General features: G+C 67.6%; 103 protein-coding genes and 1 tRNA gene (2 of these 104 running past the window's edge). 50 read left to right on the top strand and 54 right to left on the bottom strand.

Annotated elements, in window-relative coordinates; all coding sequences use genetic code 11:
- Positions 1-2,240 carry the 3' portion of a glycoside hydrolase family 3 N-terminal domain-containing protein gene (locus tag O3305_RS12160; protein WP_269572806.1) on the top strand. 46 nt of this gene lie to the left of the window's left edge, so 2,240 of the gene's 2,286 nt are visible here — the last part of the coding sequence; its start codon lies beyond the left edge, outside the window; the stop codon is at positions 2,238-2,240.
- Positions 2,241-2,278: 38 nt separating this feature from the next.
- Here O3305_RS12160 and O3305_RS12155 read toward each other — a convergent pair whose 3' ends face one another.
- A complete protein-coding gene (locus tag O3305_RS12155; RefSeq protein WP_269572805.1) occupies positions 2,279-3,628 on the bottom strand; it encodes an MFS transporter in 1,350 nt (449 codons plus the stop codon).
- Positions 3,629-3,799: 171 nt separating this feature from the next.
- Between O3305_RS12155 and O3305_RS12150 the strand changes: the two genes are divergently transcribed.
- Complete coding sequence (locus O3305_RS12150) at positions 3,800-5,188, top strand: exopolysaccharide biosynthesis polyprenyl glycosylphosphotransferase (protein WP_269572804.1); 1,389 nt, start codon at positions 3,800-3,802, stop codon at positions 5,186-5,188.
- 283 nt (positions 5,189-5,471) lie between these two features.
- On the opposite strand, the gene O3305_RS12145 is transcribed toward O3305_RS12150, so the two are convergent.
- The 5 genes from O3305_RS12145 to O3305_RS12125 all read right to left on the bottom strand — a co-directional run bounded on the left by O3305_RS12145 (position 5,472) and on the right by O3305_RS12125 (position 12,272).
- The gene (locus O3305_RS12145) at positions 5,472-6,866 is read right to left on the bottom strand and encodes an HlyD family type I secretion periplasmic adaptor subunit (RefSeq protein ID WP_269572803.1); all 1,395 of its coding nucleotides are present in this window, start codon (positions 6,864-6,866) and stop codon (positions 5,472-5,474) included.
- Entirely contained in the window at positions 6,863-8,938 is a 2,076-nt protein-coding gene (locus O3305_RS12140) for a type I secretion system permease/ATPase (RefSeq protein ID WP_269576505.1), read from the bottom strand. Before O3305_RS12140 ends, O3305_RS12145 begins: the two co-directional genes overlap by 4 nt.
- Positions 8,939-9,041: 103 nt before the next feature.
- Entirely contained in the window at positions 9,042-10,043 is a 1,002-nt protein-coding gene (locus O3305_RS12135; RefSeq protein WP_269572802.1) for a polysaccharide pyruvyl transferase family protein, read from the bottom strand.
- Positions 10,040-11,521, bottom strand: a complete 1,482-nt coding sequence (locus tag O3305_RS12130) for a lipopolysaccharide biosynthesis protein (protein ID WP_269572801.1) — start codon at positions 11,519-11,521, stop codon at positions 10,040-10,042. The genes O3305_RS12135 and O3305_RS12130 overlap by 4 nt, the downstream gene beginning before the upstream one ends.
- Positions 11,511-12,272 carry a glycosyltransferase family 25 protein gene (locus O3305_RS12125; RefSeq protein WP_269572800.1) on the bottom strand — a complete coding sequence of 254 codons (762 nt, stop codon included), beginning with the start codon at positions 12,270-12,272 and terminating at the stop codon, positions 11,511-11,513. The genes O3305_RS12130 and O3305_RS12125 overlap by 11 nt, the downstream gene beginning before the upstream one ends.
- Positions 12,273-12,496: 224 nt before the next feature.
- Between O3305_RS12125 and O3305_RS12120 the strand changes: the two genes are divergently transcribed.
- The 5 genes from O3305_RS12120 to O3305_RS12100 are packed head-to-tail and all read left to right on the top strand — an operon-like array spanning position 12,497 to position 21,338.
- Positions 12,497-13,366 (top strand): glycosyltransferase family 2 protein, encoded by an 870-nt coding sequence (locus O3305_RS12120; protein WP_269572799.1) that lies wholly within the window; start codon positions 12,497-12,499, stop codon positions 13,364-13,366.
- Positions 13,366-14,319 (top strand): glycosyltransferase family 2 protein, encoded by a 954-nt coding sequence (locus tag O3305_RS12115; RefSeq protein ID WP_269572798.1) that lies wholly within the window; start codon positions 13,366-13,368, stop codon positions 14,317-14,319. The genes O3305_RS12120 and O3305_RS12115 overlap by 1 nt, the downstream gene beginning before the upstream one ends.
- Positions 14,316-15,233, top strand: a complete 918-nt coding sequence (locus tag O3305_RS12110) for an endonuclease/exonuclease/phosphatase family protein (RefSeq protein ID WP_269572797.1) — start codon at positions 14,316-14,318, stop codon at positions 15,231-15,233. Before O3305_RS12115 ends, O3305_RS12110 begins: the two co-directional genes overlap by 4 nt.
- Positions 15,230-16,528: an outer membrane beta-barrel protein gene (locus tag O3305_RS12105; protein WP_269572796.1), complete on the top strand. Its 1,299-nt coding sequence runs from the start codon at positions 15,230-15,232 to the stop codon at positions 16,526-16,528. Before O3305_RS12110 ends, O3305_RS12105 begins: the two co-directional genes overlap by 4 nt.
- A 13-nt stretch (positions 16,529-16,541) precedes the next feature.
- Positions 16,542-21,338 (top strand): calcium-binding protein, encoded by a 4,797-nt coding sequence (locus O3305_RS12100; protein ID WP_269572795.1) that lies wholly within the window; start codon positions 16,542-16,544, stop codon positions 21,336-21,338.
- Here the strand turns inward: O3305_RS12100 and O3305_RS12095 are convergent.
- The 3 genes from O3305_RS12095 to O3305_RS12085 are packed head-to-tail and all read right to left on the bottom strand — an operon-like array spanning position 21,314 to position 23,816.
- Positions 21,314-22,057, bottom strand: a complete 744-nt coding sequence (locus O3305_RS12095; protein WP_269572794.1) for a serine acetyltransferase — start codon at positions 22,055-22,057, stop codon at positions 21,314-21,316. The two genes, O3305_RS12100 and O3305_RS12095, sit on opposite strands and share 25 nt — an antisense overlap.
- 5 nt (positions 22,058-22,062) lie before the next feature.
- Positions 22,063-22,626, bottom strand: a complete 564-nt coding sequence (locus O3305_RS12090) for a polysaccharide biosynthesis/export family protein (RefSeq protein WP_269572793.1) — start codon at positions 22,624-22,626, stop codon at positions 22,063-22,065.
- Entirely contained in the window at positions 22,623-23,816 is a 1,194-nt protein-coding gene (locus O3305_RS12085) for a glycosyltransferase (protein ID WP_269572792.1), read from the bottom strand. Before O3305_RS12085 ends, O3305_RS12090 begins: the two co-directional genes overlap by 4 nt.
- 198 nt (positions 23,817-24,014) lie before the next feature.
- Here O3305_RS12085 and O3305_RS12080 point away from each other — a divergent pair, with 198 nt between their 5' ends.
- The gene (locus O3305_RS12080) at positions 24,015-25,184 is read left to right on the top strand and encodes an acyltransferase family protein (RefSeq protein ID WP_269572791.1); all 1,170 of its coding nucleotides are present in this window, start codon (positions 24,015-24,017) and stop codon (positions 25,182-25,184) included.
- Between the two features lie 110 nt (positions 25,185-25,294).
- Here O3305_RS12080 and O3305_RS12075 read toward each other — a convergent pair whose 3' ends face one another.
- From O3305_RS12075 to O3305_RS12060, 4 genes are all read right to left on the bottom strand, one after another.
- Positions 25,295-27,481: a calcium-binding protein gene (locus tag O3305_RS12075; protein WP_269572790.1), complete on the bottom strand. Its 2,187-nt coding sequence runs from the start codon at positions 27,479-27,481 to the stop codon at positions 25,295-25,297.
- Positions 27,482-28,001: 520 nt separating this feature from the next.
- Positions 28,002-29,183 (bottom strand): glycosyltransferase family 4 protein, encoded by a 1,182-nt coding sequence (locus tag O3305_RS12070; protein WP_269572789.1) that lies wholly within the window; start codon positions 29,181-29,183, stop codon positions 28,002-28,004.
- Positions 29,184-29,220: 37 nt separating this feature from the next.
- A complete protein-coding gene (locus O3305_RS12065) occupies positions 29,221-30,234 on the bottom strand; it encodes an NAD-dependent epimerase/dehydratase family protein (protein WP_269572788.1) in 1,014 nt (337 codons plus the stop codon).
- Positions 30,231-31,583, bottom strand: coding sequence for a UDP-glucose dehydrogenase family protein (locus O3305_RS12060; protein WP_269572787.1), 1,353 nt, complete (start codon positions 31,581-31,583; stop codon positions 30,231-30,233). The genes O3305_RS12065 and O3305_RS12060 overlap by 4 nt, the downstream gene beginning before the upstream one ends.
- 312 nt (positions 31,584-31,895) lie before the next feature.
- Between O3305_RS12060 and O3305_RS12055 the strand changes: the two genes are divergently transcribed.
- From O3305_RS12055 to O3305_RS12035, 5 genes are all read left to right on the top strand, one after another.
- A complete protein-coding gene (locus tag O3305_RS12055; protein ID WP_269572786.1) occupies positions 31,896-33,176 on the top strand; it encodes an aldehyde dehydrogenase family protein in 1,281 nt (426 codons plus the stop codon).
- Between the two features lie 68 nt (positions 33,177-33,244).
- Complete coding sequence (locus tag O3305_RS12050) at positions 33,245-34,180, top strand: hypothetical protein (RefSeq protein WP_269572785.1); 936 nt, start codon at positions 33,245-33,247, stop codon at positions 34,178-34,180.
- 344 nt (positions 34,181-34,524) lie between these two features.
- Positions 34,525-35,382, top strand: coding sequence for a UTP--glucose-1-phosphate uridylyltransferase GalU (galU, locus tag O3305_RS12045; protein WP_269572784.1), 858 nt, complete (start codon positions 34,525-34,527; stop codon positions 35,380-35,382).
- A gap of 1 nt (position 35,383) precedes the next feature.
- Positions 35,384-37,567 carry a polysaccharide biosynthesis tyrosine autokinase gene (locus O3305_RS12040; protein WP_269572783.1) on the top strand — a complete coding sequence of 728 codons (2,184 nt, stop codon included), beginning with the start codon at positions 35,384-35,386 and terminating at the stop codon, positions 37,565-37,567.
- A gap of 12 nt (positions 37,568-37,579) precedes the next feature.
- Positions 37,580-38,920 carry an O-antigen ligase family protein gene (locus O3305_RS12035; protein WP_269572782.1) on the top strand — a complete coding sequence of 447 codons (1,341 nt, stop codon included), beginning with the start codon at positions 37,580-37,582 and terminating at the stop codon, positions 38,918-38,920.
- A gap of 26 nt (positions 38,921-38,946) precedes the next feature.
- Here O3305_RS12035 and O3305_RS12030 read toward each other — a convergent pair.
- A tRNA-Pro gene (locus O3305_RS12030) sits at positions 38,947-39,023 on the bottom strand.
- Between the two features lie 144 nt (positions 39,024-39,167).
- On the opposite strand from O3305_RS12030, the gene yajC reads away from it, so the two are divergent.
- The 5 genes from yajC (at position 39,168) to O3305_RS12005 (ending at position 43,623) form a co-directional block, all read left to right on the top strand.
- Positions 39,168-39,509, top strand: coding sequence for a preprotein translocase subunit YajC (yajC, locus tag O3305_RS12025; protein WP_184169087.1), 342 nt, complete (start codon positions 39,168-39,170; stop codon positions 39,507-39,509).
- Entirely contained in the window at positions 39,509-41,101 is a 1,593-nt protein-coding gene (secD, locus tag O3305_RS12020) for a protein translocase subunit SecD (RefSeq protein ID WP_184169086.1), read from the top strand. Before yajC ends, secD begins: the two co-directional genes overlap by 1 nt.
- Positions 41,102-41,115: 14 nt before the next feature.
- A complete protein-coding gene (gene secF, locus O3305_RS12015) occupies positions 41,116-42,066 on the top strand; it encodes a protein translocase subunit SecF (RefSeq protein ID WP_269572781.1) in 951 nt (316 codons plus the stop codon).
- A 4-nt stretch (positions 42,067-42,070) separates the two neighbouring features.
- Positions 42,071-42,442, top strand: coding sequence for an Mth938-like domain-containing protein (locus tag O3305_RS12010; protein ID WP_269572780.1), 372 nt, complete (start codon positions 42,071-42,073; stop codon positions 42,440-42,442).
- 62 nt (positions 42,443-42,504) lie between these two features.
- Positions 42,505-43,623 carry a DUF3089 domain-containing protein gene (locus O3305_RS12005; protein WP_269572779.1) on the top strand — a complete coding sequence of 373 codons (1,119 nt, stop codon included), beginning with the start codon at positions 42,505-42,507 and terminating at the stop codon, positions 43,621-43,623.
- Between the two features lie 3 nt (positions 43,624-43,626).
- Here O3305_RS12005 and O3305_RS12000 read toward each other — a convergent pair whose 3' ends face one another.
- The 5 genes from O3305_RS12000 to O3305_RS11980 form a co-directional block, all read right to left on the bottom strand.
- The gene (locus O3305_RS12000) at positions 43,627-44,253 is read right to left on the bottom strand and encodes a TMEM175 family protein (protein ID WP_269572778.1); all 627 of its coding nucleotides are present in this window, start codon (positions 44,251-44,253) and stop codon (positions 43,627-43,629) included.
- A 41-nt stretch (positions 44,254-44,294) separates the two neighbouring features.
- Positions 44,295-44,978 carry a hypothetical protein gene (locus O3305_RS11995; RefSeq protein WP_269572777.1) on the bottom strand — a complete coding sequence of 228 codons (684 nt, stop codon included), beginning with the start codon at positions 44,976-44,978 and terminating at the stop codon, positions 44,295-44,297.
- Positions 44,979-45,055: 77 nt separating this feature from the next.
- Entirely contained in the window at positions 45,056-45,214 is a 159-nt protein-coding gene (locus O3305_RS11990) for a hypothetical protein (protein WP_184169081.1), read from the bottom strand.
- Positions 45,215-45,276: 62 nt separating this feature from the next.
- Positions 45,277-46,452, bottom strand: a complete 1,176-nt coding sequence (locus tag O3305_RS11985; protein WP_269572776.1) for a glycosyltransferase — start codon at positions 46,450-46,452, stop codon at positions 45,277-45,279.
- A 102-nt stretch (positions 46,453-46,554) separates the two neighbouring features.
- Positions 46,555-46,914: a glycine zipper 2TM domain-containing protein gene (locus O3305_RS11980; protein WP_269572775.1), complete on the bottom strand. Its 360-nt coding sequence runs from the start codon at positions 46,912-46,914 to the stop codon at positions 46,555-46,557.
- Positions 46,915-47,020: 106 nt separating this feature from the next.
- On the opposite strand from O3305_RS11980, the gene O3305_RS11975 reads away from it, so the two are divergent.
- Positions 47,021-47,458 (top strand): cupin domain-containing protein, encoded by a 438-nt coding sequence (locus tag O3305_RS11975; protein ID WP_269572774.1) that lies wholly within the window; start codon positions 47,021-47,023, stop codon positions 47,456-47,458.
- A gap of 1,126 nt (positions 47,459-48,584) precedes the next feature.
- On the opposite strand, the gene O3305_RS11970 is transcribed toward O3305_RS11975, so the two are convergent.
- The 11 genes from O3305_RS11970 to relB form a co-directional block, all read right to left on the bottom strand.
- A complete protein-coding gene (locus tag O3305_RS11970; RefSeq protein ID WP_184169077.1) occupies positions 48,585-49,010 on the bottom strand; it encodes an OsmC family protein in 426 nt (141 codons plus the stop codon).
- Between the two features lie 77 nt (positions 49,011-49,087).
- Complete coding sequence (locus O3305_RS11965) at positions 49,088-49,492, bottom strand: glycine zipper 2TM domain-containing protein (RefSeq protein WP_184169076.1); 405 nt, start codon at positions 49,490-49,492, stop codon at positions 49,088-49,090.
- A gap of 67 nt (positions 49,493-49,559) precedes the next feature.
- On the bottom strand, positions 49,560-49,964 hold the full coding sequence (locus tag O3305_RS11960; protein WP_269572773.1) for a hypothetical protein: 405 nt from the start codon (positions 49,962-49,964) through the stop codon (positions 49,560-49,562).
- Between the two features lie 92 nt (positions 49,965-50,056).
- Positions 50,057-50,590, bottom strand: coding sequence for a DUF3617 domain-containing protein (locus O3305_RS11955; protein ID WP_269572772.1), 534 nt, complete (start codon positions 50,588-50,590; stop codon positions 50,057-50,059).
- A 182-nt stretch (positions 50,591-50,772) separates the two neighbouring features.
- Positions 50,773-50,928, bottom strand: coding sequence for a hypothetical protein (locus O3305_RS11950; RefSeq protein ID WP_269572771.1), 156 nt, complete (start codon positions 50,926-50,928; stop codon positions 50,773-50,775).
- Positions 50,925-51,134 (bottom strand): hypothetical protein, encoded by a 210-nt coding sequence (locus tag O3305_RS11945; RefSeq protein ID WP_184169072.1) that lies wholly within the window; start codon positions 51,132-51,134, stop codon positions 50,925-50,927. Before O3305_RS11945 ends, O3305_RS11950 begins: the two co-directional genes overlap by 4 nt.
- 98 nt (positions 51,135-51,232) lie before the next feature.
- Positions 51,233-51,445 carry a cold-shock protein gene (locus O3305_RS11940; protein ID WP_184169071.1) on the bottom strand — a complete coding sequence of 71 codons (213 nt, stop codon included), beginning with the start codon at positions 51,443-51,445 and terminating at the stop codon, positions 51,233-51,235.
- Between the two features lie 180 nt (positions 51,446-51,625).
- On the bottom strand, positions 51,626-52,072 hold the full coding sequence (locus O3305_RS11935; protein ID WP_269572770.1) for a hypothetical protein: 447 nt from the start codon (positions 52,070-52,072) through the stop codon (positions 51,626-51,628).
- Complete coding sequence (locus O3305_RS11930) at positions 52,057-53,163, bottom strand: hypothetical protein (RefSeq protein WP_269572769.1); 1,107 nt, start codon at positions 53,161-53,163, stop codon at positions 52,057-52,059. The genes O3305_RS11935 and O3305_RS11930 overlap by 16 nt, the downstream gene beginning before the upstream one ends.
- A 208-nt stretch (positions 53,164-53,371) precedes the next feature.
- Positions 53,372-53,644, bottom strand: a complete 273-nt coding sequence (locus tag O3305_RS11925) for a type II toxin-antitoxin system RelE/ParE family toxin (RefSeq protein WP_269572768.1) — start codon at positions 53,642-53,644, stop codon at positions 53,372-53,374.
- Complete coding sequence (gene relB / locus O3305_RS11920) at positions 53,644-53,820, bottom strand: type II toxin-antitoxin system RelB family antitoxin (protein WP_269572767.1); 177 nt, start codon at positions 53,818-53,820, stop codon at positions 53,644-53,646. Before relB ends, O3305_RS11925 begins: the two co-directional genes overlap by 1 nt.
- A gap of 241 nt (positions 53,821-54,061) precedes the next feature.
- Between relB and O3305_RS11915 the strand changes: the two genes are divergently transcribed.
- On the top strand, positions 54,062-54,454 hold the full coding sequence (locus O3305_RS11915) for a hypothetical protein (protein WP_269572766.1): 393 nt from the start codon (positions 54,062-54,064) through the stop codon (positions 54,452-54,454).
- Here O3305_RS11915 and O3305_RS11910 read toward each other — a convergent pair.
- Positions 54,417-55,064, bottom strand: coding sequence for a hypothetical protein (locus tag O3305_RS11910; RefSeq protein ID WP_269572765.1), 648 nt, complete (start codon positions 55,062-55,064; stop codon positions 54,417-54,419). The two genes, O3305_RS11915 and O3305_RS11910, sit on opposite strands and share 38 nt — an antisense overlap.
- 78 nt (positions 55,065-55,142) lie before the next feature.
- Here O3305_RS11910 and O3305_RS11905 point away from each other — a divergent pair, with 78 nt between their 5' ends.
- Complete coding sequence (locus O3305_RS11905) at positions 55,143-55,823, top strand: uracil-DNA glycosylase family protein (protein WP_269572764.1); 681 nt, start codon at positions 55,143-55,145, stop codon at positions 55,821-55,823.
- Between the two features lie 106 nt (positions 55,824-55,929).
- Here the strand turns inward: O3305_RS11905 and uvrA are convergent, their stop codons facing one another.
- Complete coding sequence (gene uvrA / locus O3305_RS11900; RefSeq protein ID WP_269572763.1) at positions 55,930-58,881, bottom strand: excinuclease ABC subunit UvrA; 2,952 nt, start codon at positions 58,879-58,881, stop codon at positions 55,930-55,932.
- Positions 58,882-59,084: 203 nt separating this feature from the next.
- Between uvrA and O3305_RS11895 the strand changes: the two genes are divergently transcribed.
- Positions 59,085-60,767 carry a hypothetical protein gene (locus O3305_RS11895; protein ID WP_269572762.1) on the top strand — a complete coding sequence of 561 codons (1,683 nt, stop codon included), beginning with the start codon at positions 59,085-59,087 and terminating at the stop codon, positions 60,765-60,767.
- Here the strand turns inward: O3305_RS11895 and O3305_RS11890 are convergent.
- Positions 60,764-61,216, bottom strand: coding sequence for a vgr related protein (locus O3305_RS11890; RefSeq protein WP_269572761.1), 453 nt, complete (start codon positions 61,214-61,216; stop codon positions 60,764-60,766). The two genes, O3305_RS11895 and O3305_RS11890, sit on opposite strands and share 4 nt — an antisense overlap.
- A 31-nt stretch (positions 61,217-61,247) precedes the next feature.
- Complete coding sequence (locus O3305_RS11885) at positions 61,248-61,886, bottom strand: hypothetical protein (RefSeq protein ID WP_269572760.1); 639 nt, start codon at positions 61,884-61,886, stop codon at positions 61,248-61,250.
- Positions 61,887-62,043: 157 nt separating this feature from the next.
- Here O3305_RS11885 and O3305_RS11880 point away from each other — a divergent pair, with 157 nt between their 5' ends.
- On the top strand, positions 62,044-63,618 hold the full coding sequence (locus tag O3305_RS11880; RefSeq protein WP_269572759.1) for an ABC-F family ATP-binding cassette domain-containing protein: 1,575 nt from the start codon (positions 62,044-62,046) through the stop codon (positions 63,616-63,618).
- An 81-nt stretch (positions 63,619-63,699) separates the two neighbouring features.
- Positions 63,700-64,377 (top strand): CDP-alcohol phosphatidyltransferase family protein, encoded by a 678-nt coding sequence (locus O3305_RS11875; protein ID WP_269572758.1) that lies wholly within the window; start codon positions 63,700-63,702, stop codon positions 64,375-64,377.
- A 144-nt stretch (positions 64,378-64,521) separates the two neighbouring features.
- On the opposite strand, the gene O3305_RS11870 is transcribed toward O3305_RS11875, so the two are convergent.
- The 5 genes from O3305_RS11870 to O3305_RS11850 form a co-directional block, all read right to left on the bottom strand.
- The gene (locus tag O3305_RS11870) at positions 64,522-65,058 is read right to left on the bottom strand and encodes a PH domain-containing protein (protein ID WP_269572757.1); all 537 of its coding nucleotides are present in this window, start codon (positions 65,056-65,058) and stop codon (positions 64,522-64,524) included.
- Positions 65,059-65,118: 60 nt separating this feature from the next.
- Positions 65,119-65,838, bottom strand: a complete 720-nt coding sequence (locus tag O3305_RS11865; protein ID WP_269572756.1) for a TadE/TadG family type IV pilus assembly protein — start codon at positions 65,836-65,838, stop codon at positions 65,119-65,121.
- The gene (locus tag O3305_RS11860) at positions 65,835-66,434 is read right to left on the bottom strand and encodes a TadE/TadG family type IV pilus assembly protein (protein ID WP_269572755.1); all 600 of its coding nucleotides are present in this window, start codon (positions 66,432-66,434) and stop codon (positions 65,835-65,837) included. Before O3305_RS11860 ends, O3305_RS11865 begins: the two co-directional genes overlap by 4 nt.
- Positions 66,431-68,158 carry a TadE/TadG family type IV pilus assembly protein gene (locus O3305_RS11855; protein WP_269572754.1) on the bottom strand — a complete coding sequence of 576 codons (1,728 nt, stop codon included), beginning with the start codon at positions 68,156-68,158 and terminating at the stop codon, positions 66,431-66,433. The genes O3305_RS11860 and O3305_RS11855 overlap by 4 nt, the downstream gene beginning before the upstream one ends.
- 273 nt (positions 68,159-68,431) lie before the next feature.
- A complete protein-coding gene (locus O3305_RS11850; RefSeq protein ID WP_269572753.1) occupies positions 68,432-68,872 on the bottom strand; it encodes a copper chaperone PCu(A)C in 441 nt (146 codons plus the stop codon).
- Positions 68,873-69,033: 161 nt separating this feature from the next.
- On the opposite strand from O3305_RS11850, the gene dnaK reads away from it, so the two are divergent.
- Entirely contained in the window at positions 69,034-70,944 is a 1,911-nt protein-coding gene (gene dnaK, locus O3305_RS11845) for a molecular chaperone DnaK (protein ID WP_269572752.1), read from the top strand.
- A gap of 72 nt (positions 70,945-71,016) precedes the next feature.
- Complete coding sequence (gene dnaJ / locus O3305_RS11840) at positions 71,017-72,138, top strand: molecular chaperone DnaJ (protein ID WP_269572751.1); 1,122 nt, start codon at positions 71,017-71,019, stop codon at positions 72,136-72,138.
- 68 nt (positions 72,139-72,206) lie between these two features.
- On the opposite strand, the gene O3305_RS11835 is transcribed toward dnaJ, so the two are convergent.
- Entirely contained in the window at positions 72,207-73,070 is an 864-nt protein-coding gene (locus O3305_RS11835) for a hypothetical protein (protein WP_269572750.1), read from the bottom strand.
- Positions 73,071-73,337: 267 nt separating this feature from the next.
- On the opposite strand from O3305_RS11835, the gene O3305_RS11830 reads away from it, so the two are divergent.
- Positions 73,338-73,730, top strand: coding sequence for a glycine zipper 2TM domain-containing protein (locus O3305_RS11830; RefSeq protein ID WP_269572749.1), 393 nt, complete (start codon positions 73,338-73,340; stop codon positions 73,728-73,730).
- A 73-nt stretch (positions 73,731-73,803) separates the two neighbouring features.
- On the opposite strand, the gene O3305_RS11825 is transcribed toward O3305_RS11830, so the two are convergent.
- Positions 73,804-74,379: an NADPH-dependent FMN reductase gene (locus tag O3305_RS11825; protein ID WP_269572748.1), complete on the bottom strand. Its 576-nt coding sequence runs from the start codon at positions 74,377-74,379 to the stop codon at positions 73,804-73,806.
- Positions 74,380-74,537: 158 nt separating this feature from the next.
- Between O3305_RS11825 and O3305_RS11820 the strand changes: the two genes are divergently transcribed.
- The gene (locus O3305_RS11820; RefSeq protein ID WP_269572747.1) at positions 74,538-74,861 is read left to right on the top strand and encodes a winged helix-turn-helix transcriptional regulator; all 324 of its coding nucleotides are present in this window, start codon (positions 74,538-74,540) and stop codon (positions 74,859-74,861) included.
- Positions 74,862-74,902: 41 nt separating this feature from the next.
- Here O3305_RS11820 and O3305_RS11815 read toward each other — a convergent pair whose 3' ends face one another.
- The 3 genes from O3305_RS11815 to purB form a co-directional block, all read right to left on the bottom strand.
- Positions 74,903-75,709, bottom strand: a complete 807-nt coding sequence (locus O3305_RS11815; protein ID WP_269572746.1) for a hypothetical protein — start codon at positions 75,707-75,709, stop codon at positions 74,903-74,905.
- Positions 75,710-75,943: 234 nt separating this feature from the next.
- The gene (locus O3305_RS11810; RefSeq protein WP_269572745.1) at positions 75,944-78,496 is read right to left on the bottom strand and encodes an HWE histidine kinase domain-containing protein; all 2,553 of its coding nucleotides are present in this window, start codon (positions 78,494-78,496) and stop codon (positions 75,944-75,946) included.
- Positions 78,497-78,736: 240 nt separating this feature from the next.
- Positions 78,737-80,047, bottom strand: coding sequence for an adenylosuccinate lyase (gene purB / locus O3305_RS11805; protein WP_184169049.1), 1,311 nt, complete (start codon positions 80,045-80,047; stop codon positions 78,737-78,739).
- A gap of 244 nt (positions 80,048-80,291) precedes the next feature.
- On the opposite strand from purB, the gene O3305_RS11800 reads away from it, so the two are divergent.
- Positions 80,292-80,840 (top strand): EF-hand domain-containing protein, encoded by a 549-nt coding sequence (locus O3305_RS11800; RefSeq protein ID WP_269572744.1) that lies wholly within the window; start codon positions 80,292-80,294, stop codon positions 80,838-80,840.
- A gap of 681 nt (positions 80,841-81,521) precedes the next feature.
- Here O3305_RS11800 and radC read toward each other — a convergent pair.
- The gene (gene radC, locus O3305_RS11795; RefSeq protein ID WP_269572743.1) at positions 81,522-82,202 is read right to left on the bottom strand and encodes a RadC family protein; all 681 of its coding nucleotides are present in this window, start codon (positions 82,200-82,202) and stop codon (positions 81,522-81,524) included.
- Positions 82,203-82,376: 174 nt separating this feature from the next.
- Between radC and O3305_RS11790 the strand changes: the two genes are divergently transcribed.
- The 6 genes from O3305_RS11790 (at position 82,377) to O3305_RS11765 (ending at position 86,700) form a co-directional block, all read left to right on the top strand.
- Positions 82,377-82,679, top strand: coding sequence for an AtpZ/AtpI family protein (locus tag O3305_RS11790; protein ID WP_446745967.1), 303 nt, complete (start codon positions 82,377-82,379; stop codon positions 82,677-82,679).
- A complete protein-coding gene (locus O3305_RS11785) occupies positions 82,676-83,449 on the top strand; it encodes a F0F1 ATP synthase subunit A (protein WP_184169045.1) in 774 nt (257 codons plus the stop codon). Before O3305_RS11790 ends, O3305_RS11785 begins: the two co-directional genes overlap by 4 nt.
- Before the next feature lie 63 nt (positions 83,450-83,512).
- Positions 83,513-83,728, top strand: coding sequence for a F0F1 ATP synthase subunit C (locus O3305_RS11780; protein ID WP_086130767.1), 216 nt, complete (start codon positions 83,513-83,515; stop codon positions 83,726-83,728).
- A gap of 18 nt (positions 83,729-83,746) precedes the next feature.
- The gene (locus tag O3305_RS11775) at positions 83,747-84,241 is read left to right on the top strand and encodes a F0F1 ATP synthase subunit B family protein (protein ID WP_269572742.1); all 495 of its coding nucleotides are present in this window, start codon (positions 83,747-83,749) and stop codon (positions 84,239-84,241) included.
- Complete coding sequence (locus O3305_RS11770) at positions 84,234-84,785, top strand: F0F1 ATP synthase subunit B family protein (RefSeq protein WP_269572741.1); 552 nt, start codon at positions 84,234-84,236, stop codon at positions 84,783-84,785. The genes O3305_RS11775 and O3305_RS11770 overlap by 8 nt, the downstream gene beginning before the upstream one ends.
- Before the next feature lie 55 nt (positions 84,786-84,840).
- Positions 84,841-86,700 carry a CHASE3 domain-containing protein gene (locus O3305_RS11765; protein ID WP_269572740.1) on the top strand — a complete coding sequence of 620 codons (1,860 nt, stop codon included), beginning with the start codon at positions 84,841-84,843 and terminating at the stop codon, positions 86,698-86,700.
- 27 nt (positions 86,701-86,727) lie between these two features.
- Here O3305_RS11765 and O3305_RS11760 read toward each other — a convergent pair whose 3' ends face one another.
- Entirely contained in the window at positions 86,728-87,153 is a 426-nt protein-coding gene (locus O3305_RS11760; RefSeq protein WP_269572739.1) for a surface-adhesin E family protein, read from the bottom strand.
- Positions 87,154-87,254: 101 nt separating this feature from the next.
- On the opposite strand from O3305_RS11760, the gene O3305_RS11755 reads away from it, so the two are divergent.
- Complete coding sequence (locus tag O3305_RS11755; protein ID WP_269572738.1) at positions 87,255-87,446, top strand: hypothetical protein; 192 nt, start codon at positions 87,255-87,257, stop codon at positions 87,444-87,446.
- A gap of 112 nt (positions 87,447-87,558) precedes the next feature.
- On the opposite strand, the gene O3305_RS11750 is transcribed toward O3305_RS11755, so the two are convergent.
- Entirely contained in the window at positions 87,559-88,308 is a 750-nt protein-coding gene (locus O3305_RS11750; RefSeq protein WP_269572737.1) for a class I SAM-dependent methyltransferase, read from the bottom strand.
- 98 nt (positions 88,309-88,406) lie between these two features.
- Between O3305_RS11750 and uvrC the strand changes: the two genes are divergently transcribed.
- From uvrC to O3305_RS11715, 7 genes are all read left to right on the top strand, one after another.
- Positions 88,407-90,329 carry an excinuclease ABC subunit UvrC gene (gene uvrC, locus O3305_RS11745; RefSeq protein WP_269572736.1) on the top strand — a complete coding sequence of 641 codons (1,923 nt, stop codon included), beginning with the start codon at positions 88,407-88,409 and terminating at the stop codon, positions 90,327-90,329.
- 104 nt (positions 90,330-90,433) lie between these two features.
- On the top strand, positions 90,434-93,223 hold the full coding sequence (locus tag O3305_RS11740; RefSeq protein WP_269572735.1) for a DUF3857 domain-containing protein: 2,790 nt from the start codon (positions 90,434-90,436) through the stop codon (positions 93,221-93,223).
- A gap of 62 nt (positions 93,224-93,285) precedes the next feature.
- On the top strand, positions 93,286-94,242 hold the full coding sequence (locus tag O3305_RS11735) for a polysaccharide deacetylase family protein (protein WP_269572734.1): 957 nt from the start codon (positions 93,286-93,288) through the stop codon (positions 94,240-94,242).
- A 5-nt stretch (positions 94,243-94,247) separates the two neighbouring features.
- A complete protein-coding gene (locus O3305_RS11730) occupies positions 94,248-95,189 on the top strand; it encodes a GNAT family N-acetyltransferase (RefSeq protein ID WP_269576503.1) in 942 nt (313 codons plus the stop codon).
- Positions 95,190-95,308: 119 nt separating this feature from the next.
- Positions 95,309-96,040 (top strand): DNA repair protein RecO, encoded by a 732-nt coding sequence (gene recO / locus O3305_RS11725; protein WP_269572733.1) that lies wholly within the window; start codon positions 95,309-95,311, stop codon positions 96,038-96,040.
- A 47-nt stretch (positions 96,041-96,087) separates the two neighbouring features.
- Entirely contained in the window at positions 96,088-97,140 is a 1,053-nt protein-coding gene (leuB, locus tag O3305_RS11720) for a 3-isopropylmalate dehydrogenase (protein WP_269572732.1), read from the top strand.
- Positions 97,140-98,240 (top strand): glycosyltransferase, encoded by a 1,101-nt coding sequence (locus tag O3305_RS11715; protein WP_269576502.1) that lies wholly within the window; start codon positions 97,140-97,142, stop codon positions 98,238-98,240. Before leuB ends, O3305_RS11715 begins: the two co-directional genes overlap by 1 nt.
- 35 nt (positions 98,241-98,275) lie before the next feature.
- On the opposite strand, the gene O3305_RS11710 is transcribed toward O3305_RS11715, so the two are convergent.
- Complete coding sequence (locus tag O3305_RS11710; RefSeq protein ID WP_269572731.1) at positions 98,276-99,577, bottom strand: phospholipid carrier-dependent glycosyltransferase; 1,302 nt, start codon at positions 99,575-99,577, stop codon at positions 98,276-98,278.
- A 237-nt stretch (positions 99,578-99,814) separates the two neighbouring features.
- Between O3305_RS11710 and O3305_RS11705 the strand changes: the two genes are divergently transcribed.
- From O3305_RS11705 to O3305_RS11690, 4 genes are read left to right on the top strand one after another with little or no spacing between them, the layout of a single operon-like run.
- The gene (locus O3305_RS11705; RefSeq protein ID WP_269572730.1) at positions 99,815-101,023 is read left to right on the top strand and encodes a trans-sulfuration enzyme family protein; all 1,209 of its coding nucleotides are present in this window, start codon (positions 99,815-99,817) and stop codon (positions 101,021-101,023) included.
- Positions 101,023-101,421 carry a Co2+/Mg2+ efflux facilitator ApaG/CorD gene (apaG, locus tag O3305_RS11700; protein WP_184169032.1) on the top strand — a complete coding sequence of 133 codons (399 nt, stop codon included), beginning with the start codon at positions 101,023-101,025 and terminating at the stop codon, positions 101,419-101,421. The genes O3305_RS11705 and apaG overlap by 1 nt, the downstream gene beginning before the upstream one ends.
- A complete protein-coding gene (locus O3305_RS11695; protein ID WP_269572729.1) occupies positions 101,418-102,209 on the top strand; it encodes a LysR family transcriptional regulator in 792 nt (263 codons plus the stop codon). Before apaG ends, O3305_RS11695 begins: the two co-directional genes overlap by 4 nt.
- Positions 102,206-102,757, top strand: coding sequence for a GNAT family N-acetyltransferase (locus O3305_RS11690; RefSeq protein ID WP_269572728.1), 552 nt, complete (start codon positions 102,206-102,208; stop codon positions 102,755-102,757). Before O3305_RS11695 ends, O3305_RS11690 begins: the two co-directional genes overlap by 4 nt.
- A gap of 4 nt (positions 102,758-102,761) precedes the next feature.
- Here O3305_RS11690 and O3305_RS11685 read toward each other — a convergent pair whose 3' ends face one another.
- Positions 102,762-103,952, bottom strand: a complete 1,191-nt coding sequence (locus O3305_RS11685; protein WP_269572727.1) for a hypothetical protein — start codon at positions 103,950-103,952, stop codon at positions 102,762-102,764.
- Positions 103,953-104,056: 104 nt separating this feature from the next.
- Here O3305_RS11685 and O3305_RS11680 point away from each other — a divergent pair, with 104 nt between their 5' ends.
- Together O3305_RS11680 and O3305_RS11675 are read left to right on the top strand one after the other, a co-directional pair.
- The gene (locus tag O3305_RS11680) at positions 104,057-104,890 is read left to right on the top strand and encodes a TIGR00266 family protein (RefSeq protein WP_269572726.1); all 834 of its coding nucleotides are present in this window, start codon (positions 104,057-104,059) and stop codon (positions 104,888-104,890) included.
- A complete protein-coding gene (locus tag O3305_RS11675) occupies positions 104,887-105,150 on the top strand; it encodes a hypothetical protein (RefSeq protein WP_184169028.1) in 264 nt (87 codons plus the stop codon). Before O3305_RS11680 ends, O3305_RS11675 begins: the two co-directional genes overlap by 4 nt.
- Positions 105,151-105,263: 113 nt before the next feature.
- Here the strand turns inward: O3305_RS11675 and O3305_RS11670 are convergent, their stop codons facing one another.
- The 4 genes from O3305_RS11670 to O3305_RS11655 all read right to left on the bottom strand — a co-directional run bounded on the left by O3305_RS11670 (position 105,264) and on the right by O3305_RS11655 (position 110,834).
- Entirely contained in the window at positions 105,264-106,592 is a 1,329-nt protein-coding gene (locus O3305_RS11670) for a serine hydrolase (RefSeq protein ID WP_269572725.1), read from the bottom strand.
- 222 nt (positions 106,593-106,814) lie between these two features.
- Positions 106,815-108,797: a DNA topoisomerase IV subunit B gene (parE, locus tag O3305_RS11665; RefSeq protein WP_269572724.1), complete on the bottom strand. Its 1,983-nt coding sequence runs from the start codon at positions 108,795-108,797 to the stop codon at positions 106,815-106,817.
- A 199-nt stretch (positions 108,798-108,996) separates the two neighbouring features.
- On the bottom strand, positions 108,997-110,523 hold the full coding sequence (locus O3305_RS11660) for a methyl-accepting chemotaxis protein (RefSeq protein ID WP_269572723.1): 1,527 nt from the start codon (positions 110,521-110,523) through the stop codon (positions 108,997-108,999).
- On the bottom strand, positions 110,520-110,834 hold the full coding sequence (locus O3305_RS11655) for a hypothetical protein (protein WP_269572722.1): 315 nt from the start codon (positions 110,832-110,834) through the stop codon (positions 110,520-110,522). Before O3305_RS11655 ends, O3305_RS11660 begins: the two co-directional genes overlap by 4 nt.
- 262 nt (positions 110,835-111,096) lie before the next feature.
- Here O3305_RS11655 and O3305_RS11650 point away from each other — a divergent pair, with 262 nt between their 5' ends.
- On the top strand, positions 111,097-112,827 hold the full coding sequence (locus O3305_RS11650; protein WP_269572721.1) for a phospholipase D-like domain-containing protein: 1,731 nt from the start codon (positions 111,097-111,099) through the stop codon (positions 112,825-112,827).
- Between the two features lie 163 nt (positions 112,828-112,990).
- On the opposite strand, the gene O3305_RS11645 is transcribed toward O3305_RS11650, so the two are convergent.
- A protein-coding gene (locus O3305_RS11645) for a GcrA family cell cycle regulator (RefSeq protein ID WP_184169023.1) crosses the window boundary here: on the bottom strand, positions 112,991-113,414 show its 3' portion. 248 nt of this gene lie beyond the right edge of the window; only the last 424 of its 672 coding nucleotides appear in the window; its start codon lies off the right edge, out of view; its stop codon occupies positions 112,991-112,993.

Raw genomic sequence — 113,414 nt, 5'->3', positions numbered from 1 at the left:
GCGCTGTCGCGGCCTGGGCCGCGAGCCCGGCGCGCGCGATGCTGCAGGCGGCCGGCCAGATGCCGGCGCCCGCCTTCATCGATTCGCTGATCGCCAAGATGACGGTGGAGGAAAAGGCCGGGCAGCTGACGCTGCTGCCGGCCGCCTGGTCCGGTACCGTCGCGACTGCGCTCAATCCGCCGACCAATGGCCCGAGCTTCGACGGGCAGCTCGCCGAGGTCGAGAAGGGGCGCCTGACCGGCGTGTTCAACGGCAATGGCGCCGAGATGGCGCGGCGGATGCAGACGGTGGCGATGACCAAGTCGCGCCTCAAGATCCCGCTGCTCTTCGCCGCCGACGTGATCCATGGCCACCGCACGATCTTCCCGGTGCCGGTGGGCGAGGCCGCGGCCTTCGATCCCGACCTGGCCGAGCGCACCGCGCGCATGGCGTCGTACGAAGGCGCCGCGGCCGGCATCGACTGGACCTTCGCGCCGATGGTCGACATCGCGCGCGACCAGCGCTGGGGCCGCACGATGGAAGGCGCGGGCGAGGATACCTTGCTCGGCGAACTGATCGCGGCGGCGCGCGTGCGCGGCTTCCAGGGCAAGGACCTGAAGGCGATCGATTCGATGCTGGCCTGCTTCAAGCACTTCGCCGCCTATGGCGCGGCCGAGGCGGGGCTCGACTATAACAGCGTCGACATGTCCGAGCGGACGCTGCGCGAAGTCTATCTGCCGCCGTTCAAGACCGCGATCGACGCCGGCGCGCTCACCGGCATGGCCTCGTTCAACGAGATCTCGGGCATTCCCTCGACCGGCAATGAATGGCTGATGCGCACGCTGCTGCTCGACGAGTGGAAGTTCGATGGCTTCGTCGTCTCGGATTACACCGGCGACATGGAGATGATCGACCATGGCTTCGCGGCGGACGCGCGCGAGGCGGCCAAGCTCGCCTTCCTGGCCGGCGTCGATATGAGCATGACCAGCGGCTATTACCGCGATCACCTGCCCGATCTGGTCGCCAAGGGCGAAGTGCCGATCGCGCGGGTCGATGAATCGGTGCGCAAGGTGCTGGTGATGAAGGCCCGGCTCGGCCTGTTCGAGGATCCGTTCCGGCGCATCGACGCCAAGCGCGAAAAGGCGCGCTCGCGCACCAAGCAGGCGATCGCGCTTTCCCGTGAGGCCGGCCGCAAGTCGATCGTGATGCTCAAGAATGACGGCGACCTGCTGCCGCTGCCCAAGAGCGGCAAGAAGATCGCGATCATCGGCCCGTTCGCGGAAGGCCAGCACGACATCAACGGGCCCTGGGTGGTTTACGGCGACAACAAGCTGGCGATCGACCTGGCGACGGGCGTGCGCGGCGCGGTGGCCGACAGGAATGCGGTGAGCGTGACGCTCGGCTCGAAGGTCGAGGAGCCGCTGGCCGGCGGGATCGAGGCGGCGGTGGCCGCGGCGAACGCGGCGGACGTGGTGATCTTGGCGATCGGCGAGAGCGAGAACATGTCGGGCGAAGCGCAGTCGCGCGCCGAGATCGTCATTCCCGCGCCGCAGATGGAACTCGCGGAAGCAGTGGCCAAGACCGGCAAGCCGATCGTGGTGGTGCTCAAGAACGGCCGCGCGCTGGCGCTCGAGGGCGCGGTGCTGAACGCGCCGTCGATCCTGGTCACCTGGTTCCTGGGCTCGGAAGGCGGCAACGCCACCGCCGACGTGCTGTTCGGCGATTACAGCCCGGCCGGGCGCCTGCCGTGCAGCTTCCCGCGCTCGCCGGGCCAGCAACCCTTCTACTACAACCACAAGCCGACCGGCCGCCCGAACCCGGAAGGCGCGCTGCAGCCTTACAAGGCGCATTATCGCGGCATCCCGAACTCGGCTTTGTTCCCGTTCGGCCACGGCCTGACCTATGGCAAGGTCGGCTATTCGGACCTCTCGGTGCCGGCGAACCTGGCCTGGGACGGCGAGATCAGCGTCTCGGCGAAGATCACCAACTCGGGCGCGCATGCGATCGAGGAAGTGGTCCAGCTCTATATCCGCGACCGGGTGGCGAGCGTGACCCGTCCGGTGCGCGAGCTCAAGGCGTTCCGCAAGCTGGCACTGGCGCCGGGGGCGAGCGAGACGGTCACCTTCAAGCTCAAGCGCGAGCAGCTGCTGTTCATCGGCCGCGACAACAAGCCGACCGTCGAGCCGGGGCTGTTCGACCTGTGGATCGCACCCTCGGCCCAGGCCGACGGGGTGCATGCCCAGTTCACGCTGGTGGCATAACGCATCAGAAAGGCCGGGGCTGACGTTCCGGCCTTTTACTAGGAGGCGCGGTCCTCCAGGTCCCTGACGATCTTCGCATGCTCGCCGCGGCCGAGCGGGTTGAGCCACATCAGCACCACCGACAGCGCCAGGAAGGCGAGCGGCACCAGCGCGATGGTGAAGCGCATCGTCGCCAGCGTCGCCTCGCTCTGGCGGACATTGGCGACGAAACCGGCGGAGTCGAAGCCGGCGGCGAGCAGCAGCGTGGCGACGCCGATCGCGATGCGCTGGAGCAGGGCGGCCATGCCGAACACCGCGCCCTCGACGCGCAGGCCGGTGGTCTTTTCGCCATATTCCACCGTGTTGGGCAGCATCGCCCAATAGGCGAAGTGGAGCCCGACGATCACCGCCTGCATCGCGACCAGGAACAGCTGCATCGGCCCGGCCTTGTCGATGTGGATGCCGCTGAACAGCAGCAGCCCGGCCATGCAGAAGGCGGCGGCGAGGAACCAGAGGCTGCGCGTGCCGAGCAGGCGCTGGAGCAGCATCCACAAGGGTACCGCCGCGGCGCCGACCACGCCCATCCAGGCCAGCGCGCTCTGCCCGGCCACGGCATCGCCGACGAAATACTTGAAATAATAGAGCACCGACTTGTTGAGGATCGTCACCGCGACGATCATCGCCATCATCGCAAGGTTGAGCGTGACGAAGGCGCGGTTGGCGGCAAGGCTGCGGAGGCTGGCGGCGATCGAGGGCGGCTGGGTGCGGGCGGGCACCACCTGCTCGCGGTAGCTGGCGCCGACCAGCATCAGGATGCAGGTGCCGAGGACGGCGAACAGGATCGCCGCGCCGAGATAGGCCTGGGCGGGCACCGTGCTGCCGGCGATCCACGCGCCGAAGGGCAGCGTGCCGCGGGCGACCAGCACCGCCGCCATCGTGCCGAACACCATGCGCATGCCGGCGAGGAAGGCACGGTCGCGGCTGTCGCTGCTCACCCGCGCGCTCATCGCCAGATAGGGCACGTTGACCGCGGCATAGGCGGTGCGGAACAGCAAATGCCCGAGGAAGACCGTCGCTATCCCCCACCATCCCCCGGCGAGCGGGGGCAGATAGGTGAGGACGAAGGCGAGGCCGAGGGGCACGCTGCCCAGCATCAGGAACCGGCCATAGCCGCGCCCGGGCTCGCGCCGGTCCGCCACCGCGCCGGCAAGGAAATTGGCGAGGCCGTCCCAGACCGAGGCGACGGTGTAGATCGCCGCGGCGGTCGCCACCGGCAGCCCCAGCGCCTCGGTATAGTAGAAGAGCAGGAAGAGCATGATGCTCTGCCAGTAGAGATTGAAGGCGAAGTCCCCGAAGGCGAAGAACAGCAGCCGGATGCGCGCCGGCGCGGCGCCGAGACGGGCGATCATGGGGACTTTCTAGCGCGGCTCGCCCCCCTGCGTCACCGCTTTATCTCACACCGGAACGGATCGTCTCGTATCCGGCACGTACCCGCGCTGGCCGCTTGTGTTCTCTAACCTCCAAGTCATGTTGCGTCGCAACAAGCTCGCGTATTTGAGCTCAGGGAGTATCGGTGGCCCATGTCCAAGATCGACTTGGCGATCCAGGGGGTTCCAACCAGAACGCCGCTTGCGAAAGTGGCGCGGCGCAACGCCAAGATCTGGCTCAGTTTATCGCTGATCGCGTCCGACGCGCTGGCCCTGGCGCTGGGCTTCGCCGTAGCGCTGGTGATCGAGGAACCGCGCCATATCTCCGACGAATTGTGGACCGCGATGGCGGGGCTGCTGTTCGTCCATGCTGCGATTGCGTTCCAGAACCAGGCCTATAACCCGCGCTGCCTGACCAAGCCGAGCAAGAGCGTGCGCCAGGCTTTGCTCTCCTTCGCCACGACCCTGCTCGTCTTCCTGTTCGCCGCCTTTGCGCTTCGGGTGACCGGCAAGGTGCCGCGCTTCGCGCTGGGCATGGCGATGGTCACCGCACTGACGCTGCTGCTCGCCCAGCGGCTGCTGATCTGCCACATGGTTCGCAAGGCTTTCGGCCAGCTCAGCGTCGAGCTGGTGATCACCGACGGAGCGATGGCGCCGCGGCCCTATCGCAACCGGGAAGTGCTCGATGCGCGGCTCGCCGGGCTGCGCACCGATCTCGACGATCCGTACATGCTCGATCGCCTCGGCACCGTGCTGCAGGACTATGACCGGGTGGTCATCGCCTGCGCGCCCGAGCGCAAGGCTGAATGGGCGCGGGCGCTGAAGGGCGTCAACATCGTCGGCGAGATCGTGGTGCCCGAGATCGCCGAGCTGGGCCCGCTGACCACGCGGCAGCGCGACGGCGTGACGACGGTGGTGGTCTCCTGGGGCCCGCTCAACCGCGCCAACCGGGTGAAGAAGCGCGCGCTCGACCTGGCGATCACGGTGCCGGCGCTGCTGATGCTGCTGCCGGTGCTGGTGATGGTCGCGATCGCGATCAAGCTCGATTCGCCGGGGCCGGTGTTCTTCCGCCAGGAGCGGATGGGGCGCGGCAACCGCATCTTCCAGATCCTCAAGTTCCGCAGCATGCGCGTGGAGACCAGCGACGCGACCGGCGCGCGCTCGGCAAGCCGCGACGACGACCGGATCACCAAGGTCGGCCGGCTGATCCGGATGACCAGCATCGACGAGCTGCCCCAGCTGATCAACGTGCTGTTCGGCGAGATGAGCCTGGTCGGCCCGCGCCCGCATGCGCTGGGATCGACCGCCGGGGATGAGCTGTTCTGGCGCGTCGACCGGCAATATTGGCACCGCCATGCGCTCAAGCCGGGCATCACCGGGTTGGCGCAGATCCGCGGCTTCCGCGGCGCGACCAATACCAGGCGCGACATCATCGACCGGCTCGAGGCGGACCTGGAATATCAGCATGGCTGGTCGCTGCTGCGCGACATCTCGATCCTGGTGCGGACCGCGCAGGTGCTGATGCATCACAACGCGTATTGAGGCGGCCTGCGGCGAGGGGTGGTGCGACTCGCCAACATTCTCAAACTTCGCGGCATCTAGCCGTCATCCCGGCGAAAGCCGGGATCTCGTGCGGCTCTTTCCCCGCGCCTTCGCCTGAGATCCCGGCTTTCGCCGGGATGACGATTGGGGGGAAGAGCCTTGTTCTAACCCTTCGTCATCCCCGCGAAGGCGGGGATCCAGGGTGGCAGAGCGGCGTCCCTTGTGACTCTGGATCCCCGCCTTCGCGGGGATGACGAGTGAAGGTTGGGAACTAGGGTAAGCCCTACCGCTCCCGCCCTGCCGTGGTGCGGATCTCGTCGATCGGGCTCAGCAGATAGGACGCCAGCGAGCGGCGGCCGGTGCGGATGTCGGCGGTTACCGCCATGCCGGGGGTGAGCTTCACGCTGGCGCCGTCGCGCTGGATCGTCGCGCGGTCGAGCGCGATGCGGGCGGTGTAGATCAGGCCCTGTTTCTCGTCCTGCACCGCGTCCGAGCTGATCTGCTCGAGCCTGGCGGGTACCGCGCCATAGCGGGTGAAGGGGAAGGCCTCGACCTTGAGCGCGACCGGCTGGCCGGCGGTGACGAAGCCGACATCCTTGTTGGCGATCGCCACTTCGGCGACCAGCTTCCCGCGGGCCGGCACGATCACCATGATCGGCTTGGCCGCCTCGACCACGCCGCCGACCGTGTGGACGGCAAGCTGGGTGACGGTGCCATCGACCGGGCTGACCAGGCGCTGGAGGCTGGAGCGTTTCGTGGCCTTGGTCAGCTCCTCCTTGCGCAGCCGGGCGTCGCTCTCCGCCTTGGCGAGATCGGCGAGGATCCGGGCGCGCGCCTCGGCGGCGGACTGGCTGGAATTGCCGCCGGCCACTGCGATCTGCGCCTGTGCCTTGCGCGCGGTGGCTAGCGCGGCGTCGCGGTCGCGCGCGGCGGCGAGGCGCTGGCGGCGCATCTCGATGACCTTGAGCTTCGAGACATAGCCCTTCTCGAGCAGCTTCTCGTTCGCTTCGATCTGCTCGTCGAGCAGGGGCAGGGTCTCGCCGAGCTTGGCGGCCTGGATCTGCGCCTCGGCCCGGGCGGCGCGGGCGGCTTCGGTATCGGCGGCGCGGGTCTGGGTGCCGGCCTGGATCTCGGCGAGCTGGGCGCGGGCGAGCGCGACCTGGGTGGCGGCGACTTCGGCGGTGGTGCCGGCGGGCGGGGTGAAGCGCAGGCCTTGTCCGTCGAGCCCGGAGAGGATCGCGCGCAGCCGGGCGGCGTCGAGCTCGGCGGCTTCCAGCGCCTTGCCGGCCTGGGCGGCATCGGCATCGGAGACAGTGGGATCGAGCTCGACCAAGGGCTGGCCGGCACGGACCTGCTGGCCGTCGCGGACCAGAATGGCGCGGACCACGCCACCGGCTCCGGGCTGGATCAGCTTGACGTCGTCGGCGGGGACGAGGCGGCCGGGGGCGGAAGCGACGACATCGACGCGACCGAGGAACAGCCACAGCAGCGCGACCACGAGCAGGCCGAGCAGCACCCAGGCGGTGATCCGCGCGGTAGGCGAGACCGGGCGCTCGACCACTTCGAGCGCGGCGGGGAGGAAATCGGTCTCCTCGGTGCGCATCGCGGTGCGGGCGCGGGCACGCTCATTGTCGAGTGCGTCGCGGATCGCGGTCCAGTGATGGGTGATCGCGTTCATGCGGCGGCTCCCGCCTGCACGCCGATCTGACGGTGGTGGAGCGCGGCGTAGCGGCCGTCGAGGCGGAGCAGTTCGTCATGCGTGCCGCTCTCGACGATGCGGCCCTTGTCGAGCGTCAGGATGCGATCGCACTGGCGGATCGCGGAGAGGCGGTGGGCGATGATGAGGACGGTACGGCCGGCGGCGATCGCCTTGAGGTTGCGCTGGACGATCTCCTCGCTCTCGGCATCGAGCGCAGAAGTGGCTTCGTCGAGGATCAGGATGCGCGGGTTGGCGATCAGCGCGCGAGCGATGGCGAGGCGCTGGCGCTGGCCGCCAGAGAAGTTGACGCCGCGCTCCTCTACGATCGTGTCGTATCCCTGCGGGAGGGAGAGGATGAAGTCGTGCGCGCCGGCCAGCCGCGCGGCGGTCATCACCCGCTCGATCGGCAGGGCGGGGTCGACGAGCGCGATATTGTCGCGGATCGACCGGTTGAACAGGACATTCTCCTGCAGCACCACGCCGATCTGGCGGCGGAGCCAGGCGGGATCGATCTGGGCTAGGTCGACACCGTCGATCAGCACGCGGCCGCTTGCGGGGAGATAGAGGCGCTGGAGCAATTTGGTCAGCGTCGACTTGCCCGAGCCCGAGGCGCCGGCGATGCCGAGCGTGGCGCCGGCGGGCAGGTCGAGATTGATGTCGTCGAGCGTCCAGGGGCCGTCGGCGGCATAGCGGAAGCGGACATTCTCGAAATGGATGTGGCCGTGGAGCGCCGGGAGCGCGGTGCGCGAGCCGGCGCCGGGCTCCGGGCCGGCGTTGAGGATGTCGCCCATCCGCTGGACCGAGAGGCGGACCTGCTGGAAGTCCTGCCAGAGCTGCGCCATGCGGATGACCGGGCCGGAGACGCGCTGGGCGAACATGTTGAACGCGACCAGCCCGCCGACGGTGAGCGCACCGGCGATCACCTGCTGCGCACCGAAGAACAGGATCGCGGCGAGGCTGAGCTTCGAGATCAGCTGGACCGCCTGGCTGCCCGAATTGCCGAGGTTGATGACGCGCTGGTTGGCGGCGCTGTAGGCGGCGAGCTGGCGCTCCCAGCGATCCTGCCAGAGCGGCTCGACCGCGGCGGACTTGAGCGTCTGCATGCCCGAGACGCTCTCGACGAGCAGCGCGTTGTTGGCGGCGCCGCGGGCGAACTTCTCGTCGAGGCGGCGGCGCAGCGGGCCCGTGACGACCAGCGAGACGATCACATAGGCGGGCAGCGTCAGTGCGACGATGACGAACAGGATCGGCGAGTAGAGCCACATCGCGATCAGGAAGACGATCGTGAACAGCGGATCGACCAGCACGGTGAGCGAGGCGCTGGTCATGAACTCGCGCACCGTCTCGAGCTCGCGGACGCGCGTGACGGTGTCGCCGACGCGGCGGTTCTCGAACCAGGCGAGGGGGAGGCGGAGCAGGTGGCGGAACAACCGGCTGCCCAGCTCGACATCCAGTTTTTGGCTGGTCTCCGAATAGAGGCGGGTGCGCAGCCAGCCGAACGCGACTTCCCAGAGCGAGACCAGCACCAGCCCGATCGCCAGCACCTGGAGGGTGGCGAGGCTGTTGTGGGCGAGGACCTTGTCGACGACGTTCTGGAAGAAGAGCGGGGCGGCGAGGCCGAGCAGGTTGAGCGCGAGGGTGATCAGCAGCACTTCGCCGATCAGCCGCCGGTATCTGACGATCTGGGGGATGAACCAGGTCATGTCGAAGGCGGGCGCGGCGACCTGAGCGGACTCGCGGGTGGTGACAAGGAGCAGCTCGCCCGACCAGTTGGCGTCGAGCGCGGCGCGGTCCCAGCGGGCGATCGGCTCGCCGGGGCGCTGGACGGCGGCGGCATCCTCGCCGACCCGGCCGATCACGAACCAGCCCTGCGGACCGCTGGCCAGCACCGGCATCGGCAGGCGGCGGAGGCGCTCGAAATCGGCTCTGGTCGCGCGGGCGCGGACGCCGTCGATCCGCTTGGCCAGGCGGAGCAGGTCGGGCGTGGTGACGGGGTCACCGTGGCCGAGATCGTGGCGCAGCTCGGCCGGGTCCACGGCGACGCGGTGCATGGTGAGGATCAGGGCGAAGGCGGCCAGCGCGTTGTCCGGCGCGGGGCTGGACGGCTCGAAGCTCAGGTCCTGCTGCACGGTGCGCCTCCTCTCGTTGGGGCTCCTAGCCGTTGACGATCTGCGGGGTTCGGCAGGCGAGCGCGGTGGCGAAGCCCTGGGGCCGGCTGGTGGCACGGAGCAGGCCGGAATAGTCGCCGGTCCACTGGTCGGCGAAGCCCGCGACCTTGCCGTAGCTGTTGTCGAGCAGCACGTGCGGGATATCGAGCAGCAGCGACAGGATATGGGCGTGCAGCCGATCGGTGACGACGATCTCGCCGGTGGACAGCATCGCGAGGCCGCGCTGCAGGCGCCATTCGGCGAGGCGGCGCTGGCGGGTGGCGCGCTGCGACATCGGATCGCGGTTGAGCAGCCGGTTGAGCTTGAGCGACAGGCGCAGGTGGCGCTTCTGGGCGGGATCCTCGATCAGCCAGTCATCGGCGACCACGCCGGCGGGAAGCGGCTCGTCGGTGCCGGCGGCGCGCTCGTGATCGGTGCGGAGCAGCGCGAAGACCGGCGAGGTGGCGGGCTGGCGCTGCTGGCGGCCGAGCATCAGCGCGGCATCGGGGCAGAGATGGATCGGGCAATCGAAATGCTCGCGGGCAAAGGCAAGCGAGCGGGCGTCGCGGACCAGCAGGGTGAACTTGCCGTGCGCGCGGATCGCCTCGGCCATCTCGCGCGCCGCCTCGGGATCGGCATAGTGGATCGATTCGGGCATCTGGATGATCGGGTGGCCACGGTGCGTGCGCAGCAAATGCAGGCGGAAGGCTTCGTGCTTCGGCCAGAGCGTGCCCATATTGCCGCCGCCGTGGATCAGGATCGGGCCGCCGCCGATCGCCGCGCGGCAGGCGGCATCGTCGAAATCGGTGATCGCCGAATAATAGACGGGCAGGCGGCCGCGCTTCCTGAGATAGGCCATCTCGCCGAGCCAGATGGCGGAATCGCCGACATTGGAGTGATCGGGGAAATCGACCAGCGCGATGCGGCCCGCGGGCAGCACGCTGTCGAGCACCTGGGCAAAACGCTGGGCGAGTTCGCCGACGAGCTGGTCGGCAGTCTTGGTGGTCATATCCGGCCCTTTCTGAGGCGTCTGGACAGGGACAGGAGGCGGCCGCGCCACGGCCGCGAGATGGCGAGAAGCAGGGCGCCGTAGAAAAGCGCGCCGAGCCCGGTGAGCAGGAGCAGCACGCTCCAGCCCGAGAGATGCGTGTCGAGCAGCCGCATCGCGACCGCGAGCGCGACACCCATCGCGGTCGAGGCGATCAGCGGGGCACCGACCGCGCGCCATGTGTCGACCGGGCGGATGCCCGAGGCGCGGCGCAGCAGCAGGATCTGCATCGGCAAGGTGAGATAGGCGCGCCCGACATAGGAGACGGCGACCGCCAGCAGGCCATAGGGCAGGGCAGCCAGCGTCAGGATCACGCCGAGCACCAGCTGGGTGGTCGACAGCGACATCAGGCTGCGCGAGGCGCCGAGTACGCTCAAGGACGGCGAGGCGAAGAAGTTGAGCGTGAAGGGCACCGCCATGAAGGCGAAGATCTGGGCGAGCTGCCCGGCCTCGTCCCACTTCGCGCCGAACACGGTGGGGATGGCGACTGGGGCGAGTGCGCCGAAGCCGACCAGCGCCGGAAAGGAGATCGCCGAGGCCTGGGCGATCATCCAGCGATAGGCCTGGCGCAGCTCGGCCGGCTCGTCCTTGACGCGGGCGAGGGTCTGCACCGCGACCTGGGTGAAGGGCTGGATCGCGCCGCGGCCGATCAGCTCGACCGTGCGCCAGGCGGTGCGATAGACGCCGACCGCGGCGAGGCCGATGCCCGCGCCGATCGCCATTTCCTGGACGCGCACGGTCGCGAGGAAGATGAGCTGGACGTAGATCAGGCTGGCATTGAGCATGAGGTTGTCGCGCAGGATCGCGGTGTCGAACTTCCAGCCTGGCTTCCAGTCATAGGACATGCGCGAGAGGATCGCGCCGGCGATCTCGGTGACGAGGCGCTGGATGACCAGGCTCCACAGGCCGAGCCCGGCGAACGCGGCGACCACCGCGCAGGTGCCGCCGATCAGCCCGCCGACCACCGAGCGCAGGGCCGTGGTCTTGTGGCCGAACTCGCGCAGGCGCAGCGCAAGATGGGTGCCGCCGAAGGAGGAGATCGGCAGGACCAGGCTCATCACCGCGAGCGGCAGCGCGATGTTCGGTGCGCCCATCAGGTCGGCGATCGGCTGGGCGAGCGCGACGATCAGCGCGGCCGAGAGGAAGGAGAAGCCCTGCTGCGAGCGGTAGATCGTGTCGAGGAAACGCGGCGTGATCTCGGCGCGTCGCGCGATCGTCTGGACGAGCCCGGCGGTGGCGATGATCCGGAACGCCTCGGCCGTCACCGCCATCACCGCGAACGCGCCGATGTCCGCGCGCGTGAGCAGGCGGGCGAGGATGACGAAGACGATGAAGGAGAAGAGCTGGTCCGACAGGAAGCGCGTGATCGTCCAGCCGATCGAGCTGCGGCTGCGGGCGCGCAGCCCGTCGTCGAAGCGGTTGGGAAGCTCAGCGTTCAAGCAGGCGCCTCGCTTTCAGCATGCGCATGCGGGTGCGCTCGGCATGGCGCCAGATCTTCTGCCGCAGCGAATGATAGAGCGGATCGGTCTTGGGGCCGAAGCGCGCGGCGCCGATGTCCGACACCACCGCCGCCTCGAGGATCGGCGCGGGAAAGAGCGCGAGGTTGGGCAGACCGTGCGCCCAGCTGCGATCCATCTCGTCATCGACCGGGCGGCGGACGATGCGGCAATGCTCGACCAGGCGGCGCGCGCCCTCGAGCGTGATCGCATAGCCCTGGGTGCCATAGGCGGGGCCGACAAGCTCGACGATGGTGCGCGAATGCTGGAGGAAATCGCGCCGCACCACGCGCTGCCAGGTGGGGCGCTTTGCATAGAGGCGCAGATAGTCGATGCCCTGCGCGCGCAGATCGGTGCGGGCGAGCGGCTCCAGATAGTCCCAGTCGACGACGGTATCGTCTTCCAGCACGATCGCCTGGGGCACGCCGCGCACCACCATGTCGAGCCAGATCGAGAAATGGCTGGCATAGCAGCCGATCTCGCCCTTGCTCATCGCGCGCCCCTTGTTGGCGCGGATTGCGGGTTCGTCGAGGGTCATGCCCGGCGCGGGGCCGGTGCATGCATCGAAAAAGCGCCAGACGAGCGACGTGTTCGTCGCCCGCGCGGCAAATGCCGCACGACGCGTTTCAGCGGTTTCGAGCGACACCACCAGAACTTCGGCGGCATCCCCCAGTTCGGGCAGGGACTCACCCATTAAGCACACGCCTCCTGCTCATGTTCCCACCTGCATGATGCAGTGCAACAACATTGAATCGTCCGGCGCGATCCTTGGTAGCGGGCAAATCTTGAGGCGCGAAGGCGGGTTTGGCTCCGGTCATCCGGACAAAGGGGCAGCTCGTCTTCGCAGGTGCGACATGCGGTTGACCCGGGCGCTGCGCCGGGCTGTCTGAAGCCTGACTGCACTGAACAGGCGTATCTATGTTTCAAGTAGCTGTCGTCATACCCGTGTGGAACGGAGAAGCGGTGATCGGCCGCTGCCTGGAGGCGTTATCCAGGCAGACCATCCCGCGTGACGCGTATCAGATCATCGTCGTCGACAATGGATCGAGCGATTCGACCGCCGATATAGCGCGCGGCTTCGCGGGCGTGGAGGTAATCGCGGAGACGCGGCCCGGCTCCTATGTCGCGCGCAATTTGGGGATCGGGCGCGTGGATGCGCCGATCACCGCCTTTACCGATGCCGATTGCACGCCGGCGCCCGACTGGCTCGAACAGGTGCTGCGCGCGGCGGCGGCCCATCCGGGCTTCGGCGTGCTCGCTGGCAAGATCGAGCTGTTCGACGAGATCGCGCAGGAGCGCGAGGTGTTCGGCGACTATGAGCGGCTGTTCAGCTTCCCCCAGGCACATGCGGCACGCGGCAATTGCGCTACCGCCAACTGGGCGAGCGAGACGGCGGTATTGAAGCAGCTGGGCGGGTTCGATGCCGCGCTCAAGTCCGGCGGCGACCGGCAGATGGCGCTGCGCATCCGCGCGGCGGGCTACCCGCTGGTCTATGTACCCGAGATGGTGGTGCGCCATCCGGTGCGCGCGAACCGGGCCGAGCTGGTGCGCAAGCGGCAGCGGCTGAGCGGCGGGCGCTGGGATCGCACGGCGAAGCGCCCCAGGCTGGCGCATGTGCTGGGCGTGACCGCGGTGGATACGGTCCGCCGGCTGCGGCGCGCGGCGGTCTCGCGCGAACTGTCGCTCAGCCGCCGGCTGGCGGTGATGCTTCTGACGATCGAGCTCGCCGGGGTGGCGGTGGGCGAATTCTTCCATCTCGCCGGGGGGCGAAAGGCAGCACGCGACTGATGACGTCCCCGAATTTCTCCGTGGTGATGCCGCTCTTCAACAAGGCCGGCCATGTCCGCGCCGCGATCGACAGCGTGCTGGCGCAGCGCCTGCCGCCCCAGGAGATCGTGGTGATCGACAACCGCTCGACCGATGGCGGGCGGGGGCTGGTCGCCGCGATCGACGATCCGCGCATCCGGCTGCTCGACCTGCCGATCCCGGGGCCGGGCGGCTATGCCGGGCGCAACCTTGGCATCCGCGCGGCAGAGGGCGACTGGATCGCCTTCCTAGACGCCGATGATCTCTGGGCGCCCGAACATCTCGCCCAGCTTGCCGAGGGGATTGCGGCCGATCCGACGGTGTCGGCGGTGGCGACGCGGTTCGACCATGTCTTTGCCGATCGCAGCCAGCAGCAGCGGATCGCGCCGTCGCTCGCGCAGGCGGTGACGCTCGACCTGGCGGGGTTCCTCGATGCGTGGCTGACCGTGCGCGAATGCCCGATGTGGACCGGGGCGATCGCGATCCGGCGTGACGCATTGTTCGCCGCAGGGTTGTTTCCCGAGGGCAAGGCGGTGCGCGGCGGCGACAAGGATTTGTGGCTGCGCGTGCTGGCGCGGGGTAGCCTGCGCTACGATCCGCGGGTGAGCGCGGTATTCCACCGCGACTCCGAGAACAAGGTGAGCAAGTCGACCACGACGCTGGGGCTGCCCTGTCTCGTCGATACCGCGCGCGGACTGATCGATGGAGCGGGGCCGCGCGAGGCGGCATTGCTGCGCCGGCTGGTGAACCAGGAGATCGCGCATTACGCCCGCTATGCGATGAAGCATCCGGGGCGCACCGCGATCCGGGTGGGCGATGTCTATCTGCCCGAAGGCGCCGGCACCGCCGCGCTGCTGCTCGCCGCCAAGCTGATCCCGGCACCGCTCCGGCAATCCGGCCATGCCCTGCGTAACCGGCTGCTTGCCCGCGCGTGAGGCTGGTCCGCATCCTGGGCGCCCTGCTGATCGCGGGGGGCAGCCTCGCGGCGTGGGTGTCCTACGCAGGCGCCTTCGTGCCGACGCTCGACGCTGTCGCTTCCTTCATGCCCCTGTTCGGGCTGATGATCCTGACCGGACTCGCGCTGGGCCGGCGGCTGGGACTGTGGGCGGTCGCGGCGGCACTGCTCGGGCTGGCGCCGGTAGCATTGCGCGTGGTGCCCGAGTTGACCCGCGACGTGCCGCGCGCGCGATCTGGCATGCAGCAGGTGCGGGTGCTCAGCCACAATGTCTGGGTGAAGAACAGCGATCCCGCCGAGACCGCGCAGACGATCCTCGACGCCCGGCCCGATGTGGTGATGCTGCAGGAACTGGACGGCAATTTCCGGCCGATGCTGGCAGCACTGCGCCAGAAACTGCCTTATGGCACCGATTGTCCAAAGGGCTGCGGCATGGCGATCCTCTCGCGCTGGCCGATCGACGACAGCGGCTATCTGCTGCGCGACGAAGCCGGGCGGAAATTCGGGCCGCCCCTGACCTGGGCGCGGATCATCGGGCCCGACCAGCGCCCCTTCACCGTGATGACGCTCCACTATCCGCATCCGACCATGCGCGACCAGGCGGTGCGGATACGCGACATGGCGCAGGCGCTGGCACGGATCGATCGCGAGGGGCTCATCGTTGCAGGCGACATGAACCTCACCCCCTGGGCCGCTGCGATGCATGCGCAAGACCAAGGCTTCGCGCCGCTCACCCGCATGACCCGCGCGCTGCCGAGCTGGCCGCGCGCCCTTCCCATGCTGCCGATCGACCAGCTCTATGCCGGGCCCGACTGGGGGCTGGTTTCGGCCGAGAAGCTGCCGGCGACCGGATCGGACCACCGGCCGGTGCTCGTCACGCTGGGGCGCCGGTGAAGCGCGCGGCCTGGACCCTGCTGCTCGGCGGCTGTGCGCTGGCGACGCCGGCGCTCGCCCAGCAATCGGACGCGACCGACGGGCTCGGCTCGGTGGCGAGCGAGAATCCTTTCGGGCGCGACCGCAATGTCGGCGTGCTCGAGCGGCGGCGGCCGGATTACACACCCGAGCCGATCCATGTCGGCACGCTCGAGCTGATGCCGCGCGTGGCGATCGGTGCCGGCTATGACGACAATCTCTATGCCCAGCCCGATGATCGGACCGGCGATGCCTATCTGCGTATCCGGCCGAAAGTCTCGCTGGTGCGGCCCTCGCAGACGCTCAAGCTGAGCCTGGACGGCGAGCTCGACCTTTTGCGCTATGCGAAGCGGGCGAGTGAGAATGCTACGCAATATGCGGTGAACGCGAGCGCGCTCTACACGATCAGCAAGTCGGACACGTTCAACCTGGCGCTGCGCAACGGGCGCTACAGCCAGGAGCGCGTCTCGCCCGATTCCCCGACCCAGGCGACGCGGCCGATCCGCTTCACGCTGAGCGAGGGCACGGCGACCTACACCCATGTGTTCAACCGGTTGCGGGTGCGCGGCGTGTTCGATGTCGAGAACCGCAATTACGGCGACAGCGTCACGCCTTCGGGCGCGGCGATCGACCAGGATTTCCGCGACCACACGACCTATACCGGCACGGCGATCGGCGAATATGCGCTGAGTCCGAGCATCGCGCTGTTCGTGGCCGGATCGGTCAACCAGCGCGACTATCGCGAGCGGACCGGGCCGGTGCCGGCGCGGGATTCGAGCGGCTTCGAGCTGGCCGGCGGTGCGAGCTTCGAGCTGGGGCGCAAGGCGCGCGGCGCGCTGCGGCTCGGCTATATCCGCCAGGACTACAAGCCGGCGCAGTTCCAGGACATCTCCGGTTTCCTGGTGCGCGGTGAGCTTGCCTATTTCCTGACGCCGCTGGTGACGATCACCGGCACGATCGACCGCGGCATCCGCGAGACCGGCGTCAACGGCGCGACCGGCTATCTCGCGACCAACATGACGCTGCGCGCGGATTACGAGCTGCTGCGCAATCTCATCCTTGGCGTGGGCGGCGAACTGGAAAAGCGCGACTTCAACAATATCGACCGGAGCGACGATCGCTGGACCTGGCGGGCCAGCGGTTCGTACCTGGTCAGCAAGCGGATGGCGCTGCGGCTCGACCTGCAGCGGCGGACCCAGGCAAGCTGGGGTGTAACGGCGGGGCGCCGGTTTACCGACAACCGGATTTCAATGGGGGTGACCTTCTCGGGCCTATGAGGAGACCCTTGCCATGCCGACGCTGTATATCTCGCCGACCGGAAGCGGTTCGGGCGACGGCTCGAGTGCTGCCAACGCCGCGACGCTGAAGGACCTGCCGAAGCTGATCGCCGCGGCCGGACCGGGCGGGCAGGTGCTGATGCTGGCCGACCAGGGCGCATATACGGCGCCGAGCGAGGCATTGGCGATCGTGGCGGGCGGCTCGGCGAGCGCGCCGGTGACGATCCGGGGCGTCGACAGTGCCGGCAATGCGATGGCGGCGACGATCGTCGGGACGCGGGCCGATCCCTTCGACCCGGCGGGTGCGGACGGCGAGGAAGTGTTCCGGCTGCTGGGCGGGGCGAACAACCTGCGGTTCAGCGACATCGCCTTCGAGAATGTCGGCACCGGCTTCCGGGTGGGCGGCGACCTCAGCAACCTGGTGATCGAGCATGTCGAGGCGCGCAACGTGATGCGCTTCTTCGACAATATCGCCTCGGGCGCGAATGCCGGCGCCAGCATCACCGGGCTGACGATCCGCGACGTGGCGGTGGACGGGTTTTCCAAGGGCGCGATCCGCGTCCAGTACAACAGCAGCAACGTGCTGATCGAGGATGTGCGCGGCGACAGCCAGTTCCAGGACGGCGACAATTTCGCGATCGGCGTGCATATCGACGGCACCGCGCATGACGTGGTGATCGACCATGTCGCGATGCGCAACGCGCTCGACACGGTGAACGACTATCGCAACGGCGACGGCTTCGCGACCGAGCGCGGCACCTACAACATCACGCTGCGCGACGTGATCGCCACCGGCAACAGCGATGGCGGGCTCGACCTGAAGAGCGACAATGTCGTGGTCGATGGCGCGATCGTCTCGGGCAATGGCCGGAACATCCGGCTGTGGGGCGACGGGGCGGTGCTGAGCAACATCGTCAGCCTCGATGCGGGCGCTTCCACCCCTGGCGGCAATCGCGAGCATATCTGGCTGGCCGAAGGCGCCAGCGCGACGATTGACGGGGCGTTCTTCTCCGATCCCGGCTCGCCGACCCTGTTCAACCTGGCCGAGAAGAACGGCGCGCTGACGGTGAACGACTATGCGCTCGCGACCGGGGCGGGCACGGTGGTCTCGAAGAAGGGCACCGGATCGGTGCTGACCTTGAACGGGCAGCAGGCGGTGGTGGCCGCGGGCACCACGGGTGACGACAGGATCGGCGGCACGGCGAGCGCGGACGCGCTGCTTGGCGGCGCGGGCGACGACATGCTTCTCGGCAATGCCGGCGACGATGTGCTGAGCGGCGGGGCGGGCGCGGACATATTGGTCGGCGGCGCTGGGCGCGACCTGCTCAGCTATGCGGGCAGCGCCGCCGGGGTGCAGGTCGATCTGGCGCGGCTGACGGCCGCCGGCGGCGATGCGACGGGAGACCTGTTCGACGGGTTCGAGGATGTCGAGGGATCGGCCCTTGCCGATGTGCTTGCCGGCGATGCGGGGGCGAACCGGCTGTTCGGAGGCAATGGCGACGACAGGCTTTCGGGCGGCGCGGGCGACGATCTGCTCGATGGCGGCGCGGGCGCGGACCTGCTCGATGGCGGCGCCGGGATCGACCGGGTGGATTATGGCAGCAGCGCCGCGGGCGTGACGGTCGACCTCGCCAATGGCGCGGCGAGCGGCGGCGAGGCGGCGGGCGACCGGCTGATCGGGATCGAGGCGGTGGAAGGCTCCGCCTTTGCCGACACGCTATCGGGTACCGACGGCGCCGACTGGTTCGGCGGCGGCGCGGGCAATGACCGGATCGACGGGCGCGGCGGTGACGATCTGCTGGTTGGCGGGGCAGGCGCGGACACGCTGATCGGCGGCGCTGGGTTCGACAGCGCGGACTATTCGGGCAGCGGCGCGGCGGTGACGGTCGATCTGGTCGCGGGCACCGGCAGCGGCGGGGACGCGCAGGGGGATGTGCTGTCGGGGATCGAGCGGCTGGTCGGCTCGGGGTTCGACGATGTGCTGAGCGGCGATGCGTTCGACAATGTGCTGGTCGGCGGTGCGGGTGCGGATCGGCTGACCGGCGGCGGGGGCATCGATACCGCCGATTATTCGACCAGCGGCGCGGCGGTGGCCGTGACGCTGGGCGGCACCGGCAGCGGGGGTGACGCGCAGGGCGATGTGCTTTCGGGGATCGAGAATCTGGCCGGCTCGGGCTTTGGCGACGTGCTGACCGGGGATGGCACGGCCAATGCGCTGTCTGGTGGTGCGGGCAATGACCGGCTGGTCGGCAATGGCGGCGCGGATCGGCTCGATGGCGGGGCCGGCACCGACGCGGCGGACTTTGCGAGCGGCGCGAGCGGCGTGACGGCGGACCTTGCCGCGGGAACGGCTTCGGGCGGCGTGACCCTGGTGGCGATCGAGGATCTGGTCGGTACCGCCTTTGCCGATGCGCTCTATGGCGATGCCGGTGCCAATCGTCTGGCCGGTGGCGCGGGCGCGGACCTGCTCGACGGGCGCGACGGGTTCGATACGGCGGATTATGCGGGATCGGGTACGGCGGTGCAGGTCGATCTCGCGCTGGCGGTGCAGGCGGATGGCGATCGGCTGGTGAGCATCGAGTCGGTGATCGGCTCGGGCTTCGACGATGTGCTGGCGGGGACGAGTGGCGCCGAGGCGCTCTATGGCGGTGCGGGTGCGGATCGTCTCGAAGGGCGGGGCGGTGACGACCTGCTCCAGGGCGGCGCCGGCGCGGACACGCTGATCGGCGGCGATGGCGTGGACACGGTCGACTTCAGCGCCAATGCGAGCGCGATCTCGATCAACCTGCAGACCGGCATCAGCACCGGCGGCGATGCCGAGGGCGATCGCTTCGACGGGGTCGAGCGCTTCATCGGCACCAGTTTTGCGGACACGCTGATCGGCGATGGCGGCGACCAGATCCTGATCGGCGGCGCGGGGGGCGACCGGATCGATGGCGCCGGCGGGTTCGATACCCTGGTCTATTCAGGCAGCGCCTCGGCGGTGAAGGTCAACCTGGCGACGGGTGCCGTGTCGGGCGGCGATGCGCAGGGCGACAGCATCTCGGGGATCGAGGCGGTGGTCGGCAGCAGCCTTGCCGATACGCTGACCGGCGACGCCAATGCCAACCGGCTCGAGGGTGGCGCCGGCAACGACACGATCGACGGCGGCGCAGGCGCGGACGTGATGATCGGCGGCGCGGGCGACGACAGCTATGTGGTCGACAATGCCGGTGACCAGATCATCGAGGCGGAGGAGGGCGGCACCGACATCGTGCGGACCAGCCTGTCCGCGCTGGCGCTGGCCGATGGCGTCGAGGACCTGAGCTATACCGGAAGCGGCGGTTTCACCGGCACCGGCAACGCGCTGGGCAACAGCATCTACGGCAAGGCGCTCGACGATGCGCTCTACGGGCTCGACGGTGACGACAAGCTGGTCGGCGGCGCGGGTGCGGACCTGCTCGATGGCGGCGCCGGGCGCGACCAGGTTGACTATACCAAGTCGACCGCGATCATCGTGAACCTGGCCACCAATATCAATCATGGCGGCGAGGCCGAGGGTGACCGGCTGGTCAGCATCGAGACCCTGATCGGCTCCAACTATGCCGACAGCATCACCGGCAGCGACGATGCGCTGGTCGGCGACATGCTTTATGGCCGAGGTGGCGACGATGTGCTGATCGGTGGCGCGGGCGACGACCAGCTCGACGGCGGCGCCGGCAACGACGTGCTGCGCGGCGGCACCGGCAATGATCTCTATATCGTCTATGAGGCCGGCGATCAGGTGATCGAGGCGGCGGGCGAAGGGCGCGACCGGGTCCGCACCGCTGCAAGCAACTACACTCTCGGCGCCAATCTCGAGGAACTGGTCTATACCGGCACGGTCGGCGCGACGCTGACCGGCAATGTGCTCGACAATTTCCTGGTCGGCGGCGGAGGCGAGGACCGGCTCTCGGGTGGAGATGGCGCGGACGTGCTGCGAGGCGGCTCAGGCGGCGATCTGCTCGACGGCGGCGCGGGATCGGACACGGTGGAATATGCCGGGTCGCTTGGCGGGGTGCTGGTCAATCTGCGCACCCAGACCGCGAGTGGGGGCGATGCCACCGGCGACAAGCTGACCAGCATCGAGAACGCGCAAGGCTCGGCTTTTGACGATACGCTGCTCGGCAGCACCGGGGCCAATGTGCTGACCGGCGGCGATGGTGCCGACACGCTGTCGGGCGATGACGGCAATGATACGCTCTGGGGCGGGCTCGGCGCCGACCGGCTGGACGGCGGCAAGAATGAGGACCTGCTCTACGGCGAGGACGGGGCCGACACGCTGTATGGCGGCCAGCAGACCGACCGTCTCTACGGTGGGTCGGGCAACGATATGCTGGTCGGCGACAGCGAATGGGTGTCCTCGCTGGCGGCCAAGGACACGCTCGACGGTGGCGACGGCGATGACGTGCTGGTCGGCGACGGGACGAGCATGACCGCTACCGGGGTCGGCGGCGCGGATACGCTGATCGGCGGGCTTGGCAACGACGTGCTCTACGGCGACGCCATGAACATGGCGGCCGGCGCCAAGGGCGGGAACGACAAGCTGACCGGCGGTGGCGGAAGCGACCGCTTCGTCTTCGCGCGCGGTTCGGGCCAGGACGAGATCACCGACTTCACCCGCGGCGGCGCCGAGGCGGACCGGATCGACCTCAGCGCCTTCGACATCGCCTATGAGGCGCTGCGCTTCACCACGAGCAGCGCCGGGGTGACGATCCAGCTCGGCGGCACCGACACCATCCTGGTGCGCGGCGTCACGTCACTGGATCAGAACGACTTCGTCTTCGGCTGATCCTGGATCCAGCCATGCAGCGCGCCTTCGCAGGCCGCGAGCAGTTCGGGCGGGGCCAGGCGGTTGATGTAACCGTCAGAGCCCTGGTCCGAGAGCAGCTTGGCGGGGATGCCGCCAACCACGCCGCGATCGGGTACGTCCTTGGTCACCACCGCATTGGCGCCGATCGCAGCCTCCGCGCCGACCTGGATGCCGCCGATCACCTTGGCGCCCGAGCCCAGGAAGGTGCGGTCGCCGATCACCGGCGCGCCGCGCTTGGCGCCGCGGTTCATATAACCAAGCACCACGCCGTGGGTGATGTTGACGTTGCTGCCCAGCACCGTGTCGCCATGGAAGTAGAAGCCGCCGAACCGGTTGAGGAACAGGCCCGGGCCGATCTCCATATATTCGGGGATGGCAAAGCCGTATTTGTAGCGGGCGCGCAGCAGCAGCCATTTGGCGAGCGGATAGAAGCCGAACGCCTTGGCCGGCTTGAGCTTGAGCCAGCCGGCGGTGCGCATCAGCACCGTGTATTTATAGCCCGGGGTGAAGGCATAATGCTTGAGGAAGGCGCCCGTGCTGACCCGGCCCGCATAGCGGTACAGGTCGGCGGCGAGCAGCGCCTTCAGCTTGGCGAAGCTGACCGGGCAGCCGCGCAGATGCGGCTTGCCGGTTTCGGGCAAGGGGTCAGCGTGAGTCAGCTCTGGCGCCGGATCGGGCGCGAAGCTTGCGGTGGCCATGTCCATCAGAAATAGCGCTCCCCGAATCGGATCGTGTCACCGGGCAGCACCGCGAAATCTGCGGTGAGCGGATAGGCGCGCTCGCCGGGCTCGCCCGATCGCTTGAGGAAGACGCGCTTCTCGTTCGCCCGGTAGGTGAAGCCGTCGGCCTTGGCGACGGCGCCGCGGATGGTGAGGCCCTGCGTATAGGGGTATTCACCCGGCTTGTTGACTTCGCCCAGGATATAGACCGGGCGGAAGCTGGCGACCTGCACCGAGACCTTGGGCTGGAGCAGATAGCCTTCGCGAAGCTGGGTCTCGATCGCCTTGGAGAGCTGGTCCGGCTCGAGGCCGGCCGCCTTGACCTCGCCGATCAGCGGGAAGGCGATGGTGCCTGCCGGCGTCACTTCGAAATCGCCGCTGAGCGCGACTTCGCCATAGGTGGCGACTTTCACCTTGTCGCCGGGCGACAGGGTGAAGGCGGCGGAGGCCGGCGGCGGCGCACCGGTGCCGGCAAGCGGGGTCTGGCCGGCGCAGCCGGCAAGCATCGCAAGCGCCCCCGCCAGCGCGATCTGCATGTGCCACTTCATGAGGTTACTCCCTGACGCAGACGTACATTTTCGTTGAGGCTGGGCGCCGGGGCGGGCGGCGCGGCGAGCGCGGCCTCGATCCGGTCCCAGTAGTTTGTCGCGGCCCGTTCGACGCCGTAATCGAGCGAGCGTGCGCGGGCGGCAGCGCCACAGGCAGTGCGGCGCGGCTCGGACAGCACCCGGCGCAGGGCCGCGGCAAAGGCATTGACGTCATCGGTGGGAACCAATGCCCCGGCCTCGACATCGATCCCGGCATTGATCGCATGCCGGGGGCTGTTCGCCAGAATCTCGGACGGGCCCGAGGCGCAGTTGGTGGCGACCACCGGCACGCCGCAGGCCATCGCCTCGACCAGGCCATTGGGGAAACCCTCGGCATTGGAGGGCATCGCATAGGCGCGGGCGCGGGCGAGCAGCGCATAGGGATTGGCGATGAAGCCCGGCATGTCGACCCGGTCGGCGATGCCGAGCGAGGCGGCGAGGGTGGCGAGCGCGGTGCGCTCCGGCCCCTCGCCGAGGATCAGCAGCCGCTCCGGCAGGTCGGCCCGGGCATAGGCGCGCAGCAACAGGGCGAAATTCTTGTTGGGCACCAGCCGGCCGGCGGCGACGATATAGGGACCGCCGGGGACGAAGGCCGGTTCCTCGGCGGCGAGCCGGGCGATCGCGTCATGATCGACCGGGTTGGCGATCGCCGACATGCGGGCGCGGCGGACGCCGAAATTGTCGGCGAGATCGTCGACCACCCCTTCCGATACCGCGATGACATGGGCGGCGCGGGGATAGGCGAAGCGGACCATCGCCCGGGCGGCATGGGCCGAGGCGTTGCTGCCGAGATGGGCACTGGTGTTGACCCGCTCGCTGATCAGCCAGGGCCTGCCGCGCCCGGCCATCGCCCAGGCATTGGCGACATTGGCGCGCGTGAGGAAGCTGAGCGTCGCATCGGGCTGGAGCCGGCCAAGCAGCCCGCGCAGCTGGGTGAGGCTGGGCAGCAATTTATGCCGGGCATCGAGCTGATGGACGTGCACCCAATCGGGCACGCTATAGGCACGCTCCTCATCGTCAAGCAGTGCCAGGTGAATATCGTAACGGTTGCGCCACGGTGCGGAGCCACCGAGCAAAGTCGTGAGCACGCGCTCGGCACCACCGCCGGCGAGTGAATTGATCGCGAATACTATTCGCTTGTTGTTCGGCATCGTCCCTCGCTCGCTTTCGCGCGAAATACGGCCCCCTTGCAACAAGGCGTACCACGGCGATTTGCTGCATTGCACCACGCTGCGCACCGCCCTGCCGCCCGGGCGGGGCAACTGGCCGATTAGGGGCCGCCGCGAGGTGGTCTTGGCCCGTCATGCGGGTCATCAGCGGACATCGACGAACGACACGAAAGGTGCGCGATGGGCCTGGAACAAGGCGGTATCCGCCGGGTCGAATGCCTCGACGGGTTGCGCGGGCTGGCAGCGCTCTGGGTGCTGATCGGGCACATGATGATCCTCACCGGCTTCCGGCTGCCGCTGCTGAGCGAGCCCGATCTGGGCGTGGACCTGTTCATCCTGCTCTCGGGCTTCCTGATGGTGTTCCAGTATCAGCTACGTGCCGGCAGCGAGGACTGGAACACGCCCGGCACCTGGGCGAGCTTCTGGGCGCGGCGCTTCTTCCGGCTGGCGCCGCTCTTCTATGTGACGCTGGCGGCGGCGCTGATCGCGGGCCCGGCCATCTATGAGAGCCGGGTGGCGATCGACAGCTTCCTCGGCCAGGGTCTCCAGCCGGCCGAGCGCTATACCGACGCAAGCCTGGCCAATGTCACGGCGCATCTGAGCTTCGTGTTCGGCCTGCTGCCCGACTATGCCTTCCGTACCCCGCTGCCCGACTGGAGCCTGGGGCTCGAGATGCAATTCTACGCGGCCTTCCCCTTCCTGGTGCTGCTGGCCCGGCGGGCGGGCTGGGTGCCGGCGGCGCTGATCGCGGCAGGCATCGGCGTGGCGCTGGCACTGGCGGCGGGGGCGATCGGGCTCGACTGGCCGATGCCGAGCTTCCTGCCACTCAAGCTGCACCTATTCCTGTGCGGCATGCTGATCGCCGCCGACGCCGGACCGGGCAAGCGGATCTGGCTGCACCTGGCCGCGGCGGTGCTGCTGGCGGCGATCCCGATCGGCGGCGATCAGGACGTGCTGCACTTCGTGGTGCGCGAGGGCGTGGTGCTCGGCTTCTTCGCGCTGGTGCATCTGCGGCGGCTGGGCCCGATCGACGGGGTGGCGAAGCTGCTCGGCAGCAAGCCGTTCCACTGGCTGGGCGAGCTCAGCTACGGCACCTATCTGATCCACCTGCTGATCCTGCAGCCGGTGGCGGCGGCGGTGATCGGGCGCTTCGGCACCGGGCTGGGCGCGCTCGGGCGCTTCGTGCTGACCGGGGCGGTGGTGGTGCCGCTGACCTATGCGCTGGCGTTCGTCACCTACAAGCTGGTCGAGCTGCCCGGGCAGAAGCTGGGCAAGGCCGTGATCCGGCGCGTGACGGGCAGCGCCGGCCGGGCCCGGCAGACCGTGCCGGAGGAACTGGCGGCGCCCTGATGACCTTGCGTTCCTTGTCACCCCAGGGCTCGACCCGGGGAGCGCTTCCGCCCAGCAAGTCCTGATGTAACGGGACCCCGGCCAAGGCCGGGGTGACGGATGCCGGAGCACTACCCGAACACGAAGTCGCTGGGGCTCAGGCTCTGGGCACCGCGGACGAAGATGGTGTCGGTGCCGATGCCGACGCGGATGCCGTCCGCGCTGCCGGCGAAGCTCAGCTGCTCATAGGCAATGTCGAAGGCGCTGAGATCGATATGGTCGCCCTCGCTCGACGCGAAGTCGCTGATCTCGTCGCTGCCCGAGCCGGGGGCGAAGACGAACCAGTCGGCGCCGGCACCGCCGACGAGCAGGTCGTTGCCGCCGCCGCCGATCAGGTGATCGGGGCCGGGGCCGCCATAGAGCTTGTCGGCGCCGCCGGTAACGTTGCCGCTCATGTCGCGGCCATCGCCATAGAGCCAGTCATTGCCGTCGCCGCCCTCGAGCGTGTCGGCGCCGCCCCGGGCGTCGTCCTTCATCACGTCGCCGTCGCCGATCAGGATATCGTCGCCGGCGCCGCCGACCAGCCGGTCGCTGCCGCCCTTGCCGCTGGCATAGAGGTTGGTCGCGTCGCCGATCAGCAGATCGGCATCGTCGCCGCCGTCGAGCTGGTCGTTGGCGCCCTGGCTGCTCAGCCATTCCTGGTCGCCGACCAGCCGGTCCGCGCCGGTGCCGCCGATCAGCGTATCCGATTGCCAGCCGCCGAGCAGGCTGTCGGCGCCGGCCTGGCCCTGGAGCAGGTCTTCGCCATTGCCGCCGGTGAGCGTATCGGCACCGGTGTTGCCGGCGATCATGTCATTGCCGTCGAGGCCGGAAAGCGTGTCGCTGCCCGCGCCGCCGATCATCGAATTGGCGAGGGCATTGCCGCTGCCGGTGAAGTCGGCAGCGCCTCGGCGGATCAGGTCCTCGATATTGGCGCCGAGCGTGTAGCCGGCGAGTGTGGTCTCGACGCGATCGAGGCCGGCGCCCGCCGCCTCCGTGATCCGGTCGCCCGTGTTGTCGACCAGGAAGATGTCGTCGCCCGTGCCGCCCGTCATCGCATCGGCGGTGGCGGTCGCAGGGAGCGGGAGCAGCGCGATATAGGAAGTCGCACCCGGGGAGGCGCTGCCCTGGTCCACGGTCAGCGTCTCGCGGATCGTGTTGGCGCCGCCGAGGCCCGGGAGGCTGGCCTGGGTCGCGAGGGTCGCCAGCTCCGAATGGGTGATCTCGGTACCGCGGAGCATCAGCTTGCCGCTCGACGAGATCACCTTAGTGCGCGAGCCGGCATCGTCGAAGCGGCCGCCGATCACGGTGACATTGGCGGCGGTATCGAGCCAGAGCTGGTTCTGCTCGGAGATGCCGCCGCGCAGCACCGGGTTGAGCCCGACCGGGTCGATCAGCGTTGCCTCGCCCCATAGCCGATAGTTGCGGCCATTCTCCTCGCTGAGCGCGCGGACCAGCACGGTGCCGTTCGACTTGAGGTCATAGCCGCCATCGCTGTTGCCGCGCGCTTCGGTATCGATGAAGCGGATGTCATAGGCGCCGCGCTCGGTGGCGAAGCCGTCGCCATTGTAATAGGCGCCGGCGGTGCTCTGGACATTCTCCATCACGACCTGGTTGAGCGTGACGTTGTGGACGGTGCCGTCGAGATGGACACCGGCGGGCAGGTCATCCCCGAGTTGCCCGGCCATGTCGGCGCGGACATTGTCGATCAGGACGTTGCTGGTGTCGTACTGGAGGCGGATCGCGGTCTTGGAGAAGCCCTGCACGTCGATGTCGCGCAGCGTCAGGCCGGTGATCGTCGCGGTGCCCGAGGCGGCACTGGAATAATCCTCGAAGAAGCGGCGGACATTGTTGGCATCGACGCCCTCGATCCGCAGGTTGCTGAGGTCCGCAGTGACGCGGAAGGCGGTGCCGACATTGTCGATCTGGAGGTCGCGGAACACCAGGTTGTTCGCGCCGGTGCCGAGCTTGAACAACTCGTTGCCGGCGACATCGCCCGCCTGCCAGTTTTCGGGGCGCGATCCGGCGAACTGGGCCTGCATCGGGTTACCGGCGGAATCGATCCCGCGCACGGTCACCGGATTGCCGTCGGTGCCGCCGCGCGTGATGCCGAGGATGCCGGTGACGTTGTAGTCGCCCTGGTCGGCGACGAGCAGCACTTCGCCGCCGGGGCCGGCTTTTCCGATCAGCGTGTTGAGCGAACCGATCGACGCTGCGTTGTTGATGTCCCGGCCGCTTTTGTCTCCGGATCCGGCTGGCGAGATGTACAGGCTAGGCATGGCAGCGATCCCTTGCTGTTCTTGGCCCGGCTAACATCGATCAAGATCGCTTCCGTGTTGCGTCGCAGCATGGTTAAGCGCGGATTATGCTGATTACCGGAGAGGTTGTTGCGATGGACCGTCGCAGACTTATCGTTTCGATTGCGGGACTTGCAGCGGGAAGTGCATGCACTGCACGGGAGCCGGCGAGTGAGGTCGCCGGAAGGCCGCCACTGGCGATCGATGCCGACGGAGATGGGCGCTGGCGGGTACGGAGCTGGGCGTGGCGCGGGGATGCCTGGCGGCCGGCGATCGCGCATGCCGTGGCGGGCGCTGCTGGGATTGAGATTTCGGGGAAGATCGATGCGGCGGATCGGGCGGAGGTGATGGCTCGGCTCGGATGATCCCGTTCCCCTCCCTGAAAGGGAGGGGTTAGGGGTGGGTTCTTGCGCGCGATACGGTGAAGTGTGCGCAAGGCTCCCCGTATCGCCAAGCCTCCACCCACCCCCGGCCCCTCCCTTCCAGGGAGAGGAGTATAGGTTCAGCCTTCCACCGTCCCCGGCAGGCCGGATGCCCGCGACTTTGCCCGCCCCGGGGCAAGCGCGCTGCGATAGACTGCCAGCGTGTCCTCGGCCGCGCGATCCCAGCTGAAGCGGGCGCGGACGGTGTCGCTGTCGATCCGGAAGGCGGCGCGGTCGGTATCGAGCAACTCGGTGAGCGCGGCGACATCGCCGACCGGGAAATAGTTTCGCGGTTCCAGGCCGATGTCGAGATTGGCGGGGATGTCGCTGAGCAGCATGGGCGCGCCGCAGCTTGCGGCTTCGAGCGCGGCGATCGGCAGCCCTTCATGATGGCTGGGCATCACGAACAAGGCGCAATTCTCATAGAGGCATTTGAGCGTCGCGCGCGACTGGACTCCGGCGAAGATCACCCGGTCGCCGGCGCGGGCCATGAGTTCGCGGGCATAGTCGCTTTCATGATCCGCGGCACCGGCGATGACCAGCCTGGTGGTGGACCTGGAGGCGTGCAAGGCGTCGATCAGGTCGTGCAGGCCCTTTTCGGGGACCAGCCGGGCGACGGCGAGCAGGTAGCCGCCGCGCTCCACCCCGATCCGCTCCAGCACCAGATCGGGATCGGCATCGCTGGGCAGGTCCGAAGTGCCGTTGGGAATATAGCTGATCCGCTGCGCGCGCGCCGGGAACTGGCGCTTGAGCTGGGTCGCCAGCGACGGCGAGACGGCGATCACCCGGTCGGCGAAGTTGAGCGCGAGCCATTCGCCCGCGCGCAGCGCGGTGCGCGCGACCTTGCCCCATTTGGCGCGGTGATAATCGGTGCCGTGATGCGTCACGATTACCTTGAGGCCGAGCAGGCGGGCAAAGGGCGCGAGCAGGCCGGGGCCGATCGCGTGGATATGGACCAGGTCCGCGCCGCGCTTGCGGGCGGAGAGCACCGCGAGGAAGGTCGAGACGATCGCTTCGAGATGCTGGGAGCGCGGGCAGGGGATGCCGATGATCTCGACTCCGCGATGCTCGTTATGTGCTGCGGGCAGATAGGGCGCTCGGCCGAGCACCACCGAGCGGTGATCGGGCCACAGCGCCTTGATTCGCGGCAGCAGCTCCTCGCAATGGCTCTCGATCCCGCCCATCACGTGCGGGAAGCCGCGCAACCCGGTCACGCAGATCATGGGGGCGTCGCCCGCAGGCGCGCTTGTCCGTTGCAGCATGTTCTTACTCCATACATGCCCGGCCGGTTTTCCCGGCTCAGGCCACCGCTGCCATCGGTCCTCTTCCACCCTGTTCTATTTCGCTCAGATACCAGTCGACGAACCGCTCGATGCCCTGTTCGAGCGCGACCTTGGGGCTGTATCCGGTGAGATCGCGGATCGCCGAGATGTCGGCATAGGTCGCGGTCACGTCGCCCGGCTGCATCGGGCGCATCAGCTTGACCGCCTGGCGGCCGAGCGCGCGCTCGAGCGTCGCGATCATGTCCATCAGGCCGACCGGATTGCAGTCACCGATGTTGAGGAGGCGATGCTCGCCATCCGCCGGGGGCTTGTCGAGCACGCCGACCACTCCGTCGACGATGTCGTCGATATAGGTGAAGTCGCGCGCCATTCTGCCCTCGCCATAGACCTCGATCGGCTGGCCGAGCAGGATCTTCTGGGCGAAGCCGAAATAGGCCATGTCGGGCCGGCCCCAGGGGCCATAGACCGTGAAGAAGCGCAGGCCGCTCATCCTGAGGCCGTAGAGCGTGGCATAGCTCTTGCTCATCAGCTCGCAGCTTCGCTTCGTTGCCGCATAGAGCGAGACCGGCGCGGTGCAGGGCTCGTCCTCGCGGAAGCCGCTACCGCCAAGCGGGCGCTCGCCATAGACCGAGCTCGACGAGGCATAGACGAGATGCTCGACATTGCCCGCCTGCCGCGCCGCCTCGAGCACCGCGAGGTGGCCCTTCAGGTTGCTGTGCTCATAGGCGAAGGGGTTCTCGATGCTGTAGCGCACCCCTGCCTGGGCGGCGAGATGGACGATGCGCCGGACGCCATTGCCCGCCACCAGCTCGGCAAGCAGCTCGGGGCTGGCGATGTCGCCGCGGACCAGCCGGAAGTCGAAATTGTCGACCAGCCGGGCGACCCGCGCTTCCTTGAGCGCGACGTCGTAATAGTCGGTGAAATTGTCGAGGCCGATCACGCGCTCGCCGCGCGCCAGCAGCCGCTCGGACACCGCATGGCCGATGAAGCCAGCGGCGCCCGTCACGAGGACGGGGCCGCCGACCGTCACGCTGCCTGCCTCTCGTTCGAGGTCTCGGCATCCTCCTCCAACTTGCCCGGCCGGCCGACGCTGACATAGCGCAGGCCCGCTTCCTCCGCCCGGGCGGGCGGGTAGATGTTCCTGAGATCGACCAGCAGCGGATCGGCCATGATCCCGGCGAGGCGCTTGAGGTCGAGGGCGCGAAACGCATCCCATTCGGTGACGATCACCGTCGCCGCCGCACCTTCCGCCGCTTCATAGGCGGAGCCTGCATAGTCGACATTGTTCAGCACCGCTTCGGACGCGGCCATGCCCTCGGGATCATAGGCGCGGACCTTCGCGCCGGCATCCTGCAGCGCCTGGATGATCGCGATCGACGGGGCGTCGCGCATGTCGTCGGTATTGGGCTTGAAGGTGAGGCCGAGCACCGCGACCGTGCGGCCGCGCACCGGGCCCGCAATCGCGTTCAGCACCTTGCGGCCCATGGCGCGCTTGCGCTGGTCATTGACCGCGATCGTCGCCTCGATCAGCCGCAGCGGCGTCTCGTAATCCTGCGACGTCTTCATCAGCGCCAGCGTGTCCTTGGGGAAGCAGGAACCGCCATAGCCGGGGCCGGCATTGAGGAACTTGGAGCCGATCCGGTTGTCGAGCCCGATGCCGCGCGCGACTTCCTGGACATCGGCGCCGACGCGCTCGCACAGCTCGGCGATCTCGTTGATGTAGGTGATCTTCATCGCGAGGAACGCGTTGGCGGCGTATTTGGTCAGCTCGCTGGTGCGGCGCCGGGTGAACAGGATCGGCGCCCGGTTGAGCGAGAGCGGGCGATAGACTTCCTCGAGCGGCGCGCGGGCGCGCTCGTCCTCGATGCCGATCACCACGCGGTCGGGGCGCTTGAAGTCCTCGATCGCGGCGCCTTCGCGCAGGAACTCGGGGTTCGAGGCGACGGCGAACTCGGCGACCGGATTGCACTCGCGGATGATCCGCTCGACTTCGTCGCCGGTGCCGACAGGCACGGTCGACTTGGTGACGATCACGGTGAAGCCGTTAAGCGCGCCGGCGATCTCGCGGGCGGCGCCGTGGACATAGGAGAGGTCGGCATGGCCGTCGCCGCGCCGGCTGGGGGTGCCGACCGCGATGAACACGACATCGGCGGTGCCGACCGCTTCGGAAAGCTCGGTGGTGAAGGACAAATTGCCCGCCGCGACATTGCGCGCGACCAGCTCGTCCAGCCCCGGCTCATAGATGGGGATGCCGCCGGCCTTGAGGCGGGCGATCTTGTTCGCGTCCTTGTCGACGCAGGTCACGTGATGGCCGAAATCGGCAAAGCACGCGCCCGAAACCAGCCCGACATAGCCGGACCCGATCATCACGATACGCATTACGCACTGCTCCCTGTACGCGGAGACGCAAGTTTTCTTTTGCGTGTGCGAACACTCTTCTTGCGCGCTCGTGTCGTCAACTTGCCAGCTTTGAGCTGAGGGAAATCGGCGGCGAAATGAACCGGGCGTCATTTTGGGGCTAAATTACGCTGCGCCGCACAAATATTGCGAATTCGCAACGAATGGCTCGCGCCTGCACTAGAACGAGGGCAAGGCAATTCGGCTCCGCCGGTCGCAAACGCTTCGGCCTGATCTTGCCACGCATTGGCGGCAGAGTAGGATCATCTGCGACAAGCCGTGGGAAGATTGAGGATGCTCGAAGCGCAACGGGCGGCGTTTTTCGCCGAGTTGCCGGTTTCGCCGGCCGTTCGCCGCGACCGGCTGCGCCGCGCCGCGCTGATGCTCGAGCAGAATGCCCGGGGACTGGCCGAATCACTCATGCGCGACCGGGCGGCCCAGGATGCCGAGTCGGCGATGCGCGACGAGGTGGTGCCGGGGCTGCGTGTCCTGGGCGAGGCCCGGCAACAGGCGGCCAACTGGATACGGCCCGAGGCCGGGCGCGGGTTGCTTGGCCGGCTGTGGCCAGGCGGTGACAGGCTGGAATATCAGCCGGTCGGCGTGGTCGGCATCATGGCGCCGGCCGCGCTGCCGCTGATGCGAACCGCCTGCCTGCTCGCCGGCGCACTGGCGGCAGGAAATCGCGTGATGCTGCGGCTGGACGCCGCTTCGTCGCATCTGGATGCGCTGCTGCGCGAACTGGCCCCCCGATATTTCGATCCGCGCGAACTGGCGGTGATGCCCGAAGACGCGGATGAGGCCGGACTTGACCTGTTGGTCTCGGGCGAGCCGGCAGGAGAGGCGGCGGGCGCACTTCCGGCGCGGACGGGCAAATCGGCGGTTATCCTCGGGCGGTCGGCGAAATTCCCGCGGGCGGCCGGCGAGGTGATTGCGGCCAAGCGGTTTGATGGCGGTCGGGCGTTGCTTGCACCCGACTATATGCTGGTGCCGGCAGAGCAGGGGGAAGCGATCGCTGCCTGGCTGTGGCGCGGGGCGATGCAGCCGGGAGCCGACCAGGCGCCGCCGCTTTCGGCCGAGGCGTCCGACCGGCTGGCGGCTCTGTTGGAAGACGCGCGCGCGCGAGGCGGCGAGGTGATGAGCGCGGAGCCGCGTGGCGCGGGCATGCCGCTGCACATCGTCCGCCACGCAACACCGGACATGCGCTTGATGCGCGAGGAGATCGCCGGGCCGATCCTGCCGCTCAGCAACTATGCGCGGATCGAGGACGCGATCGCCTGGACGAACCGCCTCCCGCCACCACCCGCGCTCTATTATCTGGGACAGGACGCGGCCGAACGCCGGCGCGTGGCGCAGGGGACCTTGTCTTCGCTCTTCGCCGCGGATGGACAGATGCTCGCGGCAATACGGGGTTCGGCTGGCACCCCGGAGATTCCGTTGCCTGCCGGCGAGGCCGAAGCGGGGTTCCGGCGGTTCAGCCGGGTGCGGCGGACCTGCCGCCGGTCCTGGCTTGGGTCCGGCGGCTCTCCGGTTCGCGAGGCCGAGGCACTGGGCGGCGCCGAGCCTGCGTTGCGCTGAGCCCGGCAGGGCCACGCTGCATCGCAACCGGCTGGCGGGGCCGCGCATCGCGCGACTAGCCCGGGGGCATGACCGACAGGCCGCTTCGCTTCGCTCCTTCGGTCCGGATCGCTGCCGAGGGCGAGCCGGTCTATGTCGTGCGCTCCGGCGCGACCTATCGCGGCGTGCATGCCCGCGATGTCGGCAACGGGCTGTTCGTGATCCGCGACTCGGTGCGCGGCGTACGGATCGCCGACATCGAAGTGGCGGGCGGCTACCGGGTGATCGAGAATAGCTCCGTCCCGCGCGCGGCGGGTGCCGATTGCGTGGGGCTGCGCGTGCGCGGAGCCAGGGCGGCCGATCTGCGTCGCAGCTTCGCCCGTATCCGCTATGCCAGCCATGACGGGGTGATCGAGGACGTGACCGCCAGCGGCACGCTCACCACAGGCGCGCATGATCTGCCAGTGGGCATTGGCTTCCAGGACACCGCGCATGACTTCCGGCTCGAGCGCTGCACGATGCGGGGCTTTCGCTGGAAGCGCGGCGACAACAAATATTGGAACGGCGACGGCTTCTCGACCGAGCGCGGCAATGCGCGGTTCGTGTTCAAGCAGTGCGCGGCCTGGGACAACAGCGATGGCGGGTTCGACCTGAAATCGAGCGAGACCCTGCTCGACGACTGCACCAGCGGCCGCAACGCGCGCAATTTCCGGCTGTGGTCGAGCATCCGGGCGACGCGGCTAACCAGCGTGAATCCGCAGAAGATCGGCGGGATCGGGGACACCAATCATTTCGCGATCATGGCGGCGCAGGGCGTGCGCGAGCCGCTCGTGATCCGCATCGAGCATCTGGCGGTGAAGAGCGACAAGGCATGGCCGATCTTCGACGTGCATGACGGCCCCGCGCACATCATCATCGGCTCGCACGACATCCAGGTGCCGCCCGGCACGCCGCTGGTCCGCCCGCGCGGCAAGGGATCGGTGCCTGGCGGGATCTCCTTTGCGGGTGCTCCGCCGAAGCTCTGAGTCTGTTTGGAAATGCGCGAAAGAGCGCATTTCCAGGCGGTGCCAGCCCGCTCCCCCACCCGGCCACCCATAGAATACTGCCGTAGGGTGGCCGGGTGGGGGAGCGGGCTGGCACCGCAATGCGCGGAGAGGCGCATTCTAAAACGGGGTCCGGGCGCGCTTTGGCCACGCTTGGACGCCGGGCTCTTGCTGCAACGCAGCGTAATGGCCCAGCATCATGAAGTCAGGCGAGGTGATCGAGTTCGCAGATCCGACTGGCGTGTTGAGTATCTGCGAGGTCGTCTCGCCCTGATGGTTGATGCTGGTCTTTCCGGGGGGACCCAGCAACCATGAAAGGGTGGAAGATGCGAAGAGTACGCAAAGCAGTTTTCCCGATTGGTGGCCTCGGAACCCGGTTCCTGCCCGCCACCAAGTCGATGCCCAAGGAAATGCTCCCGGTCGTTGACCGGCCGCTGATCCAATATGCCGTCGATGAGGCGCGCGAGGCAGGAATTGAACAGTTCATTTTCGTGACGAGTCGCGGGAAGAGCCTGATCGACGACCATTTCGATCATGCGTTCGAACTCGAAGAGACGATGACGCGGCGTGGCAAGTCGCTCGATATTCTTGATGGCACCCGGACTTCGCCGGGCGACATCACCATCGTGCGCCAGCAGGAGCCGCTTGGTCTTGGCCATGCGGTGTGGTGCGCGCGGCGGATCGTCGGCGACGAGCCCTTCGCGGTGCTGCTGCCCGACGACCTGATGATGGGCGAGCCGGGCTGCCTGAAGCAGATGATCGACGCCTATGCCGAGCTTGGCGGCAACCTGATCTGCACCGAGGAAGTCGCGGCCGAGGACACCCGGAAATACGGGATCGTCACGCCGGGCGCGCGGTCCGGCGCGATCACCGAAGTGAAGGGGCTGGTCGAGAAGCCGGCGCCCGAAGTCGCGCCCTCCACGCTGGCGGTGATCGGCCGCTACATCCTGCAGCCTGAGGTCATGGACCTGCTGGCTAGCCAGGAAGAAGGCGCGGGCGGCGAGATCCAGCTCACCGATGCGCTGGCGCGGATGATCGGCCAGCAGCCGTTCCATGGCGTGACCTTCCAGGGCAAGCGCTATGATTGCGGCGACAAGAGCGGTTTCGTGACCGCGACGCTGGCAATGGCGCTCTCCCGGCCGGACCTTGCTCCGGCGGTGCGCGCCTTCATGGCCACGGCGTGACATGGACGCGATCACGAGGCGCCTGCCGCCGCCGCGCCCTGATGCCGATCCGCAGGTCGATCGCGGCGCACTGATCGACCTGCGGCATGTCGGCGCCGTCCTGCGGCGGCGCTGGCTGGTGCTGTGCACTGCGATGCTCACTGCGCTCGTGGTGGCTGCCGCGGCCTATCTGGTCGCGGAGCCGCGCTATCAGGCGACCGCACAGGTTGCGCTGGAGCGCACTGCCGAGCGCGTGATCAACGTCGATTCGGTCGTGCCCACCACCGATCCCGATTCGGCGGCGGTCGATACCGAGGTGCAGGCGCTGCGCTCGCCCGAACTGCTCGGGCGAGTGGTTGATCGTCTGCATCTCGATCGCGATCCAGCGTTCAACAAGGCCGTGGAGGCCGGCCAGCCGGCGCCGGCCCAGCCCGACCTGATCGGGCGGCAGCGCGCGATCGGCACGCTGCTCGGCGGGCTGACGGTGAAGCGGGATGGCCTGTCCTATGCGATCAGCGTGACCTTCGAGGGCAGCACGCCGGTGCAGGCGGCGCAGATCGCCAATGCGGTGGTCGACGACTATATTTCGGGCCAGACCGGCTCCAAGGCCGATGCGACGCAGCGCGCGCGCAAGTTCCTTGAGCAGCGGATGCAGCAGCTCCGCGTGCAGGTGCAGAATGCCGAGCGCGCAGTGGCCGATTATCGGGCGGCGCACGCGCTGTTCGCGGTCTCCAATTCCTCGACGGTGACGCAGCAGGAGCTTTCCGGCCTGTCGACCCAGCTGGCCCAGGCCAAGGCGGAGAATGCCGCGGCCCAGGCGCGGCTCTCGGCGGCGAAGTCGCAGCTGCAGCGCGGGCGGAGTGGCGAGGAGTTGGGCGATTCGCTCGATTCTCCCGTAGTGAGCCAGCTGCGCTCGCAGCGCGCCGAGGTAGCGCGCGAAGTGGCGGCGCTGGAGAAACGCTACGGACCGCGTCATCCCGAGCTGGTCCGTGCGCAGAGCCAGCTTCGCGTCGCCGACCAGGCGATCGCGGCCGAGGTGCAGCGCATCGTCGCCAATGTCTCGATCCAGGCGAATATCGCTAACCAGCGTGCGGCATCGCTCGCGGGTTCGGTGGCGCAGTCGCAGGGCAAGCTGGCGAGCGACAATGAAGCCTCGGTCCGGCTCAACGAGCTGGAGCGCAACGCCGAATCCGCGCGGACGCTCTACCAGGCGTTCCTCGACCGCTATCGCCAGACGGTGGCGCAATCGGGCCTGGAGCGCAGCGATTCCTATATCGTCAGCCGTGCCCGGGTGCCGGGTGCGCCGAGCTCGCCCAACAAGCTGATCTATGCGGCGATGGCCGTGGTTGGCGGACTGGGCGTGGGCGTGCTGCTCGTCGTGCTGCTCCAGCTGCTGGAGCGTGGCATGGAAAGCGGCGACGCGATCGAGAAGATGCTCGCCTTGCCGACGCTGGCGAGCATCCCGGATGCGAACACGCTGCCGGGCTATCGCAAGACCGGGCCGCCCGCGCCGCCGGCGGAGCTGCTGCTCAAGCGACCGCAATCGACCTTTGCCGAGGCGTTCCGGACGTTGCGCACCTCGATCCAGTTCGCCGAGGCGACCAAGCCGATCCGGGTGGTCGCGATCACTTCCTCGGTGCCGGGCGAGGGCAAGACGACCACCGCGATGGGCCTGGCCCGGGCGGTGGCGGCGGCGGGCGGCAAGGTGCTGCTGATCGATGCCGATGCACGGCGCCGTGCCTCCAGCCGGCAATTCACCGACAATGTGAAGCTGGGCCTGGACGAAGTGCTGGCCGGGCAGGCGACGCTGGAGCAGGCGATCGTCAAGGACAGCCTGTCCAATGCCTGCCTGTTGCCGCAGCGGCTCGATTCGAAGGGCATCAGCCTGGCCGAGAGCCCGCGGCTGGCCGAGCTGCTCGAGCAGGTGCGCGAGCGCTATGACCTGGTGATCCTCGACACGCCGCCGGTGCTGCCGGTCGACGAGGCGCGGGTGATCGCCAGCATGGCGGACGGCGTCGTGTTCCTGGTGCGTTGGCGCAGGACGCCGTCCAAGGCGGCGTCGGTGGCGCTGCGCCGGCTCTACGACGTCCATGCCGAGATGCTGGGCGCGGTGCTGACCCTGGTCGATGTACGCGAGCAGGAGCGGGCCGGGTACGAGGATGGCGGCACCTTCCTGAAGACCTACCGCCACTATTACGCGGATTGATCGCCCGGCCCCGTGAACACCGAATCCCTCCCCTACGGCCCTGCCTTCGGGCTCGGTATCCTGTTGCCGGTCACGGCGCTGCTGCTGGTGCCCCTGGTCATCGGCGCGCGGCGGGCCGGCAGCATGGCCGGCGCGTTCGTCGTGGTGGCGCTATGGCTGCGCTACATCGCCGGTGCCTATCACCTCTACATGTTCAAGCCGCTGGCGGCGGGGCTTTCGGGCAATGCGCTGCTCTCGATTGGGGTGACCGCGTTCGGGCTGCTGTTCGTGGTGCGGCCGGCCAATCTCGCGCTCAAATGGCTACTGCCGGTCTATCTGCTGGTGGTGCTGGCCCTGCTGAGCGCCGTGCTGAACGGCGATCCGGCGGGCGGGATCAATGCCGGTGTCAAATATGCCTATCTGATCGTGATCGCGATCGCGGTGTTCCAGGCGCTGCGCATCGATCCCGAGGCACGGTTCCTGAGCTGGGCGATGATATCCTTCCTGCCGCTGCTCGTCTTCCAGGCGCTGTCGGTGGTGCTGCATCTGCCCAAGGGGTCCGAGGATGGCGATGGGCTGGTCTGGATCGGCGGCTACAACCATGAGGCCGCCTTCTCGGTCGCGCTGATGACCGGTTTCTTGGTCGGCGCCTTCGCCAAATCGGCGCCCAGGGCGGTGCGATTCGGCTTCCTGCTGGCTATCCTGATCGGCATCGTGCTCGCGGGCTACCGCACCACGATCCTTGCGCTGGCCCCGCTTGCGCTGGCGACCTTCCTGAGCGGGCTGACGCTGAGCGTGCGCCGCGACCAGCGCGCGCCGATGGCGGTGACCGCGGCGGTGGCGGGCTTCCTGCTCGTGTCGGTGGCGGTGCTGCTCTACAGCGCCAAGTTCGCTGATCTGGGGGCGTTCCTTTCGGACCCCACCGCCCTCATCAAGCCGCCGCGCGACTTCGACTATCTCGAGCGCCAGGTGATGTCGGCCCGCCCGCTGATCTGGAGCAGCTATATCTATGCCTGGGCGGACGGCACGCCGCTCCAGCATCTGATCGGCTTCGGGCCGGAAAGCTGGGTGGGGCTGTTCAAGGTCTATCCGCACAACACGCTGGTCGGCACGCTCTACGACCTGGGCTGGTTCGGCGTGGCGGCAATGCTCGGGCTATGGGTGACGATGTTCGCGGCGGCGATCTCGGCGCGCGGCGAGCGCTTCAAGCTGATCGCGGCGCATTTCGCCTTCTTCCTGCTCAACATGGCGACGATGCCGTTCTGGCAGGTGGAGGGTCTGGCGCTGTACGGGGTGCTGTGCGGCTACACGATCTACGCGGCGCGGACGGCGGCGATGCCGCGGCCGGCGCCGCTGCGCCTAGCCTGGCCCTGAGGGCGTATCCGGCGATTTTGTTGTAATGGTCGGGGCGACAGGATTCGAACCTGCGACCCCCACACCCCCAGTGTGATGCGCTACCAGGCTGCGCTACGCCCCGACCGAGGTTGGGGCCTCTAGGCCGGTCCGGCGCGGGATGCAAGCCATTGGCGACAATAGTTGCGCCGACCTGTGCCGCATGTTAGCGCGCCGCGCTTGAACGGAGGCGGATTCCACCGCCCACGATAGCTATAATCAGGATCCCATGCTCATCACGCCAGCACATGCACAGGCCGCAGGCGCGGCAGGACAAGCCAACCCGATGGGCGGAATCCTCGGACTCGCGCCGCTCGTCCTCATCTTCGTCGCCTTTTACTTCCTGATGATTCGCCCGCAGCAGAAGCGGATGAAGGATCTTCAGAACGCCGTGAACGCCGTGAAGAAGGGCGACCAGGTCGTCACCGGTGGCGGTCTTGTCGGCAAGGTCACCAAGGTCGACGAGACCGAGGTCGAGATCGAACTCGCCCCGAACGTGAAGGTCCGCGCGATCAAGGCCACGCTCACCAGCGTGATGCCCGCCGGTGGCGCCAAGCCCGCGAACGACTGATGCTCGACTTTCCCCGCTGGAAGATCATCACGATCCTCACCGGCATCGCGATCATGATCGCGCTGTCGGTGCCGAGCTTCTTCCCGAAGAGCGCGCGCGACCATTGGCCGAGCTGGGTGCCCAAGCCCGCGATCAACCTCGGCCTCGACCTGGCCGGCGGCAGCTTCCTGCTGTTCGAGGCGAACACCGATGACGTGCGCCAGGCCAAGCTGACGCAGATGCAGGATCAGGTCCGCGCCGAAATGCGCAAGGACCCCAAGGTCGACATCGGCGACATCTCGGTCCAGGGCGGCAAGGTCAGCTTCATGGTGCGCGACCCGTCCAAGGTGGACGCGGCACGCGAGAAGCTGCTTGCGATCACCGGCACCGGTGTCGGCACCACCGGCCAGCGCCAGTGGGACGTCGCCGTGGTCAACTCGTCGCAGTTCGTGCTGACGCCGACCGACGCGGGGATCAAGGAAGCGATCGACACCGCGATGGGCGATGCCCGCGAAGTGATCGAGAACCGCATCAACGCGCTGGGCACGGTCGAGCCGACCGTGGTGCGCGAAGGCAGCAACCGTATCGTCGTGCAGGTCCCCGGCCTGCAGGACCCGACCGCGCTCAAGGCGCTGATCGGCCAGACCGCGGTGCTCGAGTTCCGCCTGGTCGACGTCAACGCCGACCAGAACGCCGTGCAGCGCGGCGAAGCACCCGCCGGCGACGTGATCCTGCCCTATCAGAACGGCGCCAAGGTCGCCGTGCAGCGGCAGGTGATGATCAGCGGCGACATGCTCGTCGATGCCAAGCAGACCTATGACCAGCAGACCGGCGCCCCGGGCGTCACGCTGCAGCTCAACGGCGCAGGCTCGAAGCGCTTCGCCAAGGTGACGCAGGAGAATAGCGGCAAGCCGTTCGCGATCATCATCGACGGCGTCGTGATCTCGGCGCCGAACATCAACGAGCCGATCCTCGGCGGCAGCGCCGTCATCAACGGCGGCTTCACCGTGGAGAGCGCCAACCAGCTCGCGATCGCGCTGCGTTCGGGCAAGCTGCCGGTGAAGCTCAAGGTCGTGCAGGAATCGACGGTGAGCCCCGAGCTCGGTGCCGACTCGATCCGTGCCGGCATCACCGCCTCGATCATCGCGGTCATCGCCGTGATCGCCTTCATGATCCTCACTTATGGCCGCTTCGGCATCTATGCGACGCTGGCGGTGGTCATCAACGTGCTGGTCATCCTGGCCGTGATGGGCCTGCTCAACGCCACGCTGACGCTGCCCGGCATCGCCGGCTTCGTGCTGACGATCGGCACGGCGGTGGACGCCAACGTGCTAATCAACGAACGTATCCGCGAAGAGCGGCGGCGCGGGCGGACGGTGACCCAGTCGATCGAACTGGGCTACAAGGAAGCCAGCCGCACGATCTTCGAAGCCAACGTGACGCACGCCATCGCCGGTGTCATCATGATGATCCTGGGCTCCGGCCCGGTGCGTGGCTTCGCGGTCGTGCTGCTGATCGGCATCGCGACTTCGGTGTTCACCGCCGTCGTGTTCACTCGCATGCTCGTCACGATCTGGTTGCGCCGTAATCGGCCGACCGAAATCAACATTTAAGGAAGCGACGCGCCATGCGGCTCCTCAAGATCATCCCGGACAACACGAACATCGGGTTCGTTCGCGTCCGCCACATCGCCTTTGCGATCACCGCGTTCCTGACGGTCGCGGCGGTTGCGCTGGTTGGGATCCACGGCCTCAACATGGGTGTCGACTTTGTCGGCGGCGTGTCGATCGAGGAGAAGTTCCCCAGCGAGCCGCACCTCGATCAGGTGCGCTCGACGGTGAACCATCTCGGCTTCGGTGAGGCCGCGCTCCAGCAGCTGGGCGACAAGACCACGGTGACCGTGCGCCTGCCGGTACCGGAATCCAGCGATCCGGCGGCGACCAACACCATGGTGGAAGCGGTGAAGGCTGCGCTGAAGAGCAAGTTCGGCGCCGAGTTCACCAACTATTCCACCGTGTCGGGCAAGGTGTCGGGCGAGCTGGTGCAGAACGGTATCCTGGCCGTGCTGCTCGCGATCATCGGCATCGCGATCTTCTCGTGGTTCCGATACGAGTGGCAGTTCGGTATCTCGACCGCGGTGGCGATCATCCACGACGTGCTGATGACGCTGGGCTTCTTCGCGCTGACCCAGCTGGTGTTCGACCTGAACATCGTCGCGGCGGTGCTGACCATCATCGGCTACTCGATCAACGACAAGATGGTGATCGACGACCGTATCCGCGAGAACATGCGCAAGTACCGCAAGATGGGGATGAGCGAGCTTATCGACCTTTCGGTGAACGAGACGCTGCCGCGTACCGTGATGACCTCGTTGACGATCATGCTTGCGCTCGCGTCGCTGCTGATCTTCGGCGGTGAGGTGCTGCGCGGCTTCACCGCGGCGATGATGCTGGGCATCGTCGTCGGCACCTATTCGTCGATCTATGTCTCCTCGTCACTGCTGATCACGCTGGGCCTCAAGCCCGGGCCGCGCGAGGAGAAGCCGAACGCCGCGAGCGGCGCAGAGCGCGTCGGCTAAGCGGATGGAAGTGAAGCGCGCCAGCGCGGAGGGGCCGGTCATCTCCGGCTTCTCCGGGCGCGGGTTCCGCGTCGATGAAGGCGTGTACGAGGGGCTGCTGATTACCCCCGAGCGCGCCGATGGCTGGACGCCGCCGCCGATCGCCGAGCTTACCGAGGCCGATCTGGCACCGGTGCTCGGGCTGGACCCCAAGCCGGAATTCCTGGTGCTGGGCACGGGCAAGTCGCTGGTTCGCCCGCCACGTGCGCTGACCGAGGCGCTGGCGGCCAAGGGCATCGGTGTGGAAGCAATGGACAGCCGCGCCGCTGCCCGCGCCTGGGGCGTGCTGCGTGCCGAATTGCGCTGGATCGCCGGGGCGCTCTACCCGCTGGATTGAGCCCATTCCCCTGCGGGGGAATGCACGGCTATGCTCCTTCCAAACAGGGGAGGGATGCACGCATGATTCTCGCGCTTGCGCTGGCGATGGCTGCCGGGACGGATACGCCCGACTATCGCAACGAGGCCAACTGGCTCTGCCGCCCCGGGCGCCAGGATGCGTGCACCGCCGATCTCTCCACCACCGTAGTCGCGGCCGACGGCAAGCGCACGCTCGAGCCTTTCAAGGCGGCAAAGGCCCCGAAGTTCGACTGTTTCTACGTCTACCCGACCATCTCGGTGGATGCGACGCCGAACAGCGACCTGGTGCCGGGGCCCGAGGAGAAGCGGGTCGCGCAGTTCCAGGCGGCCCGGTTCGGCGCCAATTGCCGGGTGTTCGCCCCGGTCTATCGCCAGGTGACGCTCACGGCGCTGCGTAACCTGATCGGCGGCGGGCAGCCCGCCATCGACCGGGAGCTCGCGTTCAACGACGTGAAAGCGGCCTGGGACGATTATATGGCCCATGACAACAAGGGCCGCGGCGTCGTGCTGATCGGACATAGCCAGGGCTCGCTGATCCTCACCCGGCTGGTTGCCACCGCGATCGACGGCAAGCCGGCGCAGAAGCAGCTGGTCTCGGCGATGCTGATCGGCAGCTCGGTACCGGTGCCGATCGGCAAGACGGTTGGCGGCGTATTCCCGACCGTCCCGCTGTGCCGCAGCGCGGACCAGGCGGGCTGCGTGGTCACCTATGCCAGCTTCCGCGCTGATTCACCGCCGCCACCCAATACGCGCTTCGGCAAGGGCGACCGTCCGGGCGTCGAGGCGGGCTGCACTAACCCGGCAGCGCTCGGCGGGGGCAAGGCGATGGCGCATGCCTATCTCAATGCCGGCGGCAACATGATGGTGCAGGGCCCGGCCGAGGCATGGAGCAAAGACGGCGCGCCGGTGACGACGCCGTTCGTCAGCGTACCCGGCCTGCTATCCGTCGAATGCGTCAGCAGGGACGGGTTCAACTATCTGGCGGTGACGGTGAATGCCGATCCCAATGATCCACGCACCGATACGATCCAGGGTGACGTGAAGCTGGGCACCACCATCCTCAAGGACTGGGGCCTGCATCTGATCGACATGAACCTGATGCAGGGCGATCTGGTCGATCTCAGCGCCCGGCAATATCGCGCCTGGGCGAAGCAGCGCTGAACTTCAGCGTGCCAGCGCCAGCCGGGTGATCAGCAGCCGCCAGAGCGGGATGGTGATCAGCGCGACCTGGCCGAGCGGCGGCACGAACAGGCTGGTGACGAAGGCGGTCAGCGATCCGAGCAGCGCGGCGAGCCCGCGCTGGCGGATCATCCGTGGCTGCTCAGCTGGCAGCTGCTCGTCGAGTACCGGCGGGGCGGTGAGGATGCGCTGGACCAGGATGTTGAAGATCGAGATCACCACCATCCAGCCGCAATAAAAGGCGGCCGGCACCCGGTGGCCATAATATTCCGAGGAGAAGGCGGTGAAGAAGGGCATTGCCGCGATCGAGCAGAGCAGCAACAGGTTGGGCAGGAACAGTTTCGGCGTCCAGTGACGGGCGCAGGCAAAGGCGCGGTGATGCCCGATCCAGAACAGGCCGATCGCGAAGAAGGAGATGAAGAAGCCGAGGAAGTTTGCCCGTACCTCGCCAAGCGCATGCAGGAACGCAGCATCGGTATAGGGTGCCTCGACATGCGGCACATGGATCTCGATCACCAGCAGCGTGATCGCGATCGCGAACACGGCGTCTGAAAAGAACGCCATGCGCTCCAGCCCGTGCGCCGGCCCCGCGGCGTGCGACTTGTCTTCCATCATTACCCCCTGTTTGATTCGGCGCGTGCCCTAGCAGCCGATCAGCGCGTCGTCTTGGGCGATGTCGACTTGGTGCGGCGCGTCGTGGCGCGCGGGGTGGCGGCCGGTGCCTTGGCGGCGGCGGGCTTGCGCGGCTTGGGCGCGGGCTTCTCCGCTTCCGCGGTCGCAGCGGGTGCGGGGGCCGGCTTGGCGGTCGCCGTCCTGGGCTTGGCCGCAGTCTTGGTCGCTGCCGGCTTCGCTTCGGGCTTGGCAGCGGGTGCCTTGGCCGTCGCAGCCTTGGCTGCGGGCTTGGCCGGGGCCTTCGCCGCTGCCGGCTTGGCGGTGGCCGGCTTTGCCGGGGCCTTGGCGGGTGCCTTTTCGGCAGGCTTGGCCTCGGTCTTCGCGGGAGCCTTGGCAGCGGGCTTCGCGGCGGTGCCCGCCGGCTTGCGCACGCGTTTCGCCACCGGCTTGGCAGCAGTTGCTGCCGGTGCGGGCGCTGCGACCGGTTCGGGCGCGGGCGCCGGGGCGGCTTCCGCTGCCGGCTCCGCCTTCTCGTTCGGCTTGAGCTTGGCGGCGAGCGCCACGAGGCCCGCGGCGAGCAGGTCGTTCACCACAGGGTGCTTCGCGAGCGCATCGAGCTGCTTGCGCAGCTCCTTGGGCAATTTCATCCCGGCGATGCTCTTCGGGAGAAAGCCCTTCTTCTCCGGCTTGGTCTCGCCGGCCTTCTTGTCCTTCTTGCCCGCCATCACTCGGTCTCCGCCGCTGGTAACTTGACTGTCATGAATGTCAGGGAGCGGCGCGGGCTAGTCAACGCGGAAATGGCTCATTCGTCATCGGCGTCCGAATCGGCTTCGAACTCGAATTCGATCTCCAGGTCGCCGGGGCCGATCGGGGCCTCGGCATCCTGCTCGGGCGGCAGGATATAATAGACGAGCGGCGGCGCATCGGCGGCAGGCTCGGGCAGGGTACGAAAGGGGTTCATCGTCTTTCTCTCTCCGTCATGCCCCGGGCACGAACGGTGGGCACGGCAAGGCGGTTCCCTCGCTAGGCGACGCGCTGGTCTGCGAGGCGACGGAGAAAGGCGTGGAGGCGGGCGCTGTTGGCGGCCCAGGTGAAGGGCGCAGCGATGGCGCGGGTGTCCGCGGCATGCGGCGGGGCGGCGATCAACGCGCCAAGCGCGCTGGCGAAGGCGGCGGGGGTGCGTGCGACGATCCGGCCGGCGACCGGGCTGGTCACGACCTGGCGGGCGCCCCCCACATCGGGGATGACGACGGGCGTGCCGCTCGCCAGCGCCTCGAGCCAGGCATTGGCCAGGCCCTCGCGCTCCGAGGCAAGGGCCATCGCGTCGGCGGCGGCGAGCGCGGCGGCGACGCGGTCCGGCGGGACGGAGCCGAGCAGCTTCACCCGGTCGCCCAGACCCAGCCGGTCGACGTGCGCCTCCAGCCGCTTGCGGTCGCCGCCTTCGCCGGCGATCCACAGGGTGACGCCGGGCAGGGTGGCGATGGCGTCGATGACGATGTCATGCCCCTTGATCGGGATCAGCGCGCCGACCGAGAGGACGAGGGGACCGGAGACGCCCAGTGCCGCCTTGGCTTCGGTGCGGTCGCGAGGGGTGAAGCGGGTCAGGTCCACGCCGGTGGTGATCGTCTCGATCTTCTCTCCCGGCACCCCCATGGCGATCATGTCGTCGCGCATCGCTTCGCTGACCGCGAGCACGCCGTCCGCTGCCTGGCCGGCGGCGATGACCTGCTTGCCGATGCCGGGGCGTCGGCCCCAGTCATGCATGTCCGATCCGCGCGCCTTGATCGACACGGGCACATGGAAGCGGCGGCCGAGCAGGATGGCCGCAGGGCCGTCGGGGAAGAAGAATTCGGCCGAGATCACGTCGAAGGGGAAGTCCTTGCGAATCTCCCGCAACAGCGGCGTCAGCGCGGCTGCCATGGCACGGGCGTGGAAGCGGCCGCCGGTGCCGGGCAGGTTTAGAAAGCGGGGACGGTCGACCGTCAGCCCCTTCCACTGCTCCCGGGCCGGCTGGGCAGCGAGGCGGGAATAGCGGCCGAGCCAGGCCAGCGGGCCGGGCGGCAGGCCCCGCGGCGCGACGACGCGGACTTCGACATCGCTCCGCTCGGCCAGCGACAGCGTTTGCCGCTCGACGAAAATGCCGAAATTGGGACGCGACGCATCGGGGAAGAGCGTGGAGAGGACAAGTACGCGGAGCATGGCCCCCGCTCTAGCAGACAGGGGTTAACAGGCCGGTCCCCATCGAAAACGACCCGCCCGGCGCGTTCGCCAGGCGGGTCGTCCCGCATTCCTAAACGGTGCTTAGCGGCACTTGCGATCGCCGCTCCGCTCGATCTCGCGGCCAGCCACTGCGCCGGCAGCGGCGCCGAGCAGCGTGCCGACGGTCCGGTCACCGCGGGTGTCGATGGTGCGGCCGACCAGCGCGCCCGCCACGCCGCCGACCACCAGGCCGGTGGTGCCATTGGGCTTGCGGCAATAGCGGCGGCCGTCACGGCCCTGCCACTCGCGATAGGCGTAGCGCTTGCGGTAGCGCTGCTGCGGGGCGAAGTCGCTGCCGATGCCGGCCTTGGCGGCCGGTGCGGCATTGGCCGCGATGGGAAGGACACTGGCCGTGGGCACCGCCACGGCAAGGGCGCCGAGCGCCAGAATCAGTTTACGCATGTCTCACTCCTGCTGCACTTATGGATAAACCGGCAACGTAACGTTCCTGATCCAGATCAGGTTTCATGAACGCAAAACTACGTGCCGTTCATCGGAAAGGAAGGCAATGGATCCCGCCAAGGCGATCATCGAAAAGCTCGGTTTGATGCCGCATCCCGAGGGTGGCTGGTACCGCGAGACCTGGCGGGCCGCGCCCGGGAGCGATGGGCGGTCCAGGGGAACCTCCATCCATTTCCTGCTCGAGCAGGGGCAGCGCTCGCACTGGCACCGGGTCGATGCCGAGGAATGGTGGCTGTGGCACGCCGCCAGCCCGCTCGATCTCCACATCGCCGACGCCGCCGATGAGAATCCGGTGACGACCCGGCTTGGCGGCGACCCCACCCAAGGCTATGCGCCCCAGTGCCTGGTCCCGGCGAGTCGCTGGCAGGCGACCGAAGCGCCACATGGATGGGCGCTGGTGAGCTGCATCGTCGTGCCAGGCTTCGATTTCGCCGGGTTCGAATTGGCGCCTCCCAACTGGTCTCCGCGTAATAATATGACCTAGTTGTCCACGTTATCCACAGTTTGCACAAGTCTGCAGGCCTGTTTTCCACTTTGCGCGACTCGGGTTCGATGACACCATCATAACTGTAAGCGGAACAGTCCGGCGGCGGGAAACCAAAGCAAGATCAGAAGCTTACACGGGCCGGAAACGGTGCAGGTGCCTTCGGGAAACCGCATTCGGGAACGGCTCGGGGATGCGAAGCCCCGGAATGTCGCAGGATCGAAGTGCCGCCCAGGCGCTGCCAAGATCCTGAGGGACGCCGGAGCCCGGATCGACCGGGAAGCGACCTATGCTGCGCAAGCAGGGTGCGTCGTGGAAGCCGAGAGCGGCATGCAAGTGTGGCTGGAGGCAAGCACGGAAAGCGGCACGCGAGTGCTGGTGGAAGTGCGAGTGACGGGTCCATGCAAATGGGCTCCGGAGCGGAAGCGGAAGCGGAAGGCGGTGCGCAAGCATGGCCCGATGCGGACGGGCGATACGGAAAGGGTGCGGAACCCTGGTTCGCGGGGATGGGCGCGCAAGCGGCCGGATCCGGGAACGAAGGAACGGACCGCCGGGAGATTTGGCCAGCCGGAAGTCCTGCGCAAGCAGGGTGGAAGGACGGAGCGGATCGAGCGGAGCAACAGCATCCGAACATTGCTTCCGATTTCCGGTCCCGGCCGGAGAGACGAAGCGGGCCGCCGAGGCTGGTAACCGCAGCGCTTCCCTCGGGACGCGTGGAGAACGGCCAGCCTCGACGACCGGACCGAAGCTCGCTTGCCCTTGCCGGCGCGGGCCGAGGAGCCGCCGAAACCATGCCGAAGATCCGTCCGGGTCCACGGCAGCAGTCCGGCGACACGGGGCCTGGCAGCAATGCCGGGCCCCTTTTGCGTTTGGCGAAGGGCGCCGATCCTGGATTTGCGCGCGGCTGGCGCTGCGCCCCCATGTGTCCCCGTTCCCCGGCGAAAGCCGGGCCCCAGAGTCACAAGCGATACGGCAGAGAAACCCTTGGCCTCCGCTTTCGCCGGTGAACGGGTATCGGCACGCCGACGTCGCGTCCGCCTCGTGCAGAAGCCCAGGGAATGAGATCGGACCGACTGCTCCACCGCCATGGTGGAGCAGCCGAAATCCTACATTGCAAGGGGCTCGATCAGACCAGGGTAGCGTCGAGCTTGCTCTCGGCCTTGAGCAGCTTGGAGACCGGGCAATTGGCATGGGCGCCGGCGGCCAGGGCCTCGAACTGTTCCTGGGCCAGGCCCGGGACGCTGGCCTTGAGCGTCAGGTCCGAGCGGGTGATGGTGAAGCCGTCGCCATCCTGCTCGAGCTTCACAGCGGCGCTGGTCTCCAGCGAGCCTTCGCTGAACCCGGCCCGGGCCAAAGCGAAGCTGAGCGCCATGGTGAAGCAGCCGGCATGGGCAGCGGCGACGAGTTCTTCCGGATTGGTGCCGGGTTCATCGCCGAAACGCGTGTTGAAGCCGTAGAACTGGTCGGTCAGCACCCCGGACTGGGTGGTGATGTGGCCCTTGCCTTCCTTGCCGAAGCCTTCGTAGCGGGCAGTCGCGGTACGGGTCGTCATCTTCTCGGTCTCCCTCTTGGCCGGACCCCCAATCTAGGGCGTCGGGGGCCCGGCTTGAAGGCTACCCTTTCGAGTAATCAGCGGCAGCGGACCTCGCCCTTGTCGACCGAGGTGCCGACCGCGCCGCCGGCCGCCGCGCCGATCAGTGCGCCGAGCACTTCCGAGCCACCGGGGGCAATGATCGCGCCGAGCACGCCACCGGCCGCCGCGCCGACCACCAGGCCGGTGGTGCCGTCCGAGCGGCGGCAATAATAGCGGCCGTCCTGGCCCCGATAGACCCGGTCATTCCGGCTCAGTCGCTGCTCGCGATAGTTGCGGCCCTCGCGGTAATAGCGGTCGGCATAATAGCCGTTATAGGCGGGGTCCGGGCGGTTATAGTCATAGTCCCGATAGCCAGAATAACCGCTGCCGGGGCCGGCGCCATATTCGGTGCAGCCGGCCAGCGCCGTCGCCGCGGCGAGGCCGAGGATCAGGGTGCGCATCTTGTCTCTCCTCCATGAACCCGCTCGCTTGCGGAATGCACGGGAAGGCAGAAAAGTTTCGCCTGCATCATGAGTTTACGTCCATCCCGGCGGTAGCCAGGGCAGGGCGGAACTGCTCGCGCTCCGAGGCCGGCACCGGAGCGGTGGGATCGGGGCGGAAGGCGTCGATGGCCCGCTCCGACCCGTCGGGATGCGTGTCGCCGAGCAGGTCCGTCGGAACGATGCCCTCGCTTGGACGGCGGAAGATGCGCCAGGCCCCGAAGGCGGCTGCTCCCAGCACCGTGACGGCGAGCGCGCCGATGGCGGCGATGCCGGCGGTGTGGGCCGAGCGGGGCGCCGGTGCCGGCGCCTTCGCCGCCGGGGCCTTGGCCTTGCGGGCCGCGGGCTTCTTGGCGGCGGCGGTGGTGCCGCGCTTCGCCGGAGTGCGCTTGGCTGGCGTCGGATTGCTGCTCGGCTTGCGGGGGGTGGCCATTGAAATTCCTCGTTACCTCAGAGTGTTTCGGCCAGAACGGGCGGGCGGGGCGACTGTTCCGAGGTCCCGCCGACCCAAACCAAGATCTCCGCTCAGCTCTTCTCCTTGCCCGTGCACTCGCCGGTGCGCTTGGCGTCGATGGTCGACGACATCTTGCCCATCGGGCCGGCCTCCGCCGTGGATTCGATGTGGTAGCTGTCGGCCGAATAGGTGCCCTTGACCGTCATCACCCGCTTCTGGCCCTGCGCCTCGCAGGTCAGCTTGGCGTCGATGGTGCCGCCGGACATGGTGTAATGGTCGTAGCGGCAGCTCTTGTCGCCGCCGAACATCCCCGCCTTGGGCGACTTCACATCGGCTTCGGTGACGCAGGTCGTCGCCTCGACGCCCTTGCTGGCCGCTTCCTTCATCTTCTGCACGGTCTCGGGCGGCATCTTGTCCATGCCCGGCATCTCGAGATTGACCTTGGCCTTGCTGGTCCACTGGCCCGGCCGGATGAAATTGCCGGACCCTTGCGCCGCCGCCACCTTGTTCGAGACTTCCTCGACCGAGGCATTGGTTGCGGTGACGCTGGGACCGGAATTGCAGGCTGCCAGGATCACCGGCAGCAGAACAGCGATACGCTTCATGGACATCCCCTTGTTGCTTAGGATTTGCCCCGCCCCGGGCCGGAACATAGGCGCCATGGGGACGGGAGCGAACCACCGCTGCGCTCGGCTGGTCGCGGTCTGAGACCGGACGGGCGGATGCGCCGGGGACGAAGCGAATGCTGGGCGGGGCCGGTCGAAGGCCCCGGAAAATGCCGGCCTGGTTAGCCGAGCACCTCGAGCACAGCGGCGCGGGCAATGGCGCGCTGACGCCTGGCATCGAGGGGGAAGAGACGGCGGTGGAGCGGGACAAAGGCCTCGAAAGGCTTGCTCGCACCGCGGGTAATCTGAGTTTCGTGTACGCGATTGAAAAAGTTCATGTAGTTTCCTGTGTTATTGTCTGGACGGCCGGACTTGCCGCCTCTCGTGCAATGCGCGAGCGGGCGACCTGTTCCTGGCGGAGCGCCATATCGAGCCAGGCCGCCTCTGCCCGCAGCCGCTGTTCGCGGACATTGTCGAGCGTCGCTGCCTCGGCCTCGGCACGGCATTTCGCCGCCTGAGCCCGGTAATCGGGTTGGTTTGCCACTTGTGCGTTCTCCAAGAGAGGACGTGGGGTGGCGGCGCCCCCTAAAGGGGGACTTTGGGGACGCCGCCGGACGGCCGAGGCCGCCTGTTCGGTGTCCGTTATTCAGCCGGCGACAGGTTCGCTGCCGATGCCCGGCCGCGCTTGTCGTTCTCCAGCTCATAGTTCACGCGCTGGTTCTGGCTGAGCGTGCCCAGGCCCGAACGCTCGACGGCGGAGATATGGACGAAATGGTCCTGGTTCCCGCCGTCCGGCGTAATGAAGCCGAAGCCCTTGACTGCGTCGAAGAACTTGACGGTTCCGGTGTGGCTCATGCGATTCTTCCTTGTGTTATCGGCCGCGCCCAGTGCGAGCGGACCTCGCGCTGCAAGGGGCAGAAGGAAGGAAGAGGGGCCGCAAAGCGCCGAAAACCGTCGATGTGCGACTGTAGCAGATGTTAGATGGGGTGCCGGCGCCGCAATACAAGGGGTGGCTTTTTCTTCCCCGTGCCATGCTCAATAGCCGTCGAGCATTTCCGCGAGGAAGGGATTGGACTGTACCAGCGCCCAGAACGGCCCCTTGAGCAGTTCCCAGGCGAGGCTGAGCACCAAGGGCGCCAGCACCGCCGCCACCAGCAGGATACGCAGCCGTCGTCCCTCGAACTCCCAGCCATTGGGCAGCGTGAGCCGGCCGCGCAGCCAGATGCCCGCGGCCAGGACGAGCGCCACCATCACGAACGGCATCGCCGGCCAGATCCAGGCGGTGAAGCGTGCCGGCAGATGGCCGAGCCAGATCGCCAGCAGCGGATAGATCAGGAAGGGGAAGCAGAAGACGAAGCAGATCACCGCGTACATGACCTTTGCGCCGGCGATCCCCTCATTCTCGCGCGCCGCCCGCGCCGCGGTCTCCGCCTCGATCCGCGCGATGCGCTCGAGATCCTCCGGTGTCAGCTGCTCGGGCATGCGCCTGTCCCCTCTTCCCCGGGGCCAGTGTAGCCGGTGACGGCGGCGGCGCCAGAGGCATGCACATGCGGCGTGGCGAGCACGGCGAACCAGCGATCCCGGGCTGCGCCTTCGGCCACGCGCTGCGCCGCGATCTCGGCCAGGCGCGGTGCCTCGACCAGTTCCTCTTCCTCGACGGTCAGCTCGCGGGAGTAATCGTCGTCGCCATAGCTGCCGTCCTCCTCGCCGTGGAAATCGGCGGGCGGCGGGAAATCGGTGCGCCACTTCTCGTCGCCGCCGTCCCACCAGACGCGGGGGTCGTCCTCGGGCGTGTCGGGGGCCTCGGGGAAATCTTGAATCGCTTGAGTCTCCATGCGTGCGGGCGCGGGGGCGATCTCGACCAGCCCGGCGGCTTCGGCGCGGGCCCAGTCGGCGGCGGACCATTGGTCGCGGGCGGCGGGATCGAGATCGGCCAGCGGCTCGGCAAGGTCGGTGTGGGTGCGCAGCCAGCGATCGGCGCGGGCGAGGGTGCGGATCGGCGCAAGGTCGTCCTCGCCGGCCGGCTCGATCCGCCGCGCGAGGAACAGGCCGGCGCGCGCCGGGCCGGCATCCTGGCCAAGCAGCTCGAGATAGGCATCGAGCTCCTGCGCGACGAGGCGAGCGGCGGCATGGGTGGTTTCCCGCGCCGCCTTGTCGGCCAGGCGATCGAGCCGGCTGAGCATCGCCATGCCGAGCCGGTTGTCGAAGCGGTGGCGCTCGACCTCGCTGCCATCGGGGCGGGTGATCGTCTCGATATTGCCGTGGAGCGCGCGCTCCATCAGCGCATCGGCCAGCACGCTGCGGGCGTGGAGCGCGGCGGCTTCCCAGCCGAGCCTGAACTGCGCGCCGCGCGTGGAGAGGCGGAAGGCATAGGCCGATTGCTGGCTGAGCCCGACCAGCCGGCACGCCTGGCCGACCGTGGCCCCTTCCGCGATCGCGCGCAGGAAAGTCGCCTGGCTGGCGCCGGACCAGCCGGAAATCCGCTGCGAGGGAGACTTGGTGTACTCGTCGACGGGCAGGGCGATCACGTCCGGATCGCCATAGGGCGGCAGGAATTCCTGGTGCTTGGTCATGGCTGGTCCTCTCTGTGCTTGGTTGAGGACTGGCCAGATATGCTGGAATGGGGGCTGTAGGACAGCGATTTGTTTATGGTTTGTTCTTTTCTGTTGGCGTGTTGCGCTGGCACTGTTGTTCCCCGGCGAAAGCCGGGGCCCAGGGTAACAAAGCGCGACGGCAGAGAAACCCTGGGCCCCGGCGTTCGCCGGGGAAGCGAAGGGGGTGCTAGGGATAAAGCTGGCGGGCGTGGAAGACGGCCATCACCTCGATGATCTCGGCGACGCGATAGATCAGGATGTAGTTGGGATGGACAACCGCCTCGCGGGTGCCGGGAACACGGCCGGGCCGATAGGCATGGGAATGCGCGGGCAACTGGTCCGCGGTGCTGCGGATGGCATCGCCGATCCGCCGCGCGGCTGACGGGTTACGTGCTTCGATGAAATCGATGACGGTCTCAAGATCCTCCAGCGCCTCAGGGTGCCAGAGGTGCGGGAGCATCAGTCTTGCGCGTGACGATCGAGGATGGCCTGCATCCTTGCCATGACTTCTTCATGCGGGATGCCGGGCGCCTTGTCTGCCAGCCGGGCTTCGACCTTGGCGCGGAACCACGCATCATAGGCTTCCTCCTCCTCGGTGGAGGCGAATTCCGAGACGATGGGCGAGAGCTTTGCCATGCGGGGAATATAGCGGTTCGCGGAGGGTGGGGGAAGGCGGGCAAGCGGAACCTTGTCCGGAATGGAGAAGGTCAGTTCAGGCCAACTTTTCAAGATGGTGCAACGGGGCGCGTCAGGAGACTGTCCGTATTTTCCCCCGCTCCGGCGAAATCCGTTATTGCCCTACGGCTACCAAGGTCATATCCCGCGTTTAATGGACATGACTCACGATCATGACCACGCGAGCCGAGGGGTAGGTTCGATGTCTCACAACGATGGCTACGAGATGAACGCGTTCACCGAGTTTGATGATAAGAAGGCTGGTGACACGCTTGATGTGCTTATCGATCTTGTGAGCGACCTGCTGCCTGTAACTGAGGTCCAATATCCATCGTTGCGCTTCCAGAGTGAAGCGACCGCCGTCGAATTTTGCATACGGCACTCCGCGTTGCATTTTTCTAAGACGGCTGGCCGCCTAGCTGCGTGGGTAGAAGACGCGGATCATGGCAAATTTGCCAAGATTGATGCGCTGGAAGCGATTGTTGCGGCCGGGCTAATAAATTCTTTGAAGCTCGCAGACGAGATAGGGGTGTCGGGAACCGCCATCCTGAGCCATATCAAAGAGAAATATGCGCCGCGCGATCTAACGGCATAATAAACGTTGTCTTTGCTGCACTTTCGTCGTCCGGCTTCTGCCCGAGAATGCCTGCGACGGTCAAAAATGTGTTCCGCCACATTCGCTTGAAGTTTCGGCCTGGCAGGCCTTTCATTGTCATATCCGCTACGTGAATGATGCCTTCCTCGGGGGGTTGCATATGCCATTCGTAGTGCGGTCGAGGCTTCACCCTCATCACAATAGATGTGTACGGCGTCCTGCGAGTCATTGGTAGGTGCTCGTAGGGGCCAAAGCCTGAAATGAAGGACTCGTCTTCGCCAATTCGGGCTCGGAACCGGTAGCATCTATTCTCGGCGGTATCGTGTAAGTCATGCAGATATATTCGCTCCCCCTGCAGTGCGGGCAGCAGCGAACTGAGAGCGTCCAAGTCTGTCACATGGGGAAATACCAGCGATAGCGTCGAGATCGCCGGATCCTCAATCGCCTTGTCGATTATGCTATCCAAATCAGGCAGGCTGCCTTGGTTCACAATCTGGTGGGCCCATTCATACTTTTCCGGTTCACGAGCGGCCATTGCGGCGAAAGCGCAGCCTGAAGAATTTTTCGCGAAAAACTCAAGTTGGCTTGTTACGATCTCGTCGTCGGACATTGCGCGTTCCTTGGGCCTTGGAATTCCACCTTCCGCAGTCTGTCCAACTCGTCAAGGGGGCGCTAATATCGGCGGATAGTGGGAGCTAAGTTCGTGAAAATATCAGAAAAAGTAATGGCATTTTACGAAAATCCACCGTTTTCAACGGTCGTTGGTAACCATATTCAAATCCACAATCCCTTCAGTGAGCCTTCTAGGCGTGAAGCGATTGAGAATTTTTGTAGAAAATTCTATAATGATCAAGATCATAGAATTCATATTCTTGGTATAAATCCCAGCAAAATTAACGATACTTCGACAGGTGTGAATTATACCGACGGGTATGCGTTGGAGAATTTTTGCGGGATTAATAATGATTTTTCGAAATCGAGGGAGCTTACATCTAGGTTTTTTTATAGCGTTGTAGAAAAAATGGGCGGGGCGACGAGTTTTTACTCAGCGGTGTTCGCTTGGGCAGTGATGCCCCTAAGTGTAACGCAGGAGGATGCTTATAAAAATTACTATGAGGATGACGTAAAATCGCAGCTTAATGGTGCAGTGAAATCAAATATGGAGTGGATTTCTCAGAATATACCTTCAAACGGGCGCGCAGTTTTGCTTGGATCTGGAGATAATAAGAAGTCATTTGATGGTCTGGATGGCTATCCGTTCGGCTATCGTGACATTAAATATCTCCCACACCCGAGATGGGTCATGCAGTACAATAGCGCGAAGCTGGATTATTATGTGGATATGTACCGGGATGCGCTTCAAAATTAAGCTACTTCCCGCGCCCTAAATGGCAGCCTGCTAGGCTGCCTCGCCCCTCTTGAACCTTATCAGGTAGAGACGCCCTCCCCACGACGAGCCGCGGGGAGGGGCTAGCTTACTCCGCCGCCAAGGGCTCCCTGGCCTTCTGCTTGAGCAACGGCGCCAGATACTTCCCCGTGAAGCTCCGCGGTTCCTTCACCACCTCTTCGGGTGTGCCCTGGGCGACGATCTCGCCGCCCTTGACGCCGCCTTCGGGGCCCAGGTCGAGCAGGAAGTCGGCGGTCTTGATGACGTCGAGATTGTGCTCGATCACCACCACGGTGTTGCCCTGCTCGACCAGCGCGTGGAGCACTTCCAGCAGTTTCCGGACGTCCTCGAAATGGAGGCCCGTCGTGGGCTCGTCGAGGATGTAGAGCGTGTTGCCGGTGGCGCGGCGGGCGAGTTCCTTGGCGAGCTTGACGCGCTGCGCCTCGCCGCCGGACAGGGTGGTCGCCTGCTGGCCGACCTTGACATAGCCCAGGCCAACCTCGGCGAGCATCGCCATCTTGTCGCGGATCGGCGGGACCGCCTTGAAGAACTCGACCGCGTCCTCGACCGTCATGTCGAGCACATCGGCGATGCTCTTGCCCTTGAACTTCACTTCGAGGGTCTCGCGATTGTAGCGCGCGCCGTGGCAAACGTCGCAGGTGACATAGACGTCGGGCAGGAAGTGCATCTCGATCTTGAGCACGCCGTCGCCCTGGCACGCCTCGCAGCGGCCGCCCTTGACGTTGAAGCTGAAGCGGCCGGGCTTGTAGCCGCGCGCCTGCGCCTCGGGCAGGCCGGCGAACCAGTCGCGGATGCTGGTGAAGGCGCCGGTGTACGTCGCCGGGTTCGAGCGCGGGGTGCGGCCGATCGGCGACTGATCGATGTCGATCACCTTGTCGAGGTGCTGGAGGCCGGTGATCTTGTCATGCTTGCCGGCGAGCAGGCGGGCGCCGTTGAGCTGGCGCGCGGCGGCGGCATAGAGCGTGTCGATCGTGAAGCTCGACTTGCCCGAGCCCGAGACGCCGGTGATGCAGGTGAAGGTGCCGAGCGGGATGCTCGCGGTGACGCCGCGCAGATTGTTGGCGGTGGCGTTCTCGACGGTGAGCTTCTTGCCGGTGCCCTTGCGGCGCTTCCTGGGGACTTCGATCTCGCGGGTGCCGTTGAGATAATCGGCGGTGACCGAGCCCTTGGTGGCGAGGATCTCGTCGAGCGTGCCGCGCGCGACGATCTCGCCGCCATGGACGCCGGCGCCCGGGCCCATGTCGAGGATATAGTCGGCGCTGCGGATCGCATCCTCGTCATGCTCGACGACGATCACGGTGTTGCCGAGGTCGCGGAGGCGGCGGAGGGTGGCGAGCAGCATGTCGTTGTCGCGCTGGTGGAGGCCGATCGAGGGCTCGTCGAGCACGTAGAGCACGCCGGACAGGCCGCTGCCGATCTGGCTGGCGAGGCGGATGCGCTGGCTCTCGCCGCCGGACAGGGTGCCCGAGGTGCGGTTCAGGTTGAGATAGTCGAGCCCGACATTGTTGAGGAAGCCGAGCCGCTCGTCGATCTCCTTGAGGATCGCGCGGGCGATCTCGCGCTGCTGATCGGTGAGCGTGGCGGGGAGCTTCTCGAACCAGGCGAGCGCGTCGACCACCGAGAGGCGGGTGGCGTGGCTGATGTCCTCGCCGGCGATCTTCACCGCCAGCGCCTCGGGCTTGAGGCGGGCGCCGTGGCAGACCTCGCAGGGGTGCGCGGCCTGGTACTTGGCCAGCTCCTCGCGCATGAACGCGCTCTCGGTCTGCAGCATGCGGCGGTTGAGGTTGCCGATCACGCCCTCGAACGGCTTCTTCACGTCGTACGACTTGCGGCCGTCGACGAAGGTGAGGGTGACCGGCTTGCCGCCGGTGCCGTGGAGGACGATCAGCTGGACCTCGCCGGGCAGATCGCGCCACGGCGTGTCGAGGCTGAAGCCGAACTCGCGGGCGAGGCTGCCGAGCACCTGCATGTAATAGGGCGAGGGCGGGTTGGACTTGGCCCAGGGCACGACCGCGCCCTTCTTGATCGACAGGTCGTGATTGGGGACGACGAGATCCTCGTCGAACACCAGCTTCTCGCCCAGGCCGTCACAGGTGGGGCAGGCGCCCTGGGGGGCGTTGAACGAGAAGAGGCGGGGCTCGATCTCGGGGATGGTGAAGCCGGAGACCGGGCAGGCGAACTTCTCGGAGAAGACGATGCGGTTGTCCGGGATGCCGGTGCCCTTCATCGCGCCGCCGGTGACGTTGAACTCGGCCCGGGCCTCCGCCACGCGGGCGCCGGTGGCCTCGGCGACGGTCGCGTCGACCAGATCCACGTACGCCAGGCCCTCGGCGAGCTTGAGCGCGGTCTCGAAGGACTCGGCAAGGCGGGTGGCGATGTCGTCCCGCACCACCAGACGGTCGACCACCACTTCGATGTCGTGCTTGTACTTCTTGTCGAGGGCGGGGGCTTCCTCGATCAGATAGGTCTCGCCGTCGATGCGGACGCGCTGGAAGCCGGCGCGCTGCCACTCGGCAAGCTCCTTGCGATACTCGCCCTTGCGGCCGCGCACGACGGGAGCGAGGAGGAGCAGGCGGGTGCCCTCGGGCAGCGCGAGGACGCGGTCGACCATCTGCGACACGGTCTGCGCGCTGATCGGCAGGCCGGTGACCGGAGAATAGGGCACGCCGACGCGCGCCCAGAGCAGGCGCATGTAATCGTAGATCTCGGTGACCGTGGCGACCGTCGAGCGCGGATTGCGCGAGGTCGTCTTCTGCTCGATCGAAATGGCAGGGCTGAGGCCCTCGATATGCTCGACGTTCGGCTTCTGCATCAGCTCGAGGAACTGGCGGGCATAGGCCGAGAGCGACTCGACATAGCGGCGCTGGCCCTCGGCATAGATGGTGTCGAACGCGAGGCTCGACTTGCCCGAGCCGGACAGGCCGGTGATCACCGTGAGCGTGTCGCGCGGGATATCGACGTCCACGCCCTTGAGATTGTGCTCGCGCGCGCCGCGGACGGAAATGGTGGTAAGTGCCATGCCGAGGGTTCTAGCTTTGTTCTGTTGGGGTTTCTAGTGGGGAGATAGGAACGCCCGGCACAAAGCGCCAGTTGCCGGTGTTGCTTGGGATGGCGGGGTGCATCGCGCGTTCTCCGTTTCCTTTCGCAAAGCTGCACGTACATTTCACCCGCCGTTCAGCGCCCGGGGTGGAAATTTGCGCGGACATGCAGGAGGGATGGGCGATGCGGTTCGAGAGGATGTTCCGGCTGGGTATGCTGGCGGGCGTGGCGTTGGCCATGCCCGGCCTGGCGATGGCGGCGGTGCCGGTTGCGAAGGCGGCGGCACAGGCCGGCCCTCAGTCCGGACCCCAGTCCGCCGAGGACTATCAATGGATCGACCGCGCCGATGCGCTGTGGGACGCGATCGGCGACTCGCCGCCCGACTTCGCCTTTCCCTTCGAAGGCGCCGAGCCCTGGGCCTGGCAGACGACCGACGGCTATACGATCATCGTCGAGGATGCGGGCGAGGGCGGCATCCGCAGCTATTATTTCGCGCCGGGCGCGCGCGGGCCGTTCCTGGCGGTCGAGCCGGGGATGAGCTTCGCCTATGAGAGCGGGCGGCTGGCGATGGTCTATGACGCCGATGGCGAGGCGGCGCCGCGCGGCGAGTTCGGCGATTATGACGATGCCGCGGGCGACCTGTACGACCGCGCGCTGCGGCTGCGCGACGCGATGTCGGGGCGCGACTATCGCCCGGTCGATGCCGATGTCTGGATCGATACCAGCCCGCTGATCTTCAGCTTCATCCAGAGCTGGGACATCGGCCGCAGCCGCTATCCCGGCTGGGCGCGCTACCATGCGCGCAGCGACGCGGCGGCGTGGCGCCGGCGCTTCGACGCCGAGCAGCGCCGCCGGCGCGACCAGGCGCTGCGCTTCCGCCACTGGCGCGACGGCGGCTTCCAGGGCCCGCCGCCGGGCCGCTTCCACCGGCCGGACGGACCGGGCCGGCCGGGGGCGGGAAGACCGAACCAGCCGGGATCGGGCTGGTCGCGTCCGCCGGGCGGCGGGCGGCCGGGCCGGCCGGGCTGGGGCGGGCGCCCCGGCACCACGCCCGACGCACCGGGTGGCGGCCCCCGCCCGCCGGTGACGCGCCCCGACAATTTCCGGCCCGACGGCACGCCGGGCTGGCGGCGCGGCCGGCCCAGCCTGCCGGCGCCGAGCGATGTCGCGCCGGATACGCCGCCGGCACCCGATGCCACGCGCCCGCCGCGCCCGCTGCCCGATGGCAGCGGCACGGGCTGGCGGCGGCCTTCGCAGCCGGGCGCGGGCAATCCGACCTGGTCGCGGCCGTCGCGCCCCGAGGGCGGCTGGCAGCGGCCCAATCCGCCGGTGGTGACGCCCATGCCGGCACCGGGCGCGCCCTCTACCGGCGACGCCGCGCCCTCCCGGCCGGGCTGGAACCGACCCTCGCGGCCCGAAGGCGGCTGGCAGCGGCCGAACCCGCCGGTGGTGACGCCGGCACCGGCACCGGCGACGCCCTCGACCGGGGATGCCGCGCCGTCCCGGCCGAACTGGAACCGGCCTGCCCGGCCCGAAGGGGGCTGGAGCCGGCCCGATCGCCCCGAAGGCGGCTGGCAGCGGCCTTCGGCACCGAGTGCGACGCCTGCTCCCGCGCCGGCGGCGCCTCCGGCAGCGGACAATGCGCCGAGCCGGCCCAGCTGGTCGCGGCCCTCGCGCCCGGAAGGATGGCAGCGTCCGGCCACGCCGAGCGCGGCGCCGCGCCCGAGCTACAGCCCGCCGCCCCAGGCCGCTCCGGCGCCGCGCCCGAGCTATACCCCGCCGCCGCGCACCGCCTCGCCGCCGCCGCCCCGGTCCGCGCCGCCGCGGCCGGCCAAGCTGCCCGACAAGAACCTGAGCGTCGACTAGAAGGGCAGCAGCGCTTCGTAGAGGCTGAGCGGCGCGATGCCGGGGAGATCGGCGCCGCGCCGCAGCAGGAAGGCGTGGCGGACGATCTCGGCCTGCTGCTCGATGCCGTAGCGCCCGAAGGGGCGGCCAGGCTCGAGGATATAGTCATAGCGGCAGAAGGGATGGCGCTGGAGCGGCAGGAACAGGCCCGACTGGTGCTGCCAGACATGGGCGAGTTCGTGGATGAACAGCCCCTGCAGCCCGAGCGGGGCATGCGCGAAATCCTCGCGGTAGAGCCCCGAGGCCGGGTTGAAATGGATCGTGCCGAGCGGCGCCATGGTGGTGTGCCGCGGCTGGAAGAACGCCCATTTGCGGTTCGCTACCGCCGCCCGGGCGGGATCGAGCGCGTCGCCGAACACGCTGCGGGCGAGCTCGGCTTCGCCTTGGGTGAGGGGGCGGGATCGGGCCATCCGCCCTAGATGGCGGGTGGCCGGCGGCTTGTCACCAGCTTGGCGCAGGCGTGTCGGGCCGGCAGCGGACCAGGGTGCCGCGCGGGAGGGCGCCGCGCTCAAGGCCGATGATCCGCAGGGCATGGGCGGATTTCTGCAGGGTGACGCGGGCGCAACGGCCGCGCGGGCGGACGTGCTCCGCTTCGCCAAAGGCGGCGGCATAGTCGGCTTCGTCGACGGTGAAGCTCCTGGAATAGTCGCGGAGCGTGATCTCGTAGCGGCCGGACTTGCCGCGGAAGTACACCGCCTCCGCGATCGCGAGATCGGCCTGTTTCTGGCGCAGCGGACCGTGGCCGAACTCGGCGCGTTCCTGGAGCCGTTCGAGGACGAGAATCGTGCAGGCCGTCGCCCCCAGGCCGGTCAACAGCGAGAGGAAGAAGGCTGCCACCAGGGTCTTCCAGCTCCGCGGCCTGATACCGAGCAGCACGAGCAAGCTGAGCAGCCAGCACAGCAGTCCGAGCGCGGCGGGGCCGAGGATGCTGACCTGCGGATCGGAGGCAAGGGTATCGCTGGTGGCGGTGCCTCGGAGCAGGATCGCGCCGAGGCCGAAGAAGCACAGGAGCGAAAAGGCGATCAGGTTCAGCCGGGTGTTACGCTTCCGGCGGCGCACCTCGTCTTGCAATGTCGTCACCTGGCCCCTCCTGGGGGCAGGCTAGCGTGCGGGTCCGGGCTTGTCATCGATCGCCCCGCGCGCCAGATAGCGCACTCGCAGTCCAACGGAGTACCCATCATGCGCCAGGAAATGACCATCGTTCGCCCGATCGTCTCGTCCTGTCTGCAGGTGCCCCATGTCCTTCGTAACCCTGGATTCGCTTTCCGCCGCAACGCCTGAGGGCAGCCGGCTCTTCGACAATCTGACGCTGGCGCTGGGGCGGGAACGCACCGGGCTGGTCGGGCGCAACGGCAGCGGCAAGTCCACCCTGCTGCGCATCGTCGCGGGCGAGATCGCGCCCGCGGGCGGCAGCGTGGTGCGTGCCGGCAGCGTCGGGGTGCTGCGCCAGGCATGGCCAGACGACTGGCGCCTGGACGAAGTGCTGGGCGCGCGCGGGGGGCTGGCACGGCTGGGCCGGGTGCTGGCGGGCGAGGGCAGCGAGGCGGACCTTTCCGAGGCGGACTGGACGCTGGAAGAGCGTGTCGAGGCGGCGCTGGCCGGCGCGGGGCTGGGCGCGATGGCGCTCGACCGGCGGGTGGCGACGCTGTCCGGCGGCGAGCGGACGCGGGTGGGGATCGCGCGGCTGCGGCTCGATGCGCCCGACCTTCTGCTGCTCGACGAGCCGACCAACAATCTCGATGCCGAGGGGCGGGCGGCGGTGATGGCGCTGGTCGAGGGCTGGCGCGGCGGGGTGCTGGTGGCGAGCCACGACCGCGCGCTGCTCGAGGCGATGGACCGGATCGTCGAGCTGACGCCGCTGGGCGCGCGGGTGTTCGGCGGCGGCTGGTCGGGCTTTGCCGAAGCACGGGAGGCCGAGCGCGGCCGGGCGGCGGCGGAGCTGGAGCGCGCGGGCGACGCGCTGCGCGGGGCCGAGGCGGGGGCGCAGCAGGCGCGCGAGCGGCAGGCGCGGCGGGATCGCGCGGGCCGGGCCTATGCCGCCAGCGGATCGGCACCGAAGATCCTGCTGGGGCGGCAGAAGGAGCGGGCGGAGAATTCGGCCGGGCGCGGCGCCGGGGTGGGCGAGCGGCTCGTCGGCGAGGCCGGGGAAAGGCTGGCGGCGGCGCGGGCCGGGGTCGAGGTGGTGACGCCGCTGGTGATCGCGCTGCCGGCGACCGGGCTGCCGGCGAACCGGCGGTTGCTGGCGTTCGAGGATGTCGTGCTGGCGCGCGGCGCGCGGCGGTTCGGGCCGTGGCGCTTCGAGATCATCGGGCCCGAGCGGGTGGCGGTGACCGGGCCCAATGGCGCGGGCAAGACCAGCCTGCTCCGGATCGCGGCTGGCGTGCTGGCGCCGACGGGCGGCACGGTGGTGCGCGCCGAGGGGCGGGTGGCGATGCTCGACCAGCATGTCGCGCTGCTGGAGGATGGCGCGAGCGTGCTCGACAATTTCCGGCGGCTGCATCCCGACGCCACCGAGCGCGAGGCCCATGCGGCCTGCGCGCGCTTCGCGTTCCGCAACCGGGATGCGCTGAAGCCGGCCGGGGAACTCAGCGGCGGCGAGCGGCTGCGCGCGGGGCTGGCCTGTGTGCTGGGCGGCGAGGTGGTGCCGCAATTGCTGCTGCTCGACGAGCCGACCAACCATCTCGACATGGAATCGGTGGAGATATTGGAGGCGGCGCTGGCGGGCTATGACGGGGCGCTGCTGGTGGTGAGCCATGACCGCGCGTTCCTGGAAGCGATCGGCGTCGAGCGGGAGATCGCGGTGGCGCGGTGAACCGCTCTCCATTCGGGACATGTGACGCTTCTGTTACGACTATTCGATTGCCGGAGGGCAGGGCATGCCCCATAGCGCCCCATGACGACTCCCTCGGGTAACGGCGCCGCGCTGACGCGGATTCAGGAAAACTGGCTGGCACGGCACGAGCGCCGGTTGCTGATCTGGCTCTGCTCGAAGATGCCGCCCTCGGTCACCCCCGACCGGCTGACCGCCCTGGGCATGGTCGGCGCGTTCCTGGTGTTCCTGGGCTATGTCGCGAGCAACCTCTCCTCGCTGTGGCTGCTGCTGTCGCTGGCCGGCTATGCGGTGCAGTGGTTCGGGGACTCGATGGACGGCAGCCTGGCGCGGTTCCGCAAGATCGAGCGGCCCTCCTATGGCTATTTCATCGACCATAGCTGCGACGGGCTGGCCAATCTGATGATCGTGGCGGGCATCGGCCTGTCGCCCTTCGTGACGATGGACATCGCGATGATCGCGCTGGCGGGGTACCTGCTGATGTCGGTGCACGCCTTCCTGTCGGCGCGGGTGACCGGCGAGCTGCGGCTGTCCTATGTCGCCGCCGGGCCGACCGAGCTGCGGCTGATGCTGATCGCGATGACCGTGGCGATGCTGATCGTCGGGCCCGGCCGCGACCATATCGGCCCGGTGCCGGCGTTCGACACCTTCGTTGGCGCGATCGCGGCGATCCTGATCACGCTGTTCGTGGTGCAGACCGCGATCATCGGGCGGCGGCTGGCGGTGCTGGAGAAGCGGTGAGGGCTGCGTGAGGGTGGCGAGGCCATCCCACAACCTGTCACCCTGAACTTGTTTCAGGGTCCAACGTCCCACCGGCGACATGGCTCGTGGAGAGTTGGATGCTGAAACAAGTTCGGCATGAAGAGGATGGCAGGCCGATACGTGTCAGCTCAAGGGCGGTTCGCCGAGATCCTCGTGCACCATGTCGATCTCGCGGACGCCGCGGTTGCGCCGCGCGGTGTTGACCAGCTCGCGAAGCTTCTCGCGGCGGGCGCGGGCCTGGGCCACGTCGCGGATCACCAGCGGCGCGTCGCGCGTGGTCTCGTCGGACGAGGCGATGCTGATCGTGCCGATGTCGGCCAGCTGGTTGATGATCGAGAAGTCGATGCGGACGTCCTTGACCCGGTAGAGCTCGATCTCGTCGATCGACTTCTGGACGATGCCCTTGTGCAGGATCAGCCGGTCCTCGGTGACCTCATAGGCGATGCCCAGATTCTCGAACCATTTGAGGATCAGCACGACGATCGCGACGGCGAGCAGCAGCGGCGCGACCCAAGCGGCGCCGACCAGGGTGCCCTGCGCCAGGAAGTAGAAAGTGCCGGCCAGCCCGAGCAGGAACAGGAAGCAGGTGCCCCAGCCGGCGACGGTGCCGATCAGCCAGCCGAGCGTGGAGGAGCGGAAACGATCCAGGACTTGCGGCATGTAGACGGGCCTCCCTGCGGGTTGGGCAGGGAGGATAGCGCGGATCGCCGCCGCGGCAACTCACGTCGTATATTTGTCGCAGGTCGAGCGGGTGGCGGCGGGCGCAGGGTTGTAGAGCTGGGCGAAGTCGCGGCGGTCGCGCACGATGAACGAGGCGACGTAGTGGAGGCGGGCCGGGCCCATGAAGGTGGAGCCGAACAGCCGCTGATAATCATAGTTCACTTCGACGAAGATCAGCCCCGAGCCGCTGGGCGCGGTGACGACGGCGCCGGGATCGCCCATGCCGGTGACGGTGGTGCCGGCATTGGCCTTGGTCGCATCGGTGCCCGCCGCGGCGCTGGTCGTGCCGTAGCTCGAATCATAGTTGGTGCCGCTCTTCTTGCCGAAGCAGCGCTGCCAGTGGATGCGCATCACCGGGGCGGTGTCGTAGCTCTGCTGGATATATTCGAGACTCGACAGGATCACCCGGCCATTGTTGCCGATGTCGAGCGAGTCGCCCTGCAGGCGCGCGGCCTGGAGCGCGTTGTTGAGATCGAGCTCGCGCAGCTGGACGACCGAGCTGGTGCTGCTCATCAGCCCCATGCGCGAGCCATTGTCGGCGAGGTTCGAGGCGAGCTGGCTGACGCGCAGATTGGCGATGGCGAGGTTCGCGGTCTCGACGCCGTAGCAGCCGAGCACGAGCACCACCGGCAGCGCCAGCGCGAATTCGAGCATCGCCACGCCTCGGGTGGCGGGCGCGAGCCGGCGGAGCAGCGCGGGAAGGGGGAGGCGGAGTTTCATGTGCAGATCGTCGCGGGCGAGGGGATGTTCTGGGTGGCGTAGGGCTGGTTCATCAGCGTGGTGGTGGCGCTGAGCGTTGCGCTGCCCGACCAGCCGAGCAGCTTCACCACCGGGAACAGCCGGTTATAGGTGATCTGGGCGGTGAATACGGTCACGTCGTTGGCGCCGCCCTGGCCGGTGCGGCCGGCATCGGCGTCCCATTGGCCGTTGCCGTTGACATCGGTGTAGCACTCGCCGGTCTCGCGCGTGCCGTTGCCGTTGGTATCGACGAACGGCTCGGGCGCGATCGCGCTGAAGTTGGTATAGCTTTTCCGGGTCGGATAGCCGGTGGCATAGGCCGCGCTGGGGGCCGCCGACTTGATCTGCGAGAGCACGCGCGCATCGATCGTGGCGGCGGTGGCGCCCTGGATGCCGCTGTCGCGCCCGGCCTTCTGCACCGCGCCGGTGACCACCGACTGGACATAGGCCTGATAGCCTAGCTCGCACATGCCCATCATCAGCACGAGCATGACCGGCAGCACGAAGGCGAACTCGACCACCGTCACGCCGCGGACATCGCGGGCGAGCCGCGGCAGGAGCCGGCGGATACGCGTCACTGCGACACGCGGAGCATCGCCACCTGCTTGGCGATGGCAGCAAAGGCAGTGGACAGGCCGGTGCCCGAGGTGGTGGCGAGCGCCTGGCTGGTGGTGGTGGCGCAGGACTTCATCTCGGTGGTCGCCGAGGAATCGATCGTGACGGTCCACACCTGGATGTTGCGCGCCTTGGCCGCACTGCATTCCGCCAGGAAGCGGGCGTTGTGATAGGCCTTGAGATTGGTGAAATCGCCACCGCTGACCCGGCGATCATAATATTCATTGCCGTACATGCCGTAGACGCCGGTGTTCGGCGACATGTCGCCATCGGTGAGGAACACGATCACCCGGTTGGGCGCCTGGCGGCCGGGCCAGGCGGCGGTGTCCGCCTTGAACAGGCCGGTCGGCGAGAGCAGGCGCGTGCCCCAGATCATGCCGGTATCGTGATAGGTGCCGCCGATCGGGCGGAAATCGGTGGCGTTGACGTAGTTCGACACATCGGTGCGCGACATGGTGTCGAGCCGCGCGACCGGCTTGCCGCACGAGACATAGCCCGCCTGGTAATAGGGAGTGCTGCCGATATTCGGGTTGCTCGAATTGTCACCGGTCGAAGTCGAACTGCCGGTGCTGCTGTAGTTGTTGCGGGCGTAGAACAGCTCCGGCCACATCGGCTTCCACTGGGTGTCGATGTTCGAATTGGGCGCCAGGTCGGGATCGAGATCCGGCGGCAGTGACGCCTGATTGAAGCTCATCGTGCCGGCGGTGGTGTTGCGTTCCTCGATGCATCCGGTCCAGCGACTGGTGGCGCCGGTGGTCTTGCTGGGATCGGTGACGGTCGTGCCGGAAACGAAGCTGCGCACGTCGAAATCGAGCTGCTGATAGCGCCAGGTCGGCGTGCCGTAATAGGTGCCGGTCTGGTAGCGCGATTCATAGTTCCACTGGGTGTTCGCGCTGCCGGTGCCGCCGACCATATAGGCGGGTGACAGCGCGGTGATCGCCTTGCCGGCGTTCACCGTCGAAGTGTAGGTGACGAAGCCGTAGCGGATATGGGTGGACGGGTCCGCCGCCGAGGCCATGGTGTCGTAGAAGCTGAGCACCGCCGACCGCAGCGCCGCGATGCGCGAGCCGCTCTTCTCGGGGACGTAATAGGCGGTACTGCCCGGATAGCCGGCGACGCTGTCATTGCCGCTGGCGGTGCCGTCGGCCGGGCGGCTGTAGCTGGTCGTGCCCGCCGCGCCGACATAGGCGTTGCAGGTGGTGTCGTCGTCCTGCGGCAGGCAGGCCATCGAGCCGGTGGTGTCGAGCACGAAGATCACGTCGGTATCGGCGATGTCGTAGCTCGCCTCGCAGGTGACGGTGATGGTCTGGCTGGTCATGCCGAAGATCGACATGATCGTCATCGGCACGGTCGACTGGGCGGTGCCGGCGACCTGGGCGTTCGAGGTCTTGGTCGGCGTGAAGGTGGCGGTGGCGGTCTTGAACCAGCCGGTGCGGAAATTGTTGGCGAAGAAGGTCTGCGCCTGGGCCGACGCGGTCGAATCGAGATTGGTGTTGCTGAGCGAGGTGTCGGTCATGAACTTGCGCCCGGCGAGCACGCCGGCGTCGCAGGCCTGCTGGAGGCGGGTCTTGACGACATAGAGGCGGGCGGTGTCGATCGCGACGCCGCAGAAGCCGGCCAGCGGGATCAGCATCGCCGCCATCATCGCCAGCGTGTTGCCGCGACGGTCGCGCGCGAGGCGCGTCATGAACCGCGATGCCTGCCGATCTTCCATCACGCGACCACTCCGACCCGCAACCCGACGCGGGTCACCCAGTCTTCTGGGCCTTGCCACCATAATGGGGGAGAAGTGGTTTACGGAGGGTTACGGAGAAACACGCATCCGTGCAACTACAGTAGCTTAACCTGTCCTGCCGTTCATAAATCGGGCCGGATGGCTGTACCGACATTCAACGCATCCAGTTCCCCGGCGAGGGCCGGGAACTGCCGAGCCAGGGTGTGCGCCGCACGTGGATAGGGTTCAGCTTGCCGGCGCGGGATCGCCTGCGCCGACCACCTGGGCGTCGATCTGCAGCGTCTTGCCGCTGGCGAAGGACAGCTGGAGCGGCACCTTCTGGCCCGGCTTCACCGCCGGGCCGATCGAGAAGAGCATGACGTGACGGCCGCCTGGGGCGAATTCCAGCTTCCCGCCGGCGGGGACGGCGACGTCCTTGAGCGGTTCCATGGCCATCATGCCGTGGTCGCCCTTCATGCTCTCGTGCAGCTCGGCCTTCAAAGCGGCGCGCGAGGAGACGGCGAGGAGAGTGTCGGCGGTGGCGCCGCCCCGCACGGTGAAATAGGCGGCACCCGGCTGGCCGGCGACGGCGGGCAGGCGAACCCAGCCATTGCTCGCGGAAAGCTCACCCTTGGGCGCGCAGGCGGAAAGTGCCACCATCGTAACGATCGCTGAAAACCGCCGCATCCGCCATACTCCCATTTCGGGAAAGCCCTTAGAAAGCCCTGCTTCTTGCGGCAAGCGTGCGCGCACCTATATCCGGCAACGTGATCGGTTCTCCGCGCTGCCTCCTAGCAGGGGCGTTGGGGGCCAAGTGTTTGAATTTTACTGGGGGCCAACGAGGGACCATGGCTAAAGTTATCGGTATTGACCTGGGGACGACCAACAGCTGCGTCGCAGTTATGGAGGGCGGCAAGCCCAAGGTAATCGAGAATGTGGAAGGCGCGCGTACCACGCCTTCGATCGTCGCCTTCGCCAAGGATGGCGAGCGCCTGATCGGTCAGCCGGCCAAGCGCCAGGCAGTGACCAATCCGGACAACACGGTTTTCGCGGTGAAGCGCCTGATCGGCCGCCGCTTCGACGACCCGGTGACCAAGAAGGACACCGAGCTGGTGCCCTACACCATCGTGCGCGGCTCCAACGGAGACGCCTGGGTGCAGGCCGGCGGCGAGGACTACAGCCCGTCGCAGATCAGCGCTTTCATCCTGCAGAAGATGAAGGAAACCGCCGAGGCCTATCTCGGCGAGAACGTCACCCAGGCGGTGATCACGGTTCCGGCATATTTCAACGACGCGCAGCGCCAGGCGACCAAGGACGCCGGCAAGATCGCGGGCCTGGAAGTGCTGCGCATCATCAACGAGCCGACGGCGGCCGCGCTCGCCTATGGCCTCGAGAAGAACGACGGCAAGACGATCGCGGTCTATGACCTTGGCGGCGGCACGTTCGACATCTCGGTGCTCGAGATCGGCGACGGCGTGTTCGAAGTGAAGGCGACCAACGGCGACACCTTCCTGGGCGGCGAGGACTTCGACGCCAAGCTGGTGCAGTTCCTGGCCGACGACTTCAAGAAGGCCGAGGGCATCGACCTGACCAAGGACAAGCTGGCTCTCCAGCGTCTGAAGGAAGCGGCCGAGAAGGCGAAGATCGAGCTTTCGAGCGCGCAGACCACCGAAGTGAACCTGCCCTTCATCACCGCCGACGCCAACGGGCCGAAGCACCTGGTGAAGACGATCAACCGCGCCGAGCTGGAGCGCCTCGTCGAGGACCTGATCCAGCGCACGCTCGAGCCGTGCCGCAAGGCGCTGGCCGATGCCGGCGTGAAGAGCGCGGCGATCGACGAAGTGGTGCTGGTCGGCGGCATGACCCGCATGCCGAAGGTCCGCCAGATCGTGAAGGAGTTCTTCGGCAAGGAGCCGCACACCGGCGTGAACCCGGACGAAGTCGTCGCCATCGGCGCGGCGATCCAGGCCGGCGTCCTGCAGGGTGACGTCAAGGACGTGCTGCTGCTCGACGTGACGCCGCTGTCGCTGGGCATCGAGACGCTGGGTGGCGTGTTCACCCGCATGATCGACCGCAACACGACGATCCCGACCAAGAAGAGCCAGGTCTATTCGACCGCTGACGATGGTCAGCAGGCCGTGACGATCCGCGTCTTCCAGGGCGAGCGCGAAATGGCGGCGGACAACAAGCTGCTCGGCCAGTTCGACCTGGTCGGCATCCCGCCGGCGCCGCGCGGCGTGCCGCAGATCGAAGTGACCTTCGACATCGACGCCAACGGCCTGGTCAATGTGTCGGCCAAGGATAAGGGTACCGGCAAGGAGCAGCAGATCCGCATCCAGGCCTCGGGCGGTCTTTCGGACAGCGACATCGAGCAGATGGTCCGCGACGCCGAGAGCTTCGCCGAAGAGGACAAGAAGCGCCGTGCCGCGGCCGAGGCGAAGAACAACGCCGAGAGCCTGGTCCACACGACGGAGCGCCAGCTCGCCGAGAATGGCGACAAGGTCGATGGCGGGCTGAAGGCCGAGATCGAGGCCGCGCTGGCCGAGACCAAGGCAGCGATCGAAGGCGGTGACGCCGACGACATGCAGGCCAAGAGCCAGAACCTCGCCCAGGTGGCGATGAAGCTCGGCCAGGCGATCTACGAGAAGCAGCAGCAGGCCGAGGCTTCGCCCCAGGCCGGTGCCGCTGCCGGGAACGAAGCAGGCGGCGAGGAAGTCGTCGATGCGGAGTTCTCCGAGGTGGACGACAACAAGGCGTAACTACATGTCTTTCCCCGGCATTCCCGACAGTGCGTCGGGAGTGCCGGGTGAAGGCGGGGGCCAGTGCTTTAAATGACCACCGAAGTCGATTTCTACGAGCTGCTCGAAGTCGAGCGCACCGCGGACGAGGCCACGCTCAAGTCCGCCTATCGCAAGCTCGCGATCAAGTATCATCCGGACAAGAACGCCGGCTGCAAGGACAGCGAGGGCAAGTTCAAGGCGATCAACGAAGCCTATGACTGCCTGAAGGATCCCCAGAAGCGCGCGGCCTATGATCGCTTCGGCCATGCCGCCTTCAAGAACGGCATGGGCGGCGGTGGCGGCGGCGGGCCGCAGGATTTCGGCGCGTTCAGCGACATCTTCGAAAGCGTGTTCGGCGAGTTCATGGGCGGCGGACGCGGCGGCCCGCGCCAGCAGCGCCGCGGCGCCGACCTGCGCTACGACATGGAGATCACGCTCGAGGACGCGTTCCACGGGACGACCACCGAGATCACCGTCGATGTCTCCGGCCATTGCGAGACCTGCGACGGCACCGGCGCGAAGCCGGGCACCAAGGCGACCCAGTGCAAATATTGCGGCGGGCACGGCAAGGTGCGCGCGCAGCAGGGCTTCTTCATGGTCGAGCGCGCCTGCCAGCATTGCCACGGCGCCGGCGAGATCATCGACGAGCCGTGCCGCGACTGCCGCGGAGAGGGGCGGGCAGACAAGACCAAGACGCTCAAGATCAATGTGCCCCCCGGCGTGGACGAAGGCACGCGGATCCGCCTGCAGGGCGAAGGCGAGGCAGGGGCGCGCGGCGCGCCGGCAGGCGACCTCTACATCTTCCTGCATGTGAAGAAGCATGGGCTGTTCGACCGCGAGGGTACCAACCTGTTCGCGCATGCGCCGATCAGCTTCACCACCGCGGCGCTGGGCGGCGAGATCGTCATCCCCGGCCTGGACGGCGAGAAGCATGTCGTGAAGATCGCCGCGGGCACGCAGAGCGGCCGCGAAGTGCGTCAGCGCGGTGCCGGCATGCCGGTGCTGCAGGGGCGCGGGCGCGGCGACCTGGTCGTCGAGCTCGTCGTCGAGATGCCGAGCAAGCTGACTGCCAGGCAGCGCGAACTGCTCGAGGAATTCCGCTCGACCGAGACCGGCGACGAATGCCCGCAGGCGACCGGCTTCTTCGCCAAGCTCAAGGCGGCGCTGGGCTGAGGCCCGGTTCCAGTCGCTGGAAGATCAGCCCCCTTCGCCCCGCGCGGAGGGGGCTTTTTCCTGGGCGCCTATCGCGCGGCGTTCATCCGGCGGGTGATGTCGGTCCAGTCGGTCATGAACAGCGCGGCGAGCAGGCGCGGTACCGGTCCGTCGGGCGGGGAGGTGCCGTCCCACAGCGCACCCCGGCGGTGGTTGTCGTAGATCACCATGCCGGACACATACTGGATCTCGCTGCCCGGGCGGGCGGGATCGTAGAAATTCGGGTTCCAGTCGGCCTGGGGCTGGCCCTTGTAATCGCAGCAGGTCGAGACGAGCGGATCGCGGCCATTGGTGGCGACATGGAAGAAGGGCTCCCCCTTCGCCTCGCCGGTGAGGGCGCCATTGTAGCGGCCGCGGCGCACCGGGATTTCGTTGAGCCATTGCTGGCCATGGTTGATCCGCACCCGCAGCTCGGGTGCCTCGTCCGGGGTGAAGTAGCGCCCGGCGACGTTGGTGGTGCGCGGATCGGCCAGCCGGATCCGCGGCGCGAAGATGCTGAGCGTGGCGGAGAGCCTGCCGAACCGGTCGCGTCCGATCGAGATGCGCGGCCTGACCGCATAGCCGTGCGGATCGCGGAGCGACGGCTGGGCCAGCAGCGCATCCAGCGCGACGCGTGCCTTGCGCTCGAACAGCGCGCGCTCGGCGGCGGAGATGGGACGGCCGTCCGTGCTCAACAGGGCCGGCAGCACCTGGCCCGGTGCGCGTTCGTCATCGGTCTCGCCCAGCATGGTGCCCGGCGGGGATTGGCGCCAGAAATTGACATAGCGATGGAAGCGGAATTCCGTGCCGTCGGCCCAGCGGCCGGTGCGGGCGGCATCGTCCTGGGCATCGGCGGGCGGCGCGGCCAGTGCCAGCACCAGGCCGGCGATGCCGGGCACGAACTTGGCGATCATCGAGCGTTCTCCCCAGCAGGACCGCGCAGTCGAGGCAGCGAAAGCCCGCCGCGGCAAGCGGCGCGCGACCAAGGCGGATGCCGGCAGGGCGAGCGCCGCCACGACACGGATCGTACCAATGCGCGGGAAGATGCTGCCGGGGCGTGAGGGCATATCTCGTTACGTTAACGTAAGCTGCAAACCCAGTTCAGCATCGCCTCAGCGCGACTCGCATAGAACCATCTCATCCCCGGTGCTCAGGCACCGGCCAGAAGAGGAGTTGAGATTATGCGCAAGACGCTTCTGGGCCTTACGGCCATGGCCGTTGCCCTTCCCGCCCTGTCCACCCCGGCTGCCGCGCAGCGTTATGGTGGCTATGACGGCTATCGCGATCACGGCCGCTACGAGCGCAGCTACGACAATCGCGGCTATGACCGGGGCTATAACGACCGCGGCTATTACAACGGCCCGAGCTGGCGTGGCCGCGACGGCCGCAACTATTGCCGCCGTTCGGATGGTACCACCGGCCTGCTGATCGGCGGTGTCGCCGGTGCCCTGGTCGGCCGCAGCATCGACCGCTACGGCGATCGTGCCCCGGGTACCCTGCTCGGCGCGCTGGGCGGTGCCCTGCTCGGCCAGGCGATCGACAAGGACAACAGCGGCGGCCGTCGCTGCCGCTAAAGTCCCGACGGACTTCAAGCAGGAGGCAGGGGCCCGGTGGAAACGCCGGGCCCCTTCTCTTTGTGGACAAGGCTCAGGCGGCGCGGGCGGCCTTGAGCGCATTGCCCCACCAGGCGATCTCGTCGAACACCGTGGTGCGCGCGGCGGCGAGATGGGGATAGTCGTCGAGCGTCTTGCCCTGCTGGAGGATGCCGAGGAACGGCTCCATCCCGATATTCACCTCGGCCTTGATCGGCGCCATGTGCAGCTCGACCGCGACGCCGCGCAGCTGCTCGATCGCGCGGGCGCCGCCGACGCCGCCATAGCCGACGAACGCCACCGGCTTGCGGCGCCATTCGAAGGTCGCCGAATCGAGCGCGTTCTTGAGGACCGCGGTCGGGCCGTGGTTGTATTCGGCGGCGGTGATGATGAACCCGTCATATTTCCCGATCTTCTGGCGCCATTCCTCGGCCAGCGGATTGGAATAGACGCCCTGCGTCCAGGCCGGGGCGACCGGCTCCTCGAACAGCGGCAGCTTCTGGTCGCGCAGGTCGAGGATATCGAGGTGGAAGTCGCTGCGCTCGGCGGCGCCGGCGGCGATCCACTGGGCGGGAACGTCCGCGAAGCGCTGGGGGCGGGTGCTGCCGATGATGAGTGCGAGATTGAGCATGGAAATTGAGACCCTTTCCGGTTACGAATCGTAACCTAGGATCAAATGATGCGGTGGTCGCATCGCCACAAGGAGGCACATTTCTGGAACCCAGGCACATCCATGTAAGCGGCGCACATGCGGGCGGCGGGCATGAGAGCTGCATCCCGGTCCGCGCGATGCTCGCCAAGATCGGCGACAAATGGAGCATCCTGACGATCATGATGCTGAGCGACGGGACCAAGCGGTTCAGCGAGCTGCAGCGCGGGATCGACGGGGTATCGCAGCGGATGCTGACGCTCACCCTGCGCGGGCTGGAACGCGACGGGCTGGTGACGCGCGAAGTGTTCCCGACGATCCCGCCGCGCGTGGAATATACGCTGACTCCGCTCGGGCGCTCGCTGCAGGTGCCGGTGATCGCGCTGGGGCAATGGGTGACCGCGAATTTGCCCGAGCTGGAAGCGGCGCGGCGGCGGTTCGACGCGGCGGGCGAGGGGGAATAAATCCTCCCCTCCCCAGCAAGCTGGGGGAGGATCTGGGAAGGCTACCGTCCGTCGTCGCTCCAGTGCGGCGGGTCGCTGAGCAGCTTGATGAGGCCGTAGCCGGCGCCGAGCTTGTGGAGATCGGTATTGGTATCGCCTGCACGGGGCGTGCCGATCTCGCGGGTCTTGCCGGCCTTGTCCCTGATCTTGAGCGTGCCGGTCCAGCCGATCGTCATGTCGATCGCGCGGCCCTCGATATGGCGTGAGGTGAGCGAGGGCTCGAAGGCGATCTGGAACAGCTTGACCATCTGCTGCGCGGCGGCTTTCGACCTGACCAGGTCGCCATGGTCCCATCGGATGGCGAGGCCGGGCAAGGCGGGGACCTTGTTCGGCGCGACCGAACCGTTCGCCACGCGCCAGCTATAGTGCATCAGGTGCGCGCGCGTCGCGTTGCGGCGGGTGGAGGAGATGGCGACGGTGGCGCCGGCGTCCTTCAGCGCCTTGAGGAAGGCGGCGACGTTGTCGCGGAAGGGCTGGACGAGGTCGGCGACCGCGGCGCTGTTCGGATATCTGGCCTGGTTGGCATTCCACCAGTCCGCGCCCGAGAGCGGCGGGCGGGTGCCCTGGCCGGCGGCGAGCGCGAGCCAGGTCTTGCCGCCGGGGGAGATCAGCCCGTCGGGCGCCGGCATGGCGAGAGCCTTGCCCTGATAGCCGATGATCGCCGCGATGGTGAGCGTGCCGCATTCGCCGGTGGTCGGCAGCAGCTTCTGGCCGGTGAAGCCCAGCCAGTCGTTGAGCAGGTGCTGGACGACGAGGACGTCGGCCAGGTCGTTGACGCCGTTCTTCCCCACCGATGCGCCGATTGGCATGCCCTGATCCTTCTTCTCAGTCTTCGCGCGAAAGAAGGGCCGGACGCATCCAGACGCGTTCGTCATGCTGAACTTGTTTCAGCATCCAACTCTCCCCCCAGCGATACCGCCTGAGGCACATTGGACCCTGAAACAAGTTCAGGGTGACGGCGGGTTTGCGGAACCCGCATGCGAATATCGATACGATCCAACCCTGCGATCTGGCGAACGCAGCGAGTCGTATCGGTTGAAATCCTACATTGAAAGCAGGCTGGTGAGCGCGCGGGAGATGCTGGCGAGGGTGTAGGGCTTTTGCGTCACCAGCGCATCGGCATGCTCGGGCGGGAGCTTCAATTGCTCGCCATAGCCGGTGGCGAACAGGAAGGGCACGCCGGCGGCGGCAAGGTCGTCGGCGAGGGGCAGGCTGGTCTCGGCACCGAGATTGACGTCGAGCACCGCGGCCTGGAACGCCTCGCGGCCGATCTCGTCGCGGGCCTGGGCGAGCGTGCCGGCGGTGACGACGCGGCGGGCGCCGAGCCGGGTGAGGATATCCTCCGCGTCCATCGCGATGATCAGGCTGTCCTCGACCAGCAGCACCACGCCGGAGAGCAGCTTGGCGACCTCCTCGCCGGCAGTCGGTTGCGGCGTGGGCGCGGGGCCGAGCACGCGGTTTCCGTCGATCTCGATGTGGCGCGCGGGGACGCAGAAACTGGCCTCGAGGCCGGTGAGCGGATAGCAGACGTCCGCCCGGCCGCCCAGGTCATAGGGGATGGAGCGGGTGATGATCGTGGTGCCGAAGCCCTGGCGCTTCGGCGGCTGGACGGCCGGGCCGCCGCGCTCGAACCACTCGATCTCCAGATCGCCCTCGCGATCGAGCTGCCAGACGACGTTGACGGTGCCGTTGTCGGAAAGCGCGCCATATTTGGCCGAATTGGTCATCAGCTCGTGGAAGACGAGGGCAAGCGTGGAGAAGGCCTGGGGGTGCAGCATCACCGCCGGTCCCTCGATCGACACGCGGCCGGCCTTGCCGCCGAGATAGGCGGCGGCTTCGGTCTCGATCAGGCGGGAGAGCGGGGCCGCCGACCAATTGTCCTGGGTGATCTGGTCGTGCGCGCGGGCAAGGCTCTCGATCCGGCCTTCGAGCAGGTGGATGGTTTCGCGCTTGTCCGATTCCGGATCGAGCGACTGGCGAACCAGCCCCCGGATCAGGCTGAGGATGTTGCGGACCCGGTGGTTGAGCTCGGCGATCAGCAGCTCCTGCCGCTCGGAAAAGCGACGGCGCTCCTCCTGGGCATCGTCGCTGAGGCGCAGCACGACTTCGATCAGCGAGGCGCGCAGCATCTCCGCCACGCGCAGCTCGGCGTTGCTGAACGGCTCGGAGCGGCCACGGACTTCCTGCGACCAGAGCTCGAAGCTCTTGCGCGGGGTGAGGCGCGGGCCGTTGGGGCCGAGCTGGGCGGGCTTGTGCGGATCGCCGGCCCATTTGACCGTGCGGATCTTCTCCTGGCGGAACAGCAGGACATAGTCGCGCGGGCGGCGCGAGATCGGGATCGCCAGCATGCCGGCGGCGACATCGTCATAGTCCGAGGCGGTCGGCAGCGTGTCGGCCAGGCGATCGGTCGAGAAGATCTTGCCAGCGGCCATCGCGTTGAGCCGGCGGGTGATCGCGCTGAACGCCTCGGCCGGCGGGGTCATGCCCGAATAGGCGACCTTGCCGTCGAGCCAGATCGCGACGCCGTCGCACGGCACCGTCTCGCGCATCGTCGTGCCCAGCCATTCGGGATTGTCGAGCAGCGTCGAATCGCCCGCGACCGCGGCGAGCAGCCGGTCGCTGGAGAAGCGTGCGGCCATCTCGTACGCGGCCAGCTCCTTGCGCTCGCGGCTTTCGAGCTTGAGCGCGAACATCTGGCCGAACAGCTCGGCGATCGAGCGGCGCTCGAAGCTGGGGCAGCGGGCCGAATAATGGTGGCAGGCGAAAAGGCCCCAGAGCTGGCCCTCGACGATGATCGAGATCGACAGCGAGGCGCCGACGCCCATGTTCTTGAGATATTCGATATGGATCGGCGAGACCGAGCGCAGCACCGAGAGCGACAGGTCGATCGGCGCCCCGGTCTCGTCGAGCCGGGGCAGGACGGGAACCGGCTCGGCATTGACGTCCGCGATGATGCGGAAGGGCGTGCGGACATAGAGCTTGCGCGCCTGTTGCGGGATGTCGCTGGCGGGATAGCGCAGGTCGAGGAAGCTGCCGATGCCGGCACGCGCGGCTTCGGCAACCACCACGCCCGAGCCGTCGCGATCGAAGCGATAGACCATGACGCGGTCGAAGCCGGTAAGCGCGCGGACCTGGCGGGCGCCCTCGCGGTAGAAGCTCGCCGAATCGCTGGTCTCGTCGAGCCGGGCCATCATCGCGCGGATCGCCGAGCCGACATCGGTGGTGGCCTCGTGGCGGCTTTCCTCGCCTTCGAGGACGATCGTGTCGCCGATCATGTGGAGCGCGAAATCGAAGCTGCGGCCGCTGGCGATCTTCAGTCCGAAGACGCGTTCCACCGCGTCATTGCCGCGGAGCATGGCAAGGCGATTGCGCAGCGTGTGGACGGCATGCTCGCCAAGCAACGGGACCGCGGACGTGCCGAGCAGGTCGTCGGCAGGCGTGCCGAGATATTGCTCGGCGTTGGCGGAGACGCGGCGGATCAGCCAGTCGACCGAGAGCGCGAGCAGGAATCCGAAGGGCTGGACGGCGCCCAGCTCATGAATGGGTTCACGATCGCAATTGGTGAGATCGACCTCGAAATTACTGTCCGTCGCCAATCTCTGCCCTTCTCCAGTTGACCGCTGAACGCTCGAAGGCCGCAAAGGTCGCAGGTGCCGCGGCGATTGCGGTCTCCGGCGCTGCCGGGCTGCGCAGGAGACGGTCTATACCCATCCGTAGTTGCTGCCACTTCCCGGCGCGCTGATCTGCATCAAGATGGGCGCGGGGAAATCCGGCGGGCAGATGCCGGGGGAGGCGCGTCATCCCGGCAATGGGCCGGGATGACGCAAATTGCCGGATCAGGCGAAGACGCGATCGAAGATCACGTCGACATTCTTGTAGTGATAGCCGAGGTCGAACTTGTCCTCGAGCTCCTGCACCGAAAGCGCCGCGGTGACTTCGGGATCGGCCTTGAGCAGTTCGAGCAGCGAGAGCTGGCCGTCCGATTCCCACACCTTCATCGCGTTGCGCTGGACGAGGCGATAGCTGTCCTCGCGGCTGACGCCGGCCTGGGTGAGCGCGAGCAGCACGCGCTGCGAATGGACCAGGCCGCCCATCTTGTTGAGGTTCTTCAGCATGCGCTCGGGATAGACGAGCAGCTTGTCCATCACGCCGGTGAGGCGGGCGAGGGCGAAGTCGAGCGTGATCGTCGCGTCCGGGCCGATATAGCGCTCGACCGAGGAGTGCGAGATGTCGCGCTCGTGCCACAGCGCCACATTCTCCATCGCCGGGACAGTCGCGCTGCGCACCATGCGGGCGAGGCCGGTCAGGTTCTCGGTGAGCACCGGGTTGCGCTTGTGCGGCATCGCCGACGAGCCCTTCTGGCCGGGCGAGAAATATTCCTCGGCCTCGAGCACTTCGGTACGCTGGAGGTGGCGGACCTCGACGGCGAGGCGCTCGATCGACGAGGCGATCACGCCGAGCGTGGCGAAGAACATCGCGTGGCGATCGCGCGGAATCACCTGGGTCGAGACCGGCTCGACCGACAGGCCGAGCTTGTCGGCGACATGCTGCTCCACGCGCGGATCGATATTGGCGAAGGTGCCGACCGCGCCCGAGATCGCGCAGGTGGCGATGTCCGCGCGGGCGGCGAGCAGGCGCTCCTTGTTGCGCTTGAACTCGGCATAGGCCTCGGCGAGCTTGAGGCCGAAGGTGACCGGCTCGGCATGGATGCCGTGGCTGCGGCCGATCGTCGGGGTGAGCTTGTGCTCATAGGCGCGGCGCTTGAGCACTTCGAGCAGCTGGTCGAGATCGGCGAGCAAGATGTCCGAGGCGCGGGCGAGCTGGACCGCGAGGCAGGTGTCGAGCACGTCCGAGCTGGTCATGCCCTGGTGCATGAAGCGCGCTTCGTCGCCGACCTGCTCGGCCACCCAGGTGAGGAAGGCGATCACGTCATGCTTGGTCACCGCCTCGATCGCGTCGATCGCGGCGACGTCGATCGCCGGGTTGGTCGCCCACCAGTCCCACAGCGCCTTGGCGGCGCTCTTCGGCACCACGCCGAGTTCGGCCAGCGCCTCGGTCGCGTGCGCCTCGATCTCGAACCAGATGCGGAAGCGCGCTTCGGGGGACCAGATCGCGGTCATCTCGGGGCGCGAATAGCGGGGGACCATGGATTTTCCTTTCTCGGGCCGGCGCGGCCGTTGCAGGCGCGCCACAGGGCAAATCAAATGCGACGAGGCGGCACCTAGCAGGGGTAGGCTGAGGCTGCAACGGCTGAAATCCGGAACAACATCCCCAGATAGATTGTTGTTACCGTGAATGGATCAATAGATCTAAAGATGGATGGTTATAATAATCGTCCGAAACAACACAGGAGAATTGCAAATGTTGAAGCCAATGCTTCTTGCTACTTCTATGCTGTTTGCTGTTCCGGCCTTTGCGCAGGAAACGCCCGCGCAGGATAATAGCCAGCCGCAGCAGACTGCTCCCGCTCCGGAACAGGCAACTCCGCCTGTAACCGACGACAAGGCGCCGGGCACTCCGGAACAGGCAGCTACCGCGCAGGCGAATCCGGCTCCGGCCGATCCGTCGACCCAGCCGGCGCAGCCCGCCCAGAGCGTCGCCCAGGATAACGGCGCGGCGGCTCCGGCCCAGCCCGCCACCGGCGTGGCGGAAACCACGAAGCCCGAGGCGACTCCGGCTGCAACGCAGGAGCAGGTCGCCCAGGCGGTGGGCCGCGACTTCGGCAGCTATGACAAGGATGCCGATGGCAAGCTGAACCAGGCCGAGTTCGCCGAATGGATGGGCTCGCTGCGCAAGGCTTCGGAGCCGAGCTTCCAGCCGGGTACGGCCGAGGCGACCAGCTGGTCGAGCCAGGCCTTCACCAGCGCGGACACCGACAAGAACGCGTCGGTGAACAAGCAGGAGCTGACGGTGTTCCTGACGCCGAAACAGCCTGGCTAAGAGTTTCGTCGCGCCGCCATACGCATGGCGCTTACTCCCGAACGGCCGTCGGACTTGCCTCCGGCGGCCGTTTGGTTTGGGCGGAATGATGTGGGCCGCTGGTCAGGCGGATCGGCCGGGCGGCGCGACAAGGGCAGGCCCGACGATCTCCACGGCGGGATCGGCAGAGCAAACCAGTTCGAGGCACAGGTCGCTGGTCGCGATGAAATAACTGAATCGCGGACAATCTCCTGCGCGAGAAACGCCAGAAAGCTTTCCTGTGACCAAGGGTGACCCGTGGCGCGGAAGGTTGTCTGGCCGGGCCGGGGTGTCGAGGCGGAAGCGCGCCACAGGTCGAGAAGTCCATTCTCATCGAGGACGCGGAATGCGATCACCTCATTGGACGTGACCCGGACCACCCTTTCGCTTTCAATCGAGATGAAGGTCGCTTCGAATTCGTGGTTCGATGCGGGTTGTGTCGGCGGGAGTGCAAGGCACCTTCCGTCCGGATAGGTAACCAGCGGCGATCCTGGGTCGAAATTCAGTCGGCCAAGGGCCAGGGGTTCGTTCTCGACGGGGTGTGCCAGGCTGCGAACTCGATGATCGCGGGGGCATCGGAAACCGAGGTTGCTTCGTCACGCATGCCGCGTTCGTGGCACTGGTCCGACCGGAGGGCAATTGCTGCCGCGTCTTATCGTGTTGTCAGATCAGCCCCTGTCCCCGCAGCGACGCATGCCCGTCGCGACCGATGATGATGTGGTCGTGCACCGATATTCCCAATCCCTTGGCGGCAGTGGCGATCTGGCGGGTTATCTCGATGTCGGCGCGGCTGGGGGAGGGGTCGCCCGAGGGGTGGTTATGGACCAGGATCAGCGCGGCCGAGCCCAGGTCGATCGCGCGGCGGATCACTTCGCGAATATAGACCGCGGCCTCGTCGATCGTGCCTTCGCTCATCAGCTCGTCGCGGATCAGCATGTTCTTCGAATTGAGGTGGAGCACCCGGAAACGCTCGGTGCTGTGGTGCGCCATGTCGGCGCGGAGATAGTCGAGCAGCGCCTGCCAGTTGGACAGCATCGGCCGCTCGGCGACTTCGGCGCGCAGCAGGCGGAGCGCAGCGGCCTGGGTGGCCTTCAAGGCGGCGACGCTGGTCTCGCCCATGCCCTTTACCCGCGCCAGCGCCTCGGCATCGGCGGTGAACAACCCCGCGATGCCGCCGAATTCGTGGAGCAGCGCCTTGGCGAGCGGCTTGGTATCCTGCCGGGGAATCGCCAGCGCGAGCAGATATTCGATCAGCTCGTGATCGAGCAACGCGTCCGGCCCGCCCTCGAACAGGCGGCGGCGCAGGCGCGCGCGGTGACCGCTATTGTCCGGGGCCTCGGGCATCCGCGATTTGTTCCTGCAAATCCACAGTTATTCAAGGCGAGGATTTCGCCGATTTGGCGTTAGAGTTGACTCGCCCGGCCAGCATTCCTAAAGCGCCCGAGCAACGCGGCTGAAACAGTCGGCGATGCTCAATGTCGCCGCTCTCTCGGCGGCTTTTTTCATATCTGGAACGCCTTGACCGCCTTGACCCAAGACCGTGCTCCGAGCGACCTGGACCGCCGCATCGCCGATGCCAAGGCGGCCGAGGCTGCGCGCACCGGCGAGGTCGTCAAGGCGCCTGCCGATGCCAAGGGCTACAAGCAGGGCTCGCGCGTGCTGATGGACCTGATCGGCATGCCGCTCGGCGGTGGTATCCTGGGCTATGCGCTCGACCATTGGCTGGGTACCAGCCCGTGGCTGCTGCTGACCCTGCTCGTGCTGTCGATCGCGGCGGCTTTCCGCAACATCTACAAGATCTCGAAGGAGCGCGTTGAGTGAGCGCCGGCGCAATCAATCCGATGGAGCAGTTCGAGGTCGGCAAGCTGATCAAGTTCGATCTGCTTGGCTACGATCTCTCGTTCACCAACTCGGCCCTGTTCATGTTCGTCGTGGCAGGCCTGCTGTTCGTGTTCATGCTGGGCGGCATGAAGCGCTCGCTGATCCCGGGCAAGTGGCAGCTGATGGCCGAAGGCGCGGTGGGCTTCATCGATTCGATGGTGAGCACCAGCATCGGCAAGGGCGGCAAGAAGTTCGCCCCGTACATCTTCTCGCTGTTCTTCTTCATCCTGTTCGCCAACCTGGTGGGCATCCTGCCGCTGGCGGTGGTGCCGGGGCTGCACACCTTCGCGGTGACCAGCCACATCACCGTGACCGCGGTGCTGGCCTTCTTCTCGTTCGGCATCGTCCTCGCGGTCGGCCTCTGGAAGCATGGCTTCAAGTTCTTCGGCCTGTTCGTGCCGCACGGCGCGCCGCTGTGGCTGATGCCGGTCATCATCCCGGTCGAGTTCATCTCGTTCATGGTGCGTCCGTTCTCGCTGGGCCTGCGACTGTTCGTCGCGATGACCGCCGGGCACATCCTGCTCGAGGTGTTCGGCAGCTTCGCCGTGCAGGGCCTCAACGCGGGCGGCATCGGCTATGGCGTGTGGTTCGCATCGATGCTGATGATCATCGGCGTGAGCGCGCTCGAACTGCTGGTCTGCGCGATCCAGGCCTATGTGTTCGCGCTGCTGACCTCGCTTTATCTCCACGACGCGGTGCACCTGCACTAAGTCGCGCTGTTCGTTTGGTTTATTGGATTACGTAGGGAGCTAGAAATGACTGACGTTGGTGCAATGTACATCGGTGCCGGCCTCGCGGCGATCGGCATCGGCCTGGCCGCGCTCGGCGTGGGCAACGTGTTCGGTTCGTTCCTCGAGGGCGCGCTGCGCAATCCGGGCGCAGCTGACGGCCAGCAGGGCCGCCTGTTCATCGGCTTCGCCGGTGCCGAGCTTCTGGGTCTGATCGCGTTCGTCGTCGCGATCCTGATCCTGTTCGTCGTCAAGGGCTAAGGTTCAAGGACAGCCAAGATGCCGCAGCTATCCCAAATCCCTGAGATCTACGCGTCGCAGCTCTTCTGGCTCGCGATCGTGTTTGCGCTCATCTATTTCGGGATCGGCAAGGCGATGGTTCCGAAGATCGAGCGTACGGTCGAAGACCGCAACGCCCGCATCGCCGGGGACCTCGCCGCGGCTGAGGCTGCCCGAGATGCTGCCCACGCGTCCGACGTGGCATATGAGTCCGGGCTGGAATCGGCCCGGACCACTGCCCTCGCGACGGTGACCAAGGCCAAGGACAAGGCGACCGCCAAGTCCGAGGCCGAGGTGAAGAAGGGCGATGCCGCGTCCGAGGCGAAGATCGCCGAGGCTACCGTGCGCATCGAAGCGACCAAGACCCAGGCGCTGGGCGAGATCGAGGCCGAGACGGTGGACGCCGTCCAGGACATCGTCGCCAAGCTCTCGGGCGTGAAGGCCGACCGTGCGTCGGTTACCAAGCAAGTGAAGGCGGCGCTGGCCAATGGCTGAACAACCTCATGGCATGAAGGCGGAGACCGGCACCGTGGAACTTCATCATGAGCCGTCGGCGTTCGGCATCACCGCGCCGGGCTTCGTCGCCATCGCGATGCTCGTGGTGGTCGGCATCATTCTGTGGAAGCGCGTGCCGGCGATGATCGGCAAGATGCTCGACGCCAAGATCGATTCGATCCGCCAGCAGCTCGACCAGGCGACCGCGCTGCGCACCGAAGCGGAGGCCGAGCTGGCCGCGGCCAAGGCGCGCAACGCCTCGAGCGAAGCGGATGCCGCCGCGATCATCGCCCATGCCGAGGCGGAAGCCGCCGCGCTGCTCAAGAAGGCCGAGGCGGACGCCAAGGAACTGACCAAGCGCCGCGCCAAGATGGCCGAGGACAAGATCGCCGCCGCCGAGCGCGCCGCGATCGCCGAAGTCCGTGCCAAGGCCGCCGATGCCGCCGCCGCGGCTGCCGGCGCGATCATCGCCGAGAAGCACGGCGCCGAAGCGGACAAGGCACTGGTCGACAAGACCATCGCCGGGCTCGGCCGACTGAACTGAGGTGCCGGAAGGGCGCGATTCCAGTTCGGCCCTTCCTCCCGCTGTCGGCAGCGCGTTGCCGCGCGCACAACGGGACCCCGGGCTTGTCGCCCTCCTGATTTCCTTCGCGCTGCTTGCCGCCGCGCTGATCGGCGCGGTGTTCCTGGTACAGGGGCAACGACAGTCGCAGCGCTGGGTGGCGCACACCCTCGAAGTGGAAGAGCAGCTGAGCAGCGTGCTCTCGGTCGTGCAGCAGGCCGAGACCGGCCAGCGCGGCTATCTGATCACCGGCAACGAAGCCTATCTCGAGCCGTTCACGCTTGGCCAGCAGGGCCTGCGCAGCGAACTGGACGAGCTGCACCGGCTGGTGGCCGACAGTCCGGTCGAATCCAAGCGTGCGGCCAGGCTCGACACGCTCGCCACCGAACGGCTTGCCCGGCTTTCCCAGTTCATCGAGATGATCCGGCGCGGGGATACCGCGGGCGTCACCGCCGGGGTGAAGACCGGTGTCGGGCTCAACCAGATGCGGCAGATCCGCGCGCTCATCCTCGAGATGCGCGCGCATGAGGCGGCCTTGCTCGCCGAGCGCAACCGGCACGCCGCGCTGCAGACCAACCTGCTGCTGCTGTGGCTGGCATTGACCGCGATCGGCGTGGCGGTGGTGGCCTTCTTCGTCACGCGCACGGCGATGCGGCGCACCCACGCCGCCGTGCTGGCCCGTGATGCGGCGGAGGCCGCGCACGGCCAGCTGCTCGCGGAGACCGAGCAGCGCGAGGCCGCCGAAGCGCAGCTCCGCCAGCTCGGCAAGATGGAGTCGATCGGCCAGCTGACCGGCGGCATCGCGCACGACTTCAACAACATGCTGGCGATCGTGATCGGATCGCTCGACATGGCCAAGCGGCGGATCCTCAAGGATCCCGCCAAGGCTGCCCAGTCGATCGACAGCGCGCTGCAGGGCGCCGAGCGCGCCGCGCAGCTCACCTCGCGCCTGCTTGCCTTCGCCCGTCGCCAGCCGCTGGCCCCGGCCGCGCTCGACGTGAACCGGCTGGTCGCCGGCATGTCCGAGCTGCTGCGCCGCACGATCGGCGAGACGATCCGCTTCGAGACGGTGCTGGCGGGCGGGTTGTGGCCGGCCTTCATCGATGCGGGGCAGCTCGAGAACGCGCTGGTCAATCTCTGCGTCAACGCGCGCGACGCGATGCCCGAGGGCGGCCGCCTGACGATCGAGACGGCGAACACCCATCTCGACGACGCCTATGCCTCCAGCCACAACGAGGTGGTGCCGGGGCAATATGTGATGGTCTCGGTCACCGACAGCGGCAGCGGCATGCCCGAGGAGGTGATCGAACGCGCCTTCGATCCGTTCTTCTCGACCAAGGAAGTGGGCAAGGGCACCGGGCTGGGGCTCAGCCAGGTCTATGGCTTCGTCAAGCAGTCCGGCGGCCATGTGAAGATCTATTCCGAGATCGGCCATGGCACGATCCTCAAGCTCTACCTGCCGCGCCATTTCGGCGAGGAAGACCGCCGCGCGGTGCCGGCGCCCGAGGCCGAGCTGCCGCAGGGCAAGGGCGAAATCATCCTGGTCGTCGAGGACGAGGAGCAGGTGCGGATCATGTCGGTCGATGCGCTGCGCGACCTGGGCTATGTCGTCATCCACGCCTCGGGTCCGACCCAGGCGCTGGCGATGCTCGACGATCATCCGAGCATCGACCTGCTGTTCACCGATATCGTGATGCCCGACATGACCGGCGCGACGCTGGCCGGGCGGGTGCGCGAGCGGCTGCCGCAGGTGCCGGTGCTCTACACCACCGGCTATACCCGCAATGCGATCGTGCATAACGGGATGCTCGACCATGACGTCGATTTCCTCGCCAAGCCGTTCAGCATCGGCCAGCTTGCCGCCAAGGTGCGACAGGTACTCGACCGCGAGGATTGAGCGGGGCGGGCCCGTGCCCGCCCGCGCCTAGAACTGGGTCGGCGCGTGGGTGAACGGGTTGGCCACTGCGGTGCCGCCCTTGCGCAGGCAGGCGAAGTCCATGATCGACTCGTTGATGCTATTCGGCTTCGGCGTCTTGATCTCGTTCAGCGTTTCCGACGGCTCGGTGCGGAGGAATTTGCCCCCCGGCGCATAGAAGCTGTATTCGAGCGTGCGGAAGGTCTTGGCCTGGCAATTGAACTCGGTGCGGATCCTGGCGGCGATGATGCCTTCGCCGATCGGCTGGATATAGACGCTCTCGACATCGCCGATGATCTTGTCGGCAAGCGGGCGCAGGCTGGCCAGATCGACATAGCTCTGCGTGTTGTCGTTGCCGCCGACATGATACCATTGCTGGGCACCAGCGGGCGAAGCGAGCGGCAGAAGTGCGGCGGCTGCGAGCAGGATGCGCATGACGATTTCCCCCAGTTTGCGTGGCGCCATGCTGCCATGACTCCATTCCGGTGCAAAGAGGCGTGCTGGCCGGGCCGGGCCGGGGACGCTAGGGTAGGGGCATGACCATTCAACGCTGGCTCCAGCTCGCCACCGCGCTCACGGCCCTGCTGCTCGTCTTCATGATCGGGGTCATCTGGCACGGCATGGCGCAGGAGCATCGCCGCGCGAACGACATCGGCGCGCGGACCGAGGCAACGATGAAACGCATCGAGGCGCGGGCGAACGCGCTGGAGAATGCGGCCGGGCGGTAGAAAGCAATGGGGCTTCCTGTTCCCCGGCGGAAGCCGGGGCCCAGGGTTTCTGTGCCGGTTCGCTTTTTGACCCTGGGCCCCGGCTTCCGCCGGGGAACAGCATTGTCTGCGATCAGCCCTTCGGCTTGCGGAACTTGTAGATGAACTGGTCGGTCTTGCCGCGGATCTCAGGGGTGAAGACGTTCGCCGTATGCGGGTCGGTGGCGTTGCGCAGCAGCGGCAGTTCGCCTTCGAACTTGAAGCCGACGCTCTCGATCTCGGCGCGGGCGGCGGCGGGATCGATGCGGTGCAGCGTCTGCGGCGCGGCGAACTCCGGATCGGCATTGGCGACATGGTCGACCACCAGCAGCACGCCGCCGGGCTTGAGCGAATCATAGAGCTTCTTCGCGATCGCCTTGGCCGAACCCGCGGGCCATGCCTTGAGGTGCATGTCGTGCCAGTTCTGCACCGTCACGATCGCGTCGAGCGGTTCGGGGAAGGCGAAGCTCTGCAGGCTGTCGCTCGACGGCACGACATTGGCGCGGCCTTCCACGGCCGCCTTCTGCTCATCGGCATAGGCCGCGCGGAACTTGATGAACTCGGCGGGCTGGTAGGCATAGACCTTGCCCTTGGCGCCCACCGTCGGCGCGAGGATGCGCGTCCAGTAGCCGCCGCCCATGATGAAGTCGGCGACCTTCTCGCCCGGTGCAATTTCGGCGAAGGCAAGGATCTCGCCGGGGTGGCGGGTGGCGTCTCGATCCTTGTCGGCCTGCGGGCGGCCGGCATCGGCGAGCCCCTTGGCGATGGGGACGGGGACGGTCTGGGCGTGCGCGGCGATCGGGCCGGCCAGCGCGAGCAGCGCGGCGGACAGGGCGAGTTTCATTGGACGACTCTCCTCCATGTGTTTGAGGCGAGCATGACACATTGATGTGGCCGTTCAAGTTGCCTGCGACGAAGGCGGACCCTAAATCCCGTGCGACGATGTCCGATCCCAATTCGCCCAACCGATTCAACGAAGAGACCGCCACCTTCGCCGTGCGCGGCGTCGATGCGCCCGACCTCGAGGCCGGCGTCGCCGCGATCCGCAACGTGCTGAAGACGCTGCCGGCGCGGCCGGGCGTCTATCGGATGCAGGATGCGCGCGGCGATGTGCTCTATGTCGGCAAGGCGCGGGCGCTCAAGAACCGGGTGACCAACTATACCCAGGTCATGCGCCTGTCGAAGCGGCTGCAGCGGATGGTGGCGCAGACGCGGTCGATGACGATCGTCACCACCAACAACGAGGCCGAAGCGCTGCTGCTCGAAGCGCAGCTGATCAAGCGCTTCCGCCCGCCCTACAACGTGCTGCTGCGCGACGATAAGTCGTTCCCGTTCATCCTGCTGCGGCGCGACCACGATTTCCCGCGCATCCAGCTCCACCGCGGCGCGCGCAAGGTGAAGGGCGATTATTTCGGCCCGTTCGCGGGTGCCGGACAGGTACGCAAGACGCTCAACGCGCTGCAGAAGCTGTTCCTGCTCAGGAGCTGCACCGACAGCTTCTTCAACACGCGCGACCGGCCGTGCCTGCTCTACCAGATCCGCCGCTGCTCGGCGCCCTGCGTCGATCGCATCGAACCGGCTGCCTATGAGGAGCTGGTCGATGACGCGCGCGACTTCCTGATGGGCAAGTCGACCAAGGTGCAGGCCAAGCTCGGCGCGCAGATGCAGGACGCGGCGGAAGCGCTCGATTTCGAGCTGGCGGCGATCCTGCGCGACCGGCTGAAGGCGCTGACCTTCATCCAGGGCAGCCAGGCGATCAATGCCGAGGGGGTGGGCGATGCGGATATCTTCGCGCTCGCCAGCAAGAGCGGCGTGATGGGAATCCAGGCCTTTTTCATCCGCGGCGGCCAGAATTGGGGGCATCGCAGCTTCTTCCCGGCGCACACCAATGAGGTTTCAGAGGACGAGGTGCTCGCCGCGTTCCTGATGCAATTCTACGAGGAAGTGCCGCCACCGAAGACGATCTTCGTCGATCGCGACCTGGAGGAAGCGGCGCTGCTCGCCGAAGCCCTTCGGGAACGTGCCGGGCACAAGGTGGCGCTGGGCGTGCCGCAGCGCGGGCCGCGCCGCCGCCTGCTCGACCAGGCAAAGCGCAATGCCGTGGAAGCGCTCGACCGGCGGCTGGCCGAGGGGACGACCCAGGCCAAGCTGCTCGCCGAAGTGGCAGACCTCTTCGAGCTGCCCGAGCCGCCCGAGCGGATCGAGGTCTACGACAACTCGCACATCCAGGGCACCAATGCGCTGGGCGCGATGGTGGTGGCGGGCCCCGAGGGCTTCCAGAAGAACCAGTATCGCAAGTTCAACATCAAGCGGCCCGAGACCGTGGCCGGCGACGATTACGGGATGATGCGCGAAGTGCTCAGCAGGCGCTTCGCCCGCGCGGTGGAGGAGGATCCGGACCGGCAGGGCGGCACCTGGCCGGACCTGGTGCTGCTCGACGGCGGGCGGGGGCAGTTGAATGCCGCCAGGGCGGTGCTCGAGGAGTTGGGCATCGAGGATGTCTGCCTGGTCGGTGTCGCCAAGGGACCGCATCACGGGCGCGAGGGCCGTGAGGTGTTCCACCTGATGGACGGGCGCGAGCTGATGCTGCCGGTCAATTCGCCCTTGCTGTTCTATCTCCAGCGGCTGCGCGACGAGGTGCACCGCTTCGCGATCGGCGCGCACCGCGAGAAGCGCGCCAAGGCGATCGGGGCGAGTCCGCTCGACGAGGTTCCGGGCATCGGCCCGGCGCGCAAGAAGGCGCTGTTGATGCATTTCGGCACGGCCCGCGCGGTGCGCTCGGCGAGCCTGGAGGACCTGCAAAAGGCGCCGGGGGTCAGCGCCGGCGTGGCGCAGCAGGTCTATGATTATTTCCACGCGCGTTGAGCTGGAAACACTAAAGCACCATTTCTGCACAGATAATCCGCCCATCCTCGCTTGTGGCGGCAAGGCGGCGCGCTAGATTTCCCATCAAATTCGGGGGGATCATCTTGCGTACCATTCTGTCGTCGTTCGCGCTCGCCCTGCTGGCGGGCACTGCCCATGCCAGCGACCAGCCGCTGTACCAGCCGGCGCCCGCCTGGGTGCAGCCGGCCCCGGCGATCGACATCAAGGCGGTGACCGCCGACGATCCCATGATCCTGCGCATCGACCAGCAGCAGAAGCTGCAGGGCGACGAAGTCTGGGCCTATGCCGACATGATGCTCCACATCGCGTCGCCGGAGGTCCTCACCCAGGCGGGCACGCTGCAATTCCCCTGGGAGCCGACCAGCGGCGACCTGATCGTCCACAGCGTGGAGATCCTGCGCGGCGGCGAGACGATCGATGTGCTCAAGGCCGGGCAGAAATTCACCGTGCTGCGCCGCGAGCAGATGCTCGAACGCGCGCAGATGAACGGGCTGCTCACTGCGACCATGGCGGTGGAGGGGCTGCGCGTGGGCGATGTGCTGCGCGTCGTGATCTCGACGGTGCGTCGAGACCCCGCGCTGGGTGGCCGGCTGCAGACCATGGCACCGCTGATCGCCGCGCCCGCGCCGGTGAAATATGGTCATCTCCGGGTGATCTGGCCCGAGGCGATGAAGGTGAACTTCAAGTCGCAATATCTGCCCGACACCTTCGTGCCGATCAGCCATGACGGCTTTCGCGAGATCGGCGTGCTGATGCCGTTCCCGGAACCGGAGGAAGTACCGGGCGACGCGCCGCTGCGCTTCCGCCCGTTGCCGCTGTTCGAGGCGACGACCTTTGCCGGCTGGGAGGAAGTGTCGCGGACGATGGCGCCGCTCTACAAGACCGATGGCACGATCGCGCCCGACGGCCCGATCGCCGCCGAAGTGGCGAAGATCGCGGCCGCTTCGAGCGATCCGCGCACCCGTGCGGCGATGGCGCTGCAGCTGGTGCAGGAGCAGGTGCGCTACCTCTATCGCGGCATGGACGGCGGCAATTATGTGCCGCAGACGCCGGCCCAGACCTGGACGCTGCGCTATGGCGACTGCAAGGCGAAGACGCTGCTGCTGACCGCGCTGCTGCGCGCGCTGGGGATCGAGGCCGAGCCCGCGCTGGTCAATGCGACGCTGGGCGACAATGTGCCCAACCGGATGCCGGCGCCGTCCGCCTTCGACCATGTGATCGTTCGCGCGACGATCGGCGGGCAGGTGCTGTGGCTTGACGGCACGGCGCTGGGCAGCCGCCAGGCCGACCTCGATGACGTGCCGCCGTTCCGCAACGCGCTGCCGCTGCGGGTGGCGGGCGCCGGGCTGGAGAAGATGCCGCTGCGCGCCAATGCCCGGCCCGATGCCTCGGTCGATGTCGAGCTGGACGGGCGCGCCGGCGTAAACCTGCCCGCGCCCTTCACGCTGCGCGCCGAGTTGCGCGGGCAGAGCGCGATGATGCTCCGCTTCTCCGCGCAGATGGGCAAGGAGAAGGCCGCCGAGATGGCGGATGCCACGGTCGGCCAATATGTCGCCAACGCTCAGGTCAGCGAACGCAATGTGCGCTATGACGAGGCGAGCGGCGCGACGATCCTCACCGCGTCGGGCATTTCCTCGCCGGGCTGGACGAAGGAGGATGGCCGTTATCGGCTGGGCCTCGATACCGCGGTGAGCAGCGTCGAGTTCGCCCCCGACCGCAGCAAGCCCGAATGGGCCGCGATCCCGGTGAGCAGCGGCGACCCCGGCAGCACGCGCGTTCGCACCCGCATCCGCCTGCCCGGAAGCGGCGCCGGCTTCGTACTCGAAGGCGACCAGACGCTGCCCGCCAGCCTGGCCGGGGCGGCGCTGAGCCGCAACGTCCAGCTTGCCGGCGAATGGGTGACGGTGGAGGATCGTGCCACCACCGGCGTGCGCGAGATCGCGTCCGGCGACATCCCGACAGTGCGCGCGCAGGTGGATGCGGCCAAGCTGCGGTTGCTCAAGCTCGACGCGCCCGAGGATACGCCGCCCTATTGGAAGGCGATCGCGCCGGCGCGGGCAGGCAAGCTGCTCGATCCGGTACTGGCGGTCTATGCCAAGCGCATCGCCGACAAGCCCAACGAAGTGGAAGGCTATTCGGCCCGTGCGACCTTCCTCGAGAGCATCTATGACCGCAAGGCGGCGCTGGTCGATGTCGACAAGGTGATCGCGCTGGCCCCGAGCGCCGACAATTATCTGTGGCGCGCCCGGCTGCGGATGGCGCTGGGTGACGACGTCAAGGCGCTGGAGGACATGAAGAAGGCCCGCGCGCTCGAGCCGGGCTCGGCGGCGGCGCTCGACGGCTATGCCCGGCTTCGCGCCGATCATGGCGGTGCCGACGAGGCGCTGGCACTGGTCGCCGAGCGGATGAAGACCGCGGGCAAGGACAGGAACGACCTGTTGATGCTGCAGTCGAGCCTGCTCGGCGATGCCGGCAAGCCGACCGAGGCCGTTGCGGCGATCGACGCGGCGATCAAGGCGACCCCGGGCAATCCTTCGCTGCTCAACCAGCGCTGCTGGATCAAGGGTACGCTCAACGTCGCGCTCGACACCGCGCTCAAGGACTGCACCAAGGCGATCGAGCTGGCCGACTCTTCGGCGGCCATCCTCGACAGCCGCGGGCTGGTCTATTTCCGGCTCGGACGGATGGACGATGCGATTGCCGATTTCGACGCGGCGCTCGACCAGGCGCCGGGCATGGCGGCGAGCCTCTACATGCGCGGGGTGATCAGGACGAAGACCGGCGCACCCGGTGCGGCCGACGATCTCGCCGCCGCGCGGATGATCTCTCCGCGCATCGACGAGGATTATGCGAAGTACGGGATCAAGCCCTGATGCGGCCCGGGATGCGGTGGGGCGTTGGCTAAATCTTCACGCCCCTGCGTTAAAGGGGCGGAATGGCTACCCGGGTCTTCATCACGATCGACACCGAGATCATGTGGCGGCACCACGTCGCCGGTCTCGATGTCGATACGATCGTCCAGCGTTCGCTGGAGCCCGCCAATGTGGGGGTCGGCTGGCAGCTGGAGCAGCTGGCCAAGCACGGGCTCAAGGCCTGCTTCTTCGTCGATCCGATGCCGGCGCTGGTCTATGGCCTCGACCCGATCAAGCGCGTGGTCGGCGCGATCCTGGAGGCCGGGCAGGAAGTACAGCTGCACCTCCATCCCAACTGGACCGGGGCGCACGCCGGAGACGGCGGCGCGACCTATGGCGCGTTCGAGCTGATCGACTACAGCTTCGAAGAGCAGGTGAAGCTGATCGAAGGCGCGTCCGACATGCTGGTCGCGGCGGGCGCGCAGGAGCCGGTGGCGTTCCGCTCGGGCAGCTATTCGGCGAGCGACGACACGCTGGGCGCGCTGGCGCAGCTCGGCTTCGTCTATGACAGCAGCCATAACGGCTCCGAGCATCCCTGGCCGAGCGCGATCAACCTGGGTCCGCGCCAGATCGCGCCGATCGAGCATCGCGGGATCGTCGAGGTTCCAGTGACCCTGATCGAGGATCGCGCCGGGCATCTCCGCCATTTCCAGATCTGCGCGCTCTCGGCGGGCGAGATGCGCGCGGCGCTCGACCATGCCGTGGTGCGCAGCCATTCGGCAGTCACGATCGTCAGCCACGGGTTCGAGCTTGCAAATCGCGCCGGGACGCGGCCTAACGCTGTCCATGTACGGCGCTTTCAGGCGCTGTGCCGCATGTTGGCCAGCCGCCGGGGGGTGTTGGTGACCGAACATTTCGCAGACCGTTCGCGCATGGCGCTGGGCCAGGACGACGCACCGCTCGGGCCGAGCCTGCTCCGCACGCGCTGGCGCCAGGCCGAGCAGCTCTGGTCGAACCTGGTCGAGGAGCGTGCCGCGTGAACGCGATGAGCGAAGTCACCGCCGAAATGCCGCAGGCAAAGCCGACCAGCCTCAAGTTCGAGATCGGCGCCCGCACGCTGGCGACGATCCAGCGCGCGCTGGTGCGCCTGCCGCTGACGCTCGACGAGGCCCGGGCGGACCGGTTGCCGGTGCTGCCCCAGCTGCCGCGCGAGGCGCATGGCTATGTCGTTACCTCGCTGCCCGAGCATCTGGTGCCGGGGCTGGTCAAGGCGTCGGGCGACATGCTGCCCTTCATCCGCCAGCGCTACACGCGCTACTTCACCGAGTTCGGCATCGGCTTCGATGCGTGGTGGAACGGGCTGTCGTCCAACGCGCGCCAGGGCATCAAGCGCAAGGCCAAGAAGATCGCGGCCGAGAGCGGCGGCGAGCTGGATGTGCGTGCCTTCCGCGAGGCGCATGAGCTGGAAGCATTCCATGACGTCGCCCGGCGGATCTCGCTGAGGACCTACCAGGAGCGTCTGCTCGGCTCGGGCCTGCCCGACAGCGCCGAGTTCATCGCGACGATGCTGGCGCAGGGCGCGGCGGGGCAGGTCCGCGCCTGGCTGCTCTACATCGCGGGCGAGCCGGCGGCCTATCTCTATTGCCCGGTGATCGAGGGCGGCGTGGTGATCTATGCCTATGTCGGGCATGATCCGGCGTTCAACGACCTGTCGCCGGGCGCGGTGCTCCAGCTCGAGGCGATGCGCGACCTGTTCGAGGAAGGCGCGTTCGCGCGCTTCGACTTCACCGAGGGCGAAGGCCAGCACAAGCGCCAGTTCGCCACCGGCGGCGTGGACTGTGTCGACCTGTTCCTGCTGCGCCCCTCGCTCGCCAACCGGGTGACGATGGCCGCGCTGGGCGGGTTCAACCGCGGGGTCGCGGGCGTGAAGGCGCTGGTGAAGCGCGCCGGGCTGGAGAAAGCGGCGAAGAAGGTGCGGCGGGGGTGATTGCTCGGTCATGCCGGCCTTGAGCCGGGATCCCGCTTCTTCTTTCCGAGGGCACGACAGCGGGACCCCGGCTCGAGGCCGGGGTGACGGTTGGAGTTAGGCGGGCTAATCCCGTTGCAATGCATCTCCGCGCCGAAGCCATCATCCTCTCCGTTCGCGCGCATGGCGAGCATGGGGCGATTGTGCGGGCGTTCACCGAAGCCGACGGCGTGCAGCCGGGCTATGTCCGCGGCGGGCATGGCCGGACGCTGCGGCCGGTGCTGCAGCCGGCCAACCTCGTCCATGGCGAATGGCGCTCGCGGACCGAGGACGCGCTGCCCGGCCTGACGGTGGAGCTGCTCCATAGCCGTGCCGCGATGTTCTCCGAGGCCTTGCCGGCCGCCGCCTTCCAATGGGCGACCGCCCTCAGTGCCTTCGCCCTGCCCGAGGGGCTGCCCTATCCGCGGCTCTATTCCGCGCTCGACGGCGTGCTGGCGGCGATCGAGGTGGCGCCGGCGGCGCGCGGCTGGGCAGTGGCGTTGGTCCGCTACGAGCTGCTGCTGCTCGCCGAGCTCGGCTTCGGTCTCGACCTTGAGCATTGCGCTGCCACCGGCCGTAACGACGACCTCGCCTATGTCAGCCCCAAGAGCGGCATCGCGGTCAGTCGGCTGGGCGCGGAGGGCTATGAGAACCGGCTGCTCCGCCTGCCGCGCTTCCTGGTCGAGGGCGGCGAGGCGGCATGGGACGATATCCTCGACGGATTGAAGCTCACCGGCCATTTCCTCGAGCGCGATGTGCTGATCGGAAAGGGTGCCGAGCTGCTTGCCGCCCGCGCAAGGCTGGTCGACCGGTTGAAGCGCGCTGTTGCCTAAGCGCCACAACAGCGGCAAAGCGGGCGCCGTAGACGTGGGAGCTTGCATTGCCGCTGATTGCTGTTCTTCCCGGTGACGGGATCGGTCCGGAAGTTACGCGCGAGGCGCGCCGGGTTCTGGAAGCCTTGGCCCTGGGCCTCGATTTCGAGGAGGCGCCGGTCGGCGGCGCGGCCTATCTGCTCACCGGACGGCCGCTCCCCGAGGAAACCCTCGCCCTCGCCAAGAAGGCCGATGCCGTGCTGTTCGGCGCGATCGGCGATCCGCGCTTCGAAGCGCTGGAGCGCCGCCTGCGCCCCGAAGCGGCGCTGCTTGGCATCCGCCGCGAGCTGGGCCTGTTCGCCAATATCCGCCCCGCGACGCTGTTCCCGGCGCTGGCCGACGCCTCGCCGCTAAAGCCCGAAGTGGTGGCGGGCCTCGACCTGGTCATCGTCCGCGAACTGGTCGGCGACGTCTATTTCGGCGAGAAGGGCCGCCGGCAGACGCCCGAGGGCCTGCGCCAGGGCTTCGACATCATGAGCTACAATGAGATCGAGGTGGAGGCGATCGCCCGCGTCGGCTTCGAAATGGCCAAGCGCCGCAAGAAGAAGCTCTGCTCGGTCGACAAGGCGAACGTGCTCGAGACGTCGCAGCTGTGGCGCGACGTGGTCAACGAGCTGTCGACCGAATATCCCGATGTGCAGCTGACGCACATGTATGTCGACAATGCCGCCATGCAGCTGGTGCGCGCGCCCGCGGCGTTCGACGTGATCGTCACCGGCAATCTGTTCGGTGACATCCTCTCCGACCAGGCGAGCATGTGCGCCGGCTCGATCGGCATGCTGCCCTCGGCCTCGCTGCGCGCGTGGAGCGGAGACAATGGCATGTACGAGCCGATCCACGGCTCGGCACCCGACATCGCCGGACAGGGCAAGGCCAATCCCTGCGGCGCGATCCTCTCGGCGGCGATGCTGCTGCGCCATTCGCTCGGCAATGAGGAAGCGGCGCTCAAGGTCGAGCGCGCGGTCGGCGAGGCGCTTGCCAAGGGCGCGCGCACGGCCGATCTGGGCGGGTCGATGTCGACCAGCGAGATGGGTGACGCGGTGCTCAAGGAGCTCGTGTGATCCCTGCGCAGCTCGAGCTTGCGGTCGTCATCCCGACCTTCAACGAGCGTGCGAACGTGCCGTTGCTGATCGAGAAGCTCGATGCGGCGCTTGCGGGACGGAACTGGGAAGCGATCTTCGTCGACGACAACAGCCCGGACGGGACGGCGGATGCCGCCCGCGAACTGGGTCGTCGCGATCCCCGGGTAAGGGTGATCCAGCGGATCGGCCGGCGCGGGCTGTCGAGCGCGTGCATCGAGGGGATGTGCGCCACCGCTGCACCCTTCGTGGCGGTGATCGACGGCGACCTGCAGCACGACGAGACGCTGCTGCCCAAGATGCTCGACGCACTGGAAGGCGATGACGCGCTCGACGTGGTGATCGGCTCGCGCTTTGTCGATGGCGGCGGCACCGGCGAATGGGACGAGGAGCGCGTGGCGAAGTCGGCGCTCGCGACCAGGCTCTCGCGCAAAGTGCTCAAGGCCGATCTGTCGGACCCGATGAGCGGCTTCTTCATGATCCGCACCGGCATCGTCCGCGACCTGGTGCCGACGCTCTCGGCGATCGGCTTCAAGATTCTGCTCGACATCATGACGGCGTCGCACCGGCCGCTGAAGTTCCTGGAGCTGCCGTACGTGTTCCGCACCCGGGCATTGGGCGAGTCCAAGCTCGATTACGTCGTGGCGATGGAATATCTGATCGCGCTGTACGACCGGATGTTCGGGCGCGTCGTGCCGGTGCGCTTCGTGATGTTCTCCGGCATCGGCGCGCTGGGCGCCGGGGTGCATTTCCTGGTGCTGGCGCTGTTCTTCCGCGGGATGGCCTGGCCGTTCGTCGGCGCGACGATCCTGGCGACCGTGATCGCGATGACCTTCAACTTCTTCCTCAACAACGCGCTCACCTATCGTGAGCAAAGGCTGAAGGGGCCGGGGCCGCTGCTGGCGGGCTGGGCGAGCTTCTGTGTGGTGTGCGGCGTGGGCGCGGCGGCCAATGTCGGCGTCGCGGCGTTCCTGCACAACGTCCAGCATGGCGACTGGCGCTTCGCGGCGCTTGCCGGGATCGCGGTGGCGGCGGTGTGGAACTTCGCGCTGTCGTCGCGCTTCGTCTGGGGGCGGTACTGACCTCATTCCCCCCTGAAAGGGAGGGGAGTGTCAGCCTACCGCCAGCTGCCCAGCCACATCCAGTGGGTGAACCCCTGGCTGTCGGCCAGCGGCGCGCCCGAGAGAATCGGGTAGAAATAGCCGAACACCAGCAGCGACAGCGCGGCGAACCATTCTTCCCAGCCGCGGTTCCGGCCGCGATCGAAATGCTGAAAGGCGATCGGGATCGCCATGCACAGGAAGATGCTGCTCGGGTGGTAGTAATAGAAAAAGCCGATCGACTTGGGGATCACCACATAGATCGCCAGGCTCCCGGTCCATAGCAGCGCGACCGACAGCGGCTTGATCGCCTTGTCCCTGATCCACGCCCAGTAGCAGGCGGCGACCGCGACCAGCCCGCCCCACAGGATCAGCGGGTTGCCGATCAGCAGCACGCCGCGCTGTGCACCGCGATCCCACTCATAGAAATACCAGATCGGCCGCAGCATCAGCGGCCAGCTCCACCAGCTCGACTGATAGGTGTGGTGCGGCAGGATCTGGGTCTGCATCTGCCACATGTGGATCTGCTGGCTGAACAGCGCGCCGAGCGAAGTCAGCGGATCGGTGGTGTAGAAGAAGGCCGGAGTGAAGGTGAGGAAATAGGTGACCACGCTCACCACGCCCATCGCCAGGATCGCCGGGATGGCGGGCAGGCCGGCCCAGTGGCGCTGGTCCTTGCCCGAAAGCGCCGAGAGGATCGGCTTCCTCGCCAGCCGGGCGTCGCGGGCACGGATGACGAGGAAGGAGAGGGCGGCAAGCACGATATAGGGCACGCCGGCCCATTTGACCGCGGTGACGCAGCCGAGCAGCGCGCTGCCCGCGATCCAGCGCCACCACACCGCCTTGCCCGTGCCCTGCATCGCCCAGAGCAGCATCACGATCGCCCAGACCAGGAAGGCGCCCAGGAAGATGTCGAGCATGCCGGTGCGCGCCTGGACGTAGACGGTCTGGTTGAGCATCGTCAGCACCGCGCCGACCACCGCCGCGCGCATGTTGCCGACGAGCAGCCACAGGAAGGCGAACACGCCGAGCACGGTCGCTGTGCCGAACAGGGTCGAGGCGATGCGCCAGCCGAACGGATTGTCGCCGAGCAGCGCCATCCCGGCCGCGATCAGCTCCTTGCCGAGCATCGGATGCTCGACATTGCGCGGGCCCGACAGGTCGAGCAGCGCCTGCGCCGCGGGCAGATAATGCACCTCGTCGAACATGATGACGCTGGGCTGGTCGAGATGGACCAGGAACAGCGCCTGGGCGACGATGGCGAGCAGCAGGGCGACGAGCCAGGGGCGGGTGCCAAGGGCCTTGAGGCGATCGAGCATGGCGCGTTGGATAGCCGACCGTTTCGTGGCCGTCATGCTGAACTTCACACCCGTATTTGATCGCTCCCCGGCGAAAGCCGGGGGCCAGGGTTTCTCTGCCGAATCGCCCGTGACCCTGGGCCCCGGCTTTCGCCGGGGAACGGCCCTGACCAGAAGCGGAGGTTGGGCATCCCAAACAAGTTACGATGACGACCGGTGTTGACGCCCCGTCCCCCCCGCCGCAAAGCATTCCGCACTATGAAGCGTCGTACCGGACAAGACCGCAGCGTAACCCGCAACTGGAAACCCGCCACCCAGGCCGTGCGTGGCGGTACCGCCCGTTCCGAATGGGGCGAGACCAGCGAGGCGATGTTCCTCACCTCGGGCTATGCCTATGATTGCGCTGGCGATGCCGCCGCGCGCTTTGCCGGCGAGCAGACCGGCATGACCTATTCGCGCCTGCAGAACCCGACGGTGGAGATGCTCGAGGAGCGGATCGCGCTGCTCGAGGGCGCCGAGGCGTGCCGCACCATGGCGACCGGCATGGCGGCGATGACCGCGGCGATCCTCTGCCAGGTCAGCGCCGGCGACCATATCGTCCAGGGCCGCGCCGCCTTCGGTTCGTGCCGCTGGCTGACCGATAGCCTGCTTCCCCGCTTCGGCGTCGAGACCACGATCGTCGATGCGCGCGATCCCCAGCAGTTCCAGGACGCGATCCGCCCGAACACCAAGGTGTTCTTCTTCGAGACGCCCGCCAATCCGACGATGGACGTGGTTGACCTCGAGGCGGTCTGCGCGATCGCGCGCAAGCACGGCATCACCACCGTGGTCGACAATGCCTTCGCCACGCCGGCTCTCCAGCGCCCGCTTGAATTCGGCGCGGACGTGGTAGCCTATTCGGCGACCAAGATGATGGACGGGCAGGGCCGCGTGCTCGCCGGCGCCGTCACCGGCTCGTCGCAGTTCATCAACGACGTGCTGCTGCCCTTCACCCGCAATACCGGCCCGACGCTGTCGCCGTTCAACGCCTGGGTGGTGCTCAAGGGCATGGAGACGCTCGACCTCCGCATCCACCGCCAGAGCGAGAATGCGCTCAAGGTCGGCAGCTTCCTCGAGAAGCGCGTGCCCAAGGTGAACTTCCCGGCGCTGCCCAGCCACCCGCAGCACAATCTGTTCATGCGCCAGATGGCGGCGGCCGGCCCGATCTTCTCGTTCGAGGTCGATGGCGGCCGCAAGCAGGCGCATGCCCTGCTCGATGCGCTCGAGCTGGTCGACATCTCGAACAATATCGGCGACTCGCGCTCGCTGATGACGCATCCGTCCTCGACCACCCATTCGAGCGTCGCCGAGGAGAAGCGCTTGGAGATGGGCGTGACCGAGGGCATGCTGCGGCTCAATGTTGGGCTGGAGGACGCGGAAGACGTGATCGCCGATCTCGACCAGGCGCTGAGGGCCGCCGGATTGTGATGGACGCCTTGTTCACCGATGCGGAGGAAACGCGCGGGATCACCGTGCGCGTGTCGGTGAGCTATCTTCCCGAACAGAGCGAGCCCGATCGCGGCCGCTGGTTCTGGGCCTATCACATCCGCATCGAGAACAATTCCAGCGTGATGGTGCAGCTGCTGACGCGGCACTGGATCATTACCGACGGACGCGGCGCGCGTCATACCGTGGAGGGCGAAGGCGTGGTCGGCGAGCAGCCGATGATCGCGCCGGGGGCGAGTTTCGACTATGTGTCGGGCTGCCCGCTGACGACACCCATCGGGAACATGCAGGGCAGTTATCACATGATCGGGGAAGACGGTTCGGCGTTCGACGTCGCGATTCCGAAGTTCGCGCTGACCGCGCCGGCGGTGGCGGAATGAAGCGCACCCATCTCCCGCTGAATGGCCTGCGCGTGCTCGATGCCGCCGCGCGCCACCTGAGCTTCACCCGCGCGGCCGACGAGCTGGCGGTGACCCCTGCCGCGGTCGGCCAGCAGATCCGCGCGCTGGAGGACACGCTGGGCGTCGTCCTGTTCCGCCGCACCACCAAGGGGCTGGAGCTGACCCCCGAGGCCGAGGCCGGCCTGTCGGCATTGCGCGCGGGCTTCCTCCAGTTCGAGGAAAGCGTCCGCGCGATGCAGGCGGGGCAGTCGTCCAAGTCGCTGACCATCGCCGCGCCGCGCGACCTGACCGCGAAGTGGCTGATGCCGCGCCTCGCCGAGATCGCCCGCGTCGACAGCGACCTGCGCTTCGTGCTGGTGCCGGCTGACGACGCACTCGATTTCACCGAGGCCAATCTCGATCTCGCGATCCGCTGGGGCGAAGGGCCGGGCGAGCATGAGGGCGAGGCGCTGGAGAGCGACGGCATGGTCACGATCGAGCGGCCGGGCGGCGGCATCGACGTGCGCATCTCCTGGCCGGGCTGCATGGCCGAGGACGCAGGCTCGCTGGTCCGCGTCGCCGACGCCGGGCTGGCGCTGGAGGCGGCGGCCGAGGGGCTGGGCCGGGCGACCGTGCCCGAACTGCTCGCGCGCAGCGATATCGAATCGGGTCGCGTGGTCGTGGTCGGCGAGCCCAAGAGCTCGAAGCTTGGCTATTGGCTGGTCGCGCCGCTGCCCCAGTGGCGGCAGAAGAAGGTGAAGGCGCTGGTCGACGCGCTGGCGCTGTGAGCCGGCCCGCCGAGCTGGCCGCGCGCGAGACGGTGGTGCTGGAGACGGCGCGTCTCCGCCTGCGCCCGCGTACTCCCGATGATGCCGAGGCGCTGTTCCCGAGCCTCTCCGACGCCGGGCTGATGCATTTCTGGTCGGGCCCGCCGCATGCGAGCGTCGAGCAGACGCGCGCGGACTTCGCGCGAGGGGCGCCCGAATGGCGCTGCTGGGCGATCACCCTGCGGGAGGACGAAACCGCGATCGGCTTCGTCGCCGCGGGCGAGAAGCGCCAGGGCAATGTCTCCGAGATCGGTTATATGCTCTCCCGCCCGCATTGGGGCGGCGGCATCGCCGTCGAGGCGGTGAGCGCTGTGATCGACCGGCTCTTCGCCGAGGGGCAGCGCCGCGTCTTCGCCGATACCGACCCGGAGAACCTGGCCTCGCGCGGGCTGCTCGAGCGGCTGGGCTTCAGGCTCGAAGGCATGCTGCGCGCCGAATGGGAGACCCATATCGGCGTGCGTGACACCGCGCTCTACGGCCTGCTGCGCGACGACTGGCGGCGCGGCTGACCGCTCAGAAGGGCGCGCGCGGCGGCACGTAGGACGCGGGCGGAATGCTCGGCGCCGGCTGGTCCGGCGTGATGTCGAGCCAGGTCAGCCGCCCTTCGCTGGCGCGCGTGCTCATGTTCGAGCCGGTTGCGTCGCCTGCGTCGAACACGAGCGTGAACCGCTCGATGCGGATCTTCCCGTCAGATCCCGGCGGCAGGCGCAGCGGGGCATAGCGCCGCGTGGCGACGGTCTTGCGCACCCGGTTGGCCCAGTCCGCCGAAATCTCGGGGGAGCGGCGGACCTCCTCGAGGTCGTGGACGCGGCCATCGGGAGCGACCCGGAAGCGGAAATCCACCCATTCGGGCTCGGAGTCGATCTGCTTGCGGATCGCCGCCTTGGCGCCGTTGCGAAGCGGCACATCCTCATAGACCAGCACGGGTTCGGTGAAGCCGGCATTGCCCAGATTGGCGATCGCCCGGTCCATCGCGTCGCTGCTGCCGGCCAGCCCGGTGAGGCGCGCGCGCAGCACGCGGGCGGCGATGCGGACCTGTTCGAGCTCGGGCTCGGTGGTCCGCTCGATCCGCGCGATCCGTGCCCGCGCGGTGCTGCCGAAGATCGAATCCTGCGATGCGAGGAAGGTGTACATCGCGGCGGAGCGGAGCATCGCGATACCCGCGACCTGCGGTTCGCCTGCCTCGCGCGCCTGTTTCTCGACCCGGCGATAGGTCTCGTCGGCGGCATCGGTGCGGCCGACCAGACGGAAATCGTCCCCGGCCGTCAGGCGCTGGATCAGGACGCGCGTGTCCTTGCCGTCCAGCCCGCCCTTGAGCGTATCGAGCGCATCGACCTGGGCGATGCGGGCCCGGTCCGGGAACCCGTCGAGGTCGGTCATCCGGCCATAGCTGCGTTCGAGATCGGCGACCTCTACCGGATAGTCCTTGCGGTGGCCGCCATTGCGGTCGCGCGCCGCCGCGAGCGTGGCGCGCGCCTTGCGATAATCGCCGGCAAGCAGCTGGTTCTCGGCCAGGGTGATGCTGGCGTCGATATCCTCGGGCGGAGCGCATTTGCGCGCAAGGCATTGCTCGAGCTGGCGGGCCGAATCGGCCAGCCCGTTGCCGGTGACGACGATCGGTGCCGGCGGGTGGCTCCCGCTATTGTCCTGCGCCCAGCATGGTAGCGCCACCAGCAGCGCCATGCCCGCCAGAATGTTTCGCATCACGCTCTCCCGATCCGCCCGTCGCGCCTTTCGCCGATACGGGAACTTGGCGCGAGGCGGTCCGAAGCGCTAGGGCAGATGCAACCGAGATGGAGGACACCGAGATGCCGCAGAGTCCGTGGAGCCACAGCCGCAGCGCCGGCGTGTCCGACGACATTGATTTCGAGATCAAGGGGCAGGAGCTCCAGTTCGTTGAGATCGAACTCGACCCGGGCGAGAGCGCGGTGGCCGAAGCGGGCGCGATGGTCTGGAAGGACGCATCGGTGGGGATGACCACCGTGTTCGGCGACGGCAGCGGCCAGCAGGGCGGCGGCTTCATGGGTGCGCTGCTCGGCGCCGGCAAGCGGCTGGTCACCGGCGAGAGCCTGTTCACCACCGTCTTCACGCACAATGGCTCGGGCAAGGCGCGCGTGGCGTTCGCCGCACCGGTGCCCGGCGCGATCGTGCCGATGAAACTGGACAGCATCGGCGGCACGCTGATCTGCCAGAAGGACGCGTTCCTCTGCGCCGCCAAGGGCGTGTCGATGGGCATCGCCTTCCAGCGCCGGATCATGACCGGCCTGTTCGGCGGCGAAGGCTTCATCATGCAGAAGCTCGACGGCGATGGCTGGGTGTTCGTCCAGTTCGGCGGCATGGTGGTCGAGCGCGAGCTGGCACCGGGCGAGGAACTGCATGTCGATACCGGCTGCGTCGCCGCCTTCACCCCGTCGGTGGAGTTCGACCTGGTCGGCGCGGGCGGCGTGCGCAGCGCGATCTTCGGTGGCGAGGGTCTGTTCTTCGCGCGGCTGAGGGGCCCCGGCAAGGTGTGGATCCAGTCGCTGCCCTTCTCGCGCCTGGCCGGGCGGATGATGGCGGCGGCCTCGTCCTATGGCGGGCAGAATCGCGGCGAGGGTTCGGTGCTCGGCGGCCTGGGCGACCTGATCGGAGGCAATCGTTGAGCCGTCCGATCCCCAATCTCAACGATCCCGAGGAACGCCGCGCCTATCGCCGCGAGCTGCTTGGCGTGGCCAAGGGGCTGCGGCGCAGCGGCGTGGCATTGGCTGTGCTGGGTTCGGCGCTGATCCTGGTCAACGCCTATTGGACGCCGATCCCGAACCTCCTCACGCTGGCGGCGATCGTCGGCGGCTTCGCGCTGATGCTGATGGGGATCGGTGCGCGGACGAAATACCACAAGCGCCGGATGCGCGGGGAGATTTAGGGTCGGGGTAGCCATTGTAGTTCCCCGGCGAAAGCCGGGGCCCAGGGTTTCTCTGCCGTCCCGCTTGTGATCCTGGGCCCCGGCTTTCGCCGGGGAACAGTTCAGGCATGCGCCTAAGGCGCCGGCGGTGCGCTCAGCTCCGCCGCCTTGCCCATCAGCCCGGCGAAGCGACCCTGCTCGACGTCGCGCTGCAGGTCGTTCCAGCTGCCGGTGACGGCATACCAGTCGCCATTCTGCGCCTGGAGCAGGTAGGTCATGTTCATCACCCCGGGCTCGGAACCGCCCTTGTAGCCCACCCATTGCCACTTGCCGCGGGCATCCGGGCCGAGGCCGGCATTCTTCGATAGCACCGCGCGCGCATCCGCGCCGGTGGGGCCGTCCGTATTGCGGCGCAGCCAGTCCATCACCCGCACCAGGTCGTTCGGGCTCTCGAACCATTCGAGCGTGTCGATGCGGTTGGGAATCTTCTTCTGGAAGCTGGTCTGGTCGATCAGGATCAGCGGCAGGCCGGCGACTTCGCCGTCGAGCAGCGCGCGGCGTCCGGCTTCGTCCAGCGCGAGATATTTGTCGGCCAGGCCGGGGACGCCCTTCAGCTTGAACATGTCGAGCGTCGACAGGAACGGCCGGTTGGGCGCCGGATCGGCGATGCCGAGCACCGGCAGCATCGCTTCCACCTTTGCCCGGCCCAGCGTCTTGAGCAGCACGTCGGTCGCGCTGTTGTCGCTGATCGAGATCATCTGCGTCGCCAGCTCGCGCAGGCTCACCTGCGTGCCCTTGGGCTGCCGCATATAGCCACCGCTCGGCAGCGGGCTGCCGTCGAGCGTGACAAGATCGTCCCACTTGCGCTCGCCGGCATTGGTCGCGCGGACCAGCTCGGCCAGGATCACCAGCTTGAAGGCGGAGCCGATCGCATAGGGCTTGTCGGCGTTGCGGCCGGCGATCAGCTGCGGCGTGCCGGCGCCGAGCCTGGCGATCGCATAGCCGGTATCGCCGTGCAGCGCGGCGAGCGCGCGCTCGACTTCGGGCAGCGTCTTCTCGGCGGACTCGAAGCCGCGGACGACCAGGCCGGCCACCTGATGCGGCGCCGCCGGATCGACCGTGAGCTGCATCAGCGCCACGCCCGAGGCGAACTGAACGCGCACCACGCCCTGCCACGGTGTCGCCTGCGTCACGCCCAGGATCGCGTTCGGCTTGCCGTTGCTTGCAATCAGCCGCGCGGTGGTCGCGTCGAACTTGTCCCTGGGCACATTCGCCTGGAAGCCGGGGGCGAAGAACGAAGCATAGTCGCCGGTGCCGTTGAGGATACCGAGCAGTTCGTCCAGCCGCGCGGTGAAGGCGGGATCGGCCTGGGCCTGCTGGCTGGCCGGTGCGGCGGGCTGGGTCTGCGCGGCTGCGGCGGGCGCGAGCAGCAGAGCGGAGAACGCTAACAGGGCAGGGCGCATGGGGAGCTCTTTCCGATTACAGCTGTAGTCGTATTACTCGCCTAATACACTTGGCGCGAGACTCTCGTCAACCTTCGTTGCGCAGCCGTCATAGCGCGCAATAATCATGATATCAACATTAATGGGTGTTCTCGTCATCCCGGCGAACGCCGGAACCTCGTGCGGCTCTCGCCCCGCGCCTTCGCCTGAGATCCCGGCTTGCACCGGGATGACGGTCATGGCTCAGGCGTCGATCACTTCCTCGTCGAGCCGCGCCGCATTCTCCTGGATGAAGGCGAAGCGGTGAGCCGGATTATTGCCCATCAGCCGGTCGACCAGGTCCTTCACGCCTGCGCGCTCCTCATATTCCTGGGGCAGGGTGATGCGCAGCAGGCCCCGGGTCGCCGGGTCCATCGTGGTTTCCTTGAGCTGGTTCGGGTTCATCTCGCCGAGACCCTTGAACCGGCTGACCTCGACCTTCTTGCCCTTGAACGCCGTCGATTCGATCTCGAGTCGGTGCGCGTCGTCACGGGCGTAGAGGCTCTTGGAGCCCACGGTCAGGCGGTAGAGCGGCGGCTGGGCGAGGTACAGATGCCCCTGGCGGACCAGGTCGGGCATTTCCTGGAAGAAGAAGGTCATCAGCAGCGTGGCGATGTGCGCGCCGTCCACGTCTGCGTCGGTCATGATGATGATCCGCTCGTAGCGCAGGTTGCTCGGATCGCAGTCCTTGCGGGTGCCGCAGCCCATGGCGAGGATCAGATCGGCGATTTCCTGGTTGGCCAGGATCTTGGCCGAAGTGGCCGAGGCGACGTTGAGGATCTTGCCGCGGATCGGCAGGATCGCCTGGGTCTTGCGGTCGCGCGCCTGCTTTGCGCTGCCGCCTGCCGAATCGCCCTCGACGATGAACAGCTCGGTGCCGGCGGGATCGTCGGCCGAGCAATCGGTCAGCTTGCCGGGCAGGCGCAGCTTGCGCGCGCTGGTCGCGGTCTTGCGCTTGACCTCGCGCTCCTGCTTGCGGCGCAGGCGGTCGTCCATCCGCTCGAGCACATAGCCGAGCAGCGCCTTGCCGCGGTCCATATTGTCGGTGAGGAAATGGTCGAAATGGTCGCGCACGGCCTTTTCGACCAGGGCCGTCGCCTCGGGCGAGGTCAGCCGGTCCTTGGTCTGCGACTGGAATTGCGGCTCGCGGATGAACACCGAGAGCATCAGCTCGCTGCCGGTCATCACGTCGTCCGCCGTGATGTCCTTGCCCTTCTTCTGGCCGACCAGTTCGGCAAATGCGCGGATCGAGCGGGTCAGCGCCTGGCGCAGGCCCTGCTCGTGCGTGCCGCCATCGGGGGTCGGGATGGTGTTGCAATACCAGCTGTACGAGCCGTCGCTCCACAGCGGCCAGGCGACCGCCCATTCGACCCGGCCGTTATTCTCGCCCGGGAAATCCTGGTTGCCGGCGAAGAAGTCGGCGGTGGCGCATTCGCGGGTGCCGATCTGCTCCTTGAGGTGATCGGCCAGGCCGCCGGGGAACTGGAACACCGCTTCGGGCGGCGTATCGTCGCTGATCAGCTCGGCATCGCACTTCCAGCGGATCTCGACGCCGGCGAACAGATACGCCTTGGAGCGGACCAGCTTGTAGAGCCGGGCCGGCTTGAACAGCATCTCGCCGAAGATCTCGGTATCGGGGATGAAGCTGACCGAGGTGCCGCGCCGGTTGGGCGTGCCGCCGACATGCTCCAGCGGCCCGAGCGTCTTTCCCTGGCTGAAACGCTGGCGATAGAGCTGCTTGTCGCGCGCGACTTCCACCGTGGTGTCGATCGACAGCGCGTTGACCACCGAGATGCCGACGCCGTGCAGGCCGCCCGAGGTCGCATAGGCCTTGCCCGAGAATTTGCCGCCCGAGTGGAGCATCGAGAGAATCACCTCGAGCGCCGACTTGTCGGGGAATTTCGGATGCGGATCGATCGGCATGCCGCGGCCATTGTCGATAATGGTGATGCGGTTGCCGACCTCGAGCGTCACTTCGATGCGATTGGCATGGCCGGCCACGGCCTCGTCCATCGCATTGTCGAGGATCTCGGCGGCAAGGTGATGCAGCGCGCGTTCGTCGGTGCCGCCGATATACATGCCCGGCCGGCGCCGGACCGGCTCCAGTCCCTCAAGGACCTCGATCGAGGAAGCGTCATAGGTTCCGGAGGGCACGCCCGGCGCGGCGAACAGGTCTTCAGCAGCCATGGAGAACGTATAGGGGGTGTACGGTGAGCGGCGCAAGCTAATCGGGGAGGACGCTCAGCCAATACCGTCACCCCGGCCTTGTGCCGGGGTCCACCGGAAGGCGAGCCATGGGCAAGAGGCTTGAGCGACCGTCGGTGCGGCGCTGTGGATCCCGGCACAAGGCCGGGGTGACGAGGTATTCGCCGAAGGGGGTGTCCCTCTACGCTGCCTTCAGCTGCGCGATGAACCGATCGGTCGCCGTCTCCAGCGCCATCGCAGCTTCGGACAGGCCAGTCGCCGCGCTCGAGACGCGGTCGGACAGCGCCTCGGTGTCGCTCGCCACGCTGGCGACGGCGCCGATTCGCTCGGCCATGCGGGTGGCGCCGGCGGCCGTATCGTGCGCGGTCGCCTCGATCATGCCGGCGGCATAGCGCTGGCCGTCGACTTCGCCGCGGATCGCCTCGGCGGCGGCGGCGACTTCGGCGACGGTCGCGGCGATCTCGTCGAGCGCGTCATGCGCCTCGCTCGCGCCGCTCCGGACGGTGCCGGCCAGGTTGCGGATCTCCTCGGTCGCGTGCCCGGTCTGGTTGGCGAGCGCCTTCACTTCGTGCGCCACCACCGCGAAGCCGCGGCCGACATCGCCGGCACGCGCCGCCTCGATCGTCGCGTTGAGCGCGAGCAGGTTGGTGCGCGCCGCGATCTCCTGGATCGATTCGGCGAAGACGGTGATCGTGTTGGTGCGGTCGGCAAGCACACGGACGGCATTTTCGCCCGAGCGCGATACGCCGCGCGCCGCGCCGCTCAGCGTCGCCTGCTGGTCGACGCTGGACGCAATCGCCATGATCGAGGCGCTGAGCCGGCGGACGCCGTCGGCCAGGCCGCCGGCGGTGTCCGATGCCTGGGTGGCGATATGCGCGGTCGCGGCGATCTCGACATTGGCGGTGTGGGCCAGCGTGTTGAGCGCATGCGCCGATCGATCGAGGTCGGCGGCGGCGCGGGTGACGTCACGCACCGTCTCGGCGACCGATTCCTGGAAGCCGGTGGCAAGTGCGAGCATCTCGCGCCGGCGCTCGTCGGCGGCGCCGCGCTCGCTGGCCTCGCGCCGCTCGCGCTCGGCGCGCTCGCGCGATTCCGCGGCACGCACGGCGCGCAATGCCGCTTCGGCCTCGTCCCGGCGCGCCGTCGCATCCTCGGCGAAGCGGTCGCTCTGCGCCCGGGCGATCTCCTGACCCTCGATCAGCCGGCAGAGCTGGGTGGTCAGATAGGCGAGCACCGCGAACTGGAGCAGCACCGCCACGGCGTGGAAGATCACCCGCCCGAAATCGCCGCCGCCCTCGAACACCCAGGCGGGCAGGGCGAGCTGGAAGATGATGTGGTGCGCGGCGATCAGGCCGCAGGCGAGCGCGATCGGCTTCCAGTCGTAGAGCAGGGTCAGCCCGGCCAGCGCGACGAAGAAATACATGTGCGCGTCCATCTGCCAGGCATGGCCGGTCAGCGCATAGACGGCGAGCGCGGGCTGGATCGCGGCGAGCGTGCCGACGATCATCCGCGCGGAGGAATCATAGCGGTGGCGCAGCGCGACGATGGTCGGCGCGATATTGGCCGCCGCGCCGAGCAGCAGCGTGATCCATTCGCGCTGGCTGCCGCGCAGCATCAGCCCGAGCACGAACACGACCAGGACGATGGCCCAGCTCGCCACGACGAGCAGCTCGACGCCGCGGCGGCGCAGGCGGTCGATCTCGGTCATGCCGCGGGCCCTCCGCACAGCGCCGGCGGCGCGGCGAGGATCAGCACCGCCTTGCCGCGCAGCGCCACGGCCAGCGCGGCATGCGCGCCGGTGACGACCATGCTGCCGGGCAGCGGGCCGCCGCCGAGCAGCTGCGCGCCGCCGTCGATCGCGCGCACCAGCATCGGGTTCGCGGTGCCGGGAAGCATCGGGACAAGGAGCATCCGCCCCTGGCTCGGCGGCCAGAAGGCGGCGCAGACCAGGGCCAGCCCGACCAGCGCCAGCTGCGCGGCAAGGGCATGGCGGCCGAGCTTTACTCCAAAACGGTTCATTCCCCGCGCCTAGCGCGGAGCCGGTTAGCAACGCGTAAACCACGGCCCGCAAATCCCCGGATATGCGTATTTTTGCGAGGTTCGGGGCGGCGTTCCGAGCCGGGCGGACGGGCCCTTAGCCACCGTTTCGGCCGGATCGTTTCTGGGGCGCACCCAACGGCCATGCTAGGCCTTGCCTGCCGGTTCCAGGGCATGTGCGAGGCGCCTTTGGCGCCTCCGGTCCCTGGCCCGCGCGCCGTCGGGGAACTTGGGGGATCTTGCGATGACGATGGATTGGCAGGTCGAGGGCAGAAACGCAGTCGCGCCCTTCACGTTGAAGCTGCACCGCGGGGAGGGCATGGTCCTGATCGCGATGAACTGGCGGCACGGCGAGCCGCCGCTCGATTTCGTCGGCTTCGCGGTCGAGTATCTCCCGCCCGACGGCGATCGCTTCTACGCGATCAAGAACCGCATCGCCTTTCCCGGCCGCCACAAGCCGAGCGCGGAGGGCGCGCCGCCCGAGCAATATCCGACGACCGAGGCGCCGCTCCAGTCGTTCCGCTGGATCCATTTCCCGCGTATCGCCAATGTCCACGGCCTGTTCACCTACCGGGTCACGCCGCTGTTCATGAACACCGCCGGCGAGCTGTCGCGCGGGCTGGCGCAGGAGGCGCAGATCTCGCTCTATGCCGAAACGTTGCCCGGCAAGATCAACGTCGCCTTCACTCGCGGCTATGTCTCGTCGCAGAGCTTCGTGGACCGGTATGGCGGGGCCGAGGGGTTCAAGCAGCTGATCCCGGCCAGGGCGGACGAAGGCAATGATTTCAAGTCGGATCATCCCAAGGCCGAGGACGCCTATGCCTGGATGGGGTTCGAGGCGCGGGCGCGGATCGTCGGCCTGCTCGATGCCGCGATCAAGGACAAGGCGGAGGTGATGGTCGTCGCCTATGAGCTCAACCTGCCCGAGCTGATCGAGCGGCTGGCGAAGATCGGCGAGAGGCTGCGCATCATCCTCGACGACAGCGGCAGCGGCGAGAAGGACAAGGGGCTGCCCCATTCGGCCGAGAGCCGCGCCGCCGCCGTGCTGCTCGCCGCGGGCGCCAGGGTGGTTCGCCAGAAGATGGGCAACCTCCAGCACAACAAGATGATCGTGGTCGATGGGCCGACGGTGCAGCAGGTCGTGCTCGGCTCGACCAACTTCTCGTGGCGCGGCTTCTACGTCCAGGCGAACAACGCGCTGATCGTCACCGGCAAGGCGATCGTCGCCCAGCAGCGCGATGCCTTCGAAGCCTATTGGAGCGGCACCGCGGCCAGTTTCGCCGCCAGCGGTGCGGCGACCTGGCGGCCGCTCCAGGTGGAGGGGCTCGACGCCGAGATCGCGATGAGCCCGCACAATGCCGCGCGCTCGACCCAGAAGAGCATCGGCCAGGCGATCGACGGCGCCCAGTCGAGCCTGTTCTACTCGCTCGCCTTCCTCAGCCAGACCAGCGGGGATGTGACCAAGGCAATCCTCAAGGCGACCGGACGCAGCGACCTGTTCGTCTACGGCATCGCCAATGCGCCGGTGGGCGAGACCGAGGAGATGCAGCTGATGCAGCCCGACGGCAATCCCGCCTCGGTCTCCCCGGCCGCGCTCACCAAGGGCGTGCCCGAGCCCTTCCACAGCGAGGCGAGCGGCGGTGGTGGCATCAAGATGCACCACAAGTTCGTGGTGATCGATTTCAACAAGCCGAGCGCGCGGGTCTATACCGGCAGCTACAATTTCTCCTACCCGGCCGACATGGAGAATGGCGAGAACCTGGTGGTGATCCGCGATCCGCGCTTTGCCACCAGCTACATGGTCGAGGCGCTGCGCATCTTCGACGCCTATCAATACCGCCTCGCCGCCAAGGACCAGCAGGCCCATGGCAAGCGCAAGGAACTGAAGATCCCGCCCACCGACGGCACGCCGCCCTGGTGGAAGAAATTCTACACGGTACCGGTCAAGATCCGCGACCGCGAGCTGTTCGCCTGACGCTAGACGCAACGCCATTCAGGCTGCGACAGCTGGCAGTTCCCCGGCGAAGGCCGGGCCCCAGTTGCAATGTCGTTCGAGGGGCTACTGAGCCGTCGTCAGTGCATCGAACCTGGACCCCGGCTTTCGCCGGGGAACAGGGAGAACGGAATGCCGACACGGCTTAGCGGACGCGCGGGCCGCCAAAGGGCAGCGGCGGCGGCGGGCGACGGTCGCGGCGGGGCAGTTGCGCCTGATAGGCATGGCCGCAATGCTCGACGCAGTACGGGAAGCCCGGATTCACCTTGTCGCCGCAGAAGTGGAAGTCCGGTTCGCCCGGATGGCCGAGCGGCCACTTGCAGATCTTGTCGCTCAGATCGAGCAGGCTGGTCTTGCCCGCGATCGCGTCGCTCGGCTTGGCCGGCACCAGGCGGCGCGGCGGGGCCGGCGAGATCGGCGGAGCCTGCTCGCCCGGATTCTGGCGGACGAAACCACCGGGGCCGACCGAGCGGAGGACCGGACCTTCGCGCTTGGGCGCAGCGGGCTCGGCCGAGTCGTCACCGGCCGATTCGGGCGCCGGCGCGGGTGCGGCGGCACGCGGTGCGGGG

The sequence above is a fragment of the Sphingomonas sp. NIBR02145 genome (genome assembly GCF_027359115.1).
GTDB lineage: Bacteria > Pseudomonadota > Alphaproteobacteria > Sphingomonadales > Sphingomonadaceae > Sphingomonas > Sphingomonas kyeonggiensis_A.
This window is presented reverse-complemented; position numbering and strand designations above follow the sequence as displayed.

Excerpts from the sequence above, each read along its gene's own strand:
- O3305_RS11820 (WP_269572747.1), top strand. The coding sequence starts at position 74,538 with ATGCTCGCCAAGATCGGCGACAAATGGAGCATCCTGACGATCATGATG.
- O3305_RS12155 (WP_269572805.1), bottom strand. The coding sequence starts at position 3,628 with ATGATCGCCCGTCTCGGCGCCGCGCCGGCGCGCATCCGGCTGCTGTTC.
- O3305_RS12010 (WP_269572780.1), top strand. The coding sequence starts at position 42,071 with ATGGAAGTGAAGCGCGCCAGCGCGGAGGGGCCGGTCATCTCCGGCTTC.
- O3305_RS12075 (WP_269572790.1), bottom strand. The coding sequence starts at position 27,481 with ATGCCTAGCCTGTACATCTCGCCAGCCGGATCCGGAGACAAAAGCGGC.
- O3305_RS11830 (WP_269572749.1), top strand. The coding sequence starts at position 73,338 with ATGCGCAAGACGCTTCTGGGCCTTACGGCCATGGCCGTTGCCCTTCCC.
- O3305_RS12070 (WP_269572789.1), bottom strand. The coding sequence starts at position 29,183 with ATGCTGCAACGGACAAGCGCGCCTGCGGGCGACGCCCCCATGATCTGC.
- O3305_RS12145 (WP_269572803.1), bottom strand. The coding sequence starts at position 6,866 with ATGAACGCGATCACCCATCACTGGACCGCGATCCGCGACGCACTCGAC.
- O3305_RS11950 (WP_269572771.1), bottom strand. The coding sequence starts at position 50,928 with ATGAACTTTTTCAATCGCGTACACGAAACTCAGATTACCCGCGGTGCG.
- O3305_RS11750 (WP_269572737.1), bottom strand. The coding sequence starts at position 88,308 with ATGAAACTCGCCCTGTCCGCCGCGCTGCTCGCGCTGGCCGGCCCGATC.
- O3305_RS11865 (WP_269572756.1), bottom strand. The coding sequence starts at position 65,838 with ATGAAACTCCGCCTCCCCCTTCCCGCGCTGCTCCGCCGGCTCGCGCCC.
- O3305_RS12100 (WP_269572795.1), top strand. The coding sequence starts at position 16,542 with ATGCCGACGCTGTATATCTCGCCGACCGGAAGCGGTTCGGGCGACGGC.
- secD (WP_184169086.1), top strand. The coding sequence starts at position 39,509 with ATGCTCGACTTTCCCCGCTGGAAGATCATCACGATCCTCACCGGCATC.
- O3305_RS12060 (WP_269572787.1), bottom strand. The coding sequence starts at position 31,583 with ATGCGTATCGTGATGATCGGGTCCGGCTATGTCGGGCTGGTTTCGGGC.
- O3305_RS11735 (WP_269572734.1), top strand. The coding sequence starts at position 93,286 with ATGGCTACCCGGGTCTTCATCACGATCGACACCGAGATCATGTGGCGG.
- O3305_RS11755 (WP_269572738.1), top strand. The coding sequence starts at position 87,255 with ATGACCATTCAACGCTGGCTCCAGCTCGCCACCGCGCTCACGGCCCTG.
- O3305_RS12125 (WP_269572800.1), bottom strand. The coding sequence starts at position 12,272 with ATGGGTGAGTCCCTGCCCGAACTGGGGGATGCCGCCGAAGTTCTGGTG.
- O3305_RS11995 (WP_269572777.1), bottom strand. The coding sequence starts at position 44,978 with ATGGCGGGCAAGAAGGACAAGAAGGCCGGCGAGACCAAGCCGGAGAAG.
- O3305_RS11710 (WP_269572731.1), bottom strand. The coding sequence starts at position 99,577 with ATGCTCGATCGCCTCAAGGCCCTTGGCACCCGCCCCTGGCTCGTCGCC.
- O3305_RS11870 (WP_269572757.1), bottom strand. The coding sequence starts at position 65,058 with ATGCCGCAAGTCCTGGATCGTTTCCGCTCCTCCACGCTCGGCTGGCTG.
- O3305_RS12090 (WP_269572793.1), bottom strand. The coding sequence starts at position 22,626 with ATGAAGTGGCACATGCAGATCGCGCTGGCGGGGGCGCTTGCGATGCTT.
- O3305_RS11985 (WP_269572776.1), bottom strand. The coding sequence starts at position 46,452 with ATGCTCCGCGTACTTGTCCTCTCCACGCTCTTCCCCGATGCGTCGCGT.
- O3305_RS11915 (WP_269572766.1), top strand. The coding sequence starts at position 54,062 with ATGTCTCACAACGATGGCTACGAGATGAACGCGTTCACCGAGTTTGAT.
- O3305_RS11895 (WP_269572762.1), top strand. The coding sequence starts at position 59,085 with ATGCGGTTCGAGAGGATGTTCCGGCTGGGTATGCTGGCGGGCGTGGCG.
- O3305_RS11775 (WP_269572742.1), top strand. The coding sequence starts at position 83,747 with ATGCCGCAGCTATCCCAAATCCCTGAGATCTACGCGTCGCAGCTCTTC.
- O3305_RS11955 (WP_269572772.1), bottom strand. The coding sequence starts at position 50,590 with ATGAAGCGTATCGCTGTTCTGCTGCCGGTGATCCTGGCAGCCTGCAAT.
- O3305_RS11650 (WP_269572721.1), top strand. The coding sequence starts at position 111,097 with ATGACGATGGATTGGCAGGTCGAGGGCAGAAACGCAGTCGCGCCCTTC.
- O3305_RS11965 (WP_184169076.1), bottom strand. The coding sequence starts at position 49,492 with ATGCGCACCCTGATCCTCGGCCTCGCCGCGGCGACGGCGCTGGCCGGC.
- O3305_RS11850 (WP_269572753.1), bottom strand. The coding sequence starts at position 68,872 with ATGCGGCGGTTTTCAGCGATCGTTACGATGGTGGCACTTTCCGCCTGC.
- O3305_RS12115 (WP_269572798.1), top strand. The coding sequence starts at position 13,366 with ATGACGTCCCCGAATTTCTCCGTGGTGATGCCGCTCTTCAACAAGGCC.
- O3305_RS11730 (WP_269576503.1), top strand. The coding sequence starts at position 94,248 with ATGAGCGAAGTCACCGCCGAAATGCCGCAGGCAAAGCCGACCAGCCTC.
- O3305_RS12055 (WP_269572786.1), top strand. The coding sequence starts at position 31,896 with ATGCTCGAAGCGCAACGGGCGGCGTTTTTCGCCGAGTTGCCGGTTTCG.
- apaG (WP_184169032.1), top strand. The coding sequence starts at position 101,023 with ATGGACGCCTTGTTCACCGATGCGGAGGAAACGCGCGGGATCACCGTG.
- O3305_RS11815 (WP_269572746.1), bottom strand. The coding sequence starts at position 75,709 with ATGCCAATCGGCGCATCGGTGGGGAAGAACGGCGTCAACGACCTGGCC.
- O3305_RS11780 (WP_086130767.1), top strand. The coding sequence starts at position 83,513 with ATGTACATCGGTGCCGGCCTCGCGGCGATCGGCATCGGCCTGGCCGCG.
- O3305_RS11855 (WP_269572754.1), bottom strand. The coding sequence starts at position 68,158 with ATGACGCGCCTCGCGCGCGACCGTCGCGGCAACACGCTGGCGATGATG.
- O3305_RS11925 (WP_269572768.1), bottom strand. The coding sequence starts at position 53,644 with ATGCTCCCGCACCTCTGGCACCCTGAGGCGCTGGAGGATCTTGAGACC.
- O3305_RS11770 (WP_269572741.1), top strand. The coding sequence starts at position 84,234 with ATGGCTGAACAACCTCATGGCATGAAGGCGGAGACCGGCACCGTGGAA.
- O3305_RS11680 (WP_269572726.1), top strand. The coding sequence starts at position 104,057 with ATGCCGCAGAGTCCGTGGAGCCACAGCCGCAGCGCCGGCGTGTCCGAC.
- O3305_RS11935 (WP_269572770.1), bottom strand. The coding sequence starts at position 52,072 with ATGCCCGAGCAGCTGACACCGGAGGATCTCGAGCGCATCGCGCGGATC.
- O3305_RS12040 (WP_269572783.1), top strand. The coding sequence starts at position 35,384 with ATGGACGCGATCACGAGGCGCCTGCCGCCGCCGCGCCCTGATGCCGAT.
- O3305_RS11655 (WP_269572722.1), bottom strand. The coding sequence starts at position 110,834 with ATGAACCGTTTTGGAGTAAAGCTCGGCCGCCATGCCCTTGCCGCGCAG.
- O3305_RS11800 (WP_269572744.1), top strand. The coding sequence starts at position 80,292 with ATGCTGTTTGCTGTTCCGGCCTTTGCGCAGGAAACGCCCGCGCAGGAT.
- relB (WP_269572767.1), bottom strand. The coding sequence starts at position 53,820 with ATGGCAAAGCTCTCGCCCATCGTCTCGGAATTCGCCTCCACCGAGGAG.
- O3305_RS11825 (WP_269572748.1), bottom strand. The coding sequence starts at position 74,379 with ATGCTCAATCTCGCACTCATCATCGGCAGCACCCGCCCCCAGCGCTTC.
- secF (WP_269572781.1), top strand. The coding sequence starts at position 41,116 with ATGCGGCTCCTCAAGATCATCCCGGACAACACGAACATCGGGTTCGTT.
- O3305_RS12120 (WP_269572799.1), top strand. The coding sequence starts at position 12,497 with ATGTTTCAAGTAGCTGTCGTCATACCCGTGTGGAACGGAGAAGCGGTG.
- dnaK (WP_269572752.1), top strand. The coding sequence starts at position 69,034 with ATGGCTAAAGTTATCGGTATTGACCTGGGGACGACCAACAGCTGCGTC.
- O3305_RS11695 (WP_269572729.1), top strand. The coding sequence starts at position 101,418 with ATGAAGCGCACCCATCTCCCGCTGAATGGCCTGCGCGTGCTCGATGCC.
- O3305_RS12080 (WP_269572791.1), top strand. The coding sequence starts at position 24,015 with ATGGGCCTGGAACAAGGCGGTATCCGCCGGGTCGAATGCCTCGACGGG.
- O3305_RS11930 (WP_269572769.1), bottom strand. The coding sequence starts at position 53,163 with ATGACCAAGCACCAGGAATTCCTGCCGCCCTATGGCGATCCGGACGTG.
- O3305_RS12050 (WP_269572785.1), top strand. The coding sequence starts at position 33,245 with ATGACCGACAGGCCGCTTCGCTTCGCTCCTTCGGTCCGGATCGCTGCC.
- O3305_RS11940 (WP_184169071.1), bottom strand. The coding sequence starts at position 51,445 with ATGAGCCACACCGGAACCGTCAAGTTCTTCGACGCAGTCAAGGGCTTC.
- radC (WP_269572743.1), bottom strand. The coding sequence starts at position 82,202 with ATGCCCGAGGCCCCGGACAATAGCGGTCACCGCGCGCGCCTGCGCCGC.
- O3305_RS11670 (WP_269572725.1), bottom strand. The coding sequence starts at position 106,592 with ATGCGCCCTGCCCTGTTAGCGTTCTCCGCTCTGCTGCTCGCGCCCGCC.
- galU (WP_269572784.1), top strand. The coding sequence starts at position 34,525 with ATGCGAAGAGTACGCAAAGCAGTTTTCCCGATTGGTGGCCTCGGAACC.
- O3305_RS12135 (WP_269572802.1), bottom strand. The coding sequence starts at position 10,043 with ATGACCACCAAGACTGCCGACCAGCTCGTCGGCGAACTCGCCCAGCGT.
- parE (WP_269572724.1), bottom strand. The coding sequence starts at position 108,797 with ATGGCTGCTGAAGACCTGTTCGCCGCGCCGGGCGTGCCCTCCGGAACC.
- O3305_RS12150 (WP_269572804.1), top strand. The coding sequence starts at position 3,800 with ATGTCCAAGATCGACTTGGCGATCCAGGGGGTTCCAACCAGAACGCCG.
- O3305_RS11910 (WP_269572765.1), bottom strand. The coding sequence starts at position 55,064 with ATGTCCGACGACGAGATCGTAACAAGCCAACTTGAGTTTTTCGCGAAA.
- O3305_RS12000 (WP_269572778.1), bottom strand. The coding sequence starts at position 44,253 with ATGGAAGACAAGTCGCACGCCGCGGGGCCGGCGCACGGGCTGGAGCGC.
- recO (WP_269572733.1), top strand. The coding sequence starts at position 95,309 with ATGCATCTCCGCGCCGAAGCCATCATCCTCTCCGTTCGCGCGCATGGC.
- O3305_RS11835 (WP_269572750.1), bottom strand. The coding sequence starts at position 73,070 with ATGATCGCCAAGTTCGTGCCCGGCATCGCCGGCCTGGTGCTGGCACTG.
- uvrA (WP_269572763.1), bottom strand. The coding sequence starts at position 58,881 with ATGGCACTTACCACCATTTCCGTCCGCGGCGCGCGCGAGCACAATCTC.
- O3305_RS11705 (WP_269572730.1), top strand. The coding sequence starts at position 99,815 with ATGAAGCGTCGTACCGGACAAGACCGCAGCGTAACCCGCAACTGGAAA.
- purB (WP_184169049.1), bottom strand. The coding sequence starts at position 80,047 with ATGGTCCCCCGCTATTCGCGCCCCGAGATGACCGCGATCTGGTCCCCC.
- O3305_RS11760 (WP_269572739.1), bottom strand. The coding sequence starts at position 87,153 with ATGCGCATCCTGCTCGCAGCCGCCGCACTTCTGCCGCTCGCTTCGCCC.
- O3305_RS12140 (WP_269576505.1), bottom strand. The coding sequence starts at position 8,938 with ATGCACCGCGTCGCCGTGGACCCGGCCGAGCTGCGCCACGATCTCGGC.
- O3305_RS11685 (WP_269572727.1), bottom strand. The coding sequence starts at position 103,952 with ATGCGAAACATTCTGGCGGGCATGGCGCTGCTGGTGGCGCTACCATGC.
- O3305_RS11980 (WP_269572775.1), bottom strand. The coding sequence starts at position 46,914 with ATGCGTAAACTGATTCTGGCGCTCGGCGCCCTTGCCGTGGCGGTGCCC.
- O3305_RS11975 (WP_269572774.1), top strand. The coding sequence starts at position 47,021 with ATGGATCCCGCCAAGGCGATCATCGAAAAGCTCGGTTTGATGCCGCAT.
- dnaJ (WP_269572751.1), top strand. The coding sequence starts at position 71,017 with ATGACCACCGAAGTCGATTTCTACGAGCTGCTCGAAGTCGAGCGCACC.
- O3305_RS12095 (WP_269572794.1), bottom strand. The coding sequence starts at position 22,057 with ATGGCCACCGCAAGCTTCGCGCCCGATCCGGCGCCAGAGCTGACTCAC.
- O3305_RS11880 (WP_269572759.1), top strand. The coding sequence starts at position 62,044 with ATGTCCTTCGTAACCCTGGATTCGCTTTCCGCCGCAACGCCTGAGGGC.
- yajC (WP_184169087.1), top strand. The coding sequence starts at position 39,168 with ATGCTCATCACGCCAGCACATGCACAGGCCGCAGGCGCGGCAGGACAA.
- O3305_RS12085 (WP_269572792.1), bottom strand. The coding sequence starts at position 23,816 with ATGCCGAACAACAAGCGAATAGTATTCGCGATCAATTCACTCGCCGGC.
- O3305_RS11875 (WP_269572758.1), top strand. The coding sequence starts at position 63,700 with ATGACGACTCCCTCGGGTAACGGCGCCGCGCTGACGCGGATTCAGGAA.
- O3305_RS11890 (WP_269572761.1), bottom strand. The coding sequence starts at position 61,216 with ATGGCCCGATCCCGCCCCCTCACCCAAGGCGAAGCCGAGCTCGCCCGC.
- O3305_RS11990 (WP_184169081.1), bottom strand. The coding sequence starts at position 45,214 with ATGAACCCCTTTCGTACCCTGCCCGAGCCTGCCGCCGATGCGCCGCCG.
- uvrC (WP_269572736.1), top strand. The coding sequence starts at position 88,407 with ATGTCCGATCCCAATTCGCCCAACCGATTCAACGAAGAGACCGCCACC.
- O3305_RS11660 (WP_269572723.1), bottom strand. The coding sequence starts at position 110,523 with ATGACCGAGATCGACCGCCTGCGCCGCCGCGGCGTCGAGCTGCTCGTC.
- O3305_RS11960 (WP_269572773.1), bottom strand. The coding sequence starts at position 49,964 with ATGGCCACCCCCCGCAAGCCGAGCAGCAATCCGACGCCAGCCAAGCGC.
- O3305_RS12005 (WP_269572779.1), top strand. The coding sequence starts at position 42,505 with ATGATTCTCGCGCTTGCGCTGGCGATGGCTGCCGGGACGGATACGCCC.
- O3305_RS11970 (WP_184169077.1), bottom strand. The coding sequence starts at position 49,010 with ATGACGACCCGTACCGCGACTGCCCGCTACGAAGGCTTCGGCAAGGAA.